The 115,343-nt window shown below is 72.4% G+C and carries 94 protein-coding genes and 1 tRNA gene (1 of these 95 running past the window's edge); 57 read left to right on the top strand and 38 right to left on the bottom strand.

The window, feature by feature from the left end:
- On the bottom strand, positions 1 to 142 hold the 5' portion of the coding sequence (locus ACIBG6_RS30300; RefSeq protein WP_399225875.1) for an ADP-ribosylglycohydrolase family protein. The gene continues 941 nt to the left of window position 1, outside the view; 142 of the gene's 1,083 nt are visible here — the first part of the coding sequence; its start codon is at positions 140 to 142; its stop codon lies off the left edge, out of view.
- A 6-nt stretch (positions 143 to 148) separates the two neighbouring features.
- Positions 149 to 1,828 (bottom strand): BCCT family transporter, encoded by a 1,680-nt coding sequence (locus tag ACIBG6_RS30295; RefSeq protein ID WP_399225874.1) that lies wholly within the window; start codon positions 1,826 to 1,828, stop codon positions 149 to 151.
- 112 nt (positions 1,829 to 1,940) lie between these two features.
- Between ACIBG6_RS30295 and ACIBG6_RS30290 the strand changes: the two genes are divergently transcribed.
- Positions 1,941 to 3,092 carry a glycerate kinase gene (locus tag ACIBG6_RS30290; protein WP_399225873.1) on the top strand — a complete coding sequence of 384 codons (1,152 nt, stop codon included), beginning with the start codon at positions 1,941 to 1,943 and terminating at the stop codon, positions 3,090 to 3,092.
- 70 nt (positions 3,093 to 3,162) lie between these two features.
- Here the strand turns inward: ACIBG6_RS30290 and ACIBG6_RS30285 are convergent, their stop codons facing one another.
- Positions 3,163 to 4,362, bottom strand: coding sequence for a PucR family transcriptional regulator (locus ACIBG6_RS30285; RefSeq protein WP_399225872.1), 1,200 nt, complete (start codon positions 4,360 to 4,362; stop codon positions 3,163 to 3,165).
- 194 nt (positions 4,363 to 4,556) lie between these two features.
- On the opposite strand from ACIBG6_RS30285, the gene ACIBG6_RS30280 reads away from it, so the two are divergent.
- Genes ACIBG6_RS30280 through ACIBG6_RS30260 form a run of 5 tightly spaced genes read left to right on the top strand, consistent with a single transcriptional unit; the run spans position 4,557 to position 9,468 of the window.
- Complete coding sequence (locus tag ACIBG6_RS30280) at positions 4,557 to 5,375, top strand: ABC transporter ATP-binding protein (protein ID WP_399225871.1); 819 nt, start codon at positions 4,557 to 4,559, stop codon at positions 5,373 to 5,375.
- Positions 5,372 to 6,181, top strand: a complete 810-nt coding sequence (locus ACIBG6_RS30275) for an ABC transporter ATP-binding protein (protein ID WP_399225870.1) — start codon at positions 5,372 to 5,374, stop codon at positions 6,179 to 6,181. The genes ACIBG6_RS30280 and ACIBG6_RS30275 overlap by 4 nt, the downstream gene beginning before the upstream one ends.
- Positions 6,178 to 7,068 (top strand): branched-chain amino acid ABC transporter permease, encoded by an 891-nt coding sequence (locus ACIBG6_RS30270; RefSeq protein ID WP_055640585.1) that lies wholly within the window; start codon positions 6,178 to 6,180, stop codon positions 7,066 to 7,068. Before ACIBG6_RS30275 ends, ACIBG6_RS30270 begins: the two co-directional genes overlap by 4 nt.
- Positions 7,061 to 8,206, top strand: a complete 1,146-nt coding sequence (locus ACIBG6_RS30265; protein ID WP_399225869.1) for a branched-chain amino acid ABC transporter permease — start codon at positions 7,061 to 7,063, stop codon at positions 8,204 to 8,206. Before ACIBG6_RS30270 ends, ACIBG6_RS30265 begins: the two co-directional genes overlap by 8 nt.
- Positions 8,203 to 9,468 carry an ABC transporter substrate-binding protein gene (locus tag ACIBG6_RS30260; RefSeq protein WP_399225868.1) on the top strand — a complete coding sequence of 422 codons (1,266 nt, stop codon included), beginning with the start codon at positions 8,203 to 8,205 and terminating at the stop codon, positions 9,466 to 9,468. Before ACIBG6_RS30265 ends, ACIBG6_RS30260 begins: the two co-directional genes overlap by 4 nt.
- Here the strand turns inward: ACIBG6_RS30260 and ACIBG6_RS30255 are convergent.
- The gene (locus tag ACIBG6_RS30255) at positions 9,456 to 10,307 is read right to left on the bottom strand and encodes an NAD-dependent epimerase/dehydratase family protein (RefSeq protein ID WP_399225867.1); all 852 of its coding nucleotides are present in this window, start codon (positions 10,305 to 10,307) and stop codon (positions 9,456 to 9,458) included. The genes ACIBG6_RS30260 and ACIBG6_RS30255 overlap by 13 nt on opposite strands.
- A 59-nt stretch (positions 10,308 to 10,366) precedes the next feature.
- On the opposite strand from ACIBG6_RS30255, the gene ACIBG6_RS30250 reads away from it, so the two are divergent.
- On the top strand, positions 10,367 to 11,377 hold the full coding sequence (locus ACIBG6_RS30250) for a GNAT family N-acetyltransferase (protein WP_399225866.1): 1,011 nt from the start codon (positions 10,367 to 10,369) through the stop codon (positions 11,375 to 11,377).
- A 101-nt stretch (positions 11,378 to 11,478) separates the two neighbouring features.
- Here ACIBG6_RS30250 and pssA read toward each other — a convergent pair whose 3' ends face one another.
- The 9 genes from pssA to ACIBG6_RS30205 form a co-directional block, all read right to left on the bottom strand.
- Positions 11,479 to 12,345 (bottom strand): CDP-diacylglycerol--serine O-phosphatidyltransferase, encoded by an 867-nt coding sequence (gene pssA / locus ACIBG6_RS30245; RefSeq protein WP_399226088.1) that lies wholly within the window; start codon positions 12,343 to 12,345, stop codon positions 11,479 to 11,481.
- The gene (locus tag ACIBG6_RS30240; RefSeq protein ID WP_317600640.1) at positions 12,338 to 12,994 is read right to left on the bottom strand and encodes a phosphatidylserine decarboxylase; all 657 of its coding nucleotides are present in this window, start codon (positions 12,992 to 12,994) and stop codon (positions 12,338 to 12,340) included. The genes pssA and ACIBG6_RS30240 overlap by 8 nt, the downstream gene beginning before the upstream one ends.
- A 169-nt stretch (positions 12,995 to 13,163) precedes the next feature.
- Positions 13,164 to 14,369 carry an acyl-CoA dehydrogenase family protein gene (locus tag ACIBG6_RS30235; RefSeq protein ID WP_356676067.1) on the bottom strand — a complete coding sequence of 402 codons (1,206 nt, stop codon included), beginning with the start codon at positions 14,367 to 14,369 and terminating at the stop codon, positions 13,164 to 13,166.
- A gap of 2 nt (positions 14,370 to 14,371) precedes the next feature.
- Positions 14,372 to 14,896, bottom strand: coding sequence for a MaoC family dehydratase (locus ACIBG6_RS30230; protein WP_229315537.1), 525 nt, complete (start codon positions 14,894 to 14,896; stop codon positions 14,372 to 14,374).
- 5 nt (positions 14,897 to 14,901) lie between these two features.
- Entirely contained in the window at positions 14,902 to 15,867 is a 966-nt protein-coding gene (locus ACIBG6_RS30225) for a CoA ester lyase (RefSeq protein WP_024759161.1), read from the bottom strand.
- Positions 15,864 to 17,900, bottom strand: coding sequence for a protein meaA (locus ACIBG6_RS30220; protein WP_399225865.1), 2,037 nt, complete (start codon positions 17,898 to 17,900; stop codon positions 15,864 to 15,866). Before ACIBG6_RS30220 ends, ACIBG6_RS30225 begins: the two co-directional genes overlap by 4 nt.
- Before the next feature lie 14 nt (positions 17,901 to 17,914).
- Complete coding sequence (gene ccrA / locus ACIBG6_RS30215; protein ID WP_399225864.1) at positions 17,915 to 19,252, bottom strand: crotonyl-CoA carboxylase/reductase; 1,338 nt, start codon at positions 19,250 to 19,252, stop codon at positions 17,915 to 17,917.
- Between the two features lie 432 nt (positions 19,253 to 19,684).
- On the bottom strand, positions 19,685 to 20,503 hold the full coding sequence (locus ACIBG6_RS30210; protein WP_399225863.1) for a TetR family transcriptional regulator: 819 nt from the start codon (positions 20,501 to 20,503) through the stop codon (positions 19,685 to 19,687).
- Between the two features lie 115 nt (positions 20,504 to 20,618).
- Positions 20,619 to 22,400: a 3-hydroxyacyl-CoA dehydrogenase family protein gene (locus ACIBG6_RS30205; protein ID WP_399225862.1), complete on the bottom strand. Its 1,782-nt coding sequence runs from the start codon at positions 22,398 to 22,400 to the stop codon at positions 20,619 to 20,621.
- Between the two features lie 309 nt (positions 22,401 to 22,709).
- Here ACIBG6_RS30205 and ACIBG6_RS30200 point away from each other — a divergent pair, with 309 nt between their 5' ends.
- Complete coding sequence (locus ACIBG6_RS30200) at positions 22,710 to 23,312, top strand: HEAT repeat domain-containing protein (protein ID WP_399225861.1); 603 nt, start codon at positions 22,710 to 22,712, stop codon at positions 23,310 to 23,312.
- Between the two features lie 9 nt (positions 23,313 to 23,321).
- Here the strand turns inward: ACIBG6_RS30200 and ACIBG6_RS30195 are convergent, their stop codons facing one another.
- From ACIBG6_RS30195 to ACIBG6_RS30185, 3 genes are all read right to left on the bottom strand, one after another.
- Complete coding sequence (locus ACIBG6_RS30195) at positions 23,322 to 23,765, bottom strand: RidA family protein (protein WP_399225860.1); 444 nt, start codon at positions 23,763 to 23,765, stop codon at positions 23,322 to 23,324.
- A 105-nt stretch (positions 23,766 to 23,870) separates the two neighbouring features.
- Complete coding sequence (locus ACIBG6_RS30190; RefSeq protein ID WP_399225858.1) at positions 23,871 to 25,502, bottom strand: alpha/beta hydrolase; 1,632 nt, start codon at positions 25,500 to 25,502, stop codon at positions 23,871 to 23,873.
- Between the two features lie 127 nt (positions 25,503 to 25,629).
- Positions 25,630 to 26,661 (bottom strand): Rv2578c family radical SAM protein, encoded by a 1,032-nt coding sequence (locus ACIBG6_RS30185; RefSeq protein WP_399225857.1) that lies wholly within the window; start codon positions 26,659 to 26,661, stop codon positions 25,630 to 25,632.
- 158 nt (positions 26,662 to 26,819) lie between these two features.
- On the opposite strand from ACIBG6_RS30185, the gene ACIBG6_RS30180 reads away from it, so the two are divergent.
- Positions 26,820 to 27,263 carry an SRPBCC family protein gene (locus ACIBG6_RS30180; protein WP_329620367.1) on the top strand — a complete coding sequence of 148 codons (444 nt, stop codon included), beginning with the start codon at positions 26,820 to 26,822 and terminating at the stop codon, positions 27,261 to 27,263.
- Positions 27,264 to 27,526: 263 nt separating this feature from the next.
- Positions 27,527 to 30,010 (top strand): MFS transporter, encoded by a 2,484-nt coding sequence (locus tag ACIBG6_RS30175; protein ID WP_399226087.1) that lies wholly within the window; start codon positions 27,527 to 27,529, stop codon positions 30,008 to 30,010.
- Positions 30,011 to 30,096: 86 nt separating this feature from the next.
- Here the strand turns inward: ACIBG6_RS30175 and ACIBG6_RS30170 are convergent, their stop codons facing one another.
- Complete coding sequence (locus tag ACIBG6_RS30170; RefSeq protein ID WP_399225856.1) at positions 30,097 to 33,276, bottom strand: hypothetical protein; 3,180 nt, start codon at positions 33,274 to 33,276, stop codon at positions 30,097 to 30,099.
- Between the two features lie 599 nt (positions 33,277 to 33,875).
- On the opposite strand from ACIBG6_RS30170, the gene ACIBG6_RS30165 reads away from it, so the two are divergent.
- Positions 33,876 to 41,873 (top strand): ricin-type beta-trefoil lectin domain protein, encoded by a 7,998-nt coding sequence (locus tag ACIBG6_RS30165; protein WP_399225855.1) that lies wholly within the window; start codon positions 33,876 to 33,878, stop codon positions 41,871 to 41,873.
- Between the two features lie 120 nt (positions 41,874 to 41,993).
- On the top strand, positions 41,994 to 42,773 hold the full coding sequence (locus ACIBG6_RS30160) for a hypothetical protein (protein ID WP_399225853.1): 780 nt from the start codon (positions 41,994 to 41,996) through the stop codon (positions 42,771 to 42,773).
- Between the two features lie 286 nt (positions 42,774 to 43,059).
- On the opposite strand, the gene ACIBG6_RS30155 is transcribed toward ACIBG6_RS30160, so the two are convergent.
- On the bottom strand, positions 43,060 to 44,238 hold the full coding sequence (locus ACIBG6_RS30155; protein ID WP_399225852.1) for a hypothetical protein: 1,179 nt from the start codon (positions 44,236 to 44,238) through the stop codon (positions 43,060 to 43,062).
- A 178-nt stretch (positions 44,239 to 44,416) separates the two neighbouring features.
- Here ACIBG6_RS30155 and ACIBG6_RS30150 point away from each other — a divergent pair, with 178 nt between their 5' ends.
- From ACIBG6_RS30150 to ACIBG6_RS30125, 6 genes are all read left to right on the top strand, one after another.
- Positions 44,417 to 46,177 carry a hypothetical protein gene (locus ACIBG6_RS30150; protein WP_399225851.1) on the top strand — a complete coding sequence of 587 codons (1,761 nt, stop codon included), beginning with the start codon at positions 44,417 to 44,419 and terminating at the stop codon, positions 46,175 to 46,177.
- 96 nt (positions 46,178 to 46,273) lie between these two features.
- Positions 46,274 to 47,107, top strand: coding sequence for a M55 family metallopeptidase (locus ACIBG6_RS30145; protein WP_329620362.1), 834 nt, complete (start codon positions 46,274 to 46,276; stop codon positions 47,105 to 47,107).
- A complete protein-coding gene (locus ACIBG6_RS30140) occupies positions 47,100 to 48,434 on the top strand; it encodes a M20/M25/M40 family metallo-hydrolase (protein WP_399225850.1) in 1,335 nt (444 codons plus the stop codon). Before ACIBG6_RS30145 ends, ACIBG6_RS30140 begins: the two co-directional genes overlap by 8 nt.
- Positions 48,435 to 48,461: 27 nt before the next feature.
- On the top strand, positions 48,462 to 50,477 hold the full coding sequence (locus ACIBG6_RS30135; protein WP_399225849.1) for a prolyl oligopeptidase family serine peptidase: 2,016 nt from the start codon (positions 48,462 to 48,464) through the stop codon (positions 50,475 to 50,477).
- Positions 50,474 to 51,427: an LD-carboxypeptidase gene (locus ACIBG6_RS30130; RefSeq protein ID WP_399225848.1), complete on the top strand. Its 954-nt coding sequence runs from the start codon at positions 50,474 to 50,476 to the stop codon at positions 51,425 to 51,427. Before ACIBG6_RS30135 ends, ACIBG6_RS30130 begins: the two co-directional genes overlap by 4 nt.
- Positions 51,428 to 51,642: 215 nt before the next feature.
- Positions 51,643 to 53,391, top strand: a complete 1,749-nt coding sequence (locus ACIBG6_RS30125) for a CocE/NonD family hydrolase (RefSeq protein WP_399226086.1) — start codon at positions 51,643 to 51,645, stop codon at positions 53,389 to 53,391.
- A gap of 19 nt (positions 53,392 to 53,410) precedes the next feature.
- Here the strand turns inward: ACIBG6_RS30125 and ACIBG6_RS30120 are convergent, their stop codons facing one another.
- Both ACIBG6_RS30120 and ACIBG6_RS30115 read right to left on the bottom strand, forming a co-directional pair.
- Positions 53,411 to 54,499 (bottom strand): adenosine deaminase, encoded by a 1,089-nt coding sequence (locus ACIBG6_RS30120; RefSeq protein ID WP_399225847.1) that lies wholly within the window; start codon positions 54,497 to 54,499, stop codon positions 53,411 to 53,413.
- A gap of 69 nt (positions 54,500 to 54,568) precedes the next feature.
- Positions 54,569 to 55,345: a GntR family transcriptional regulator gene (locus ACIBG6_RS30115; protein WP_399225846.1), complete on the bottom strand. Its 777-nt coding sequence runs from the start codon at positions 55,343 to 55,345 to the stop codon at positions 54,569 to 54,571.
- Between the two features lie 214 nt (positions 55,346 to 55,559).
- Between ACIBG6_RS30115 and ACIBG6_RS30110 the strand changes: the two genes are divergently transcribed.
- The 3 genes from ACIBG6_RS30110 to ACIBG6_RS30100 all read left to right on the top strand — a co-directional run bounded on the left by ACIBG6_RS30110 (position 55,560) and on the right by ACIBG6_RS30100 (position 56,908).
- Positions 55,560 to 55,814, top strand: a complete 255-nt coding sequence (locus ACIBG6_RS30110; protein WP_399225845.1) for a DUF1049 domain-containing protein — start codon at positions 55,560 to 55,562, stop codon at positions 55,812 to 55,814.
- Complete coding sequence (locus ACIBG6_RS30105) at positions 55,811 to 56,161, top strand: hypothetical protein (RefSeq protein WP_399225844.1); 351 nt, start codon at positions 55,811 to 55,813, stop codon at positions 56,159 to 56,161. The genes ACIBG6_RS30110 and ACIBG6_RS30105 overlap by 4 nt, the downstream gene beginning before the upstream one ends.
- 120 nt (positions 56,162 to 56,281) lie before the next feature.
- Entirely contained in the window at positions 56,282 to 56,908 is a 627-nt protein-coding gene (locus ACIBG6_RS30100) for a GNAT family N-acetyltransferase (RefSeq protein ID WP_399225843.1), read from the top strand.
- A 5-nt stretch (positions 56,909 to 56,913) separates the two neighbouring features.
- On the opposite strand, the gene ACIBG6_RS30095 is transcribed toward ACIBG6_RS30100, so the two are convergent.
- Positions 56,914 to 57,246, bottom strand: coding sequence for a DUF6204 family protein (locus tag ACIBG6_RS30095; RefSeq protein ID WP_399225842.1), 333 nt, complete (start codon positions 57,244 to 57,246; stop codon positions 56,914 to 56,916).
- Between the two features lie 176 nt (positions 57,247 to 57,422).
- Here ACIBG6_RS30095 and ACIBG6_RS30090 point away from each other — a divergent pair, with 176 nt between their 5' ends.
- Positions 57,423 to 59,375, top strand: a complete 1,953-nt coding sequence (locus ACIBG6_RS30090) for a DUF5107 domain-containing protein (protein ID WP_399225841.1) — start codon at positions 57,423 to 57,425, stop codon at positions 59,373 to 59,375.
- A gap of 24 nt (positions 59,376 to 59,399) precedes the next feature.
- On the opposite strand, the gene ACIBG6_RS30085 is transcribed toward ACIBG6_RS30090, so the two are convergent.
- Positions 59,400 to 60,236, bottom strand: coding sequence for a methyltransferase domain-containing protein (locus tag ACIBG6_RS30085; RefSeq protein ID WP_399225840.1), 837 nt, complete (start codon positions 60,234 to 60,236; stop codon positions 59,400 to 59,402).
- Positions 60,237 to 60,327: 91 nt separating this feature from the next.
- Positions 60,328 to 60,888 (bottom strand): GNAT family N-acetyltransferase, encoded by a 561-nt coding sequence (locus ACIBG6_RS30080; RefSeq protein WP_399225839.1) that lies wholly within the window; start codon positions 60,886 to 60,888, stop codon positions 60,328 to 60,330.
- A 263-nt stretch (positions 60,889 to 61,151) separates the two neighbouring features.
- Between ACIBG6_RS30080 and ACIBG6_RS30075 the strand changes: the two genes are divergently transcribed.
- From ACIBG6_RS30075 to ACIBG6_RS30065, 3 genes are all read left to right on the top strand, one after another.
- The gene (locus tag ACIBG6_RS30075; RefSeq protein WP_399225838.1) at positions 61,152 to 62,369 is read left to right on the top strand and encodes a sulfite oxidase; all 1,218 of its coding nucleotides are present in this window, start codon (positions 61,152 to 61,154) and stop codon (positions 62,367 to 62,369) included.
- A gap of 107 nt (positions 62,370 to 62,476) precedes the next feature.
- On the top strand, positions 62,477 to 63,712 hold the full coding sequence (locus ACIBG6_RS30070) for an aminotransferase class I/II-fold pyridoxal phosphate-dependent enzyme (RefSeq protein ID WP_399225837.1): 1,236 nt from the start codon (positions 62,477 to 62,479) through the stop codon (positions 63,710 to 63,712).
- Positions 63,713 to 63,767: 55 nt separating this feature from the next.
- Entirely contained in the window at positions 63,768 to 64,838 is a 1,071-nt protein-coding gene (locus tag ACIBG6_RS30065; RefSeq protein ID WP_399225836.1) for an MBL fold metallo-hydrolase, read from the top strand.
- Here ACIBG6_RS30065 and ACIBG6_RS30060 read toward each other — a convergent pair.
- Both ACIBG6_RS30060 and ACIBG6_RS30055 read right to left on the bottom strand, forming a co-directional pair.
- Positions 64,818 to 65,483, bottom strand: coding sequence for a DedA family protein (locus tag ACIBG6_RS30060; protein ID WP_399225835.1), 666 nt, complete (start codon positions 65,481 to 65,483; stop codon positions 64,818 to 64,820). The two genes, ACIBG6_RS30065 and ACIBG6_RS30060, sit on opposite strands and share 21 nt — an antisense overlap.
- Positions 65,480 to 66,259: an MBL fold metallo-hydrolase gene (locus tag ACIBG6_RS30055; protein WP_399225834.1), complete on the bottom strand. Its 780-nt coding sequence runs from the start codon at positions 66,257 to 66,259 to the stop codon at positions 65,480 to 65,482. The genes ACIBG6_RS30060 and ACIBG6_RS30055 overlap by 4 nt, the downstream gene beginning before the upstream one ends.
- Before the next feature lie 151 nt (positions 66,260 to 66,410).
- Here ACIBG6_RS30055 and ACIBG6_RS30050 point away from each other — a divergent pair, with 151 nt between their 5' ends.
- The 5 genes from ACIBG6_RS30050 to ACIBG6_RS30030 all read left to right on the top strand — a co-directional run bounded on the left by ACIBG6_RS30050 (position 66,411) and on the right by ACIBG6_RS30030 (position 72,012).
- The gene (locus ACIBG6_RS30050) at positions 66,411 to 66,815 is read left to right on the top strand and encodes a hypothetical protein (protein WP_399225833.1); all 405 of its coding nucleotides are present in this window, start codon (positions 66,411 to 66,413) and stop codon (positions 66,813 to 66,815) included.
- A 269-nt stretch (positions 66,816 to 67,084) separates the two neighbouring features.
- Positions 67,085 to 69,271 carry a phage holin family protein gene (locus tag ACIBG6_RS30045; protein WP_399226085.1) on the top strand — a complete coding sequence of 729 codons (2,187 nt, stop codon included), beginning with the start codon at positions 67,085 to 67,087 and terminating at the stop codon, positions 69,269 to 69,271.
- Positions 69,272 to 69,386: 115 nt separating this feature from the next.
- Positions 69,387 to 69,773, top strand: a complete 387-nt coding sequence (locus ACIBG6_RS30040; RefSeq protein ID WP_399225832.1) for a hypothetical protein — start codon at positions 69,387 to 69,389, stop codon at positions 69,771 to 69,773.
- A 61-nt stretch (positions 69,774 to 69,834) separates the two neighbouring features.
- Complete coding sequence (locus ACIBG6_RS30035) at positions 69,835 to 69,987, top strand: hypothetical protein (protein WP_399225831.1); 153 nt, start codon at positions 69,835 to 69,837, stop codon at positions 69,985 to 69,987.
- Positions 69,988 to 70,077: 90 nt separating this feature from the next.
- Positions 70,078 to 72,012, top strand: coding sequence for an alpha/beta hydrolase (locus ACIBG6_RS30030; RefSeq protein ID WP_399225830.1), 1,935 nt, complete (start codon positions 70,078 to 70,080; stop codon positions 72,010 to 72,012).
- Between the two features lie 11 nt (positions 72,013 to 72,023).
- On the opposite strand, the gene ACIBG6_RS30025 is transcribed toward ACIBG6_RS30030, so the two are convergent.
- Both ACIBG6_RS30025 and ACIBG6_RS30020 read right to left on the bottom strand, forming a co-directional pair.
- Positions 72,024 to 72,341 (bottom strand): IclR family transcriptional regulator C-terminal domain-containing protein, encoded by a 318-nt coding sequence (locus ACIBG6_RS30025; RefSeq protein ID WP_399226084.1) that lies wholly within the window; start codon positions 72,339 to 72,341, stop codon positions 72,024 to 72,026.
- On the bottom strand, positions 72,341 to 73,576 hold the full coding sequence (locus ACIBG6_RS30020) for a low temperature requirement protein A (protein ID WP_399225829.1): 1,236 nt from the start codon (positions 73,574 to 73,576) through the stop codon (positions 72,341 to 72,343). Before ACIBG6_RS30020 ends, ACIBG6_RS30025 begins: the two co-directional genes overlap by 1 nt.
- Positions 73,577 to 73,837: 261 nt before the next feature.
- Between ACIBG6_RS30020 and ACIBG6_RS30015 the strand changes: the two genes are divergently transcribed.
- Positions 73,838 to 74,260: a hypothetical protein gene (locus ACIBG6_RS30015; protein ID WP_399225828.1), complete on the top strand. Its 423-nt coding sequence runs from the start codon at positions 73,838 to 73,840 to the stop codon at positions 74,258 to 74,260.
- Here ACIBG6_RS30015 and ACIBG6_RS30010 read toward each other — a convergent pair.
- Positions 74,250 to 75,068, bottom strand: coding sequence for a helix-turn-helix domain-containing protein (locus ACIBG6_RS30010; protein ID WP_399225827.1), 819 nt, complete (start codon positions 75,066 to 75,068; stop codon positions 74,250 to 74,252). The genes ACIBG6_RS30015 and ACIBG6_RS30010 overlap by 11 nt on opposite strands.
- A 90-nt stretch (positions 75,069 to 75,158) precedes the next feature.
- On the opposite strand from ACIBG6_RS30010, the gene ACIBG6_RS30005 reads away from it, so the two are divergent.
- On the top strand, positions 75,159 to 75,464 hold the full coding sequence (locus ACIBG6_RS30005) for a 4a-hydroxytetrahydrobiopterin dehydratase (protein WP_317600719.1): 306 nt from the start codon (positions 75,159 to 75,161) through the stop codon (positions 75,462 to 75,464).
- Positions 75,465 to 75,515: 51 nt separating this feature from the next.
- Positions 75,516 to 76,250: a class I SAM-dependent methyltransferase gene (locus ACIBG6_RS30000; RefSeq protein WP_399226083.1), complete on the top strand. Its 735-nt coding sequence runs from the start codon at positions 75,516 to 75,518 to the stop codon at positions 76,248 to 76,250.
- Positions 76,251 to 76,288: 38 nt separating this feature from the next.
- On the opposite strand, the gene ACIBG6_RS29995 is transcribed toward ACIBG6_RS30000, so the two are convergent.
- Together ACIBG6_RS29995 and ACIBG6_RS29990 are read right to left on the bottom strand one after the other, a co-directional pair.
- Complete coding sequence (locus tag ACIBG6_RS29995; RefSeq protein WP_399225826.1) at positions 76,289 to 77,158, bottom strand: NmrA family transcriptional regulator; 870 nt, start codon at positions 77,156 to 77,158, stop codon at positions 76,289 to 76,291.
- A 157-nt stretch (positions 77,159 to 77,315) separates the two neighbouring features.
- Positions 77,316 to 77,525, bottom strand: coding sequence for a DUF6243 family protein (locus ACIBG6_RS29990; protein WP_399225825.1), 210 nt, complete (start codon positions 77,523 to 77,525; stop codon positions 77,316 to 77,318).
- Between the two features lie 250 nt (positions 77,526 to 77,775).
- On the opposite strand from ACIBG6_RS29990, the gene ACIBG6_RS29985 reads away from it, so the two are divergent.
- Both ACIBG6_RS29985 and ACIBG6_RS29980 read left to right on the top strand, forming a co-directional pair.
- On the top strand, positions 77,776 to 78,708 hold the full coding sequence (locus tag ACIBG6_RS29985; RefSeq protein WP_399225824.1) for a cupin domain-containing protein: 933 nt from the start codon (positions 77,776 to 77,778) through the stop codon (positions 78,706 to 78,708).
- 93 nt (positions 78,709 to 78,801) lie between these two features.
- Positions 78,802 to 79,779: a class I SAM-dependent methyltransferase gene (locus ACIBG6_RS29980; RefSeq protein ID WP_399225823.1), complete on the top strand. Its 978-nt coding sequence runs from the start codon at positions 78,802 to 78,804 to the stop codon at positions 79,777 to 79,779.
- Positions 79,780 to 79,800: 21 nt separating this feature from the next.
- Here ACIBG6_RS29980 and ACIBG6_RS29975 read toward each other — a convergent pair whose 3' ends face one another.
- From ACIBG6_RS29975 to ACIBG6_RS29945, 7 genes are all read right to left on the bottom strand, one after another.
- Positions 79,801 to 80,265 (bottom strand): RICIN domain-containing protein, encoded by a 465-nt coding sequence (locus tag ACIBG6_RS29975; RefSeq protein ID WP_399225822.1) that lies wholly within the window; start codon positions 80,263 to 80,265, stop codon positions 79,801 to 79,803.
- A 34-nt stretch (positions 80,266 to 80,299) separates the two neighbouring features.
- Positions 80,300 to 81,094, bottom strand: a complete 795-nt coding sequence (locus ACIBG6_RS29970; protein WP_399226082.1) for an aldo/keto reductase — start codon at positions 81,092 to 81,094, stop codon at positions 80,300 to 80,302.
- Between the two features lie 99 nt (positions 81,095 to 81,193).
- Entirely contained in the window at positions 81,194 to 81,964 is a 771-nt protein-coding gene (locus tag ACIBG6_RS29965) for an ABC transporter ATP-binding protein (protein ID WP_399225821.1), read from the bottom strand.
- Positions 81,961 to 84,720 (bottom strand): ATP-binding cassette domain-containing protein, encoded by a 2,760-nt coding sequence (locus ACIBG6_RS29960; RefSeq protein ID WP_399225820.1) that lies wholly within the window; start codon positions 84,718 to 84,720, stop codon positions 81,961 to 81,963. The genes ACIBG6_RS29965 and ACIBG6_RS29960 overlap by 4 nt, the downstream gene beginning before the upstream one ends.
- A 12-nt stretch (positions 84,721 to 84,732) precedes the next feature.
- Entirely contained in the window at positions 84,733 to 86,028 is a 1,296-nt protein-coding gene (locus ACIBG6_RS29955; protein ID WP_399225819.1) for an ABC transporter substrate-binding protein, read from the bottom strand.
- A gap of 203 nt (positions 86,029 to 86,231) precedes the next feature.
- Entirely contained in the window at positions 86,232 to 88,061 is a 1,830-nt protein-coding gene (locus tag ACIBG6_RS29950; RefSeq protein WP_399225818.1) for an AMP-dependent synthetase/ligase, read from the bottom strand.
- A 448-nt stretch (positions 88,062 to 88,509) separates the two neighbouring features.
- Positions 88,510 to 89,385, bottom strand: a complete 876-nt coding sequence (locus ACIBG6_RS29945; protein ID WP_399225817.1) for a LysR substrate-binding domain-containing protein — start codon at positions 89,383 to 89,385, stop codon at positions 88,510 to 88,512.
- 137 nt (positions 89,386 to 89,522) lie between these two features.
- Here ACIBG6_RS29945 and ACIBG6_RS29940 point away from each other — a divergent pair, with 137 nt between their 5' ends.
- From ACIBG6_RS29940 to ACIBG6_RS29930, 3 genes are read left to right on the top strand one after another with little or no spacing between them, the layout of a single operon-like run.
- The gene (locus tag ACIBG6_RS29940; RefSeq protein WP_399225816.1) at positions 89,523 to 90,644 is read left to right on the top strand and encodes a bile acid:sodium symporter family protein; all 1,122 of its coding nucleotides are present in this window, start codon (positions 89,523 to 89,525) and stop codon (positions 90,642 to 90,644) included.
- A 25-nt stretch (positions 90,645 to 90,669) separates the two neighbouring features.
- Positions 90,670 to 91,191 (top strand): isochorismatase family protein, encoded by a 522-nt coding sequence (locus tag ACIBG6_RS29935; RefSeq protein ID WP_399225815.1) that lies wholly within the window; start codon positions 90,670 to 90,672, stop codon positions 91,189 to 91,191.
- The gene (locus ACIBG6_RS29930) at positions 91,188 to 91,571 is read left to right on the top strand and encodes a hypothetical protein (RefSeq protein WP_056647137.1); all 384 of its coding nucleotides are present in this window, start codon (positions 91,188 to 91,190) and stop codon (positions 91,569 to 91,571) included. Before ACIBG6_RS29935 ends, ACIBG6_RS29930 begins: the two co-directional genes overlap by 4 nt.
- Positions 91,572 to 91,580: 9 nt before the next feature.
- On the opposite strand, the gene fdhD is transcribed toward ACIBG6_RS29930, so the two are convergent.
- A complete protein-coding gene (gene fdhD, locus ACIBG6_RS29925; protein ID WP_399225813.1) occupies positions 91,581 to 92,408 on the bottom strand; it encodes a formate dehydrogenase accessory sulfurtransferase FdhD in 828 nt (275 codons plus the stop codon).
- Between the two features lie 235 nt (positions 92,409 to 92,643).
- On the opposite strand from fdhD, the gene ACIBG6_RS29920 reads away from it, so the two are divergent.
- The 19 genes from ACIBG6_RS29920 (at position 92,644) to ACIBG6_RS29830 (ending at position 115,342) form a co-directional block, all read left to right on the top strand.
- Positions 92,644 to 93,600 carry a beta-ketoacyl-ACP synthase III gene (locus ACIBG6_RS29920; RefSeq protein WP_399225812.1) on the top strand — a complete coding sequence of 319 codons (957 nt, stop codon included), beginning with the start codon at positions 92,644 to 92,646 and terminating at the stop codon, positions 93,598 to 93,600.
- Positions 93,601 to 93,807: 207 nt separating this feature from the next.
- Positions 93,808 to 94,401 carry a hypothetical protein gene (locus ACIBG6_RS29915; protein WP_399225810.1) on the top strand — a complete coding sequence of 198 codons (594 nt, stop codon included), beginning with the start codon at positions 93,808 to 93,810 and terminating at the stop codon, positions 94,399 to 94,401.
- A 212-nt stretch (positions 94,402 to 94,613) separates the two neighbouring features.
- Positions 94,614 to 95,231 carry a class F sortase gene (locus tag ACIBG6_RS29910; RefSeq protein ID WP_399226080.1) on the top strand — a complete coding sequence of 206 codons (618 nt, stop codon included), beginning with the start codon at positions 94,614 to 94,616 and terminating at the stop codon, positions 95,229 to 95,231.
- Between the two features lie 189 nt (positions 95,232 to 95,420).
- Positions 95,421 to 96,602, top strand: a complete 1,182-nt coding sequence (locus tag ACIBG6_RS29905) for an ROK family protein (RefSeq protein ID WP_399225809.1) — start codon at positions 95,421 to 95,423, stop codon at positions 96,600 to 96,602.
- A 171-nt stretch (positions 96,603 to 96,773) separates the two neighbouring features.
- Entirely contained in the window at positions 96,774 to 98,291 is a 1,518-nt protein-coding gene (locus ACIBG6_RS29900; RefSeq protein ID WP_399225808.1) for a sugar ABC transporter ATP-binding protein, read from the top strand.
- Positions 98,288 to 99,289, top strand: a complete 1,002-nt coding sequence (locus tag ACIBG6_RS29895; RefSeq protein WP_329620314.1) for an ABC transporter permease — start codon at positions 98,288 to 98,290, stop codon at positions 99,287 to 99,289. Before ACIBG6_RS29900 ends, ACIBG6_RS29895 begins: the two co-directional genes overlap by 4 nt.
- A gap of 78 nt (positions 99,290 to 99,367) precedes the next feature.
- A complete protein-coding gene (locus ACIBG6_RS29890; RefSeq protein ID WP_399225807.1) occupies positions 99,368 to 100,411 on the top strand; it encodes a substrate-binding domain-containing protein in 1,044 nt (347 codons plus the stop codon).
- 67 nt (positions 100,412 to 100,478) lie between these two features.
- The gene (locus ACIBG6_RS29885) at positions 100,479 to 101,753 is read left to right on the top strand and encodes a Gfo/Idh/MocA family protein (RefSeq protein WP_399225806.1); all 1,275 of its coding nucleotides are present in this window, start codon (positions 100,479 to 100,481) and stop codon (positions 101,751 to 101,753) included.
- Between the two features lie 13 nt (positions 101,754 to 101,766).
- Entirely contained in the window at positions 101,767 to 102,771 is a 1,005-nt protein-coding gene (locus ACIBG6_RS29880) for a sugar phosphate isomerase/epimerase family protein (RefSeq protein ID WP_399225805.1), read from the top strand.
- A 314-nt stretch (positions 102,772 to 103,085) separates the two neighbouring features.
- Entirely contained in the window at positions 103,086 to 106,832 is a 3,747-nt protein-coding gene (locus ACIBG6_RS29875; protein WP_399225804.1) for a ThuA domain-containing protein, read from the top strand.
- A 131-nt stretch (positions 106,833 to 106,963) separates the two neighbouring features.
- Positions 106,964 to 108,079 carry an inositol-3-phosphate synthase gene (locus ACIBG6_RS29870; RefSeq protein ID WP_399225802.1) on the top strand — a complete coding sequence of 372 codons (1,116 nt, stop codon included), beginning with the start codon at positions 106,964 to 106,966 and terminating at the stop codon, positions 108,077 to 108,079.
- A complete protein-coding gene (locus tag ACIBG6_RS29865) occupies positions 108,076 to 109,035 on the top strand; it encodes an SCO3242 family prenyltransferase (protein WP_399225801.1) in 960 nt (319 codons plus the stop codon). Before ACIBG6_RS29870 ends, ACIBG6_RS29865 begins: the two co-directional genes overlap by 4 nt.
- Positions 109,032 to 109,928, top strand: coding sequence for a sugar phosphate isomerase/epimerase family protein (locus tag ACIBG6_RS29860; protein WP_399225800.1), 897 nt, complete (start codon positions 109,032 to 109,034; stop codon positions 109,926 to 109,928). The genes ACIBG6_RS29865 and ACIBG6_RS29860 overlap by 4 nt, the downstream gene beginning before the upstream one ends.
- Entirely contained in the window at positions 109,922 to 110,482 is a 561-nt protein-coding gene (locus ACIBG6_RS29855; protein ID WP_399225799.1) for an EboA domain-containing protein, read from the top strand. The genes ACIBG6_RS29860 and ACIBG6_RS29855 overlap by 7 nt, the downstream gene beginning before the upstream one ends.
- Entirely contained in the window at positions 110,482 to 111,330 is an 849-nt protein-coding gene (locus ACIBG6_RS29850; RefSeq protein WP_399225798.1) for a TatD family hydrolase, read from the top strand. Before ACIBG6_RS29855 ends, ACIBG6_RS29850 begins: the two co-directional genes overlap by 1 nt.
- A 10-nt stretch (positions 111,331 to 111,340) precedes the next feature.
- Positions 111,341 to 112,534: a metabolite traffic protein EboE gene (eboE, locus tag ACIBG6_RS29845; RefSeq protein ID WP_399225797.1), complete on the top strand. Its 1,194-nt coding sequence runs from the start codon at positions 111,341 to 111,343 to the stop codon at positions 112,532 to 112,534.
- On the top strand, positions 112,531 to 113,919 hold the full coding sequence (locus tag ACIBG6_RS29840) for a nucleotide pyrophosphatase/phosphodiesterase family protein (protein ID WP_399225796.1): 1,389 nt from the start codon (positions 112,531 to 112,533) through the stop codon (positions 113,917 to 113,919). Before eboE ends, ACIBG6_RS29840 begins: the two co-directional genes overlap by 4 nt.
- Before the next feature lie 58 nt (positions 113,920 to 113,977).
- The gene (locus tag ACIBG6_RS29835) at positions 113,978 to 115,033 is read left to right on the top strand and encodes a sugar phosphate isomerase/epimerase family protein (RefSeq protein ID WP_399225795.1); all 1,056 of its coding nucleotides are present in this window, start codon (positions 113,978 to 113,980) and stop codon (positions 115,031 to 115,033) included.
- Between the two features lie 224 nt (positions 115,034 to 115,257).
- Positions 115,258 to 115,342 (top strand) — tRNA-Leu (locus ACIBG6_RS29830).
- Position 115,343: the final 1 nt, after the last annotated feature.

Raw genomic sequence — 115,343 nt, 5'->3', positions numbered from 1 at the left:
ACGCGTCGATGTGCGCGCGCGTCCAGTGGTCGCCGCGCTCCACGGGCTTGCCGAGCATGTTCCCGGCGATGCGGCCGGTCCAGCCGCCCAGGATCCGGTCGGCGAGTTCCGCGCGGGTGAGTTCCCTGTGCGCCTGCTCCATGGCGGGTCAGCCCTCCTCTTCCTCCGTGTCGGTACGGGCCTTCGCCGCCCGGCGCAGCCGGTGGTGGTGGCCGCCGCCGCCCTGCTCGGTCATCGCCTCGCCGACCAGCGTCCGCACCGCGTCCCGCATCCCGTGCAGGGGGTGGTGCCGGACCGGGCCCGCCCCTGGGTCCTCCCGCAGCTCCTTCAGGAGCGCGAAGCACAGCACGAGCATGACCACCACGAACGGCAGCGCCACGAGGATCGTCGCCGTCTGGAGCGAGTTCAGCCCGCCGACGACGAGCAGCACCGCCGCCACGGCCGCCATCAGGACGCCCCAGGTCACCACGAGCCAGGTCGGCGGGTGCAGCGAGCGGCGGCTCGTCAGCGACCCCATGACCAGCGAGGCCGAGTCCGCGCTCGTGACGAAGTACGTCATCACCAGGATCATCGCGATGACCGAGGTCACCGTGCCGATCGGCAGCGCGTCCAGCATCGCGAACAGCGAGGCCTCCGGCCCGTCCGCGACCGCCGTCGCCAGGTCCGCCTCGCCCGTCGACTGCAGCCGGATGGCCGTACCGCCCATGACGCAGAACCACACCACGGTCGCGCCGGAGGGGACGAGCAGCACGCCCATCAGGAACTCGCGGATCGTCCGGCCGCGCGAGATCCGGGCGATGAAGGTGCCGACGAACGGCGCCCAGGACAGCCACCACGCCCAGTAGAAGATCGTCCACACGCCCAGCCAGTCGGGGTCCGTGAAGGCGCCCGTGCGGCTCGCCATCGGCAGCAGCTGGTGCAGATAGCCGCCGACCGAGGCCGGGATGGTGTCCAGGATGTAGACGGTCGGGCCGAGGAGGAAGACGAAGAACATCAGGCAGGCGGCCAGGACGATGTTCAGGGTGGAGAGCCACTTCACGCCCTTGTGGAGCCCCGAGAACGCCGACAGGACGAAGGCCGCCGACAGCGAGACGATGATGATCAGCTGGGTGGAGGTGGAGTTCTCCACGCCCATCGTCAGGTTCAGCCCCTCGGCCACCTGGAGGGCGCCGAGCCCCAGACTCGTCGCCGTACCGAAGACGGTCGCGAACACCGCGAGCAGATCGATCGCCTTGCCGGGCCAGGAAGCCGCCCGGCGCGCCCCGATCAGCGGCACGAAGGCCGAGCTCAGCTGGTTGCCGCGGCCCTTGCGGAAGCCCGCGTACGCGAGGGCGAGACCGGCGATGCCGTAGATCGCCCACGGGGTGAGCGTCCAGTGGAAGAACGAGTACTCCATGGCGGTACGGGCCGCCGCGCCCGACCCCGCAGGGACGCCGCTCGCCGGGGGAGGGCTCAGGAAGTGCTGGAGCGGCTCCCCGACCCCGTAGAACATCAGACCGATGCCCATGCCGGCGCTGAACATCATCGCGATCCACGCGAGGTTCGTGAACTCCGGTTCCGAGTCGTCCGCGCCCAGCCTGATCCGGCCGAAGCGGCTCAGCGCGATCACCACGCACAGGACCAGGAAGGTGTCCGCGGCGACCACGAAGAGCCAGGCGAAGTTGGACAGCACCCACTGGAGGGCGGTGGACGAGGCGCTGTCGAAGGAGTCCTCGCCCAGGGCCGCCCAGGCGACGACCGCCACGACGGCCGCGATCCCGATGCCGATGACCTTGACATCGGGCGCGAACCGCTCACGCGGGGTCCGTTCGATCGGTTCCGTACTCATGTGACCCCACTATGGTGCGGAATATCGTCTTATCAGGGGGTGGCACGCCGTCTGGGGGTACGGATAGGGTCGGCCCTGGCGCGACTGCACGTTCGAAAGCAAGGGATGCAAGGTGACGGACGGGGCAGCAACTCAGGTCGCTCACGTACTCGTGGCGGCTGACAAGTTCAAGGGTTCGCTCACGGCCGTACAGGTCGCGGAGCGGGTCACAGCAGGACTGCGACGGGTCGTCCCCGAGCTCACGGTGGAGACGCTGCCGGTGGCCGACGGAGGCGACGGCACCGTCGCGGCCGCGGTCGCGGCCGGCTTCGAGCGCCGCGAGGTGCAGGTCACGGGACCGCTCGGCGAGCAGGTCACCGCGGCCTACGCGCTGCGCGGCACCACCGCGGTCGTCGAGATGGCGGAGGCCTCCGGCCTCCAGCTCCTCCCCGCCGGGGTCTTCGCCCCGCTGACCGCGACCACCTACGGCTCCGGGGAGCTGCTCCGCGCGGCCCTGGACGCGGGGGCGACCACCGTCGTCTTCGGCGTGGGCGGCAGCGCCACCACCGACGGCGGCGCCGGCATGCTCGCCGCGCTCGGCGCCCGCTTCCTCGACGAGGCCGGCGAGCCCGTCGGCCCCGGCGGCGCGGCCCTCGCCGAGCTGGCCACGGCCGACCTGACCGGCCTCGACACGCGCTTCACCTCGGTCGACCTGATCCTGGCCAGCGACGTCGACAACCCGCTCACCGGCCCCAAGGGCGCCCCGGCCGTCTACGGACCGCAGAAGGGCGCCACCCCGGACGACGTCCGCACCCTGGACGCGGCCCTCGCCCACTTCGCCACCGTCCTGGAGAAGGCCATCGGCCCCAAGGCGGCCGAAGCGGCCGTGGCTCCCGGCGCCGGCGGCGCGGGCGGCATCGGCTACGGCGCCCTCATCCTCGGCGCGAGTTTCCGCCCCGGCATCGAGCTGATGCTGGAGGTCCTCGGCTTCGCCCCCGCCCTGGAGCGGGCCACTCTCGTCATCACCGGCGAGGGCTCGCTCGACGAGCAGACCCTCCACGGCAAGGCCCCGGCGGGCGTCGCCGCGGCGGCCCGCGCGGCCGGCAAGGAGGTCGTCGCGGTCTGCGGCCGCCTGGCCCTCCCGCCCGAGGCCCTCGGCACGGCCGGCATCCGCCGCGCCTACCCGCTCACCGCCATCGAGCCGGACACGGCGAAGTGCATCGCGAACGCGGGCCCGCTCCTGGAGGACGTCGCGGCGAACATCGCCCGCGACTTCCTGGCGTAGACGCACGTACGGACGGACGCGTGTACGGGTCCGGGGCGCCGCCCCCGGCCCGTATGGGCGTGCGCGCCCCTCACCCCGAGGCCGTCAGCCGGAACGCGTCCAGCGCCAGCGTCATCTCCGTCAGGTCCCGCGGCCGGGACAGTGAGCGTGACGTCAGCTGTTCCAGCCGCCGCAGGCGGTTGAAGACCGTGTTCCGATGGCAGTACAGGCGGCCCGCCGCCCGGCCCGCCGAGCCCTCGCAGTCCAGCCACACGTCCAGCGTCTCCAGGAGCACCGCCCGGTCCGCCGGGTCCAGCTCCAACAGCCCGCCCAGGACGTCCGAGACGAGCAGGCTCGCCATCTCCGGCTGGCCCACCACCAGCGCCCCCGCCATCCGGCGGTCGAGCCGCACGATCTGCCGACTGCCCGGCGGACACGTGCGCAGGGCCAGTTCCGCGAGGCGGCGCGCCCGGCCCAGCTCGGTCAGGCCGACCACGACCGGGCTGATCCCGCCAGGCCCCGGGCACCGCCCGTCGAGGAGCTCCGACAGCGCGTCCAGACCGGTCTCCCCGGCCAGCGCCACCACCCCGATCTCGCAGTCCGCGCCCATCCGCCACAGGAACCGCACGCCCTCGCCCTGCACCTGCCGGTGGAACGACTCCCGCTCCTCCCGTCGGTCGTAGCGCAGCACCACCACCGCGTACCGCCCCTGCTCCGGCAGGTCCAGGCCCGCCGCCGCACGCGACACCAGCTCGGGCGACCGCTGCCCCTGGAGCAGCGCGTCAAGGAGCGCCTGGAGCTGCTCGTCCGTCCGGCGGCGCAGCTCCGCCTCCGTCGACCGGTACGCCTCCGACGCCGTGTCCGCCTGAGCGTCCACCGCCGACCACACCGTCGTCGCCGACTGCATCAGCGCCGCCAGCTGCGCCGTGTCCTCCCCGGCACCCTCGATCAGCGCGTCCCACACGAGGTGCCCGGCGTGCCGGTACGCGTGCACGACCAGCTCCAGCGGCATGCCCTGCGCGGCCCGGCGCCGGCCCATCGACTCCGCCTGCTCCAGGTCCCGCCGGGGCGAGCTCCGGGGCGCCGAGATCATCTCGATCCCGATCCGCATCGCCTCGTGGGCCTCCTGCCAGTGCTGGTCGTACGGGAGGATCCGCCCGTAGGCGGGCTCGTACGCGTGCAGCTCCTTCAGATGCTCGTCCACCAGCTCCGGCACCCGCTCCAGAAGTGCGGTGCACGCCTGAGCGAGCACCTTCCAGTCGTCACCGGTCCGCCGTCTGCGCCGTCCCATGCCCGGAGGATCCACCGCCCGGGCCCCTTGGCACAGCCCTGACGCGCAGCGTTGTGCGCATGCACAGCCCATCGCCGTCTCCGCTGGTCACCGGCAGCGATTCGACCGCGGGACGTGGACGGGCGGTCCGGCGCGGTGTTGGGGTGAGCGCCACTGAACGGCCGGGTAACAAAGACGGCCGGGGAAGGGGATCCATGGGAGGAACCGCACCCGCCCTCGAGGTCAAGGACCTCACGGCGGGATACGGACCGGTGCGCGCGCTGCGCCAGGTGTCGCTGACCGTACCGGCGGGCGCCGTCGTCACCGTCCTGGGCGGCAACGGCGCCGGCAAGTCGACCCTGCTGCGGGCCGTCTCGCGCACCCTGCGGTTCCACGGCGGGTCCGTGGTCTCCGGCACGGTGAGCCGCGACGGCCGGCCGCTCGACGGGCTCCCGCCCGACCGGGTCGTCGCCGCCGGCGTCTCCCAGGTGCCGGAGGGCCGCCAGGTCTTCGCCCGGATGACCGTCGAGGACAACCTGCGCGCGGGCGCACTCGGCCGCCGCGGCGACCGCGCCGCGAAGGCCGCCGCGCTGCGCCGCGTCCACGAGCTCTTCCCGGTCCTCGCCGACCGGGCCCGCCAGCAGGCCGGGCTCCTCTCCGGCGGCGAACAGCAGATGCTCGCCGTCGGCCGCGCCCTGATGGCCGCGCCGGGCCTGCTCCTCCTCGACGAGCCCTCCCTCGGGCTCGCCCCGCTGATGGCCGCCCGGATCGCGGACGCCGTCCGCGAGATCAACGCCCAGGGCACGGCGGTGCTGCTCGTCGAGCAGAACGCGGCGCTCGCCCTGCGCCTGGCCTCCCGTGCGTACGTCCTGGAGGTCGGCGAGGTCACCCTCTCCGGCCCGGCCGCCGAGCTCGCCGCCTCCGACGAGGTGCGCCGCCGCTATCTGGGCGTGGTCGACGAGGACGCCGCCGCCGACGCGGACCGCGCCCGGTCCGCGCACCCGGTCCTGGCCCGCTGGGAGGAGACCCGATGACCGACACTCCCGTACAGGACGCGCCCCCGGCCGACGTCCCCGCCCTCGTCGTCGAGGACCTGACCGTACGGTTCGCCGGACTCACGGCCCTCGACAGCATCGGCTTCACCGTCCGTCCCGGTACCGTCCACGCCCTCATCGGCCCCAACGGCGCCGGCAAGTCCACCTGCTTCAACGTGCTCTCCGGTGTCTACCGGGCCACGGCCGGCTCCGTCCGCCTCGGCCCGCACGAGCTGACCGCCCTGCCCCCGCACAAGATCGCGGACCTCGGCGTCGGCCGGATCTTCCAGAACCTGGCCCTGCCGCCCCGCGCCACCGTCGAGGACAGCCTGATGCTCGGCCGCCACCGGCTCACCCGCACCGGCTTCCTCGCCGCCGGGCTCCGCCTCCCCTCCGCCGCCCGCGAGGAGGCCCGCCACCGGGCCAGGGTCCGGGAGATCGCCGCCTTCGTCGGCCTGGAGAAGCAGCTCGCGCAGCCCGCGGGCTCCCTCCCGTACGGGCAGCAGAAGCTCGCCGAACTCGCCCGCGCCCTCTGCATGGAGCCGAAGCTCCTGCTCCTCGACGAACCCGTCGCCGGCATGACCGCCGACGAGCGGCGCCGTACCGCCTCCGTCATCGCGGGCGTCCGCGACGGCCTCGGCATCTCGGTCCTCCTCGTCGAGCACGACATGGGCCTGGTGATGCGGCTCGCCGACTCCGTCACCGTCCTCGACTTCGGCCGCCGCATCGCCGACGGAGCCCCCGGCGACGTCCAGAACGACCCGGCGGTCGTCCGCGCCTACCTCGGAGAGGAGACCGCCGCGTGAGCACCTTCGCCGAATTCCTGATCAACGGCGTCTCACTGGGCTCGATCTACGCCCTCATCGCCCTCGGCTTCGTGGTCATCTTCCGCGCCACCGAGGTCGTCAACTTCGCCCACGCCTCCCTCCTCCTGGCCGGCGGCTACGTCACCGCCGTGCTCCACGACGAGATCGGCTTCTGGCCCGCGCTGCTCGCCGGGATCGCGGGCGCCGCCGTGGTCGGCGCCGCCGTCGAGTTCTTCGTGATGCGCCGCCACCGGGGCGCCGACCACAGCGTCCTCGCGATCGTCACCATCGGCGTCGACATCCTGCTCGCGACCGAGCTGACCCGCCGGATCGGCACCGACATCCTCGCCCTCGGCGACCCGTGGGGCGACGCGGTCCTCACCGTCGGCCCGGTCACCATCGCCCAGACCCGGATCGCCGCCCTCCTCGTCGCGGCGCTCCTCATCACCGCCTTCCTGCTCGCCTTCCGGTACACCTCCTGGGGCGTCGCCATGCGGGCAGCCGCCGAGAACCAGGAGACCGCCGCCCTCATGGGCATCCGGCTCGGCCGGGTCTCGCTGGGGGCCTGGGCGGTCGCCGGCGCCCTCGCCGCCGTCGCCGCGCTCTTCCTCACCGTCTTCCCGACGCCCGGCCTGGAACGGGCCACCTCGCTCGCCGCCCTCAAGGCCTTCCCCGCCGCGATCCTCGGCGGCCTCGACTCCACCACGGGCGCCCTCGTCGGAGGACTCCTCGTCGGCATCACGGAGTCCCTCGCCACCGGATACCAGAGCGACCTGGCCTTCCTCGGCCGCGGCATCGGCGACCTCGCCCCCTACCTCGTCATGGTCGCGGTGCTGCTGATCCGCCCGGCCGGACTCTTCGGCACGAAGGAGCTCGCCCGTGTCTGAGACCCTCGCCCGGAGCGGCCTGCGGGCCCGTACCACCGGGCTGTACGGGTGGGCCGCCGCCGGACTCCTCCTCGTCGCCCTCCCGTTCTATCTGGACCGATTCTGGCTCCAGGCGGGCCTGTTCGCCATGGTCGCCGCCCTCGGCGCCATCGGCATCAACCTGTTGACCGGCGCCACCGGCCAACTCTCCATGGGGCACGCCTTCTTCCTCGCCGTCGGCGCCTACGGCTACTGCCTCTTCGCCGGCGACGGCACGGACGGACTCGCCGGACTCGGCCTGCCCGGCTGGCTCGCCGCCGTCCTCGCGGTGGCCCTCGCGGGCCTGGCCGGCGGGGTGTTCAGCCCCATCGCGGCCCGGCTGCGCGGCGCGTACCTCGGCATCGCCACCCTCGCGCTGATCTTCATCGGGCAGCACGTGCTGTTCAACGCCCATGACGTCACCGGCGGTTACAACGGCCGCGCCGTCCCCGCGCTCTCCCTCTTCGGCCTCACCTTCGACGACACCGAACTCCTCGTCGCCCAGGTGCCGTTCGGCGCCGTCGAGAAGCTCTGGTACCTCGGCCTGATCCTGCTCCTCGGCGGCGTCCTGTTCGCCAGGGGAGTCCTCGGGGGCCGCCCCGGACGCGCCATGAACGCCATCCGGGACCACCGGATCGCCGCCGGGGTCATGGGCATCCCCGTGGCCCGCTACCGCGCCGCCGTCTTCGTCCTCTCCTCCATGTACGCGGGCCTGGCGGGCGTCCTGCTCGCCCTGGTCTTCCAGCGCACCGTGCCGGAGTACTTCGGCATGGCGCTCTCCCTCGAATACCTGGCCATGATCGTCATCGGCGGTCTCGGCTCCGTCGCCGGAGCGGTCGTCGGAGGCGTCTTCGTCTCCCTCCTGCCGCAGCTCCTCACCCGGTACAGCGACGCGCTGCCCCTGGTCTCCGCCCCGGGGACGGGCGGGATCGCCCCGGGAGAGGCCTCGCGCTACCTCTACGGCGCGGCCGTCGTCGCGGTGGTGCTGTTCGTGCCCGGCGGTCTGGTCCGCCTCGCCGCCCGGAAACCCAAGAGCCCCCCACCCGACAGCCCCACACCCAAGATCCCCACACCCCAAAGCCCCACACCCACCACCGAACCCTCTGGGGAGACACGATGAACCACAGCAGACAGGCCGTGCGGGGCCTGGCCGCCGCGCTTGCCGCACTGGTCGCCCTCACCGCCGCCGGATGCAGCTCCAAGGCCAAGACCGGCGACGGCAAGCAGACCGGGGCGGGCGGGGTGAAGACCGGCCAGGGCGTCACCGACAAGACGATCGCGCTGGGCGCCCTCACCGACATGACCGGCGTGTACGCGACCCTCGGCAAGAGCGTCACCCAGGCCCAGCAGCTGTACGTGAAGCAGGTCAACGCCGCCGGCGGGATCTGCGGCCGGCAGCTGGAGCTCACGGTCCGCGACCACGGCTACGACCCGCAGAAGGCGCTCGCCGCCTACACCGAGCTGGAGCCGAAGGTCGTCGGCTACACCCAGTTCATCGGCTCCCCGTTCGTCGCCGCGGTCAAGCCCAAGGTCGACGGCAAGGACAAGGGGCTCGTCCTGCCCCAGGCCTGGTCGGCGTCGCTGCTCGGCTCCCCGTACATCCGCGTCCTCGGCGCCACGTACGACGTCGAGACGATCAACGCCGTCGACTTCCTCCTCAAGGACAAGGGCCTGAAGTCCGGCGACAAGCTCGGCCACGTCTACTTCGAGGGCGACTACGGCGAGAACGCGCTGAAGGGCTCGAAGTTCGCCGCCGGGAAGGCCGGCCTGACCGTCGTCGAGCAGAAGATCAAGCCCACCGACAACGACATGTCGGCGCAGGTGTCGGCGCTCAAGCAGGCCGGGGTCAAGGCCATCGTCATCAGTGCGGGCCCCCGCCAGGCCGCCTCCCTCGTCGGCGTCGCCGCCGCCACCGGCCTCAAGGTCCCGGTCGTCGGCAACAACTCCGCCTTCGCGCCCCAGCTCCTCGGCACCCAGGCGGGACCCGCCCTGGAGAAGATGTACTGGTTCGCCTCGCCGAGCCTGCCCATCGGCGCGGACACCCCCACGGCGAAGAAGCTCGTCGCCGACTACCAGGCCGCCTACCCGGGCGACAGCCTCGACAACGGCATCGTGGCCGGCTGGACCGCGGCCGGCGTCTTCGGCGAGGCCCTGAAGAAGGCCTGCGCGGACAAGGACCTCACCCGCGAGGGCATCGACAAGGCGCTCCTGAGCCTGAAGGCCCACGACGCGGGCTTCGGCATGACCCACGACCTGGGCGACCCGAAGGCACCGTCCTCCCGCGAGTCCGTCATCATCCAGCCGGACAAGTCCGTCCCCGGCGGCATGCGCACGGTCCGGCAGCCGTTCGTCGCGGAGGCGGCGAAGTCCTACACGCCGTAAGCCGACTGGCCCTGGTCCGCGAACCCCGTCCGCCAGGACGGGCGGGCCGGGGCCCAGCCCAGCGCGCGGGCCCGGGCGTTCGCCGCGCCCCGGGCCCAGGGCGCCCGGCCCCCGCTCCGCTCCGGGGCCGGGACGCCCAGCGCCCCCGCCAGGACCGGCAGCCAGTCGTGACCGGGCGCGGGCTCGTCGTCCACCACGTTGTACGCCCCCGGGGCCCACGCCAGCGCCTGTACGGCCGCCTCGGCGGCATCGGCGACGTGCACGAAGGAGCTCACCGAGCCGTCGGCCGCCGTGCTCCCGAGGAACCGGGCCTCCGGGGCCCCCGCGAGCGCGGCGGCCACCGCGCCCCCTGGCGCGTACCAGGTGCCGGGGCCGTAGAGGATCCCGTACCGCAGGACGACGGCCTCGGGGAGCTCCGCCACCGTCGACTCCAGGGCGCGGACCCCGGCGACGATCCGGGCCCGGGGCAGCTCCTCCGTCGCGTCGAGCGGTACGGACTCGTCGGCGGGCGCGTCCCCGGGGCCGTACGCCCAGGCGATCGACTGCGCGACGATCCGGCTCACGCCCGCCGCCCGCGCCGCGTCCACGAGGTTCCGGGTGCCCTCGATCCGCACCCGGTTGTTCGCCGCCCCGTCCGCCCCGCCAAGGTCCGTGAGCTGGTGCACCACGGCGTCCGGCGCGGCCTCGGCGACGGCCCGCCGCACCGCCCCCGCGTCCAGGACGTCCACGGGGCGCGGACCGCGCCGGGAGATGCCCACGACTTCGTGGCCCGCCGCTTCGAGACGGGGGACGAGCTGACGACCCACGGCGCCCGTGGCGCCCGCGACCAGTACACGCATGGAACCGACCCTAGTAGATCTTCACATCCCCGAAACATCGCGGTGTGAAGCTCTGGCCCATGACCGCACGTATCGAGGAGAACCGTTCCCACCCGCGCCTCCGCGACCTGCTGGCCGCGTACCACCTGGTCAACGAGGCCGGGAAGGGGACGGCCGTGGAGACGGTCGCCGAGCTCCCGGCCGTATACCGCGGCGAGGCCGAGGACCCGGCCGCCGCCTTCGCCGCCGACACCGTCCTGCTGGCCACCGCGCCCGGCGACGACACCCCGTCGGGCTGCGTCGTCCTCAAGGCGCCCCGCGAGGGCGCCGCTCCCGAGATCAAGCGGCTCTGGGTGGCGCCCGAGGCCCGGCGGAAGGGCCTCGCGAAGGCCCTCATGGCCGAGGCCCTGCGCCGGGCCGCCGCCGCGGGCACCCCCGCCGTACGCCTCACGGTCTGGGCCTGGCGGGCGGAGCCGCTCGCCCTCTACCGGAGCCTCGGCTTCGCGACCGTCGACTCCTGGGACGAGCGGCCGGACCTGGTCTGCCTGGAGAAGCCGCTCCCCGCCCCGGACGCCATCGAGCGGCTCACCCCCGACGCCGTACGGACCCACGCCCCCGCCGGCCTCGCGGCGCTCCTCGTGGACGCCGTCGACGGCGGGGCCTCCGTCGGCTTCCTGGCGCCCCTGGAGACGGCCCGGGCGGCCGCCTGGTGGTCGGAGGTCGCCGAGGAGGCCGCGGCGGGCGTACGGGACGTCTGGGCCGCCCGCGCCCCGGACGGGAGCCTGACCGGCGTCGTGACCCTCGTCCGTACCGGCACCGCCAACGGCCGCCACCGCGGAGAGATCGCCCGGCTCCTCGTGCACGGCTCGGCCCGGGGCCGCGGCCTCGGCCGCCGGCTGCTCGCCGCCGCCGAGGCCCACGCCGCCGCCACGGGCCTGCGCCTGCTCGTCCTGGACACCCAGACCGACAGCCCCGCCGAGCGCCTCTACCGGGGAGCCGGCTGGACGGCCGCGGGAACGATCCCGGACTTCGCCGCCGACCCGGCCGGCATCCTCCGCCCCACCACGCTGTACTACAAGCGCCTGGGCTAGCCGAGGACGTGCCCGGGCATGTCCCGGGCATGTCCCGGGCACACGAAAGGGCCCCGGGAGGCTTGTCGCCTCCCGGGGCCCTTCACGAAGCACTCGATCCGCTACCGCGGCTGCGCCGCGCGAGCCTCTCGGCTCTCACGGCGGTTGCCGCGGAACGTGTTCACCCGGCGGGCCGTCGCGAAGAGGGGGATCACGGCGCCCAACACCACCTGGAGCGCGCAGCCGGTCTGGAGCAGGAACGCCCCGCCCGGTGCGTCGAACGCCCAGGCCGCCAGCATGCCCATGGCACCGACGATCCAGGCGAGCATCGCCACCGCGAGGACACCCCGCGGCTTGGGGTACTCGACCCGGCTCACCATCAGCCAGGCCACCCCGATGATCGCGAGGAGCGTCGGGATGAACGGCAGCTCCAGCAGCACGATCGAGACGACCGTCAGCGCGCCGAAGGGGCTCGGCATGCCCTGGAACATGCCGTCCTTCATCGTCACGCACGAGAATCTCGCGAGCCTCAGCACCACGGCGAGCAGCACCACGATCGCGGCCACCGCCGAGACCTTCTGCTGCGCGCCGGGCGTGACCATGCCGTACACGAGGACGAAGTAGGCCGGGGCCAGACCGAAGCTGATGAGGTCCGACAGGTTGTCGAGCTCGGCACCCATCGGCGAGCTGCGGAGCTTGCGCGCCACGATGCCGTCGAAGAGGTCGAAGATCGCCGCGGCCAGCATCAGGATCACGGCGGTGGCGGCGCTGTTGCGCGCCATGCCGGTCTCCGTGCTGCCGGTGAGGTGCGGGATCAGGATGCCGGTCGTCGTGAAGTAGACCGCCATGAAGCCGCACGTGGCGTTACCGAGCGTGAGGGCGTCCGCTATGGACAGCCTCAACGACAGCGGCATCTCCTCGGCCTCTTCGGCCGCCTCCGCCTCGGCGTCGGCAGCCCATTCGGCAGCCCGTGTGTCGGGATCAATCACGGTCAATGCGAGTCACCCCCGCGGTCGTGGCCTGGCCGACCTCGACGGCGACCTCGACACCCTCCGGGAGGTAGATGTCGACACGCGAGCCGAAGCGGATCAGACCGATCCGGTCACCCTGCTCGACCTTCGTCCCCTGCGGGATGTACGGCACGATGCGACGTGCGACGGCACCCGCGATCTGCACCATCTCGATGTCGCCGAGCTCGGTGTCGAAGTGCCAGACAACGCGCTCGTTGTTCTCGCTCTCCTTGTTGAACGCCGGGACGAACCCGCCGGGGATGTGCTCCACGGACGTCACCGTGCCGGCCAGCGGCGCGCGGTTGACGTGGACGTTCAGCGGGCTCATGAAGATGGCGACCCGGGTGCGTCCGTCCTTCCACGGCATGATGCTCTGCACCACGCCGTCGGCGGGGGAGATGACCCGGCCCTGCGCGATCTCGCGCTCGGGGTCGCGGAAGAACCACAGCATGCCGGCCGCGAGAGCGGTGGTCGGCACGGCGATGGCCGCGGCTCGTCGCGACTTGCGCGCGCGCAAGAGGGAGAGCGCCGCGGTGGCGACGGTCGGCAGAAGCCACGGCGATGCTCCGCGCGCGAGGCGTACGCCCGAGAGGCTGTCGCGGTGTGCAGAGGTTTGGCTGTGGGGCATGGATGACCTTCGTAGCGGATGATGCCGCACTGGCAACGGGGGACGGCGGCTTTCCGGCGATGCTATCGGTTGCGGGGCGCAACTGGGCAAGCCAGGAACCGAGTCGACGGCCGGAAGACGAACACAGGGTGTGATCTTCTTCGCGGCCGAAACGACTCAAACGCGACAATCAACCCTGGAAGCGGTACTCCTCGAGCAGCCGACGACCAATGATCATTTTCTGGATCTCGGCGGTACCTTCACCGATGAGCAGCATCGGCGCCTCACGGTAGAGACGCTCGATCTCGTACTCCTTCGAGAACCCGTAGCCGCCGTGAATGCGGAAGGCATCCTCCACGACTTCCTTGCAGTACTCGGAGGCGAGGTACTTCGCCATCCCTGCTTCGAGGTCGTTTCGTTCCCCGGAGTCCTTTTTGCGTGCTGCGTTCACCATCATGGCATGAGCAGCCTCGACCTTGGTAGCCATCTCGGCAAGCTTGAACTGAATCGCCTGGTGTTCGGCGATCGCCTTGCCGAAAGTGTGACGTTGCTGGGCATACGAGACACCCAGCTCGAAAGCACGCTGCGCGACGCCGCAACCACGGGCCGCCACGTTCACGCGGCCGACTTCCACGCCGTCCATCATTTGGTAAAACCCTCGGCCCGTCGTGCCGCCGAGGACCCGATTGGCCGGAATGCGCAGTCCGTCCATGATGAGTTCGGTCGTGTCGACGCCCTTGTAACCCATCTTGTCGATCTTCCCGGGAATGGTGAGGCCGGGGCGGACCTCTCCGAAGCCGGGCTCCTTCTCGACGAGGAAGGTCGTCATCGACTTGTGGGGGGCGGTGCCCTCCGGGTGTCCTTCGTCACTTCGGACGAGAACGGCGACCAGCGTGGACGTTCCGCCGTTGGTCAGCCACATCTTCTGACCGTTGAGGACGTACTCGTCGCCGTCCTTGACCGCCTTGGACGTGATGGCGGACACGTCCGAGCCGAGGCCCGGCTCCGACATCGAGAACGCGCCGCGCGTCTCGCCGGCCGCCATCCGCGGAAGGAAGTACTCCTTCTGCTCCTGCGTGCCGTGCTGCTTGAGCATGTACGCGACGATGAAGTGCGTGTTGATGATGCCGGAGACCGACATCCAGCCGCGGGCGATCTCCTCCACGCACAGCGCGTAGGTGAGCAGCGACTCGCCCAGGCCCCCGTACTCCTCGGGGATCATCAGACCGAAGAGGCCGAGCTCCTTGAGCCCGTCGACGATCTGCTGGGGGTACTCGTCGCGGTGCTCCAGCTCGGTGGCGACCGGGATGATCTCCTTGTCGACGAACTCCCGGACGGTCTTGAGGATCTCCTGCTGGACGTCCGTGAGCCCGGCGGTCTGGGCGAGTCGGGCCATGGCTACTTCTCCGTCTTCTTGGCGGGCTCGATCAGCTCGGGGCGGCCGGGCTGCTCGCCGCCGCGCTCCTTGATGTACGTCTCGGTGGGCACCATGACCTTGCGGCGGAAGACGCACACGAGGGTGCCGTCCTGCTTGTAGCCCTTGGTCTCGACGTAGACGATGCCGCGGTCGTTCTTCGACTTCGACGGCGTCTTGTCGAGGACCGTCGTCTCGCCGTAGATCGTGTCGCCGTGGAAGGTCGGCGCCACGTGCCGCAGCGACTCGATCTCCAGATTGGCGATGGCCTTGCCGGAGACGTCCGGCACGGACATGCCGAGCAGAAGCGAGTAGATGTAGTTGCCGACGACGACGTTCTTTCCGAAGTCCGTCGTGTTCTCGGCGTAATTCACATCCATGTGCAGCGGATGGTGGTTCATCGTCAGCAGACAGAAGAGATGGTCGTCGTACTCGGTGACCGTCTTTCCGGGCCAGTGCTTGTAGACGGCACCGATCTCGAACTCTTCGTAGGTACGGCCGAACTGCATCGGGATCAGGCCTCCGGGATCTCGAACTTGCTGGTGCGCTGCATGCCGGCGGCGCGGCCCTTGCCGGAGATGACCAGGGCCATCTTGCGGGAGGCCTCGTCGATCATCTCGTCGCCGAGCATCGCGGAGCCCTTCTTCCCGCCGGCCTCGGACGTGTAGTAGTCGTACGCGTCGAGGATCAGCTCGGCGTGGTCGAAGTCCTCCTGCGCGGGCGAGAAGATCTCGTTCGCGGCGGCGACCTGGTCCGGGTGCAGCACCCACTTGCCGTCGAAGCCCAGGGCGGCGGCGCGCTGCGCGACGGCCTTGTAGCCCTCCGGGTTGCGGATCTGGAGGTAGGGGCCGTCGATCGCCTGGAGGTTGTTGGCGCGGGCGGCCATCAGGATGCTCATCAGGATGTGGTGGTAGGCGTCGGCCGGGTAGCCCGGCGGCTGCTCGCCCACGACCAGCGACTTCATGTTGATGGAGGCCATGAAGTCGGCCGGGCCGAAGATGATCGTCTCGACGCGCTGGGAGGCCTGTGCGATCGCGTTGACGTTGACGAGGCCCTGGGCGTTCTCGATCTGCGCCTCGATGCCGATCTTGCCGACCTCGAAGCCCATCGTCTTCTCGATCTGCGTGAGCAGCAGGTCGAGCGCGACGATCTGCTGGGCGTCCTGGACCTTCGGCAGCATGATGCAGTCGAGGTTCTGGCCGGCGCCCTCGACGACCGTGACGACGTCCCGGTACGTCCAGTGGGTCGTCCAGTCGTTGACCCGCACGACCCGGGTCTTGCCGGTCCAGTCGCCCTCGTTGAGGAACTTGACGATGGTGTGCCGTGCCTCGGGCTTGGCCAGCGGCGCGCAGGCGTCCTCCAGGTCGAGGAAGACCTGGTCCGCGGCGAGACCCTGGGCCTTCTCCAGGAAGCGCGGGTTGGAGCCGGGGACCGCGAGGCAGGAGCGGCGCGGACGCAGACGGTTCACGGGGCTGGTCATGCGAGGACCTCCGTACTTTCAAGGGGGCTGAGCTGGTGAGCTTTCCGGATCTCGTCGACGATACGGCCGATGATCTCCGTGATACCGAAGTCCTTCGGTGTGAAGACGGCGGCGACACCCGCGCGCTTCAGATCTGCGGCGTCGGCGTTCGGGATGATCCCGCCGACGATGACCGGCACGTCGGTCGCGCCCGCCTCGCGGAGGCGGTCGAGGACGTCCGGGACCAGCTCGGCGTGCGAGCCGGAGAGGATCGACAGACCCACGCAGTGCACGTCCTCGGCGAGGGCCGCGTTGACGATCTGCTCGGGGGTCAGCCGGATGCCCTGGTAGACCACCTCGAAGCCGGCGTCACGGGCGCGTACGGCGATCTGCTCGGCTCCGTTGGAGTGGCCGTCCAGGCCCGGCTTGCCGACGAGCAGCCGCAGCCGCCCGGCGCCGAGCTCCTCGGCGGTCCGCGCCACCTTCTCCCGTACGAGAGCCAGCGGCGTGCCCTCCTCGGCCGTCACCGCGACGGGGGCCGAGGAGACGCCGGTGGGGGCCCGGAACTCGCCGAAGACCTCGCGCAGGGCCTCGGTCCACTCGCCGGTCGTGACCCCGGCGCGGGCGCACTCCAGGGTGGCCTCCATGAGGTTGCCGGTGCCCTTGGCCGCCTCCTTGAGGCGTTCGAGGGCCTTGCAGGGGCGAGGGTGGTTGAACGGCGGCTGGTAGCGGTTGTCCCGCCAGGTCTTCAGCGAGCCGACCACCCGCGCCTCGACCGCCGGGTCGACCGTCATGATCGCGGTGTCGAGGTCGGCCGTGAGGGGGTTCTCCTCGGTCGACTGGAAGATGTTGACGCCGATGATCTTCTCGTCGCCGGACTCGATCCGGGCGCGCCGCTCGGCGTGCGAGGAGACGAGCTGCGACTTGAGGTAGCCGGACTCGACGGCCGCCATGGCGCCGCCCATCTCCTGGATCCGGTCGATCTCGGCCAGGCACTCCGCGACGAGCGACTCGACCTTGGCCTCGATGACGTGCGAGCCGGCGAAGATGTCCTCGTACTCCAGCAGGTCGGACTCGTGGGCGAGCACCTGCTGGATGCGGAGCGACCACTGCTGGTCCCAGGGCCGCGGCAGACCGAGCGCCTCGTTCCAGGCGGGCAGCTGCACGGCCCGCGCGCGGGCGTCCTTGGAGAGGGTGACGGCCAGCATCTCCAGGACGATCCGCTGGACGTTGTTCTCCGGCTGGGCCTCGGTCAGGCCGAGCGAGTTGACCTGCACGCCGTAGCGGAACCGGCGCTGCTTCTCGTTCTCGATCCCGTACCGCTCGTGGGTGATCTTGTCCCAGATGCGGCCGAAGGCGCGCATCTTGCACATCTCCTCGATGAAGCGGACGCCCGCGTTCACGAAGAAGGAGATGCGGGCGACGACCTCGCCGAAGCGGTCCTCCGGGACCTGCCCGGAGTCGCGCACCGAGTCGAGCACCGCGATCGCGGTGGACATCGCGTACGAGATCTCCTGGACCGGAGTGGCCCCCGCCTCCTGCAGGTGGTAGCTGCAGATGTTGATCGGGTTCCACTTCGGGATGTTGTTGACCGTGTACGCGATCATGTCCGTCGTGAGGCGGAGGGAGGGGCCGGGCGGGAAGACGTGCGTCCCGCGCGACAGGTACTCCTTCACGATGTCGTTCTGGGTGGTGCCCTGGAGCTGGGTGATGTCCGCACCCTGCTCCTCGGCGGCCACCTGGTAGAGCGCCAGCAGCCACATCGCCGTGGCGTTGATGGTCATCGAGGTGTTCATCTGCTCCAGGGGGATGTCCTGGAACAGCCGGCGCATGTCACCGAGGTGCGAGACGGGGACGCCGACCCGGCCGACCTCGCCGCGGGCGAGGATGTGGTCGGGGTCGTAGCCCGTCTGCGTCGGCAGGTCGAACGCGACCGAGAGGCCGGTCTGACCCTTGGCGAGGTTGCGCCGGTACAGCTCGTTGGACGCCTCGGCGGTCGAGTGACCGGCGTAGGTCCGCATGAGCCACGGCCGGTCCTTCTGGCGCTCAGTCATCTATGGTCCCGGGCTCAGATGTTACGGAAACGGTTGATGGCGTCGAGGTGCTTCTCGCGCAGCTCGGGGTTGCTGATGCCCAGACCCTCCTGCGGCGCGAGCGCGAGGACGCCGACCTTGCCCTGGTGCAGGTTGCGGTGGACGTCGTAGGCGGCCTGGCCGGTCTCCTCCAGGGAGTAGACCTTCGACAGGGTCGGGTGGATCTTGCCTTTGGCGATCAGGCGGTTCGCCTCCCACGCCTCGCGGTAGTTGGCGAAGTGCGAGCCGATGATCCGCTTCAGCGACATCCACAGGTAGCGGTTGTCGTACTCGTGCATGTAGCCCGAGGTGGAGGCGCAGGTGGTGATGGTGCCGCCCTTGCGCGTGACGTACACGGAGGCGCCGAAGGTCTCGCGGCCGGGGTGCTCGAAGACGATGTCGATGTCCTCCCCGCCGGTGAGCTCGCGGATGCGCTTGCCGAAGCGCTTCCACTCCTTCGGGTCCTGGGTGTGCTCGTCCTTCCAGAACTTGTAGCCCTCGGCGTTGCGGTCGATGACCGCCTCGGCGCCCATGGCGCGGCAGATGTCGGCCTTCTCGGGGGAGGAGACGACACAGATCGGGTTGGCGCCGCCGGCGAGGGCGAACTGCGTGGCGTACGAGCCGAGTCCGCCGCTCGCGCCCCAGATGAGGACGTTGTCGCCCTGCTTCATGCCGGCGCCGTTGCGGGAGACCAGCTGGCGGTAGGCGGTGGAGTTCACGAGACCCGGGGAGGCCGCCTCCTCCCAGCTGAGGTGGCCGGCCTTCGGCATCAGCTGGTTCGACTTGACGAGGGCGATCTCCGCCAGGCCGCCGAAGTTGGTCTCGAAGCCCCAGATGCGCTGCTCGGGGTCGAGCATCGTGTCGTTGTGGCCGTCGGAGGACTCCAGCTCGACCGAGAGGCAGTGGGCGACGACCTCGTCGCCGGGCTTCCACGAGTTCACGCCGGGGCCGGTGCGCAGCACGACGCCCGCGAGGTCGGAGCCGATGACGTGGTACGGCAGGTCGTGGCGCTTGCTGAGGTCGCTGAGGCGGCCGTAGCGCTCCAGGAAGCCGAAGGTCGACACCGGCTCGAAGATCGAGGTCCAGACCGAGTTGTAGTTGACCGAGGAGGCCATGACGGCGACCAGCGCCTCGCCAGGGCCGAGCTCGGGCAGCGGCACGTCGTCGAGGTGCAGCGACTTGCGCGGGTCCTTGTCGCGGCTGGCGAGTCCGGCGAACATCTCGGCCTCGTCCTTGTGGACGGTGATGCCCCGGTACGACTCGGGGAGCGGGATGTTCGCGAAGTCGGCGGACGTGGCGTCCTGCGACTGGATCGCGGCCAGGATTTCCTTCACGGGTTGCCTCCGGCGGTGAGCGTCCTGAGGGAGGGACGCCTGGGGGTTACGGCGGGGAGTGCTGTTGCTGTGGAGGTGTGCCGTCGGTTCGGCTCGGGTGGTGCGGTGGCGCGGCGCTGGTGGCGCGAGGGTGCCTGTGACGCAGGCGTCCGGGCGCACGAGCCGTCGGCTTGTGGGGACAGCCGGCGAACGAGGTGTTCTCTGCTCGCCGGCCGCCCGGACAACATCAACGTATGACACGCCGTGCCACCGCACAAGGCACTGCGTGCCAACAATTTCACTCAGATGCAATCTGCCCGTCACGGATGAGCGATGATCGATCGAAATCCCCCCTGAACTGGGACGATACGAAGAAGGCCGCCCCCGGAAACCGGGGACGGCCTTCTTGGTGGAGCGGTCTCAAGGGGCCCTCAAGGGCTCCTCGACGGCTCCTCAGGGGTTCTTGAGTGCCTGCTGGATCGTGCGCATGACCTCGTCGAGCGGGGCGTCCGTGCGGGCCACGGCTATCACCACGTCACCGGTGGTGGAGGCCCGGACGGCCGGCGCCTGCTCGGCCTGCGGGGACGGGGCCGGCCGGCCCGCGCCTATGCCGGTGCCGAAGGTGTCCCGGACGATCGCGAAGGCGTGGTCGAGCTGGGCCTCCACGTCGCCCTGACCGCCCGCCCGCAGCCAGCGGCGCAGCACGTGGTTGTGCGCGGTGACGACCGCCGAGGCGGCCACCTCCGCGAGCAGCGGGTCGTCGTTGCCGTCGTGGTGGTCACGCTCGTCGAAGTGGCCGAGGAGATAGCGGGTGAACAGCCGCTCGTAGCGGGCCACCGAGGCGATCTCGCGCTCCCGCAGGGTCGGGACCTCGCGGGTCAGCCGGTAGCGCTCCACGGAGACCGCGGGGGAGCCCGCGTACATCTTCATGACTTCCTTGATGCCCCGGCACACGGTGTCGAGCGGGTGCTCGTGCGGCGGGGCGGCGTTCAGCACCGCCTCCGCCCGCACCAGCGTGTCGTCGTGGTCCGGGAAGATCGCCTCTTCCTTGGAGCGGAAGTGGCGGAAGAAGGTCCGCCGGGCGACCCCGGCCGTGGCCGCGATCTCGTCGACGGTCGTCGCCTCGTACCCCTTGGTGGCGAAGAGCTCCATCGCCGCCGTCGCCAGCTCCCGGCGCATCTTGAGCCGCTGGGCGGCGGCACGCGTGCCGGCCGCGCTCTCCGGAGCGTCGGACGTGGACGTGGCACGGGGTGTCTTCGCGGCCTTGGGCATGGTCCGAACGTACTGCATCGGAGTGGGAGTGTGCCCAGGTGGGGGCGGGGAGCCCCCCGGGGCACCGGAGGTGCCCGGGGAGCTCAGCAGGCCGCCCCAGCCTGCGGTGGGCGGCTCAGCGGCGGGCATATTCGCGGAAGCCGCGTCCCGTCTTGCGGCCGAGGCAGCCGGCCGCCACCAGGTGCTCCAGGAGCGGGGCCGGGGCGAGGCCCGGGTCGCGGAACTCGCGGTGCAGCACCTGCTCGATCGCGAGCGAGACGTCCAGACCGACCACGTCGAGGAGCTCGAACGGGCCCATCGGGTAGCCGCCGCCCAGCTTCATCGCGGCGTCGATGTCGTCGAGGGTCGCGTAGTGCTCCTCGACCATCTTGATCGCGTTGTTCAGGTACGGGAAGAGCAGCGCGTTCACGATGAAGCCGGCGCGGTCGCCGCAGTCCACCGGGTGCTTGCGGATCTTCGTGGTGACCTCGCGGACGGTGGCGTGGACGTCGTCGGCCGTCAGGACCGTACGGACGATCTCGACCAGCTTCATCGCGGGCGCCGGGTTGAAGAAGTGCATCCCGATGACGTCCTGCGGGCGCGAGGTGGCGCGGGCGCAGGCCACGACCGGCAGCGAGGAGGTCGTGGTGGCGAGCACCGCGCCCGGCTTGCAGATCTTGTCGAGCCGCGCGAACAGCTCCTGCTTGATCCCCAGGTCCTCGGCGACCGCCTCGACGGCCAGGTCGACCTCGGCGAAGGCGTCGAGCGTGCCGGCCGCGGTGATCAGGGCCAGCGTCGTGTCGCGGGCCTCGCCGGTCATCCGGCCCTTGTCGACGGAGCGGGCCAGGGACTTGGCGATCCGGGCCTTGGCCGTGTCCGCCTTCTCCTGGGAGCGGGCGGCGAGGACGACCTCGTACCCGGCCTTGGCGAAGACCTCGGCGATGCCGGAGGCCATGGTGCCGGAGCCGGCGACGCCGACCGAGCGGACCTCGCGGCCGCCGCCGGCGTCGGCGGAGGTCAGCGGGGTGAGCGCGTCCCGCACGACCTCGCCGGAGCCCGGCGCCTCGTACGTGTAGAAGCCGCGGCCCGCCTTGCGGCCGGTCAGGCCAGCCTCGCTGAGCTGCTTGAGGATCGGGGCGGGGGCGTGCAGCCGGTCGTGCGAGGACGTGTACATGGCCTCCAGGACCGTACGGGCCGTGTCGACGCCGATCAGGTCGAGCAGCGCCAGCGGGCCCATCGGCAGGCCGCAGCCCAGCTTCATGGCCGCGTCGATGTCCTCGCGGGAGGCGTACTTCGCCTCGTACATGGCGGCGGCCTGGTTCAGGTAGCCGAAGAGCAGCCCGTCCGCGATGAAACCGGCCCGGTCGCCGACCGCCACGGGCTCCTTGCCGAGGTCCTGCGCGAGCCGCGTGACGGCGTCGACGGCGCGTGGGTCGGTCAGCACGGAGGAGACCACCTCGACCAGCTTCATCGCCTGCACGGGGGCGAAGAAGTGCAGGCCGAGCACCCGCTCGGGGTGGGCCGAGTCGGCGGCGAGCCGGGTGACGGAGAGAGCGTTGGTGCCGGTCGCCAGGATCGCGTCGGGCCGGACGATCCCGTCGAGCGCCCGGAAGACCTCCTGCTTCGCCTCGTACGACTCGGGCACGACCTCGATCACGAGGTCGGCCTCGGCGGCCGCCTGGAGGTCGGAGAAGGTACGGAAGCGGGCCAGGACGTCCTGCCGCTCCTCCTCGGTGATCCGCTCGCGGGTCACGGCGCGGGCGGTGGAGGCCTCCAGGGCGGCGACGGCCCGGGATGCGGCGGTGTCGTCGATGTCGATGCCGATGACCTCGCGGCCGGCCCGGGCGAGGACGTCGGCGATGCCGGTGCCCATGGTGCCGAGACCGACGACGGCGATGGTGGAGAGAGGGGTGTCCATCAGGGGACTCCAGGGAGGAAGAGTGACGACTGAGGGCAGTGCGCGCGCGAGAGAGAAAGGGCGCGGGAAAGATCGAGGGCGAGGCCCTGGAAGGAAGGGCGATGCCCTGAAGAAAGGGGCGACGGACTCTGTCCCGGAGTCACATCGAAACTGCCGAACCGACGAAACGCTCACGATGGCTGCGTCACCAGGCCAAAGTGAGAAGTGCGGGTGGTGACCCGCTCACCTGAGACTAACCGGCCGGTAACGAGCGCGCCAGTCCCGGCAAGTTGAGAAAGTGTGATCTGGATCGCGGATAGGCTCGGATTCATGGAAAGCGCCGAGGATCCGGAATTCTGCTCGATGATCGATCGATTGCGGGACGAGATCGAGAATGACTCCGGAGAAGTCCCGGCGGCATTCGGAGAACTCGCCGGAACCGACGACCCGGAGGAACTCCACCGGGTCCTCACCGCACCCGGGCAGCCCCTCTGGGCCCGCGAGATCGCCGCCTACAAGCTCGGAGTCGCGGGCGACCCGCGCGCCTTCGAGGCGCTCGTCCTCCTCCTCAACCACCGCGACCCCGAGCGCTGCGTCACCGCCGCCCACGCCCTGGTCCGGCTCGGCGACCCGCGGACCGCCCGCGCGGCCGCCACCCTCGCCACCAACGAACTCCGGGTCGCCTACGCCCTCCTGCCGGTCCGGCTGCTCGCCGATCTCCGCGCCCCCGAGTCCCTACCGGCCCTGATCACCGTCCTCCGGCGGCGGCTCCCGGCCGACGACCCGCACTGGCGGGTCGGCCTCGCCTGCGTCGAGGCCCTCGGAGCGCTCGGCGACCCCCGGGCCCGCCCGGCCCTTGAGGCCGCGCTCCCGCACCCCCGGCTCGGCCGCGCGGCCGAGGACTCACTGAACCGGCTCGGTCCGCTCGGCTGAACACGAGCGTCAGCGCACCAACCGGAGCTCCGCCTCGGCATCGCCGGTCTCCCGCTCGGGGACGAGGGCGAAGGCCTCGATCTCCACGAGGAGTTCCGGGCGGACCAGCGCCGACACCTGCACCGCCGAGCTCGCCGGCAGCGGCGCCCCCGCGAAGTGCGCGTCCCGGGCGTCCCGCACCGCGGGGAGGTGCGCCACGTCCGTGACGAAGTACGTCAGCTTCACCACGTCCCCGAACCCCGCGCCGGCGGCGGCGAGGCAGCGCTCCAGATTGGCGAAGACCTGGTGGGCCTGGGCCACCGCGTCGCCCTTCCCGACCACCGCGCCGGAGGCGTCCAGCGCGCACTGCCCGGATATCGCGACGAACCGGCCCGTCCCCCAGACGACGTGGCTGTACTGCGGACTGGGCGCGAGGCCGTCGGGTGCGGGAACGTGGGTCAGGTGGCTCGTCATGTCCCACATCCTCGCGCACGCCACTGACAGTGCCCGCGTCCCTGGGGGCGCGGGCACTGTCAGCGGGTCGTGCTCAGTGGGTCGTGCCGGCCGGTGCGGTCGTCGTCAGCGGACGTGGCCGAGGAGTCCGTGCAGGGTGATGCCGGTCGCCTCCGCCCGCAGGGCGCCGACCCGCTTGCCCGACTTCTCCGTCGCCTTCTTCTTCCCGGCCGCGGCCAGCGGCTCGGGCTCCGGCTCGGGGAGCGCCTCGCAGACCGCGTCGACCTCGGCCCCGTCCTTGGCGCGCGGTACCGTGCCGGTGGCGAGGTAGGCGGCCAGGTGGTCGTCCAGGCAGTCGTTGCCGCCGAGGGTCACCCCGTGGTTCCCGCCGCCCTCCTCGACGACCAGGCTGGAGCCGCGCAGCAGCCGGTGCAGCGCCATCCCGCCCTCGTACGGGGTCGCCGCGTCCTCCGTCGCCTGAAGGATCAGGGTCGGCGGCAGCTGGTCGTTGGTGACGTCCGGCGGGGTCAGGGCCGGCACGGGCCAGAAGGCGCAGGGAGCGTTGTACCAGGCGTTGTTCCAGGTCGAGAACGGCGCCTTCGCGTGGACGTCCCAGCTGTCCTTGCGCCACACGTTCCAGTCGCGGGGCCAGGCCGCGTCCCGGCACTGCACGCTCGTGTAGACCGAGTAGCCGTTGTCGGCGGAGGCGTCGGCCTCCCCGTACTTCTCGTACGCCTCCGTCAGGGGCGCCGCGTCGCCGTCGTTGACGTACGACGAGAACGCGCTGGCGAGGCGGGGCCAGTAGCCGTTGTAGTACCCGCCGGGCAGGAAGGTGTCCTCCAGTTCGCCCGGTCCGACCTTCCCGCCGGCCGGGGCGTCGCGCAGCGCGTCGCGCATCCGGTACCAGGCGGCCTCGACCGCCGCCGGGTCGGTCCCCAGCTTGTACACCGTGTTCTGCCGGGCCACCCAGGCCATGAAGTCCTTGTGGCGGGTGTCGAAGGCGTAGTCCTGCGCGATGTTGTCCTCGTACCAGACGCCGTGCGGGTTGACGACGGAGTCGAGCGCCATGCGCCGCACCCGGTCCGGGTACAGCCGTGCGTAGACCGCGCCCAGGTAGGTGCCGTACGAGTAGCCGAGGTAGGTGACCTTCGGCGCGCCGAGCGCGTCGCGGATCGCGTCGAGGTCCCGGGCGGTGCTCACGGTGTCGATGTACGGGAGCACGTCCGCGTACTTGTCGCCGCAGGCCTCGGCGAAGGCCCGGGCCCGCTCGACCGCGACCTTCTCGGCCTCGGCGCCGCGCGGCACCGAGTCGGGGCGGACCGGCGCGAAATGGCCCGGCCGGCAGTCGAGCGCGGGCTCGCTCCTGCCGACCCCGCGCGGGTCGAAGCCGATCACGTCGTACTCGGCGGCCACCTTCGGGGGCAGCGAGGCCGCCACGTACCCGGCCATCGTGCGCCCGCTGCCCCCGGGCCCGCCCGGGTTCACGAGCAGCGGCCCCTGGAAGGTCTTCGCGGTGTGCGGGACCCGGGTGAGGGCGAGCGTGATGCTCCGCCCGGCCGGGTCGTCGTGATCGAGCGGCACCTTCAGGGTGGCGCACTGGAGCTTCGGGTACGCCTGGGTGGCGCAGCCGGTCCAGGCGAGCTTGGGGAACGGCCGGGGGGTCGGTTCACCGGCGCCTGCGGGGGTGGCGGGCAGGACGGTGACCGTCCCGGCGACCAGCGCTCCTGCGGCGATCAGCATTCCTGCGCGTGGGGTCATAGGGCGTCCGTGCCCCGAACAGGCAGGGGAGGGACCTGTTTCGCCGAGAGTTGACCCGAACAGAGGACGATCCGACGGCGTGTCAGGTGAACCGGTCCGATGATCGGCCCGGTGATCGGACCGATGGTCAGAGCAGCGTGAGCTGCTCGGGAGCGGCCGCGAGGGCGGGCTCCTCCGGCACCGGGATCCGGCGCGGCGTGCCCCGGTCGGCGGGGCCTATGCCGAACTCGGCGGCCAGTTCGTGGACCTGACGGGTGATCCGGCGCTGGTACCAGGTCGGCGCGTAGGCCCCGTCCGCGTACATCCGCTCGTACCGCCCCACCAGCTCCGGGTGGTGGTGCCGCAGCCACCGCATGAACCACTCGCGGGCGCCCGGCCGCAGGTGCAGTACGAGCGGGGTGACCGAACTCGCCCCGGCCTCGGCGATCGCGCGGACCGTCGCGCGCAACTGCTCGGGCCGGTCGCCGAGGAAGGGAACGACGGGAGCCATCAGGACGCCGCAGTCGATGCCGTGCTCGCCGAGGGTGCGGACCACGTCGAGGCGGCGCTCGGGGGACGGGGTGCCCGGCTCGATCGTCCGCCACAGCTCCTGGTCGGTGAAGCCGACGGAGACGGAGATGCCGACCTCGGTGACCCGGGCGGCCTGGGTGAGCAGCTCCAGGTCGCGCAGGATCAGGGTGCCCTTGGTGAGGATCGAGAAGGGGTTGGCCCGGTCGCGCAGGGCGGTGAGGATGCCCGGCATCAGGCGGTAGCGGCCCTCCGCGCGCTGGTAGCAGTCGACGTTGGTGCCCATGGCGACGTGGGCGCCCTGCCAGCGGGCGGAGGCGAGCTGGCGGGCCAGCACCTCCGGAGCGTTGATCTTGACGACGATCTGGGAGTCGAAGCCGAGCCCGGTGTCGAGGTCCAGATAGCTGTGGGTCTTGCGGGCGAAACAGTAGACGCACGCGTGTGTACAACCCCGGTACGGGTTGACCGTCCATTCGAACGGCATCCGCGAGGCGCCGGGGACCCGGTTGAGGATCGAGCGGGCCCGTACCTCGTGGAAGGTGATGCCCCGGAACTCCGGGGTGTCGAACGTCCGCGTGGTCACCGCGTCCGTACCGAACAGGCCGATGTCGGCGGGCGCGGTCGGTCTGTCGCCCAGATTGTCCCAGCGCACGGACGCCTCCTCGGTTGCTCTGCCTCGCCTCTGGCCCCACCCTGTGCCCAGAATAGAACACCTGTTCCCTTGATCACCGCAACCCGGATTTCGCGCCCCGGAGCCCGCGTGGTTCGCTTGGCCCACACCCCCGAGGAACCACAAGCTGGAGGAAGTCAATGGCGCAGGTCGAGGCCACGACGGAACGGATCATCGCCGCGGACGCGGAGACGGTGTTCGACGCGCTGGCGGACTACAGCGGCACGCGCGCGAAGGTGCTCCCCGAGCACTTCAGCGAGTACGAGGTGCGGGAGGGCGGCGACGGCGAGGGCACCCTCGTCCACTGGAAGCTCCAGGCCACCAGCAAGCGCGTCCGCGACTGCCTCCTGGAGGTCACCGAGCCCACCGACGGGCAGCTCGTCGAGAAGGACCGCAACTCGTCCATGGTCACCACCTGGACCGTGACCCCCGCCGGCGAGGGCAAGTCGCGCGCCGTCGTCACCTCCGTCTGGGACGGCGCCGGCGGCGTCGGCGGCTTCTTCGAGAGGACCTTCGCGCCCAAGGGTCTGGGCCGGATCTACGACGCCCTGCTCGTCAAGCTGGCCGACGAGGTCGAGAAGTAACGCTCCGGGCGTTCACCGATTCGAGTGGTTCGCCCGCACCCCCGTACCGAGCGCCCGCGCACGGAGGGGGCGCGGGCGTTCGCGTAAACGCGCTGATGAGCGACCCAAGTGCGCCGTCCCGCAGGGTTGTTCACCCCGCAGGGCGTCCCTGACCGCCACCGACCTCCCGTACCGCCCGACTTGCTCCCGCTTCGCGCCCAATGCGAAGAATGGCGCGGCGCAGACGCCGTGTCGAGGGGAGCAGGTACGTGGGTGCGGTCACGATGGTGAAGTCCACCGGGGGCACGGAGGGCACCGCGCGAGCCGCGGACGGCGCCGGTGCCGAGCAGTTCGACGCGGGCGGCCCGCCCCAGGGCCTCGCGCCACCGCCCGACCCCGGAGCGGCCCCCCTCGACCCCCGTCGCGTACGGCTCGTCTTCTGCGGCCTCATGCTCGCGCTGCTCCTCGCCGCGCTCGAGCAGATGATCGTGGCCACCGCCCTGCCGAAGATCGTCGGTGAACTCCAGGGCCTGGACCGGATGTCCTGGGCCATCACCGCCTACCTGCTGACCTCCACCATCGGCCTCCCGATCTACGGCAAGCTCGGCGACCTCCTCGGCCGCAAGAGCGTCTTCCTCTTCGCCATCGTCGTCTTCGTCATCGGCTCCGGCCTGGCCGGCTGGTCCCGGTCCATGGACGAGCTGATCGCCTTCCGCGCGCTCCAGGGCGCCGGCGCCGGAGGCCTGATGATCGGCGTCCAGGCGATCATCGCCGACATCGTCCCCGCCCGGGAACGCGGCCGGTACATGGGCATGATCGGCGCCGCCTTCGGCCTGGCCTCCGTCGCCGGACCCCTGCTCGGCGGCTTCTTCACCGACCACGTCTCCTGGCGCTGGTGCTTCTACTTCAACGTGCCCTTCGGGCTCGTCACCCTCGCCGTCGTCGCCGTCGTCCTCAAACTCCCCAAGCCCACGGCGCGCGGGCGCTTCGACGTCCTCGGCGCGCTGCTCCTCGCCGCCGCCTCCACCTGCCTGGTCCTGCTGACCAGTTGGGGCGGGACCGAGTACGCCTGGGACTCCCGGGTCGTCCTCGCCCTCGCCTGCGGCGCCGCCGGAACGACCCTGCTCTTCCTGGTCGTCGAGCACGTCGCGCCCGAACCCCTCATCCCGCTCCGGCTCTTCCGCGACTCCGTCTTCACCGTCACCGCCCTCGTCGGGGCCGTCGTCGGCATCGCGCTCTTCGGCGCCGCCAGCTACCTCCCCAGCTTCCTGCAGATGGTCGAGGGCGCCACCGCCACCGAGTCCGGCCTCCTGATGCTCCCGCTCATGGGCGGGATCGTCATCGCGTCCGTCGTCTCCGGCCAACTCATCAGCCGCACGGGCCACTACAAGGTCTACCCGGTGCTCGGCGGGGCCGTCTCCGTCCTCGGCATGTGGCTGCTCTCCCGCATGGACACCGAGACCCCGCGCCTCCAGCACAGCCTCTGGCAGGCCGTCCTCGGCACCGGCATCGGACTCGTCATGCCGGTCCTCGTGCTCGCCGTGCAGAACTCCGTACGCCCGGCCGACCTCGGCACCGCCACCAGCGCCCACAACTACTTCCGCCAGATCGGCGGCAGCGTCGGCGCGGCGATCTTCGGCACCCTCTTCGCCTCCCGGCTCGACGACGCCCTCGGCGACCGGCTCGCCGGGGTGACCGCCCAGGGCGGCTCCGCCGCGTCCCTGCCGCCGGCCGAGTCGATCACCCCGCAGTCGGTGCACACCCTGCCGCCCGCCCTGCGCGACGCCTACATCCAGGCGTACGCGGACGCGATGCCGCGCATCTTCCTCTACCTCGTGCCGGTCCTCGTGCTCGGCCTCGTCCTCGCCTTCTTCCTCAAGGAGAAACCGCTGGTGTCCCACCACACCCCGCTCACCGAGGCCACCGAGGCCACCGACTTCCGCGGCACCCAGGCGGTCCCGCACGCCCGCCACGCCGCCCCCGCCCCTTCGCACGGGGGGCCCGCCCACTCCGGCGTCCCGGTCTGCGGCACCGTCCAGCACCACGACGGCAGCCGCGTGCCCCGGGCCGCCCTCACCCTCATCGACGTGCAGGGCCGTCAGGTCGGGCGGGGCGCGAGCGGCGAGGACGGGCGGTACGCGCTGAGCGTGCCCGACCGGGGCGCCTACGTCCTCATCGCTGCGGCCGGCGGACACCAGCCCCAGGCGGTCTCCGTCACCGTCGGCGACCGGCCCGTGGAGCTCGACGTCGTCCTCGGCGGCGCCGGCCGGCTCGCGGGCAGCGTCGTCACCGCCGACGGGACGCCCGTACGGGACGCGGCCGTCACCCTCACCGACGTGCGCGGCGAGGTCGTCGCCTCCACCCGCAGCGGACGCGAGGGCGGGTACGTGATCACCGAACTGGTCGCGGGCGAGTACACGCTCGCCGCCAGCGCCCCCGCCTTCCGGCCCGCCGCGCTCCCGGTGAGCGTCCAGTCCTCCCGCGAGACCCGCCAGGACATCGAGCTGGCCGGCGGGGCGGTGCTGCGCGGCACCGTGCGGGCCGGCGGCGGGCGCCCCGTCGAGGACGCCCGCGTCACCCTCCTCGACGCCGCGGGCAACGTCATGGACACCCTCACCACCGGGGCCGACGGCACCTTCCGCTTCGTGGACCTGTCCTCCGGCGAGTACACGGTGATCGCGGCCGGGTACCCGCCCGTCGCCACCGTCCTCCAGATGGCGGGCGGGGGCCGCACCGAGCGCGACCTCCAGCTCGGCCACCAGGACTGACGGCTTGTTCCCGGCGAACGGCCGAGCCCCGGTCGCCTGCTGCGAGGCAGGCGGCCGGGGCTCGGGATCAGCAGGCGGGGGCGGGGTCAGCCCAAGGCGCGGATGGCCCGCCAGTCGACGCCCAGGACGGTCCTGACCGGGGCGTTGGTGTTGGTGGTGGAGGGGTAGTACAGCTTCATGTTGCCGGTGTCGCCGAAGCGGGCCCAGATGTCGGGCACGCCGTCCTTGTTGACATCGGGGATGCCGATCGCTGTCGTGACGTTGACCTCGGTCCAGGTCGTGCCGAACGCGACGTCACCATTGAGCGAGTTGACCGCCTGCTTGATCGACACCAGGTCGACGCCGCCGCCCGTACCGGGCTTGCCGTGGCGGACGTACATGTTGCCGTTGTCCAGGTTGCGCCACAGCAGGTCGGGCGTGCTGTCCTTGTTCATGTCCGCGATGTTGACGATGTCCCGGCGGGCCCATGCGGTGCCCTCCATCAGCGTCGCGGTCTGGAAGGTGGCGCCGGTGTAGCCGGACAGCACCCAGAACGCCGGCCCGGCCCGCAGGGTCAGATCGGGCAGCTTGTCGCCGGTGATGTCGCCGATCGCCTTCAGCTGCGTCCAGGTGGACGGCGCGGGGGCGTTGGCCGGCAGGCGGACCTCGATCCGCTCGTCGACGTTGAACGTGCCGTAGCCGTCACCCGGGTAGATCCAGAACTTCTTGTCCGGGGTGACCGCGAACATGTCGGTCGAACCGTCGCCCGGGTACGTGTCGTTGTAGTGCGCGATCAGAGACGCCGTGCCCGCCGCGTCGATCCAGTGGTTCGGCGGGTCGACCTGCTTGTCCTTGGTCACGTACGACGCGGCGAGGCAGCTGTACAGCTCACCGCCGGTGCCGGGGACCGCCGGGTCGGCGGGGGCACCCACGCAGTTCTTCAGCTTGCCGTCCGGGTAGAGCACCAACAGGTCGGCGATGTCGTCGCCACCGGTGTCCATCGGACCGTCGGCGCGGTCGCGCGGCGGAAGGTAGAAGGAGTAGTCACCCTTGATGCTCTGATTGCCGCTGACGTCGTAGGCGTAGACGTTCAGGCTGGTCGGACCCGCGTGCCGGGGCTGGACGTTGGTGAGGGTGATCTTGCCGCCCACGGGCGGCGGCGTCTCGACGAGAGCCTCGCCCTCGAAGGCGTACTTGAACTTGGTCGCGCCGGAAGCGCTGAAGGTGAAGTCGCCGGGGGTGCCGTACTTGACCTTGGCCCAGGTCTTGCCGTCGGGCGTGGCCTCGGTGAACACGGTGCTGGTGATGTCCGGCTGCGGCGGCGCGGTCGGGTCCACGGTGAGCCGGCACGGCTCGTCGCCGTTCGGGAAGAACGAGGAGACCGCACCGGCCGCGTCCTCGGAGCGCACGTCCCACGAGAAGAGGGTGTTGGCCGTGAGGTCCTTCAGGAGCGCGTTGTCCGCCTGGATGACCATCTGGCCGTAGCCGGTGGAGTCCGCGGTGGCGACGTACTCGGTCTTGGTGGCCGCGCCGGACTTCCAGAAACGGAACCGCAGCTTGGGAATGGTGAGGTCCGCGTCGTAGCCCTTGGCCTTCAGGGTGATGGTGGTCCGGCCGATGGTGACGCTGTTGGTCGGTCCGGGCACACACGCGCCGCCCGGGGAGGACGTGCCGTTGGTCGGCTGGGACGGGGCACGGTTGTAGTCACCCTCCACCACGGCCGAGGTCGCGAGGAACTTGCGCCAGGTCTGGGTGTCGCCCTCGCTCGTGGCACGCATGCCGAAGGTGAGGGTCTCGGCGCCGGCGTCCGCGCTCTTCTGGACTCCGGCCAGCACGTTGAACGCCTCGTACGCGTCCGGGCAGCCGGTCGAGGACCAGCCGTGGGCGAAGGACTGCCAGTCCAGCTTCGTCGACCAGCTCGGCTGCGCGTTCCACGTCGTACCGGACGAGATCGAACCGGTCTGCCAGAACTGGAACTCCCGCGCGGTGCAGGACCAGGAGTGGTTGTTCTTGACCTTGAAGGTGGCCCGGGTGAACTTCGCGCCCTCGTAGGTCTTGGAGAACTTCATCCGCCAGAAGGAGCGGCCGAGACCGCCGGTGTCGCTCTCGTAGCCGACGCGGGCGTCGGAGGTGCCGGACGAGAAGTTCGTGCCGTTCCAGAAGCTGGAGGTCGGGTACTTCTTGTACGCGGTCGTCCAGGCCGCCCAGCCGCTGTTGAGCGGCGGGTCGATGAACACCGGGTACTTCGTGTCCGGGTGGGCGAGGAGGCCGGTCCGGCCCAGGCCCAGGTTCAGGGTGGCCGTACCGGTGTCGTCGCCGTCGAGCGCGACCGGGAGCTGCGCGGAGCGCGCGCCCGGCTCGATGCCCGTCAGACCCGACAGCTTCAGTACGTCGGCGGGGCCGGCGACCGAGGTGCGCTGGGGGGTGCCCGGCTTGAGCTCGGGGTCCCGGCCGCTGGAGTCCCACGCGAACGGGGTCGGGATGGTGCCGACCTCCGCGCCGCTCTTGTCCAGGACCTGGATCCGGTTGGCCTTCGCGTCCTGCCGGAAGACCGCGGTCTTCGACCGCAGGCCGTACGAGACGGTCGCGAGGTCCTTGTTCTGCGCGGCCTCGCGGTTCTTGACGATCAGGAGCTGGCCGAAGCCGCCCTCCTCACGCACCACGAGGAGCAGGTCGACGCCGGGAAGCACCTCGGGGTAGAGGGCGCGCGGGCCGTCGAGCACCGGCTCCGGCAGGGCGCCGGGCCAGGTGTAGGCGATGGTGTGGCCGTTGAGGTCGACCTCGGCGAGGACGGACGCGTCGCCCGCGCCCTCGGCGAGCGGCACCCGGGCGTACGAGCGGTCGGCGCGGTCTCCGCCGGAGGTGCCCCCGGAGAAGCGGACCGGCACGGCCGGGTTGGCCGGGCGGACGGTCAGAGCGCCGGCGTTCTCCGTCCGGTGCAGGGTGTTGTCGATGGGCGCCCACTTGCCCCGGGCGTTCTTCGCTCGCTGGGGCAGCGCGTGGATCTGGGTGCGCATCTGCCCGTTCGGCAGCGCCCAGATCAGCTCGGTGGCGGTGGTCGCCGTGTCGACGAGCACCTTCTTGCCGGTGCGCTTGGCCTCGGCCGACGCGGCGACCTCGTCCTTCGGCCCGGTGGACGCCTGCTTGGCATCCGTGCGGGGGGAGTCGGGGGCGCTGGGGGAGCTGGTGGTCGTAGGCGTGCCCGGCTGCCACCAGGGCAGGAGCACGGCGGTGAGTGCGGCCAGTACGAGGCCGAGAGTGAGCGTGAGCCGTGTGCGCGTGCGCACGAACGGGCTGAGAAGACGAGGCGGCGCGGGCACGGCGGTCTACTCCCGTGGGACCAGAGGGATTTTCGGACAGCACAGACGGCCCCGACGGACCGTCCGCGGGGCACAAGGCGCGCACACGATCACACGTGCGGCACGCGGCGTCCACATCTGAAGGCTTTATGAAGATGTTATGAGTTTCGTGGAACGGGCTTGACGGCAGGTCATTTAGCTCTAGTTCGAGATGATTTGATGATGATTTAGGTCGTAATTGCGCTCGGTGTCTGATCTATCGCGAACATCGGCAGTGTGAGCTTCTGTTTGCGACTGCACCGTGGCGAATCTCACTGTCGACGCGCTTCGACCGCTTGGCCGATCTTGTATTTGGAGCGCACATGACACAGAGTGCGCACGCACGCGCCTGATCCAGGCGCGTGCTCTTTGGTGTTTCCGCACCTCCTCCGTTGTCTTGTTCGTTGGGTGGGAGTCGACGCGTGATGCGTGCTTCAGAACCACTGTCATGGGTGGGGCGGAATCGCCTAGCCATGACAGAGTCACAACGACGGCGCCGTCGGCGAAGCCGCACGGCGACCGTCCTTCTTTTGTCATCGGTATTGACGGTGACGAGTCTGGGCTCGCAGGCCCTGGCCGTTCCCGGCGACGGGATGAGCCGTGAGCAGACGACCTCTCAGGTCGATCTGCCGGACATCCCCGAGAGCACCGCGCTCGCCGACGACGCCAGTGCCGACAAGGCACTGAGCCTCGGGGACGAGCAGCAGGTCGTCCCCTACGCGCCGGAGAACGTCGCCCCATGGGCGGAGGACGCCGGCAAGGCGCCGCTGACGGCGCAGACCCAGCCGGGCACCATGGTCCCGGTCGTGAACGAGACGACGTCGGCCGGCCTGCCGGTCGCGGTCGGCGTGCCGGTCGGTCAGGACCCGACGAAGATCGACGGTGACTGGCGGGTCGCGGTCAAGTCGACCACCACGTCGGAGGAGACCGGCGTCCCCGGCATGATCCTTGAGGTCGTCCCGCCGACGGACGCCGACCCGGCCGCGCAGGTCACGATCGAGGTCGACACCACCGGCTTCGCCGACCGCTACGGCCCCCAGGCCGCCGAGCGCTTCGGCCTGGTCCTGCTGCCGAACTGCGTCATCGATTCCCCGGACTCCGGTGACTGCGCCCCGGACACCGGCACGGAGACCATGTCCGGCACGACCGAGGTCGCCGACGACATCGAGCGGCTGCGGTCCACGGTCCGGGAGGTGCCGGCCGCCAAGGCCCCCACCAAGGTCAAGCTCAAGAAGAGCGCGCCCACCCGCAAGATCCTGTCCGGTTCGGTGCCGGTCGCGAACCTGCTCGAGGACGGCGTCGCCCGCTCGAGCGTCTCCGGTGCCTCGGCCCGGCAGGTCGCCCTCCCGGCCGTCGACACCTCCGGCCGTCAGGTCGTCGGTGCGATGGACACCGGCGCCTCGGCGACCGGCGACTTCACGGCCTCGCCGCTGCTGTCCGCCGGCTCCTGGGCCGCGGGCTCGTCCAACGGTGCCTTCACCTACGGCTACCAGGTGCAGGTCCCGGAGGCCGCCGGCGGTCTGACGCCGAAGGTCAGCCTGGGCTATTCGTCGCAGACGGTCGACGGTCGTACCTCGGCGTCGAACAACCAGGCCTCCTGGATCGGTGACGGCTGGGACTACAACCCGGGCTCCATCAGCCGGACGTACGTCAACTGCCGCCAGGACTCGAAGAAGGCCGGGGCGAACAACGCGACCCACAAGACGGCCGACCTGTGCTGGGGCTCGGAGAACGCCACCCTCTCGCTGGGCGGCATGACCACCGAGCTGGTGTGGGACGAGTCCAAGCAGAAGTGGTTCAGCGCCAACGGTGACGGCTCGAAGATCGAGCGGCTCAAGGACACGTCCAAGGACCCGCGTTCGGGCATGAAGGACGCCGACGGCGAGTACTGGGTCGTCACCACCAAGGACGGCACGAAGTACCACTTCGGCCTGAACAAGCTCCCGGGCTGGTCGGACAACGGCACCGCCGCCGACGACGCGTACACCGACTCCGTGCTCGCGGTGCCGGTCTACGGCAACCACGCGGGCGAGCCCTGCTACAAGGGTGCGACGACCACCGACTGGAAGTCCTCCGCCTGCAACCAGGCCTGGCAGTGGAACCTCGACTACGTCGAGGACGTCCACGGCAACGCCATGTCGCTGTGGTGGGAGCGCGAGAAGAACTACTACGCGAAGAACTTCTACTTCAAGGGCCCGGTCGAGTACCACCGCGGCGGCTACCTGAAGCACATCGACTACGGCCAGCGCAAGGACACCGTCTTCAGCGCCACGGCCCCGGGCCGCGTGCGCTTCACCGTCGCCGAGCGCTGCTTCACCGAGGGCACGCTGACCTGCAGCGACGAGAACTTCACGTCGAGCGACCCGGGCAAGTACCGCATCTGGTACGACACCCCCGCCGACCTGCGGTGCCAGGCGGTCACCTCGACGGACAAGAAGAAGTGCTGGAACGCCGGCCCGACCTTCTGGTCCACCAAGCGCCTGGACAAGATCACCACCTCGGCCCAGCGCCGCACCGACACCACCGTGCGCCAGGACGTCGACCAGTACCAGCTCAAGCAGAACTTCCCCGTCCTCAAGACCGGCCCGAACACGGCCCTGTGGCTGGAGTCCATCCAGCGCACCGGCTACGCCCGCAAGGGATCGACGGACGCCGCGGTCACGCTCAACCCGATCCGGTTCGAGTCCAACGAGGAGGAGATGCCGAACCGCGTCCTCCTGCGGAAGACGACCGGGGAGGACAAGGGAGCGCCGATCGACGCGCGCCCCGGCTTCGCCAGGCTGCGCATCGGTCGCGTCATCAACGAGTACGGCGGCGAGACCGTCGTCACCTACAAGGTGCCGACCTGGGGTGACGCGGCGGACGGCTGCGCCAGCAGGACGGGCCTGCCCGGCAAGACGGACACGGCCGCTCTGAAGGCCAACACGCGTCTGTGCTACCCGATGTTCTGGCACCCGGACGCCGAGGTCGAGGACATCGACTGGTTCCACAAGTACGTGGTCGACTCCATCGAGGAGCTGCCGAACGTCGACGGCTCGTACTCCACGCGGACGTCGTACGACTACAAGAACGCCGGCTGGAAGCTCGCCGAGGCGGAGTTCAGCAAGAAGTCCACGCGCACGTACTCGCAGTTCGCGGGCTTCGAGCAGACGGCCGTCGTCACGGGCGAGCGGAAGGTCGCCGCCGACAACGGCGAGGGTTCCACTCCGGGCGAGGACACACCGGGCACAGAGGGACCGAAGACCAAGGCGGTCACCCGCTTCTACCGGGGCATGGGCGACACCGTCCCGATGAAGAACATCGCGGGCGCCACGCTCACCCACGACGGTGCGACGGTCTACGACCGTGAGGCCTTCGCCGGCCGAATAGCCGAGGAGTTCAGCTACTCCAACGCGGCCGACGCCGACGGCAACTGGCTCACCCGCAGCCTCACCGTCCCCGAGGCCACCGAGCTCGCCAGCCGCACCCGCGGCGACGGCCTCGACCCGCTGAAGGCGTGGCGCGTCACCGAGCCCGAGGAGATCGCGTACACGAAGTCGTCGGGCACGGGTGACGACGCCCGTACGCTGCGGAGCGTCCGCACCAAGACGACGTTCGACAGCGTCCACGGTCTGCCCACGCAGGTGGAGTCGTTCGGCGACGACGACCCCACCAAGACCGGTGACGAGTCCTGCACCAAGCTCGAGTACCTGCACAACACGACCAGGAACATCATCGGTCTGACCAAGCAGGTCCTCGTCTCGCCCACGGCGTGTGCCGACGCCAACTGGGCCGATCTCACGACTCTGAGCAGCGGAGGGCGAACCTCCTACGACAACACGGCGTACGGCACGGCGCTCGCCGACACCACCCGTGGTCTGGCCACCGAGACGTGGTCCCTGAACGGGGACGGCACCGGCTGGCGGACCGGCGGCTCCGTCGCCTTCGACGCCCTCGGCCGGGTCACCAAGCAGATCGACGTGGACAAGAAGGAGTACACGACCTCCTTCGACCCGCCGACGGGTCAGGTCTTCAAGGTCACCCAGACGAATCCGCTGGGCCACACCCAGGTGCAGGAGGTGGAGCCGGGCCGCGGCGTCGCGCTGAAGACGACCGACGCCAACGGCCACGTCAGCGAGGCATCGTTCGACCCGCTGGGCCGCCTCGCCGAGGCGTGGTCCCCTGGCCGGACCCCGTCGCCGAACGCGGTCCCGGACTTCAGGGCCGAGTACGTGACCCCGGCCGACCAGCCCGACCCGAACGATCCGGACGGCGGAAAGCTCCGCAAGCCCCCGTACATCACGACCTACAGCCGTGGCTACGAGGACCGGGTCGAGAAATCCGTCACGATCTACGACGGCCTCGGCCGCGAGCGCCAGTCGCAGGAGGAGGCGGACGGCGGTGGCCGTCTGATCACCGACACGCTGTACAACAGCGCCGGTGAGGTCTACCAGACCAACAACGCCTACCTCAACGAGGACACCCCGAACGGCGAGCTGTTCACTCCGCGCGCCGACACCACGGTCCCGAACATCACCCGGTACAAGTACGACGGTCTCGGCCGCGTGCTCGAGGAGATGCCGGTCCTCAAGGTGAAGGCCTCCGAGACCACCGAGGCCATCTCGCAGGAGGTGCCCGAGAAGGCGACCCGCTACGAGTACGGCCCCGACTGGTCGAAGGTGATCCACCCGCAGGGCGCCTCGACCTACAAGGTCTACACCGACGCCCTCGGCCGCACCGTCCGCACGGACACCACCAACCCGGCGGCGCCCGGCGGCTACACGTCGACGCGCTACACGTACGACAGCCGCGGTCAGCTGACGAAGGCGACGCCCTCGGCCGACGAGACCCACCCGTGGTCGTGGACGTTCGACAAGCGTGGCCGGCTGGAGACCGCGACCGACCCGGACACGGGCACCACGCGGATGACGTACGACCACCGCGACCGGCCGCTGACGACGACCAACGCGCGGGGCATCACGACCTGGAACGCGTACGACGAGCTGTCCCGGCCCAAGGAGCAGCGCCTGGGCGGCTCCACGGGCACGCTGCTCGCCGGGTTCTCGTACGACACCGTCGCCGGCGGCAAGGGCATGCCCGCCTCCGCCACCCGGTACACCGACGGTCTGGCGTACACGCAGAAGGTCGACGGCTACACGTCGGACTACCAGCCGACCTCGACGACGCTGTCCCTTCCCCCGTCGCTGGCCGGCACGTGGGGCATCCCCGCGGAGTACCGGTACGACTACAAGTACTCCGACACCGGCATGCTGGAGGAGGCGAACCTTCCCAAGGCCGGCAAGTTCGACGCGGAGAAGCTGGTCGTCCGCTACAACAAGGAGGGCAACCCGCTCTCGATCTCCGGCAAGGACTGGTACGGCTCGGAGACGGTCTACTCGCCCTACGGCCAGGTCATGCGCTCGACCCTGGGCGCGGTGCCGTACCGGGTCTGGGCGCAGAACTCGTACGACGAGTCCACCGGTGAGCTGCAGAACCAGATGGTCTACCGGGAGCAGGCCGGGGCCGGTCCGGTCGCGGGCAACCTGGTCTCGAAGCGCGAGTACGCCTACGACCCGGCCGGCAATGTCACGGGCATCCGTGAGCACGCCACCGGGATCGAGGAGCGGCAGTGCTTCACGTACGACCCGCTGGGCCAGCTGAAGAACGCCTGGACCTCGAAGGACCAGGAGAACTGCACCGCTCCGAAGAACACGGACGGCACGCTCAACGTCGCCGCGGGCAAGGACAGCTCCGGCTACTGGCAGGAGTACGAGTACGACCTGCTCGGCAACCGCACCAAGCTGGTCGAGAAGGACCTGACCGGCGCCACGGCCAAGGACGCGACCACCACGTACCAGTACGGTGTGGGCGCGGCCAAGAGCCAGCCGCACACGCTCACCAAGGTTTCGAAGACCTTCACCACCCCCGCGGGTGCGCAGGTCAAGGCCGAGGCCGAGCGGCTGTACGAGCTCACGGGTGAGACGAAGTCCGTCACCTCGCTGGACAACGGTGACAAGCAGACGCTGACCTGGACGCCGGAGGGGATGGTCGACCGGATCACCGGTGCGGGCACCGGCGGCAAGACCCCCTACGCGGGCCTGGCCGACAAGTGCCTCGACCTCAAGAGCGGTCTCGCGGTCGCGGCGCAGCCGGTCCAGCTCTACAGCTGCAACACCACCGTGGCGCAGAGCTGGAAGTTCACGCCCACCCCGAGCACCCCGGCGACTCCGCAGACCGACCCCAACCGGGGCACGCTGTCGGTGTACGACGACTGGTGCCTCCAGCCGGCCGCCAACACGGCCGGGTCCGCGCTGCAGATCCAGAAGTGCGCCGGCACCGCCGCGGCGGCGACGGCGCAGGAGCTGAAGCGCAACGCTGCCGGTCAGCTGACGCACATCGCGTCCAACCTGTGCCTGGCGGTGCAGGGTGGCAACTCGGCTAACAGCACGGCGATCGTCCTGGCCACGTGCGACGGAGCCTCCGCCGCGCAGCTCTGGGCGCCGCAGAACGACACCCGTCACATCTACGGTCCCACGGGCGACCGGCTGCTCACCATCAAGGGCAAGACGGCCACCCTGAACCTGGGTGACACGGAGGTCACCGTCCAGCAGGGCGGCGTCCTGGTCAACTCGCAGCGCACCTACAGCACCCCTGCCGGCGCGGTCATGCGCTACGCCAACGGCACGGCTGCGGACCAACTGGTCGCCCTGACCATGGACCACCAGGGTTCCACCTACACCGAGGTGTTGCTCGGTGGCGCGATGGACGTCCGGATCCGCAAGCAGGACGCGTTCGGCAATCAGCGCGGAACGGGCACGTCCGGCGTCAACCTGCAGACGCACACCGGGTTCCTCGGCAAGACCAGGGACGACTCCTCCGGCTACACGCTGCTCGGCGCCCGTCTGTACGACCCTGTGGTCGGACGTTTCCTCTCCGCCGACCCGCTGATGGATCTGAACGATCCTCAGCAGGCCAACGGATACGTCTACGCGCACAACAACCCGGTCACCCACGCGGACCCGACGGGTCTGGCGATCACCCTGACCGCCTCGGAGAAGACGGCGGCCCTCGTGGGCGCGGGCCTGTCCGCGGCGCAGGTCGCGCAGGCGCAGGCCACCATGGGCAAGTCCCTCACCTCGGTGATCCTCGCCGCCGCATGGAGCGTCCTGAGCGACTTCATCGGTCTCACCGACGCCATGGCCTGCTTCGGCGGTGACATGTGGTCCTGCGGCAGCATGATCATCGGGGCGATCCCGTGGACCAAGCTGGGCAAGATCCCGTCCGTCCTGAGGGCGGTCGACCGCACCATCGGCGCCATCCAGGCGTTCAAGAAGGCCAAGGCTGCGGCGGAAGCCGTCCTCAAGGCCGCCAAGGCGGCCGAGGCGGCGGCTCTGAGAGCCAAGAAGGCCGCCATCGAGAAGGCCAAGAAGGAGGCCGCGCAACGGGCCAAGAAGAAGGCGGCCGAGGCGGCGAAACGGAAGGCCGACGCCGCGGCGGCCGCCAAGAAGAAGACCGGTAACCCGGTCCAGAAGCGGGCTCAGGCCAAGGCGGCACCGAAGTCCTCGTCCGTGTCCGGTGGCGGCAAGGGCGGCGGCAAGGGCGGCGGTGGCGGAAAGGTCAGCACGTCGAAGCCGGGCGGCAGCTCCGGTGGTTCCTCCCGTAGCAACGGCGGGTCCAGCGGCGGTTCCTGCAAGACGGCGGACAACAGCTTCGTGCCCGGCGCGAAGGTGTTGATGGCCGACGGCTCCACCAAGTCCATCGAGGACGTCAGGACGGGTGACAAGATCGTCGCCACCGACCCGAAGACCGGGGAGACCCGGATCGAGACGGTCACGGCGGAGATCAAGGGCAAGGGCCTCAAGCGCCTGGTCAAGGTCACCATCGACACGGACGGCCCGAAGGGCACGAAGACGGCCGAGGTCACCGCGACCGACGGCCACCCCTTCTGGGTCCCCGAGCTGGGCAAGTGGATCGACGCCACGGACCTGAAGGCACGTCAGTGGCTCCAGACGAGCGCGGGCACGTACGTCCAGATCACGTCGGTCAGGCGCTGGACGGCCCAGAACGCGACGGTTCACAACCTGACGGTCTCGGACATCCACACGTACTACGTGGTGGCCGATGCGTCTCCAGTCCTGGTCCACAACTGTAGTGAGCCGCAGGCCGCTCGGGCGAGTGAAATCAACGAGTCCGAACCGGGCCAGGCGAACTTCGACATCCATACGACCGCGGTCTTGGACGTTGACATCCCGGGAGCCGGCGTGACGAGGCTCGTGGCAGGAAATGGCGAAGGCGGGCTGACCCCGGCGCAGATCACTGCTCTCGCAAGTGACGAGTTCCACATCACTCCCGACCTTGTCCCTGGAAATCTGCATGCTGAGCAGCGAGTCATCTTCGGTGCCATGCTCCTCGGTGGTAGGCCCATCCAAGGTGGAGCTTCGCGAAACATCTGCCGCGCGCTATGCGGAGTGTTGATCTTCGCGAGCCAGGGGGCACCTTTCGGGGAAGTTCGCCCCGGTAACGGAGTGACGACTCATCGCGTCCGCAGTATGCGTTGGCCGCAGTAGTCCGTGATCAGATAAGCGGCCCGCCAGGAGATCTGGCGGGCCGCTTCTGTCGTTGACTGGTCAGGTGGCATCTAGTATTGAGGGTGCGTAAGAATTTCATCGACCGGAAGGACTGACCCCATGGGTGAAGCCCTCGATCGTGGCAGCGCTGATGCGCTTGCTCATGTCCGTACAGGGGACATCGTGTCTCTCAGGTGCCCTTCCCGCGAGGTTGTGGTCTCGGATGTGTCTCCTCGGTATGTGTCGGTTCGATGGCCGTGGAATGAAGTTGACCCGGATTCACTGATGGAATGGAACGGGTTGCGTGCCATCCCGCGCACCCCGGATGCTCCCGACTGGCAGAACGAGCCTTTCCGAGTGACTTCACCGAGCGATTCGCTAGAGCGTCAGAATGTTTGCGAAGTCGGTGTTCCTGAGATGGTCGCGTACGTTGTTCACGTCGCTGAATTTTCGGACCCTCTGGATGTCGGCTGGCTTCCCCGGCCGCGCGTCTACGTTTCTCTCGTCGCCCACGGTGTACGGATTTCACCTTCCTCTGAGGAGATCGGCTTCACTGTGGATCCGGACGGCGGCGAGCCAATTCAATCGAAACTGGTCCACCGTCCCTATGCGTTCCTTCAGGACGGTGACGAAGTAGCCGACTCTGAGGGCCGAATGTGGAGGTACGCGGCGCCATGGAACTGGGTAGCGTTCGACAGCGGTCCAGGCGGATTCCCCGTGTGGCCGCTGCAATTGATCTGCCGTGACGGGGGACAGGACCTTCAAGCGGCTGAGGTCGTCGCTCGCGCGACGAGGCTCGGAGCCCACGGTGATGAGGTTGCGTGTTGGCTGGAGCGCGCTGGGCTTGCTGATGCGCCGCAACTACCGCCGCCAGTATTCGGCGACGATCTACCGCACTGAGCCTTCCGGTGATCCGACCAGCGGTGAGCGCCGGCCAGGATCGGGGGAGCCGACCGGCAGACCGAGTCACTCGCCTTGCGGGTGCTCCGCGGCCGAGGATCTGGCGGCCGGATTTCCGGGCCATCCGGACGAGCCCCCACTGAGCCCGGCGGCAGGCCGCCGGCTCGACGCTCACCAGGAGTGTGGCCGGGCCGGTCATCCCGGCCCGGCCACACTCGAGGCAGTTCGAGAGCCCCGACTGAGACATCGGTCGGGGCTCCCTCTTTCTCCGTTTTGGAGGCGGTCCTCAGGAGGCGGTCGTCGCCTTGCGCAGTGCGCTGATGCAGCTGCCGATCGCGTCCTGGAGGGCTTCGAGGCGCTGGAGCATGTCCGCCTCGTAGATGTCCTCCTCCATCACCTCGTCCAGCGTCAGCTCCTCGAAGACCTTCGTCGCCTTCTGCAGGCTGTTGTAGAACTTGGTGCGCCGCTCCTGGACCCGCAGCGTCGGGTCCTCCTCGACGGCCCGGGCGACCAGGCCCTTCACCGCGTCGTACGCCTCACCGGCCCACTCGCCCGCCTCCTCGGAGTCGTCGAGCTCGTCGATGAGCGACAGGTGACGCTCCGCCTCGGCGCGCAGCTCGGCCGGCGCCTCCACCGTCTGCCCGGCCGGGGTCTTGATCTGGCCGTTCTCGACGATCTGCCGCACGTACCCGATGCGGTCGGCCGCCTTCGCCTCGCTCGCCACCGCCTTCTTCAGGTCGTCGGTGCGCGCGAAGGCCCGGGCCATCTCCGTCTGGAGGGCCGGGTCCTCCTTCATCCGGTCGAGGAGCGCGCCGCTCGCCGCCTCGGCCGTCCCCGGGTCGGCGAGGATCGCGGCCCGCAGCGCCGTCGGGTTCTCGGCGACCTCCAGGGCCTTCGTCGGCCGGATGCCCTCCGCCTCGGCCGCGGCGCTGATCGCCTGGCCGCGCACGGACGACGCGCTGTTGCGGGAGGTGTAGTACGAGAGCCAGACGTCCGCGTCGGGCAGCTCGACGTCCTCGCCGGGCACCAGGACCTCGAACTGCGGGACCAGGCCGTCGTCGGCCGCCATGTCCCAGGCCTTGTAGTAGCGCATGACCCGGTCGGGCGAGCACCCCGCGAGTGCGGCGAAGGCCTTCGCCGAGACCTTCGTGGCGGCCGTGCCCTCGGCGGGCTGGCCGCCGGGGCGCACGCTCCGCGCGACCTTCAGCGCGAAGGCCCAGCCGCCGGTCCGCGCGTAGATCCCGAAGTCCTGCGCGTCGCGGACGACGACGGGGTCGTGCGCGTCGGGCGACACCGGCTCCGGCTCCTCGTCCTCGACCTCGGGGGCCTCCGAGTGCGGGTCCTCCGACTGCGGGGCGTCCGGCTCCGGTGCCGACGGCACCCAGAACTCGGGCTCCGAGATCGCCGCGGGGGCGACCTCGCGCTCTTCGGCGGACGTGTCGGACGGGGTGATGGCGATGGTCACCGAGAGCTCTCCGGAAGGTCGGGTGCGACAACTGCGGCCGACAGCCTATACGCACACGTTGACGATATTTCGCCCTATTCGAGCCATCGTTGAGACGCCTGTTAATTCGATGGCGGGTCGGGCGGCCCGGAAGGCAGCATGCTCCCATGACCTACGGAATCGAGCTCCACCCCGCGCGATGAGCGCCCCGCACGAGCGCCCGACGCTCGCCCCCTCCCTGTACGCGTACGCCAAGGGCCTGTGCGACAGCGACCCCGACGGGCCGCCGCCCCAGGGCGGACACCCCCTCCCCGACACCGCACGGCGGGGCCGCAGGCGTCCCGGCCTTGGTTACCGCGAGGCCTTGGCCGCCGTCACCGACATCCTGCTCCCGCTCCTCGACGCCCCCGACCCCGCACGGGCCGCCGACGAGGCGGAACGCGCGCTCGCCACGACGGGCGTCGTCCGTGAACAGACCGTCTTCGCCGCCGCGGCGGCGATCGAACCGCCTGACGAACCCGCCGCCCGCGCCCTGGCCCGATCGTTCGCCCGGCACCTCGTCCGGACCGGAACGACCGTCCCGGGCGTATCCGCCGGGCTCGGCCTCCTGAGCCGACTCGCGGAGCCCGAGGACATCCCGTACCTGCGCGTCCTCGGCCTGCTCGACGGTCTCGTCCACCCCGTCGACGCGACCCTCGCCCCCCTGGACCCGCCGGCAGCCGCCCTGGTGTGGCTGATCCACCGCACCCAGGGCGAGGAACTGCGCGGCCTCGTCGAGGCCCTGGCCGGCGGGGACCGGGCGGCCGTGTCCGACCGGCTACTGAAGCTCCCCACGGAGGTGAGGGGCCCCGAGGTCGCCCGGCGGGTGACCGAGGCCGTCGACCTCGTCGGTCTGCTCCGGGCGGAACCGGACCACCCCGGCCTCCTCGCGCGGGCCGTGCGCCTCCTCGCGCGGATGACCAGCAGCCTGGACTACCACGCCGAGATCCTCCGGTACGGAGCAGCCGTCCACCTGTACGAGACGGTGGCCGCCCACGTCCACCGGCTGCCCCGGGACGTGGACCACCGGGCCCGGCTGCTCACGCTCGCCCTCGACCTGCACAGCGGCGCCTCGTACCTCCTCCCCTGGCCGCCCGGTCGACGCGAGGCGATCCACCGCACCCTCCTGGACACGGCGGCGTGGCACGGGGAAGCCCCGGCCGACGCGGACGGACGGCGCCGCGCCGACTGGATCCGCCGTACGGCACGGCAGCTGCGCGCCGCTCCGGCGGACGCGCCCCGGTTCCGGATCGAGGTGGCCGTCGCCGACCCCGGCGACCCGGACGTCGTCGAGACCCGCTTCCTGATCGACGGGCGCCCCCTGGTGCCGGAGGCCTTCGGCCCGGGGCCGGGGCTGTCCCCCGAGGGGCTCCTCGACAGCGGCGCCCTGCGGGCGACGCCCGAACCCCGGGAGGTGCGGCTCGCCGAGGCGTACTGCACCGAGGGCTGCTGCGGCGCCCTGTACGTGACCGTGCGCCGCGAGGGCGAGCACGTCGTGTGGAGCGACTGGCGGCGGCCGGGCGGACCGGCCGGGCGGCCGGACCTCCCCGCCTACCGCTTCGACGCCGCCGCGTACGACGCCGAGATCGCGCGCGTCGAGCACGATCACGGCTGGACCTGGCCGGCCCGGCTCACCGCCCGGCTGATCGCCGCCGGGCTGCGCGACCGACCGGACCTCCTCACCCGCTGGGGCCTCCGGAAGGGGTGGATCAGCACGGACTTCCGCGAGCCGGACACGACCCTCGTCACCTTCACCGGGCCGCCGCTCGGGGACGGGGGCCGGAGCGCGGCGGAGGGAGAGCCCCGCCAGTTCCTGTGGCGGCTGCCCGACGACGGCGCCCCTCCCGAGGAGCGGGCCGCCACAGCCCTGAGCCGCCTGGCAGAGGACGACCCGAGGGGGTATCCGGAACTGCGCGGATGATCCGTACCGCCGTCCCGGTGACCGTCATTGGTCCACTCCAACGGCGGTTATCCACAGGGGTGGTAGGGCCGCCGGGCGGCGCGTACGGTGCCAGACATGAAGATCCTCATCAGCGCCGACATGGAGGGCGCGACCGGGGTGACCTGGCCCGCCGACGTGCTGCCCGGTACCCCGCAGTGGGAGCGCTGCCGCGCGATGTTCACGTCCGATGTGAACGCGGCCGTGCTCGGCTTCTTCGACGGCGGCGCCGACGAGGTCCTGATCAACGAAGCGCACTGGAGCATGCGGAACCTGCTCCTGGAGCGGCTCGACGAGCGCGCCGAGATGCTCACCGGCCGGCACAAGTCGCTGTCGATGGTCGAGGGCGTGCAGCACGGGGACGTCGACGGGATCGCCTTCGTCGGCTACCACACGGGCGCCGGCACCGAAGGGGTCCTCGCGCACACCTACCTCGCCAACTCGATCACGGGTGTCTGGCTGAACGGCGAGCGGGCGAGCGAGGGCCTGCTCAACGCCCATGTGGTGGCGGAGTACGGCGTCCCCGTCGTGCTCGTCACCGGCGACGACCTGACCTGCGAGGACGCCCTCGGATACGCGCCGGAGGCCCGCAAGGTGGCCGTCAAGGACCACGTCTCGCGGTACGCGGCGGTGTGCCGCACCCCGGCCAGGACCGCCGCCGACATCAGAGCGGCGGCGAAGGACGCGACCGCCCTCGCCGTCCGGCACGAGCCGGTCCGCGGCGGACCGTTCACGGTGGAGCTGGAGTTCGACGCCGACCACCTCGGAGCGGCCGCCACGGTGGTTCCCGGCGTGGCGCGGAGCGGCGAGCGGCGCGTCTCCTACACGGGGGAGACGATGTACGAGGCAATTCGCACGTTCAAGGCGGTCACGACCATCGTCTCGGCCGCAGTGGAGGAGCAGTATGGCTGAGGAGGTCCGGGGCCCGGACACGACGGCGCTCGACGAGGTGGTCACCTTCACCTCCGAGCTCATCCGCATCGACACCACCAACCGGGGCGGCGGCGACTGCCGTGAGCGCCCCGCCGCCGAGTACGTCGCCGAGCGGCTCGCGGCCGCCGGGATCGCACCCACCCTCCTGGAGCGGACCCCCGGCCGCACCAACGTCGTGGCGCGCATCCCCGGCACCGACCCCTCGGCCGACGCGCTCCTCGTCCACGGCCATCTCGACGTCGTCCCCGCCGACCCCGCCGAATGGACCGTGCACCCCTTCTCCGGGGAGGTCCGCGACGGGCTCGTGTGGGGGCGCGGCGCCGTCGACATGAAGAACATGGACGCGATGGTCCTGGCCGTCGTGCGCTCCTGGGCCCGTCAGGGCGTCCGCCCGCGCCGCGACATCGTCCTGGCGTACACCGCCGACGAGGAGGCCAGCGCCGACGACGGCTCCGGCTTCCTGGCCGACCGTCACGCCGACCTCTTCGAGGGCTGCACGGAAGGCATCAGCGAGTCCGGCGCGTTCAGCTTCCACCCGCGGCCCGGTACGACCCTCTACCCGATCGCGGCGGGGGAGCGGGGCACCGCCTGGCTCAAGCTGACCGCCCACGGCAAGGCGGGCCACGGCTCCAAGGTGAACACCGCCAACGCCGTCACCCGCCTCGCCTCCGCCGTCGCCCGGATCGGCGCGCACACCTGGCCGGTGCGCCTCACCACCACCGTCCGCGCCGCCCTCACCGAACTCGCCGCGCTGTACGGCATCGACGTCGACACCGGCGCCCCCGACCTCGACGTCGACCTCCTCCTCGACAAGCTCGGCCCCGCCGCCGCACTCGTCGCACCGACCGTCCGCAACAGCGCCAACCCGACGATGCTGAAGGCCGGTTACAAGGTCAACGTCATCCCGGGCCAAGCCGTCGCCTACATCGACGGACGGACCCTCCCCGGCGGCGAGGAGGAGTTCGCCACGACCATGGACGCGCTCACCGGGCCCGACGTGGAGTGGGAGTTCCACCACCGCGAGGTGTCCCTGGAAGCCCCGGTCGACTCGCCGACCTTCGCGAAGCTCCGGGCCGCCGTCGAGCGCTTCGACCCGACCGGGCACGTCGTGCCGTTCACCATGTCCGGCGGCACCGACGCCAAACAGTTCTCCCGGCTGGGCATCACCGGCTACGGCTTCTCTCCGCTGCGACTCCCACCGGAGCTCGACTACGGGGCGCTCTTCCACGGCGTCGACGAACGGGTCCCGGTCGACGCCCTGCACTTCGGCGTCCGCGTGCTCGACCACTATATGAAGTCCGCCTAGGAGAACGCAGTGACAGGGGGAGCCGAGATGACCACGTCCACGACCGCGACCACGGCCGCGCACGGCAGTTGGCCGTCACCCGTCGACGCCGCACTCGCCGCCGCCCACGACGGGCGACCCGAGTACGTGGGCACCGTCGGCGACGAGCTGTGGTGGACCGCGCCCCGCCCCGCCGAGGGTGGCAGGCGCGCCCTCGTCCGGCGGCGCGCCGACGGCACCGAGGAGCCGGTGCTCCCCGCCCCGTGGAACGTCCGCAGCCGGGTCATCGAGTACGGCGGACAGCCCTGGGCCGCGACCGAGCGGCCGCACGGCGGACCGCTCGTGGTCTTCAGCCACTTCCCCGACCAGCGCCTGTACGCCTACGAGCCGGAGGCCGGACCCGGCGCCGGGCCCCGGCCCCTCACGCCCGTCTCCGAGGTCGGCGGCGGACGGCGCTGGGTCGACCCGGTGATCCTCCCGGACCGCGGCGAGGTGTGGTGCGTCCTGGAGGAGTTCACCGGGCCCGCGCCGACCGACGTCCGACGGGTCCTCGCCGCCGTGCCGCTGGACGGATCGGCCGCCGAGGACCGCGGCGCCGTGCGTGAACTCTCCGACGGGCGGCACCGGTTCGTCACGGGGCCCCGCCTCTCCCCGGACGGGCGCCGGGCGGCCTGGATCGCCTGGGACCACCCCCGCATGCCCTGGGACGGCACCGAGGTCCAGCTCACCGACATCGCCCCCGACGGCACCTTCCACGGCACCCGGACCGTCGCCGGCGGCCCCGCCGAGTCGATCGCGCAGGTCGCCTGGGACGCGGCCGGGCGACTGCTCTTCGCGAGCGACCGCACCGGCTGGTGGAACCTCTACCGGGCGGAGATCGACGCGGCCGGCGAGGTCGGCGAACCCCGCGCGCTCTGCCCCCGCGACGAGGAGTTCGCAGGACCGCTCTGGAAGATCGGGCTGAACTGGTTCACGCCCCTCGGGAACGGCCTGATCGCCGTCGTCCACGGCAAGGGGACCACCGCCCTCGGGATACTCGACCCCGACAGCGGCACCCTCGTCGACGCCGCAGGACCCTGGACCGACTGGGCCCCCACCCTCGCCGCGCACGGCACCCGCGTCGTCGGAGTCGCCGCGGGACCGCGCAGCGCCTACGAGCTCGTCGAGCTCGACACCCGCACCGGCCGCACCCGCGTCGTCGGCGCCGCGCACACGGACGCCGTCGACCCCGCGTACTACCCCGAGCCGCGGATCCGCGTCTTCACCGGCCCCGGCGGACGCGAGATCCACGCGCAGGTGTACCCGCCGCACCACCCCGGGTTCACCGGCCCCGCCGGCGAACTGCCGCCCTACGTGATCTGGGCCCACGGCGGGCCCACCGGGCACGCCCCGCTCGTCCTCGACCTGGAGATCGCCTACTTCACCTCGCGCGGGATCGGCGTCGCCGAGGTCAACTACGGCGGCTCGACCGGCTACGGCCGGGAGTACCGGGAACGGCTGCGCGAGCAGTGGGGCGTCGTCGACGTCGAGGACTGCGCGGCCGTCGCCTCGGCCCTCGCCGCCGAGGGCACCGCCGACCCCGCCCGGCTCGCGGTGCGCGGAGGCAGCGCGGGCGGCTGGACTTCCGCGGCCTCCCTCGTCACCACCGACGTGTACGCCTGCGGCACGATCATCTACCCCATCCTCGACCTGCTGGGCTGGGCCACCGACGAGACCCACGACTTCGAGTCCCAGTACCTCCACGGCCTCATCGGCCCCCTCGACGACGTCCCCGCCCGCTACGAGGAACGCTCACCGATCGAGCACGTCGACCGGATCACCACCCCCTTCCTGCTGCTCCAAGGACTCGACGACGTCATCTGCCCGCCCGCCCAGGCCGAGCGCTTCCTCGCCCGGATGGCCGGCCGCGGCGTCCCCCACGCCTACCTCGCCTTCGAGGGAGAGGGGCACGGCTTCCGCAGAGCAGACACGATGATCAGGGCCCTGGAGGCCGAACTCGCCCTGTACGTCCGGACCTTCGGCCTCTCCCGTACAGACGTCCCCGATGTGGAGTTCCACTCGTGACCCCGAAGGTCCCGCACGCCACCGCCGAACCGCTGACCCGGGCCGCACGCCTCCGCCCCGGGGCGCGGGTCGCCGTCGTCGCCCCCAGCGGGCCCGTACCCGAGGAGCGCCTCCGGGCCGGGCTCGACATCCTGCGCGGCTGGGACCTGGACCCGGTGGTCGCCCCGCACGTCCTCGACGCCCACCCGACCCTCGGCTACCTCGCGGGCGCGGACCGGGCGAGGGCCCGCGACCTGACGGACGCCTGGTGCGACCCGTCCGTCTCCGCCGTGATCTGCGCGCGCGGCGGCTACGGGGTGCAGCGCATGGTGGACCTCGTCGACTGGCCGGCGATCAAGGCGGCCGGGCCCAAGGTGTTCGTCGGCTACAGCGATGTCACCGCCCTGCACGAGGCGTTCGCCGTCCGGGCGGGGCTCGCCACGCTCCACGGACCGATGGTCGCCGCCGGCACCTTCCTGTCGGACCCGTGCACCCAGGAGTCCCTGCGGGCCACGCTGTTCGAGCCGGAGAAGGTGCTGACGCTCGGTCTGGAGACGGCGCGGCCGCTGGTGCCCGGCCGCGCCCGCGGGGTCACGCTCGGCGGCTGCGTCAGCCTGCTCGCCGCCGACGTCGGCACCCCGTACGGCAGGGCCTCGGCGCGCGGGGGGCTGCTGCTCCTGGAGGACGTGGGGGAGGAGCCGTACCGGCTCGACCGGATCCTCACCCAGCTGCTGCGTTCCGGCTGGCTGGACGGTGTCGCGGGCGTCGGCCTGGGCTCGTGGGAGGAGTGCGGCCCGTACGAGGACGTGCGGGCGGTCCTCGTCGACCGGCTGGGCGGCCTCGGCATACCCGTGGTGGAGGAGCTGGGCTTCGGCCACAGCGGCACGGCCCTGACGGTTCCGCTGGGAGTGCCCGCGGTCCTCGACGCGGAGACGTGCGCGCTGACGCTGGACGTGCCCGCCCTGGTCTGACGGCTCCACCGGGCCCGGCACAGGTGAACGGCCGGGGGCCCGAGCTTCACTGAATCTCCGTCAGTAACCCTGTCGCCTCTGTTGACGAGGCACTGACACGTGTCACAACATGGGCGCGACCCACTTACTTACCAGTAGGTAAGCAGTCGGTGGGTCACTCATGCGTCCTCGTCGTGGAGGTCTCCGTGTCCCGTGCACTGCCCAGATCCCGCAAGATGCTCGCCCTGATGGCCGGTACGGCGCTGGTGGCACCGCTCGCCCTCGCCGGTCCGGTGAGCGCGGCCGAACCCGGCGCGTACACCGTCACCCCGCTCACGTTCACGGTCGACGCGGGCGGCCGCACCTGCACCGTCGAGGCCGATCTCTACCGGCCGGCCGGGGTCGACGCCGCGAGTCCGGCGCCCGCCGTCATGGCCACCAACGGCTTCGGCGGCAGCAAGGCGGACGGCCAGACCGACGCCCTCGGCAAGGCCTTCGCCGCCCGCGGCTACGTCGGACTCGTCTACTCCGGGCTCGGCTTCGGCAAGTCCGGCTGCCTGATCTCGCTCGACGAACCGCGCATCGACGGACAGGCCGCCGCCCGGCTCGTCGACTTCCTCGCCGGCACCCGCGCCGCCGACGACGGCACCCGCGTCGACTTCGTGACCAAGGACGGCGCGGGCGACCCCCGGGTCGGCATGATCGGCGGCTCCTACGGCGGCGCCGTCCAGCTCGCCGCCGCCTCCGTCGATCCCCGGCTCGACGCCCTCGTCCCCCTCATCACCTGGAACGACCTCGCCTACGCCCTGGCCCCCAACGGAGCCGACCGCGCCACCCCGGGCGTCTTCAAGTGGCAGTGGGCCAACGGCTTCTACCTGATGGGGGAGGGCCAGATGCTGCTCTCGCCCTCGCTCGACCCGAGCCGCGTCAACTCGATCAGCTGCCTGCACTTCGTCACGGACGCCTGTGACACCGTCCGGCTGCTGAACTCCGGGGACTTCCCGGCGGCCGGCACGAAGAAGATGCTCGACTACGCCCGGAGCGTGTCCCCGGTCTCGTACCTGGACCGGGTCAAGGCGCCGACCCTGATCGTCCAGGGCCAGACCGACAGCCTCTTCAACCTCAACGAGGCCCAGGACACGTACGAGAAACTCGAAGCGCACGGCGTCGAGACCAAGATGATCTGGCAGTCCTGGGGTCACAGCGGCGGCCTCATGAACCCCGTCGACGGTGAACTCGACCTCGCGGAGGGCAACCTGGAGACGAGCTACGTCGGGCGGCGCATCCTCGCATGGTTCGACCGCCACCTGCGGGGCGACCGGAACGTGGACACCGGCGCCGAGTTCGCGTACTACCGCGACTGGCAGGACGGCTACGGCACCGCCGCCACCGTTCCCGCGCTCAGCCAGAAGCTGTACCTCTCCGGCGACGGCAAACTCGTCGACAACCGTTCCAAGGTCGCCCTCGGCCTGCGGGGGTACAGCAACTGGCTGATCCCGACGAGCCACTCCGAGGTCTCGCTGGCCGGCATGATCGGTCTCCCCGACGCCCCGCTCTCCGACACCGAGGGCACCTACCTCGGCTGGAAGAGCGCGCCGCTGTCCGCGCCGGTCGACGTCGTCGGCTCCCCGAAGGCCACGCTCAAGGTCACGTCCCCGAGTGCGGAGCTCGTCCAGAACTCCGGGGACGCCGCCGACAAGCTGGTGCTCTTCGCCAAGGTCTACGACATCGCACCGGACGGCAAGAAGACCTTGGTGAACAAGCTCGTCGCGCCGGTCCGGGTGCCGGACGTCACGCGCCCGTTCACGGTCGAGCTGCCGGGCATCGTGCACCGATACGAGACCGGTCACCGCATGGAGTTCGTGATCGCGGCCAGCGACTCGGCCTACTTCGGCAACCGGGGGATCAAGCCCGTGGTCGTCACCAGCGCCCCCGACGACACGGGGACGCTGGAGCTGCCGATCGTCGCCGGCCGGGTCGGCTAGGGCTCGCCGCCGGACAGACCTAGAGCGAGGCGTACCCGGGGCGGACGACCTCGTCGATCAGCCGCTGCCGCTCCGGCAGCGGCAGGAAGGCGGCGTCCAGGGCGGCGACCGTGAACTCCTCGAACACCTCGGGGCCGTAGCCGAAGGCGTCCACCATGTGCTGGAACTCCTCGCTCATGGTGGTGCCGGAGACCAGGCGGTTGTCGGTGTTGAGCGTGATCCGGAAGCCGAGGCGCCGCAGCTCGTCGATCGGGTGCGAGGCGTAGTCCTTCGCGGCGCCCGTCTGGAGGTTCGAGGTCGGGCAGACCTCCAGGGCGATGCGGTTGTCCCGGACGTACGCGGCGAGCCCGCCCAGCGTGCCGTCCTCGGCGATGTCGTCCGTGATCCGCACGCCGTGGCCGATCCGCTCCGTGCCGCAGACCTGCACCGCCTCGTGGATCGACTCCGCGCCGACGGCCTCGCCCGCGTGGATCGTGAAGTGGCAGTTCTCCCGCTTCAGGTGCTGGAACGCGGGAAGGTGGCGGGCCGGCGGGTTGCCGATCTCGCCGCCGGCTATGTCGAAGCCCGCCACGCCGTTCTCCCGGTGGGCGACCGTGAGCCGCGCGATCTCCAGGGAGCGGTCCGTGTGCCGCATGCCCGTGAGCAGCGTACGGACGGTGATCCGGCCGCCGGCGCGGCGCTCGCCCTCGCGGAATCCGTCGTTGACCGCCTCGACGACCTCGTCGAGGGTCAGCCCGCCCTCCAGGTGCTGCTCGGGGGCGTAGCGGATCTCGGCGTAGACGACACCGTCCGCCGCCAGGTCCTCGGCGCACTCGGCCGCGATGCGGGTCAGCGCCTCGCGGGTCTGCATCACCGCGCAGGTGTGGGCGAAGGTCTCCAGGTACCGCTCCAGCGAGCCGGAGTCGGCGGCGTCCCGGAACCACACCGCGAGCTCGGCCGGGTCCTCGGTCGGCAGCGCGGTGTAGCCGTACTCCCGCGCCAGCTCGACGATCGTCGCGGGGCGCAGCCCGCCGTCGAGGTGGTCGTGGAGAACGGCCTTGGGGGCCCGGCGGATCCACTCGGAGACGGTGGCGGCGGCAGGCGTGGCAGGGTTGTCAGACAAGTGCATGGCGGGGAAGTGTACGCCACGCCCGAGGGGTGTGCGGCGCCGGCCGTGTGCGGGCCGGTCCCGGGCCGTTCAGTGCGACTGGAGCACCGGCAGCGCGGGGGTGCCCGTCGGCAGCATGTGCTTGGCGGCCAGGACCGGGGTCTCCCCGACCCGCACGACCTGCGTGACCAGGACGGCCGGGGTGTCCGCCGGGCGGCCCAGCTGGTCCCCGCGCCGCCGCCCGAGCAGGGTCGCCGTGATGCCGCTGTGCGCGCTCAGGGCCGTCTCGCGCGAGGCCCCGACGAGGACGGCGAGCATCGAGGCGGCCGGGCCGGGCCCGCCACCTCGCGCGGGGGCGTCCGGCTCCGTCGCCCGCAGGGCGCGGGCGAACTCGGGATGCACCCGGTCGAGCACCTCGTCGGCCGCCGCCCACTCGTGGCTCAGCGCCGCCGCCGTACCCTCCCCGGTCAGCACGGACTCCCAGAACCGCAGCTCGGCGCGGGCCGGGGCGAGCAGGTGCTGCGTCGTGAAGTCGGTGGGCTCCTCCACCGTCCGCAGCAGCGCCCGTACGCGCAGCGGACCGCCCGCGCCGATCAGCTCCTCCAGCGGCTGGATGTGCTCGAAACCCCTGCGCGGCGGACGGTCGTTGACGGTCCGGCCGACCCCGCGGCGCACGGTGAGGAGACCGTCCTCCTGGAGCAGCAGCAGCGCCTCGCGCAGGGCGGGCCGGCTCACGCCCAGTTCGGCGGCGAGCTTCGGCTCGGAGGGAAGCGTCGAGCCGGGCGGGTAGGTGCCGTCGTGGACGGCGTCCGCGATCCGCTCGTACAGCGCCACGACCGGCCGCCGCCGCTGTCCGCTGACCGCCACGGCCGCCTCCTCGTCTGGTTCCCGTCTGGATTCCCGCCGGTGTCCAGGACCACCGTAGTCGGCCCACGTTGTCTGACAAGTCACCCGTACGGCTCCTCCCACCCGCACGGTGAGGCTCCACGCGCCCCATTCTGGTCCCACGGCTGGTCCCGCGGCGCGGGCCGGGTGCGACCGACGGGCACCACCGACGGCACGACGGAGGAGAGGGCCGGGCATGAGTCCCAAGGACACGGCAGGGGGGTCCCGCACGGGCGGCACGTCCCGGTTCAGCGGAGCCTTCACCCCGGGCCGGATCGCGATGACGGCGGTCGCGGTCCTCACGCTGGTCTTCATCTTCGAGAACACCCGGGAGGTCAGGATCCGCATCCTGATCCCCGAGGTGTCCATGCCGCTCTATCTGGCGCTCCTCGCGACCGCCGTCCTCGGTGCCGCCTGCGGCTCCTACGTCGCGGGCCGGAGGCAGAGGTGAAGCGGGCCGCCGTCGTGGGCGCGACCGCCGTCCTCGCGCTCGCGGCCGTCGCCGTCTCCTCGGCCGAGGAACCCGCCGTACCGGGCGAGGGCGCCGGGACACGGGCCATGCCGGACCTCCTGGGCGTGCGGTTGTGGCGGGTCTTCACCCGGCTCGACCGGCGCACCCGCCTCGACGTCCACGACGCGAGCGGAAGGGACCGGCGGGTGCTGTGGCCGCCGAACTGGCTGGTGTGCACGCAGTACCCGGCGGCCGCCACGGTCCTCGACCGGCGGACCGCGGTCACGATCGGGGTCGTACGCAAGGGTGAGACCTGCCCGCCCCGCGTCCGCACCGCCCGCCGCTGACCGGCGGGGGTGGGCTCAGGCGTGGGGACGTCCGGGCGGGTGCGCCGGGCGGGTGGCCCGTCCGGGCGAGCGGTCCGGACGGGCGAGCGGTCCGGTCGGGGTGAGCCCTACGCTTGGTCCATGCCCGACGATCTCGGCCGTTTCCTCGCCGCCGGGCCCCGTGTGGGCCTGCGCCCCTTCTCTCCGGACGACGCGGAGGAATTCACCGCCCGCGCCCGCGAGAGCCGGGAGCTCCACCGGCCCTGGCTGTTCCCGCCGTGCACCCCCGAGGCGTACGCCGGCTACGCGGGCGTGCTCATCGAGGACCCGGCGCGCGCCGGGTTCCTGGTGTGCGAGCACACCGAGCACGCCGACGGCACCGAGCACGCCGGCGGTGGCCGGATCGCCGGCTTCGTCAACATCAACAACATCGTCCGCGGCGCCTTCCGCAGCGGCGCCCTCGGCTACGGAGCCTTCACGCACGCCGCCGGACGCGGACTGTTCACCGAGGCCCTCGGGCTGCTCCTGGCGTACGCCTTCGGGCCCCTGGAGCTGCACCGCCTTGAGGCGAACATCCAGCCCGGCAACACCGCCTCCCGCGCGCTCGTCCGCCGCGCGGGCTTCCGCCTGGAGGGCTTCTCGCCCGCGATGCTGTTCATCGACGGAGCCTGGCGGGACCACGAGCGCTGGGCGATCACCGCGCCGGAGCACCCGGAGCACCCGGAGCACCCGGAGTACCCGGAGCACCCGCGCCCGGTAGTCGCGTAGCCCGGTCAGCGCTTGTAGTTGATCTTCATCGTGTCGAGGTCCGTCACGGCCGAGCGCAGCGCCTTGTATCCGTGACCGAGCTCCTTGAGCGCGGTCTCCACCCGGTCCTCCGCCAGCGCGCCCGCCATCTCGTCGCCGTCCGCCGCGTCGGAGACGACGACCAGGCGGTACGAGAACTGCCTCAGCGTCCGGTCGTAGGCGAGCGAACCCTCCTCCGTGAACTGCATCGCGGTCAGCCCGTGCGCGTCCACCTCGGCGAGCAGCCGGGTCCGGCTCTCCTCCGACAGACCGTCGAACGTGCCGCGCACGATGACCCGGTAGGTGTGCTGGGTGCCCATTCCTCGTACTCCTGTCGCGCTGTCCGCCCGGTCGCCGTGCCGGCGCCGACCCTCCACAGTACGGCGACCGGCACCCGCGCCGCCCGGAATATCCGGGCGCCCCCGTGTGCCCGCTCCGTCGAAGCATGGCGCGAGAGCCCCTGGTCAGGACGGGCCCCGGCGTGTTCCATGGGTGGATGACGACCGTGCGACGTGCCGTACTGACGCTGCCCGCGGCCCCGTTGGGCCCGGACAACCCCCTGCCCGCCCTGCGGACCCACCACGGGACGCACGCGGTCGACGAGCAGACCCTCGCGGAACTCCCGCGTGACATGGCCCGGGGCATCGGACGCGCACCCCTGCGCAGCCTGCTGCCCGCCCCCGTACGGGACGGCTACGGGCGCGACCGCACCCCCGCCGAGCTCGACGCGATCGTGATCGAGAACGACCGGCTCCGGGCCACCGTGCTCCCCGGCCTCGGCGGCCGCGTCCACTCCCTGCACCACAAGCCCACCGGCCGCGAACTCCTCTACCGCAACCCGGTGTTCCAGCCGGCGGCCTTCGCCCTCAACGGCGCCTGGTTCTCCGGCGGCATCGAATGGAACATCGGAGCCACCGGCCACACCACCCTCTCCTGCTCGCCCCTGCACGCGGCGGTCGTCCGCGCGCCCGACGGCGGGCCGATGCTCCGCCTGTGGGAGTGGGAGCGCCTGCGGGACCTGCCCTTCCAGGTCGACCTGTGGCTCCCGGAGGACTCCGACTTCCTCCATGTCGGCGTCCGCGTCCGCAATCCCCACGAGCGGCCCGCCCCCGTCTACTGGTGGTCCAACACCGCCGTACCGGAGGACCGCCGCGTCATCGCCCCCGCCGACTCGGCCTGGCACCACGGCTACGAGCGCGGGCTGCGCCACCTGTCCGTCCCCGTCACCGCGGACGGCACCGACCGCTCGTACCCGCTGAACGGCGACCACGCGGCCGACTGGTTCTACGACCTGCCCGACGGGCAGCGCCGCTGGATCGCCGCCCTCGACGCCGACGGCACCGGCCTCGTCCAGACCTCCACCGATCCGCTGCGCGGCCGCAAGCTCTTCCTGTGGGGCCGTGAGCGCGGCGGCCGGCGCTGGCAGGAGTGGCTCACCGAGCCCGGCACCCCCGGGTACGCCGAGATCCAGGCCGGTCTCGCCCGCACCCAGCTGGAGCACCTGGAGCTGCCGGGCGGCGGGGAGTTCAGCTGGCTGGAGGCGTACGGACCGCTCGCCGCCGATCCCGCCGCGGTGCTCGGCGACGACTGGCGCGCGGCCCGGGAGGCCGTCGAGAGCGGCCTCGCCGGGGTGCTTCCGCGCGCCGGGTTCGACGCGGCGTACACGGCGTGGCGGGAGCGGGCCGCCGATGCCGAGCCGGAGACCGTCCTCGCCGTCGGCTCCGGCTGGGGTGCCCTCGAAGTGATGCGCGGCCACTACGAGTTGCCCGGGACCCCCTTCCCCGAGTCGACGCTCGGACCGGAGCAGGAACCCTGGCGGGAGCTGCTGCACACCGGAGTCCTGCCGGTCCCCGAGAAGGGTGCCGCGCCCGGCGCGCCGCTGGTCTCGGCGCCCTGGCGGGACATGCTGGAGACCGCCCCGGCGGACCCCTCCACCGAGTACCACCTCGGCATCGCCCAGTGGCACGCCGGAGACCGCGCCCAGGCGGTACGGAGCTGGGAACGCGGACTGAGCGCGGCCGCCGTGCGCTGGCCGCTGCTCTACTGCCTCGCCGTCGCCGACCGGGAGGACGGACACCCGGCACGCGCCGCCGAACGGTTCGCCGAGGCCTTCACCGACCACGCCGACCGGGCGGCCGAGGACGTCGTGGTGGCCGCCGCACTCGGCCGCGAGACGATCGTCGCGCTGCTCGCCGCCGGACGGACCGGCCGGGCGCGCGAGACATGGGCGCGACTGCCGGACGAGGTCCGGGGGAGGGGTGCCTTCCGGCTCCTGGAGGTCCGACTGCTCCTCGCCGAGGGCAGGTCGGGCGAGGCCCGCGCCGTCCTCGACGCGGGCTTCGAGGTCGCGGACCTGCGCGAGGGCGCCGAGATCCTCGGCGAGCTCTGGTCGGAGGTCACCGACGAACCGCTGCCGTACGCCTACGAGTTCAGGATGCGCCCGAGCTGAGCGAGGGGGCGGGGCGCCCGGCGGTCAGGACACCCGGCACACGATCTCGCCGTGCGGGACCATGAACCAGGCGTCCTCCCGCTCGCCCCACTCCCGCCAGGCCTCGCCGATCGCCGTCAGCTCGTCGGCGGTCGCGTGGCCGCCCTTCACGGCCAGCTCGGCGTAGACCGAGGCGGTCGTCCGGTCCGCCCACAGGCCGCTCCACCAGGCGCGCTCCTCCGGGGTGGCGAAGCACCAGGTGCCGGCGGTCGTCGTGACGTCGGTGAAGCCGGCCTGCCGGGCCCACGAGAACAGGCGCCGCCCGGCGTCCGGTTCGCCGCCGTTTGCCCGGGCGACCCGGTGGTACAGGTCCAACCACCCGTCCAGCGCCGGGCGTTCGGGGAACCAGGCGAAGGCTCCGTAGTCGCTGTCACGGGCCGCGACGACCCCGCCGGGCCGGCACACCCGCCGCATCTCGCGCAGCGCCTGGACCGGATCGCCGACGTGCTGGAGCACCTGGTGGGCGTGGACGACGTCGAAGGAGTCGTCGGGGAAGTCCAGGGCGTGGACGTCCGCCACGGCGAACTCGACGTTCTCCAGGCCGCGTTCGGCGGCGACCGCGCGGGCCTTGTCCAGGACGTCCTCGGCGGCGTCGACCGCGGTCACGCGGCCGGGCGCCACCAGCGCGGCCAGATCGGCCGTGATCGTGCCGGGGCCGCAGCCCACGTCCAGCACGTCCAGCCCCGCGCGCAGCTCGGGCAGCAGGTAGGCGGCGGAGTTGGCGGCGGTCCGCCAGCTGTGCGAGCGCAGGACGGACTCGTGGTGGCCGTGCGTGTAGACGGCGGTCTCGTGGGCCGCGGACGGGGCGGAGGCATGCGTCATCGAAACGACTCCCTCGGTGTGGGTGCGTTCCTTCACCGTACGCACCCGCGCCGAATAGTGAGACCTGCGTCTTGGGATGTGGACAATGGGCTTAGGTGAACAGCGCCCGCCGGTAGCGGAGTTCCTCCAGCTCCCGCCCGCCCGTGACGTCGCGGACGGTCGTGCCGTCGGGCCGCCAGCCCGCCGCCTCGTAGAACCGCCGGCCCCGCGCGTTCCCGGCGAGCACCCACAGGGCGGCGGTACGGAACCCGGCTGCCGCGAGGGACTCCGTGGACGCGGCGAGCAGAGTCCGTCCGACGCCCGTGCCCCACACCTCCGGGAGGGAGTACAGCGCCGCCAGCTCGGCGGTGGTGGCGGGGTCGAGCGCGCCGGGCTCGTCGGCGGTCCCGTCGGCCTGCTCGGCCCCGTCGGGCCAGGCACGGAAGCAGGAGAAGGCCACCACCCGCCCGTCGGCCTCCGTCGCCAGGAGCACCGTGGGCCGGTCCTGCGCCGTCAGGCGGGCGTGCCACACGGCGGCCCGTTCCTCCGGGTCCAGGGCGTCCAGGTACGGCCCGGGCAGCAGGTCGCGGTAGGCGGCCCGCCAGGACAGGACGTGTACGGCGGCGAGTGCCGCCGCGTCCTCGGGAATCGCTTCTCGTATCGCTGTCGTCATGCCGCATTCTCGGCCCGCAAGGCCGTGGTCCGCCCCGCATTTACGGGCGCCACTCCCGCGTACGGGCGTCCCTGCATGTACGGGCGTCACTCCCGCCTTCACCGGCGCCGCCCCGTATTTCCGGGCGCAGCCCCCGGCCTGACACGCCCGTGTGTTGCAGCCCCGTGAACGGACCGTCCAGGCACGCTCCCCGCCCCTTCCCCGCCCCTAGGATCGGCCCGCCGCCGCCCGGTGGCGCCCCTTCCCCCGTGTCGAGGAGTCCCGTGCCGTACTCGCCCGCGCCCGACCGCCGCTCCCTGCTGAAGCTGCTCGCGGCGGCCCCCGCGGTCTCCGCTCTCGGCGGGCTCGCCACCGCCGCACCCGCACGCGCACTCGCGGCACCCGCGACCGGGGCCGCCGTGCCCGGCATCGTCAAGGCGCTCCCGCCCGAGTGGTTCACCGCCCGGGGCACCAACGCCGAGGCGCGGTTCGACGCCTTCGCGGACACCGGCCTCCTCACCCCCAGTGACCGCTTCTTCGTCCGCAACCACACCTCCACCCCCGTCCTCGACGCCGCCGACTGGCGCCTCACGCTCTGGGGCGACGGACTCCACGGCCGCAGCCCCGTCCACTTCACCTACGGTCAGCTCCGCGACCTGCCCTCCGTCACCCGAACGGCCCTGATCGAGTGCGCCGGAAACGGCCGCAGCCTCTACACCAGCCAGCAGGGCGAGCCCGTCACCGGCACATCCTGGAGCCTCGGCGCCGTCGGCGCGGCCCGCTGGCGCGGGGTCCGCCTCTCCGACGTGCTGCGACGCGCCGGGATCGCCCGCGACGCCGTCGCCCTCCAGCCGCGCGGCCTCGACGACCCGTACGTCTCCGGCGGCGTCGACTTCGGCCGGGTCCGCCGCCCGCTGCCGGTCGCCAAGGCCTTCGACGACGTGATCCTCGCGTACGAGATGAACGGCGAACCGCTCCCGTACGACCACGGCCACCCGGTCCGGCTCGTCGTGCCCTCCTGGGTCGGCATCGCCTCCATCAAGTGGCTCGGCGACATCGAGGTCTCCACCCGCCCGCTGTCCTCACCCTGGTCCACGGACTGGTACCGCCTCCTCGGGCCCGCCCACCCGTCCGGCGGCAGCGCCCCGATCAGCGTCCAGACGATCAAGTCCGCGTACGAACTCCCCTTCGGCGCCACCCTGGAGGCCGACCGCGTCCACCGGCTCACCGGGCGCGCCTGGTCCGCCCACGCGCCCGTCCGCTCGGTGGAGGTCTCCACCGACGGCGGGACCCACTGGCGGCGGGCCCGGCTCCTCGACACCCCGAGGCGTGACGGCTGGGTCCGCTGGACCGCGCCGTGGCGCCCTCACCGCACCGGGCCGGTCACCCTGCTGTCCCGTACGACCGACGCCGCCGGCAACACCCAGCCCGAGCGGGCCGTCCACAACACCCAGGGATACCTCTTCGACGCGGTGGTACGCCACCCGGTCACCGTCGCCTGAAACGTCGTACCAAGCGCCTGCTGGAGCGGCGGAACCGCCCGGATCTTCGTATAAAGGGCTCGGGGGTGCCGTTCCCGGTGCCCCCGTGCGCTCAGGAGGTACGGGACATGCACCACACGGCTCCGGAAGGTCGAGGCCCGGTGCGCTACGGCCCTCCCGCGCCCGACGCGGGCCTGCCCGTCCTCCCCGGACTCGCCGCCCTCCTCGCGGCCGCGGCCGGCCGGACCACCCCCGAGCCGCCCGGCGGCGGCCCCGTCCTGCGGGAGGCGGCGGCCGGCTACTGGTGGCGCCGCGGCCTGCGGACGCACGCCGAGGACGTGGTCGCGGCCCCCGGCGCCCCCGCCCTCCTCCTCGCCCTGATCGCCGCGCACGGCGGCGACGTCCTGCTGCCCCGCCCCTGCCCCGCCTGGTGGACCCCGCAGGCCCGCCTCCTCGGCCGCCCCGCCTACCACGTACCCACCCCCGCCGAATGCGGCGGCGTCCCCGACCCGTACGCCCTCCTGGAGACCGTCCGGCGGGTCCGCGCCGAGGGCGGCGACCCCCGGGTCCTGCTGCTCTCCGTCGCCGACGACCCCACCGCCACCGTCGCCCCGCCCGAGATCGTCCGCGAGGCCTGCGAGGCCGCCGTCGCCGAGGGCCTCCACGTCATCAGCGACGAGACCTGGCGCGACACCCTCCACCACCCGCACGACACCGTGCTGCTCAGCCCCGCCGAGATGTGCCCGGACGACGTCACCGTCCTCAGTGACCTCGGCGGCGCGCCCCTCACCCCGGCCGCCTGGCCCTGCGCCGTCGCCCGCTTCCCGCCCACCGACCCGTCCCGCGCCGACCGCTGGACCGACCGCAGGGCCCGCGTCCTGGACGTCCTCACCGCGATCGGCGCCGTCGTCCCGGGCCCCGTCGCCCCGGCCGCCGCGCACGCCCTCGACGAACCCGAGGACGTGACCGTACGGGCCCGGCGCGCCGCGACCGTCCACGGCCGGCTCGCCGCCGCCGCGCACCGCACCGCCCGCGACGCCGGAGCCCTCTCCAGGCCCCCGCAGGCGGGACGCCATCTCTACGTGGACCTCGGCAGGCTGAGGTCGGGACTCGCCGCCCGCGGCGTCACCGACTCCCTGGAGCTGGAGAGCCACCTCACCGCGCGACTCGGCGCCCCCGTCCCCGGCGGCCACCGCTTCGGGGACGAACTCGGCGCCCTGCGCGCCCGGTTCGGCACCGACATGTTCCTGGGCGCCACCGACGACGAGCGCGCCGAGACCCTCGGATCCCGGAACCCCGAGGAACTCCCGCATGTCGCACGCGCGTTGACGGACTTCGGAGGAGCCCTGGAGGAACTCCGGTGAACCATCCCGGCCACCCCGCCCACCCCGTACGAGCCGCGCAGGACGGAGCCCGCAGATGACCGAACGGACGGCACACCCCGCCCGGGCCACCGAGGCCCCGTCCCCCTCCGACGCCCCCGCGGCCCATGCCCCCGCTCAACTCCCGGCCCCCGCCCCCACGTCCGTACTCCAGCCGATCGGCCGGCTGCGCGCGGACTGGCCCCGGACCTTCGTCGACCGGCTCACCGCCCCCCTCCCCGGCGTCCGCGCCATGGCGCGGCTGGCCCGCGAGGGCGCCGTGCGACCCCGCCGCGAAGGCCTCCGGGACATCCCCCTGCTCCCCTTCGAGCCGGGGCCGCTGCCGTCCGCCGGACCCGACACGCTCGCCGTCACCTGGGCGGGGCACGCCAGTTGGATCCTGCGCCTCGGCGGACTCACCGTCCTCACCGACCCCGTCTGGTCCCGCCGGATCTTCGGCACCCCCGCCCGGCTCACCCCGGTCGGCGTCCGCTGGGAGGACCTGCCGCCCGTCGACGCCGTCGTCATCAGCCACAACCACTTCGACCACCTCGACGCCCCCACCCTCAGGCGACTGCCCCGGCGCACCCCCGTGTTCGTCCCGGCAGGGCTCGGACGCTGGTTCGCCCGCCGCGGGTTCGGCCGCGTGACCGAACTCGACTGGTGGGAGGCGGCCGAACTCGACGGCGTGCGCTTCGACTTCGTCCCCGCCCACCACTGGTCCAAGCGCACCCTCCTGGACACCTGCCGCTCCCTGTGGGGCGGCTGGGTGCTCACCGACCCGTCGGGGCGCCGCGTCCACTTCGCGGGGGACACCGGCTACGGCCACTGGTTCGCCGAGATCGGCCGCCGCTTCCCCGGCATCGACCTGTCCCTGCTCCCGATCGGCGCCTACGACCCCCGCTGGTGGCTCAGCGACGTCCACACGGACCCGGAAGAGGCCGTCCGCGCCCACCAGGACCTGGGGGCACGGCGGATGGCCCCCATGCACTGGGCCACCTTCGTCCTGTCCTCCGAACCCGTCCTGGAACCCCTCACCCGGGTCAGGGCCGCCTGGGAGAAGGCGGGGCTGCCCCGCGAGGACCTGTGGGACCTCCCGGTCGGCGCCTCACGGGTGCTGGCTCCCTGAGGAGCCCGCCACCCTTCGAGATCCCCGCACCCGCCGCCACAGCGACGGCAGCGCGCTGAACAGCACCGTCAGACCCACCGCCGCCACGACGCCCTGCCACGGCTCCGGGAAGAGCGAACCGCCCAGGATCCCGATCAGCTGGTACGTCGCCGCCCACGCGAGGCACGCCACCACGTCCCCCCGCGCGAACCGCCGCAGCGGCATCTTCGCGAGCAGGCACGCCAGCATCACCGGGATCCGCCCCGCCGGCACAAGCCGGGACAGCACGAGCACCGACACCTGATGGGTGTCGAGCCGCTCCTGCGCCTGCGCGGTCCGCTCCGGCGTCGCCCGGCTCCGCAGCGCGGCCAGCCACCGCGAGCCGTTGCGGGACCGGACCCCGCGCTGCCCGAGCCAGTACAGCGCGATGTCCCCCAGGAACGCGGCGAACGCCGCCACCAGGAAGACGAAGAGCAGCGACAGCGGCGAGGACTGGTGGAAGGCGACCACCGCCGCCGAACTGACGATGGCGCCCGTCGGCACGACCGGCACCAGCGCGCCCAGCGCCACGAGCAGGAACAGCGAGGGGTAGCCGACCGCCTGCTGTGTCGACTCGGGCGGCAGCTCGCGCACCGCCCCGGCGATTCCGGCGAGGCTGTCTATCACCGCGCGACCTCCGGCCGCACCCGCTCGCCGTGGGCCAGCAGGTGCACCGCCACCTTCGGCGCGAGCCGTGCCGCCTGGCGGACGAACTCGTCCCCCGGCGCGTGGAACTCGTGCGGCCGGACCCCGTCGAGCCCGATCGGCCAGTACGTGCCGTAGTGCACGGGCACCGCGGCCGCGGGCGACAGCGCGGCGAGCGCCTGCGCCGCGCGGCCCGCGTCGAGGTGGCCGTGCCCGAGGTACGGGCCCCAGCCGCCCACCGGCAGCAGCGCCACGTCCACCGGACCCACCGCCTCCGCCATCCCGTCGAAGAGACCGGTGTCCCCGGCGAAGTACGTCCGCGCCTCGCCCTCGACGACGTACCCGAGCGCGGGGGAGCGGTGCGGTCCGACCGGCAGCCGCCGCCCGTCGTGGAGCGCCGGCACGGCCCGTACCGTCACGCCCTCGACCGTCACCGTGTCGCCCGGCTCCACCTCGGTCAGCCGCAGCCCGTTCCCGTCGAGCCTCCGCAGCCCCGGTACGGCGGCGGGCGCGCCGCGCGGCACGAGGATCCGCGTCCCGGGCGCGAGCCGGGCCAGCGACGGCAGGTGCAGATGGTCGGCGTGCAGGTGCGAGACGAGGACGACCTCGGCGCGGGCGGCCTCGGGCGGCGGCAGGGCGCCGCGCCGGCGCCGCAGGTGCGCGAGCCGGCGGGTGAACAGCGGGTCGGTGAGGAAGCGGACCCCGGAGTCCTCGACCGTGCAGGTCGCGTGACCCCACCAGGTGACCTCCACCGGCATGCCGCCTTCCGTCGTCCGTCTGCCGTCGTCGGGGGCTCCGGCTGCCGCGCCCCGATGTCCGCGACCGTTCCGTACCTCCGTAACGAGGGTAAATGTCCGGAGCGTGCTCCGGAGGATGTTCGGCCGTGCCGTTCCCCAGTAGGGTCGCTCCATGGACGACGTTCGGGTGGCGGCGATCGCCAGCCTCACCCCGCTCGAAGAGCTGGACAGCGACCCCTTCCTGGTGGACACGCGAGGCCAGCACGAGCTGTGCGCCCGCTGGGCCGTCGACAAGGGGTACGCGCTCGTCCGCCAACTCCTCTTCTACGGCATCCGTCCCGACCACGCGGCCCTGTGGCAGGACGTGGAGGCGGGCGAGGTGGACCTCTTCGTCGCCGCCAACGAGCGGGTCCTCGCCCGGGCCTTGACCTCGGTGCCCGGCTTCCGCGCCGAGTGCGAGCGCCGCGGGGTGCGGGTCGAGACCGTCGGCCTCGACGAACCGGCGTACGACACGGCGGCCAAGGCCGGCGTGCACCGGCGGCTCTCGATGCCCACCGCCGGGTACGACGGCTCCTGACCCACGGCCGGGGACGAGGGCTCCTGACTCATCGCCGGGTACGAGGGCTCCTGATCCATCGCCGCTTCGACGGCTCCTGACCCGCGCGCATCACCTGACACGGGAGCGCGCGACCTGACACACCCGGGCCGTTCCCCGTCACCCGTTTCGCGCCTTGACCGTGGGCGTTGTGCCACGCTTGAGGCAGGAAACGGGTGAAAGGTGAATCGGGCGTGGGAGACGGGCGATGGGGTGGCGCCGGCCGCTGGCGGACCACGGGCCGCGCGGTGATGCGGATGATCGTGGTGTGGGCGGTGTCCACCCTCACCATGCTCGCCCTCGCCGGACTGCTCCCCGACTTCGAGCTCCAGTCCACGGACGGCGACAGCCTGACGAGGACGGCCGTCACCGCCGCCTGCGCCGCGGGCGTCTTCGGTCTGCTCGGCGCACTCGTGTGGCCGGTGATCGTCCGCGCCCTCCTCCTCGTCCCGGCGCTCGTCCTCGGCCTGCTGGTGTTCTTCCTCAACGGCTCGCTGCTGCTCGTCGCGCTCTGGCTGATCCCCGACGGGCGCGGCGCCGCCGACCCCGAGACCGCCGTCGTGGTCGCCGCCGTGATGTCGGCCGTCGCCTCCGCCACCGCCACGGCCCTCGCCGTCCGCGACGACGACGCCTACCGCCGCCGCCTCTACCGGCTCACCGGCCGCACCCGCCCCCGCGACCCCGAGGACTCGCCGGAGGCCGCCCCCGGCACCGTCTTCCTCCAGCTCGACGGCGTCGGCCACCACGTGCTGCGCGCCGCCGTCGCCGACGGGCTCATGCCGACCGTCGCCGGCTGGCTCGACGACGGCCACCGGCTCACCCCCTGGCGGACCGACTGGTCCAGCCAGACCGGCGCCAGCCAGCTCGGCATCCTGCACGGCTCCAACGAGGACGTGCCCGCCTTCCGCTGGTACGAGAAGGACACCGGCCGGCTCATGGTGTCGAACCGCCCCGCGAGCGCCGTGGAACTCCAGCGGCGGGCCGTGCGCCGCACCGGCGACGGCGGGCTGCTCACCTTCGACGGCGCCTCCCGCGGCAACCTCTTCAGCGGCGGCGCCGACCAGCTCGCCCTGGTCCTGTCGATGGCCGCCCGGCGCGGCAGGCGCAACCGCTCACGGGCCGGATACTTCGCGTACTTCTCCGACCCGGCCAACGCCGTCCGCACCGCCGGCTCGCTCGTCACCGAGTGCGTCCGCGAGATCTGCCAGTCGACCCGTGCGCTGCTGCGCCGCGACACCCCGAGGGTCTCGCGCGGCGGCACGTACCCCTTCGTCCGCGCCTTCGCGACGGTCGTCGAGCGGGACGTGGTGGTCTCCGCCGTGATGGGGGACATGCTGGCCGGGCGGACCGGGGTCTACGCCGACCTCGTCGCGTACGACGAGGTGGCCCACCACTCCGGCCCGCACGGCCGGGACACCGACCAGGTCCTGCGCCGCCTCGACCGCGCGATCGCCCTCATCGCGACCGTCGCCGAGCACGCCCCGAGGCCGTACCGGATCGTGCTCCTCTCCGACCACGGGCAGAGCCCGGGCGAGACCTTCGAGTCGGCGTACGGCCTCTCGCTCAAGGAGCTCGTACGGGCCGGGTGCGGGCTGCCGGTGCCGCGCCGCGTGCGGCGCACCCCCAGCGGTTCGGAGGCGCGCGACGCGGCCAGGGACGCGCTGCGCAGCGCCCTGCACCGGCCGCTCGACGAGACCGGCGAGACGGCGAAGGAGCTGCCCGCCAAGCCCTCCGAGCCGGTGGTCCTCGCCTCGGGCAACCTCGGCCTGATCTCCTTCCCCGACGTGCCGCACCGGATGACCCGCGAGGAGATCGAGCGGCGCCACCCGGCGCTGCTGCGGACCCTCGCGCACCATCCGGGCGTCGGCTTCGTGCTCGTGGCGAGTGTCGAGCACGGCTCGCTCGTCCTCGCCCGCGACGGCGTGGAGGTGCCGGTCGCCGAGCTCGCCGACGACGGGCCGCTGGCCGTCTTCGGGCGGGGCGCGGCGGACGCCGTGCGCCGTACGGACGGCTTCCCGCACGTCGCGGACATCATGGTCAACTCGATGTACGACCCGGCGACCGGAACCGTGCACGCCTTCGAGGAGCAGATCGGCTCGCACGGCGGGCTCGGCGGCGAGCAGTCGCACCCCTTCCTGCTGTCGCCGCCGGAGCTGACGGCGCCGGTCGGCGCGGGGGAGGAGCTGGTCGGTGCGGAGCGGGTCCACCGGGTGCTGCGCCGCTGGCTGCGCGAGTCCGCGGGCCCGCAGGTGCCGCTGGGGCCGGTGCTGCCGCGGGAGATCGCGCAGCCGATGGGCGCGTCGGAATCACGGCGTCCGGTCGATGGCCCAGTCGATGGCCCGGTCGATGGCCCGGCCGCTGGCGCGGTCGACGGCCTGGTCGATGGCGCGGTCGATGTTCCGGTCGATGGTCCGGTCGTGCGGGACAAGCACCACTGAGGGGGATGCCGTGACCGCCGGTGCGGTGAATCCGGGGCCCAGGACGTAGGCCGCCCGGGCGGAACTCGGCCCAGGAGCGCCGCGTGCGGACCCGCGCGGGGCAGGACGCATCTCCGTGAGCCCCGTGTCCGAGCCGACCGCGACGCCCGCCACCCCGGCGGGCCGCCGGCCGCGCCTCGCGCCGGGCGGACCCCGATGGGTCGCGCTCCTCCTGATCCTCACCGCCCTGTTCGCCACGGGCGCGGCCAACGCCCTCCCCGGTGGCGCCGAACTCCGCGCCGCTGCCGCCGCCCCGGCCTCCGACCCGGGCGCGGAGACGTTCGACCCGGCGGCCGCGGAGGCAGGGCTTCCCGGCCGGGCCAGGCGGCACCGCACGCGCGTCCGGCCCGTACCGCCGCGCCGCCGCCCCCGTGCCGCCCGCCGCCGCTCCCGTACCACCGCCCCCGCTCCCGTACCCGCCCCGCGAGGCGACGCGCTCCGGTGCGTGGTGATGCGCTGCTGACAGGCCCGGACCTCCCGGCAGTCAGCCCAGACATCACCCCCCCCACGCGAGGAGTTCCGCCATGCCCGTCGACCCGTACGCCGTCCTCCAGGCCCTGCTGCGCGCCGAGGCCTCCCGAGCCCAGCGCGCCGACCGCCACGCCGAGCCCGCCGAACCGGCGCAACCCGCCCCGGTGACCGAGCCGCCCGCCCCCCGGGAGGACTCCCCCCGCTGAGAAGCCGGATCCGGACGCGGACGCGGGCCGACCCGGCCCCTGTGGAAATACGATTTGCGGACGGGTGTACGGACGTACGAGGCTGATCCGATGACCTCGACCGACCGGAACACCAGCCCCGATCGGTCCGCCGGACCCGCGTCCGGCCCGGGCCCCGCCACCGAAACGACCACCGGCACCGGCACCGGCACCGGGACCGGGACCACCGGCACCGGGACCACCGGCACCGGCACCGGCACCGGGACCGGGACCACCGGCACCGGGACCACCGGCACCGGCACCGGGACCAGCGCCGCCGCTCGCGCCGCCGCCCAGCTCCTCGCCTTCGCGCGGCGCCCCTACTGGGACCGCCCCGACCCCTCGTACCGCATCCGCCGCTGGCCCGACCTCACCGCGCTCTGCTTAGCCACCGTCTTCTTCTGGTCCAGCCTCACGCCCTCCCTCGTGCCCCGGCCCTGGTACCTCCAGGGGATCGTCGGCGGCATCACCGCCGTCATCGGCTACGCCCTCGGAGCCGGCCTCGCCTGGCTCTTCCGCGCCCTCGTCCGCCGGCGGCCGGGCGAGCGCGTCCGCACCCGCTGCTGGCAGGCGTACTGGCTGCTCAGCCCGGTCCTCGCCGTCTGGCTCATCTCCGAGAGCGCCCGGATGCAGCGTCAGCTGCGGGTCCTCCAGGGCCTTCCGCCCACCCTCACCTGGCACACACCGATGATCGCGCTGATCGCCCTCGGCCTCCTCCTCGCCGCGCTCCTCGTCGCCCGCTCCGTAAGACTCGGGGCCGCCACCCTGATCCGGCTCCTCGGCAGGCTCCTGCCGCGCCCCGTCGCCTACGCCGTCGGCGCGGCCCTCTCCGCGCTCGTCGTCCTCGTCGGCGTCCGCGACGTCGTCTTCGACCGGGGCGTCGTCGACCTCGCCGACCGCATCGCCGAGGCCACCAACGGCGGCACGAAGGACGGCATCCGGCGCCCCGCGTCCCGCCACGTCTCCGGCGGCCCCGGCTCCCTCATCCCCTGGCAGGACCTCGGCTACCAGGGACGCAACTTCACCGGCTCCACCCCCACCCGCACCGCCCTCACCGCCTGGACCGGACGGCCCGCCCGCGAACCCGTCCGCGTCTACATACCCTCCGCGCTGCCCGCCGCCTTCACGGACGACCGCCCCTTCGCCGCCCAGGCCCGCCTCGCCGTCCGCGAACTCGAACGGACCGGCGCCTTCGACCGGGCCGTCCTCGCCGTCGCCGGGACGACCGGCACCGGCTGGATCGACCCGAACGTCGCCGAGGCCCTGGAGTACATGTACGGCGGCGACACCGCGACCGTCGCCGTCCAGTACTCGTACCTCCCGAGCTGGGTCTCCTTCCTCGTCGACAAGGAGAAGGCGGGGCAGGCCACCCGGGCCCTCCTCGACGCCGTCCGCGCCCGCCTCGCCGACCTCCCCGCCGACCGGCGGCCGAAGCTCGTCGTCACCGGCGAGAGCCTCGGCGCCTACGCCGTCGAAGCCTCCTTCGGCACCGCCGACGCGCTCCTCGCCGGAACCGACGGCGCCCTCCTCATGGGCGCCCCCCACTTCTCCCCGATCTCCCGCGAGATCCGCCGCGACCGCGACCCGGGCAGCCCCGTCTGGCGCCCCGAATACCGCGGCGGCGCCCACATCCGCTTCGCGCAGTTCCCCCGTACCGACCTCGAACGCCCCGCCGCCCGCTGGGAACGGCCGCGCGCGGTCTACCTGCAGAACGCCTCCGACCCCGTCGTCTGGTGGTCGCCCGAACTGCTCCTCGACCGCCCCGAATGGCTCGACGAACCGCTCGGCCCCGACGTCACCCCCGAGATCGGCTGGTTCCCCTTCGTCGCCTTCTGGCAGACCTCCGTCGACATGACCGTCTCCTACGGCGTCGACGCCCCGCACGGCCACCGGTACGGGGCCGGCGCCGTCGACGGCTGGGCGGCGGTCCTGCCGCCACCCGACTGGACCGCCGCCGACACGACCCGCCTGCGCGCCTTCATCCGCCACCGCAAGGCGGCCTACTGAGCGGCGGCCCGTCAGGCCGGCACCGTGAACGCCTGCGTCGTCAGGACCCGTTCGAGCCGCTCCCACAGGCGCTCCGCCGTCGTCTCCAGACGCGCCCGCTCACTCACCGGCAGGGAGAAGCCGACCGCCGAGTGGACCCCGCCCACCGTGATCGGCACGGCCGCGCACACCGAGCCGAGGACGCACTCCTCCCGTTCGAGCGCCGGCGCTCCCCGCCGTATCCCGGCCAGCCGGGTCAGGAGGGCCTCCTCGTCCCGGACCGTGCGCGGGGTCAGCCGGGCCACGGGGCGGCGGACCGGATAGGCGGCGGCGGGCGGTGTCCTGCCGATCAGGCCGGATCAGGATCGGCGAGCGGCTTCGCCTCCGCCGCCGCGCGCACCTCCGAGGCGCCCCGCCGGCCGTGCAGCGAGACGAGCACCGCCGTCGTGACGGCGAGGACCACGAGCGCCGGCAGCGCCGGGACGAGCCCCACGAGCGGACCCGCCGCGAGGCAGCACACCCCGCCGACGGCCAAGGCGGTCGGCCGCCGGCCCGTCGTGCGCAGCACGATCGCGGCGGCGCCCAGCAGGAAGACGCCGACGCCCCCGGGCAGGGACCAGGCGACGACCCCGTGCAGCGGCTCCGCGAGGCCGTAGTGGCCGGTGTCGGCGACCTGCTGGAGGACCTTCTTCATGCCGAGCGCGCAGAGCACGACGCCCGCGACCAGCGGCAGGTGGAGGAAGGTGTACACGTCCCGGGCGAAGCGGGTCCGGTCGTCGCCGTCGAGCCCGCCGAGCCGGTGCTCGGCGGGCTCGCCGAGCTGCCGGAAGTACAGCCGCCACAGCCCGGCCGCGAGCAGCAGCCCGGCGGCCGAGGCGCCGAGGACGGCGAAGGTGAGCGGGAAGCCGGAGACGCCGACGCCCATCGCCACGATGGACTCGCCGAGTGCGATGATCACGATCAGGCCGTGGCGCTCGGCGAAGTGCCCGGGGGAGTTGACCCGCCAGCCGGAGGCGCCGGTGACGTAGATGCCGCCGTAGTCGACGGCCACCGCGCCGATCCACAGCAGGAGTTGGACCCGGCCGCTGTACGCGCTGCCGATCAGCAGCAGCACCAGCGGCGGCAGTACGGACATCAGCGCCGTACGGCGCAGGGTGGCGCGCAGCATCGCGTCCCCGGGGCTGGAGACCCAGTACGAGGTCAGGTGCAGGACGCGCACCACGCCGTAGCAGACGACGAACACCAGCGGGGCCGAGAGTCCGCCGGGCGCGTCCGCGAAGACGTCCGGCACGGCCAGCGACACGATCAGGACGACGGCCATGACGGTGACGAGGACGGCGAACACCCCGCCGGAGTCGGCCCGTACGACATTCCCCAGCCACGCGAAGCAGCACCAGCACCACCAGAGCAGCGCGAGCACGACCATCCCGCCGACCACCCCCACCGGTGACGGGTGCGCCGCCATCAGGGCCGTCACCTGCGTGATCGCGTACACGAACACCAGGTCGAAGAAGAGCTCCGCGGGCGTCACCCGGTGATCGTCACCGGTGGCCACGACGAGAGCCCGTTCCCTGTTCCACGCCATGTGCTGTCTCCCCCTCCGGGAGACCGGTCCCGGCCACCCGGCGCGAAGACTACTCACGCCACGGGCACGACGAAACGGCTGTCCGGAGTCCGGCATTACCTCTCACGTAATCGACCCCTCCCGGGCCGCGCGGCATGCTCATGAACACCGGAACCCGGGCGGCGCACTCCGCTCGGGCTCCGGACCCAGCACGGGCCCTGTCCGACCCTGATCCGCCGGACAGGCCCCAGCCCCAACGTCCCCCATGGAGGGTGATCCGCCATGTCCCAGGCCCTGTTCGCCGGCCTCGCCCGCACCACCCGCCCCCAGACCGCGCTGCGCCGGTTCCTCGCCCTCGACGCCCTCGTCACCGGCGCCAACGGGCTCGCCTACCTGACGGCCTCCGGCCCCCTCGGCGAGCTCCTCGGCATCGACGCGGCCCTCCTGCTCGAACTCGGCGTCCTCCTCACCGCGTACGCCGCCGGCGTCGCCTGGCTCGCGAGCCGCCCGCAGCCCCCGGCCCTCGGCGTCAAGCTCGTCGTCGACGTCAACGTCCTCTGGGCCGTCCTGAGCGTCGTCGCCCTCTTCGCCTGGCTGGAGCCGACCACCGCGGGCCTCCTGTGGACGCCGATGCAGGCCGCCACCGTCGCCGGGTTCGCCCTGCTCCAGTGGACCGCCCTGCGCGCCGTCCCGGCTACTCGCTGACCGCCGCCGCCAGGGACTGGAGGTACGCGACCGTCTCCGCGTCGGCCGGGAGCAGCGTCTCGATGGCCAGCTCGGCGACGGTCACGTCCATCGGCGTGTTGAACGTCGAGATCGACGACACGAACGACAGGATCCGCCCGTCGTGCTCGATCCGCATCGGCAGCGCGATGTACGGATACGGCTCCGCGTCGGGCACGCTCTCCTCCTCCGCGCCCGGCGGCAGCGGATACGCCGCCACCTCCTCGTACAGCTCGCGCAGCGCCTCCGACCGGGCCAGCGCGATCTGCCGCTCCATCTGCGCCAGCAGATGCCCCCGCCACTCCCGCAGGTTCCGGATCCGCGGCGCGAGACCCTCAGGGTGGAGGGTGAGCCGCATCGCGTTCAGCGGCGGGGCCAGCAGATGCTCCGGCAGCCCGCCGAGCAGCAGCCCGATCCCCCGATTGGCCGCCACCACCGTGTACGAGCCGTCCACCACGAACGCCGGATACGGCTCGTACCCCTGCAACAGCCGCTCGATGCCCTCCCGCAGCACCTCCAGGTGCGGGGCGCCGAGCGGCGACTCCGTGTACCGGGGGGCGTAACCGGCGGCCAACAGCAGCGCGTTCCGCTCCCGCACCGGCACGTCCAGGTGCTCGGCGAGCCTGAGGATCATCTCCTCGCTCGGCCGGGAACGGCCCGTCTCCACGAAGGAGATGTGCCGCGCCGACGAATCGGCACGCAGCGCCAGCTCCAGCTGACTCAGTCGCCGCTGCTCACGCCACCCGCGCAACAGCGGCCCTACCCCCGTGTCGCTCACGACAGTTGTCATGGCCAGACGGTATCCCAGAGGGGGACCCGGGTAGCTTCCCCGGGGGACCCCGTCCGCACCGCGCACCACCCCATCGGAGGGAGCACCATCGTGCCCACACAGCCGCTGTCGCAGAAGGAGATCGAGGACCGACTGCGGGAGCTCCCCGGGTGGTCCGTCGAGAGCGACCGTCTCCTCCGCACCTACCGGCTCGGCGACCACTTCGCCGCGACCGCCCTCGTCGTGCACGTGGCCCAGATCCAGCAGGAGCTCGACCACCACTCCGACCTGACCCTCGGCTACAACACCGTGGCCCTGTCCGTGAACACCCACTCCGCAGGCGGGACCGTCACCGAGAAGGACTTCCAGCTCGCCGAACGCGTGGAGGGAATCGCCCCCGGCCACGGCGCCGACTGACCCGCCGGTCCCTTCCCTTCCTTCCGTAGGATCACCGGCATGGCGGACACCATGCTCGACTACGAGGCCGAGGCGGCGCACTACGACCGGACCCGCGGCGGCGTGCCCCGCGCCGAGGCCGCGGCCGAGGCCGTGCTGCGCCTCGTGCCGCCCGGCGCCCGTACGCTCCTCGACCTCGCCTGCGGCACCGGCCTCGTCACCGAGCGCCTCACCAGGGCCGGGCTGCGCGTGTACGGGGCCGACGCCGCCCACGCGATGCTGCGGACGGCCACCGGGCGCCTGCCGGGACGCACCGTCCGCGCCGACGCCCGGCGGCTGCCGCTGCCCGACGCCTCCCTGGACGCGGTCTCCGCCGTCTGGCTGCTGCACCTCGTCCCCTTCGCACCGGAGATCGTCGCCGAGGCCGCCCGTGTGCTGCGCCCCGGCGGTGTCCTGATCGCCACCGTCGACAAGGACGCCGCCCACGACGTCGGCAGCGACATCGACGAGATCCTCCGCCCCCACCGCTCGGAGTCCGGCGCCACCGACCGCTCGGACCTGATCACCCGGCACGCCGCCGCCCACGGCCTCGACCCCGCCCCCGGCACCGACTTCGCCGGCCACGGACAGGGCAGGACCCCGCGCGACACCGTTCGGAAGCTGCGCAGCGGCTACTTCGCCTCCTGGTTCGACGGCGACACGGCGTCCGTCGCCGCACTCGCCGCCGCCCTCACGGCCCTCCCGGACCAGGATCGCCCCCGTGACGACCCTCGCTACCGGCTGGCCCGCTTCGTCAGGCGCGGCTGAACTCCCTCACCCGGCCGGCGATCCTCGTCGGGGTCCGCTCAGGACTTCGGACCGCCCCAGGTCTCCGCCGCGAACGCGGCGAACGAGCGGGGCTCGCGTCCCAGGACCCGCTTCACCCCGTCCGTCGCCGAGGCGTTGTGGCCGTCGAGGAGCGTCGCGAACAGGCCCGCGAGCCACTCGGCCTCCGGCGCCGGGAGGCCGAACCCCGTGAGGAGCCCGGCGTACTCCGCCTCAGGCATCGCCTCGTAGACCACCGGGCGACCCGAGACGCGCGCGATCTCCTCGGCCACCTCCGTGAAGGACACCGGCCGCGGCCCCGTCACCTCGTGCACCCGCCCCGCGTGACCGTCCGCAGTCAGGGTCTCGACGATCACGTCCGCCAGGTCGTCCGCGTCGATGAACGGTTCGAGCGTGTCACCCGCGGGGAAGACCAGCGTCCCCTCCGCGACGCCCTCCGCGAGCAGCCCCTCGGAGAAGTTCTGCGCGAAGAACGAGGCCCTTACGACGGCCAGTTCGACCCCGACGGCCGCCTCCCGCAGTGCCTCCTCCGCCACGACCGCCTCGGGCTCCCCGCGCCCGGACAGCACGGTCATCCGCCGTACGCCGTTCTCCCGCGCGAGGCGGCCGAACTCCCGCATGGCCTCGATCGCGCCGGGAGCGGCGAGGTCCGGGTAGTAGGCCACGTACGCGGAGTCCACGCCCCGCAGCGCCGGGGCCCAGGTCTCCGGGTCCTCCCAGTCGAAGGGAGTCGATCCGGTACGGGACCCGGCGCGGACCGCCACCCCGCGCGCCTTGAGCCGCTCGGCCACGCGCCGCCCGGTCTTGCCGGTGGCGCTCGTCACCAGGATCGTCCGCGGGGTGTCGGTGGTGGCGTTCGTGTCGGTCGTCGTGTTCGTGTGCGTCGTCATGGCTCAAGACTCCCGCCCACGGCCCCCGCCGCCCATGCTCCGCAGTCTCACACCCCTACGCCTGCGTCTCACGTGCTCGCCATCAGCAGCAGGGCCCGGACCGCGCGTCGCGGTCCGGGCCCTGTCCCGTACGGTGCCGCCCCGCGGCGGCGGTGCGTCAGCTCCGGGCGGTGTCGTCGCCCGCCTGCGCTGCGCCCCCGGCTGCCTTCTCGCGCATCTTGCGCACCAGCTCCGCCTTGCGGTCAGCGGCATTCTGGCGGTCGAGGTTGCGGTGCGGACCGTTGTTCTGCCGTTCGGCGCGGGACAGCTTCTTGCGCTGGCCGCCGCCCTGGCCCACGGGGTTGTTGATGTTCTTGCTGTCGGTCACGGGTTCTCCCGGTCGTGATGTGAAGTGATCTACGGATTCATCTGTGAGGGACAGGCGGCGACGTCGAAGAACGTCAGCAGAGGCCCATCACGCTCTCACTCGTGAATCGGCGCCTGGAAGAACATGACAAAGACGTTACCCGGTCCCGTCGGCCCCGCAGACCAACCGTGTCGCCGCCCGGCGTCCGGCCGGGCCTTCGCCGCTCCCTGATCCGGTCCGATCGACAGGACACCCCCTACGCTTGCCGACCATGGACGCACTCGCCGGACTGCTCGACGGGCCCCGCGCCAGGGGCGCCTTCCTCCTCCGCATGATCATGGATCCGCCGTGGTCCGTGCGCATCGAGGACGGCGCCGCGATATGCCTGATGTGCGTCACCGAGGGCGAGGCCTGGCTCGTCCCCGACACCGGCGAACCCGTCCTCCTGAAGCCCGGCGACATCGCCATGGCCCGCGGCCCCGAGCCGTACACCGTCGGCGACGCCCCCGACGCCCCGCCCCGCGCCGTGATCGGCCCGGACGGCGCCTGCACCACCCTCTCCGGGGAGCCGCTCGCGGAGACCATGCGGCTCGGCGTCCGCACCTGGGGCAACGCCCCCGCCGGCCGCAACACGGTCCTCGTCGGCACCTACCGGATGGACGGCGAGGTCGGCCGCCGGCTGCTGGACGCCCTGCCGGGGCTGCTGCACCTGCCCGCCGACGCGTGGAACTGCCCCCTCATGCCCTTCCTCGGGGAGGAGATCGCCCGCGACGAACCCGGCCAGAGCGCCGTCCTCGACCGGGTCCTCGACCTGATGCTCATCGCCGGCGTCCGCGCCTGGTTCTCCCGGCCCGGAGCCCAGGCGCCCGCCTGGTACCAGGCCATGGGCGATCCGGTCGTCGGCCGGGCGCTGCGGCTGCTCCAGAACGACCCCGCCCACCCCTGGACCGTCGCCTCGCTCGCGGCCAAGTCGGGCGTGTCCCGGGCCGCGCTCGCCCGCCGCTTCGCCGAGCTCGTGGGCGAGACCCCGATGGCGTACCTCACGGGCTGGCGGCTCGCGCTCGCCGCCGATCTGCTGCGCGAGACGGACACCACCGTCGAGGCGGTCGCCCGGCAGGTCGGCTACAGCGGCGCGTTCGCCCTGAGCGCCGCCTTCAAGCGGGTACGGGGCGTCAGCCCGCAGGAGCACCGCGCTCGGAGCTGAGCGGAGCGGGCGCCGACGAGATGCGGCCTGGTGCTCTTTGCCGGACCGGCAACATTTCTCGCGTATTTTGCCGCCCCGCCGCACCCTGGAACCATGAGTCAGCACCGCGCATCCCACCCCGGCCACGACCACGACCACGGCCCGAACCACGACCACGGGCAGAACCACGGTCACGGGCAGAACCACGGTCACGGGCCCGGCCACCAGCCCGGCCACGACCACGGCAGCGCCCCTCTGGACTGGAACCAGCTGGCTTCGCACCTGGAGCGGCAGGCCGAGATCGCGAGCTCCGCCTACGCCGAGGCCGCCGCCTGGCTCGGCACCCTCGCCCCCGTCTACGGCGTCCGGCGCGTCCTCGACATCGGCAGCGGCCCCGGCGTCGTCACCGGCCTGCTCGCGGAGGCCTTCCCGGCCGCCGAGACCGTCGCCGTCGACGGCACCCCCGAACTCCTCGTACGGGCCCGCGACCGCGCCGAGGCCCGAGGTCTCGGCGTCCGGGTCTCCACCCTCCACGCCGAACTCCCCGAGGCCATCGGCACCCTCGGCGAGGCCGACCTCGTCTGGGCGGGCAACTCCCTGCACCACATCGGCGACCAGCGGGCCGCGCTCGCGGAGTTCGCCGGCATCCTGCGTCCCGGCGGCCTGATCGCGCTCGTCGAGGGCGGCCTGCCCACCCGCCACCTGCCCTGGCACATCGGCATCGGCCGACCCGGACTCGAAGCCCGTCTCGACGCCGCCCACGCCGACTCGTTCGGCGAGATGCGCGCCGGACTGCCCGGCGCCGTCGACGAACCGGACGACTGGCGGGCACTCCTCGCCTCCGCCGGCCTCACCCCCGCCGGCACCCGCACCTTCCTCACCGACGTCCCCGCGCCCGTCTCCCCGGTCGTGCGGGAGCTGGCCGTCTCCCACTACCAGCGGCTGCGCGAGGGCTTCGGCGACCGGATCGCCCCGGACGACCGCAAGACGCTCGACCGGCTCCTCGACCCGGCCGACGAGAGGTCCCTGCACCACCGCACGGACCTCTTCCACCTCACGGCCCGGACCGTCCACACCGCCCGCAAGGGCTGACGGCCGACCCGGGCCGCGACGTCAGGACACCGGCTCCAACCGCCACCACTGGGAAGGGGAGTCGGTGTCCTCCCACTGGCGTACGGACGCGCCGGCCTCCCGCGAGTCGTCAGCGACCTCCAGGAACAGCCCGCTGACGAAGCTCACGAGGGCCACCGTGCCCGGCGACTGGAGGTCCTGCTCGATGATCCACTCCTGCGCGCCGAAGTTGTTCGGCTTCCACTGCTGGATCAGCGCGCCGTTCTCCGTGGACGCGTTCATGACGTCGAGCCGCTTGCCGCTGGCCGCGTTGACCAGGTGGTAGAGGCCGCCGCCGTTCGGCACGGGCGCGATGTGCCAGTGCTGCCCCGGGGTCCCGCTCTCGGCACCCTGCTGCGCCTTGGCACCACTGCGGCCCGACCCCTCGAAGATCTCCATCAGGAGCCCGCTCGCCACGTTCCGTACCCGGTAGAGGCCTTCCTCGACCGGCCCCGGGGCACCACTCACGGTGCGTTCCCCCTCTTCCACGCGCCGACCTCTCTCACGCGCCGACGTGGAACTCGGCCGGGTCCGGCCCGATGCGGCGGTTCTCGTCGAGGGCGGCGATCGCCGCCAGGTCCTCCGGGTCGAGCGTGAAGTCGAAGACGTCGATGTTCTCGCGGATGCGCGACGGCGTCACCGACTTCGGGATCACCACGTTCCCCAGCTGGAGGTGCCAGCGCAGCACCACCTGGGCCGGCGTCCGCTCGTGCTTCCGGGCGATCGCCACGATCGCCGGAACCTCCAGGAGCCCCTTGCCCTGGCCGAGCGGCGACCACGCCTCCGTCGCGATGCCGTGCCGGGCGTGCGCCTCGCGCGAGGCCGTCTGCTGGAGCTGCGGGTGGAGCTCGATCTGATTGACGGCGGGCACGACGGACGTCTCGCCGATCAGCCGCTCCAGGTGCTCGGGAAGGAAGTTCGAGACGCCGATGGCCCGCGCCCGCCCGTCCGCGTGGATCTTCTCGAGGGCCCGGTACGTGTCGACGTACGCGTCCTTCGACGGCAGCGGCCAGTGGATCAGGTACAGGTCGACGTGGTCGAGGCCCAGCTTGTCGAGCGAGGCGTCGAAGGCGCGCATCGTCGCGTCGTAACCCTGATCGCTGTTCCACACCTTGGTGGTGACGAACAGCTCGTCGCGCGGGATGCCCGAAGCGGCCACGGCCTGCCCGGTGCCCCGCTCGTTCTGGTAGATCGCGGCCGTGTCGATCGAGCGGTAGCCGGCCTCCAGGGCGGCGGCCACGGCCGTCGCGGCCTCGTCGTCCGGCACCTGCCACACGCCGAAGCCCAGCTGCGGCATCGCCACGCCGTTGTTCAGGGTGCGGGAAGGGACCTTGTTGTCCGTGCTCACGTGCGCTCGGTCCTCACATCGTCGGGGGTAATCCCCCGTACAACGATCTCAGTCCTCCTCGCATTCCGCGGCACCCGGAGACATGTTCGGGGACGCGCCGAGATACGCCTCCCGTACGGCCGGGTCGGCCCGTACCTCGGCGGCCGTTCCCTCGGCCAGGACGCGGCCGAGGTCGAGGACCACGACGCGCGAGCACAGCTCCATCACGAACGGCACGTTGTGCTCGACGAGCAGTACCGCGCAGTTCTCCTCCTCGGCCATGTGGCGGACGACGGCGGCGAGTCGGCGGCGCTCGTCGGCGGTCGTCCCGGAGGCGGGTTCGTCGAGGAGGAGCACGCGAGGCGGGTCGGCGAGGGCCCGGGCGAGTTCGACCGTGCGGGCCTGCCCGACCGGCAGCGCGCCGGCGTACGCGTCCGCGAGCGCGTCGAGCCCGCACTCGCGGAGCACCGCGGCGGCCCGCTCGCGGTGGCGTCGCGCCCCCGGCCGCAGCCCGCCCCGCCAGTCCTGGGCCACCACCAGGTTGTCGGTCACCGTCAGCTGCCCGAAGAGCTGCTGGCGCTGGAAGGTCCGGCGGATCCCGTGCCGGGCGCGCCACACGGGGGAGCGGCGCGTGATGTCCTCGTCCGCGAACGTGATGTTCCCGCCGTCGGGCCGCCGGATCCCGGACAGGACGTCGAACAGCGTGGTCTTTCCCGCACCGTTCGGCCCGATGAGGCCGCAGATCTCTCCGGGGCGTACGGAGATGGTCACGTCACGCAGGGCGTGGACGCCGCCGAAGCGGACGTCGACCCCCGCGGCGTGGAGCATCGCACGTGTCATGGGCGGACTCCCGTCCCCAGATAGGCCTCGGCGAGCCGGTCCGTGTCCACGTCGGACCGCGGCCCGGACCAGGCGATCTCGCCCTGCGAGAGGTACGCGACGGTGTCGGCGATGCCGAGCACCTCGGCCGCCTTCTCCTCGACGAGGAGCAGCGCCGTGCCGCTCGCCCGCAGTTCGGTGAGGAGGCGGAAGACCTCGTCCACGACGCGCGGCGCGAGTCCGAGGGAGGGTTCGTCGGCGACGAGGACGGCGGGCGGGCGCTGGAGGAGCGGGGCGAGCGCGAGGAGCTGCTGTTCGCCGCCGGAGAGGGAGCCGGCGGCGACGGAGCGGCGGGCCGCGAGCGCGGGAAAACGCGCGTACACGGCGTCGCGGTCCTCGGGCGTGGGCAGTTGCAGGGCCAGGTTCTCCTCGATGGAGAGTCCGGCGAAGATCCCCCGCCCCTCGGGCGCGAGCCGTACCCCGCGCCGGGCCCGCAGGACGGTGTCGTCCCCGGTGGCGTCCCGGCCCCCCACGTGGATGTGCCCGGCGGACGGCCGGAGCAGGCCGGCGGCGACCCGGCACAGGGTCGACTTCCCGGCCCCGTTGGGCCCGAGCAGCACGAGCACCTCCCCGCCGCGGACCTCCAGTTCGACCCCGTGGACCACCGCCGCGCCCCCGTACCCGGCCCGCACGCCGCGCAACGCGAGCGCGGGCGCGGGCGCGGGCGCGTCGGAGTCGGGCTCCGGTCCCGCCTCGCTCCGCGGGCGGACGACCGTGGTTCCGGCGGGCACTGGCGTCGGGGCCCGACCCTGCACGGGCAGCGGCGCCGAGGCGCTTCCCCGTACCGCCGTCGTCCCCCGGGCGCCCGCCCGTGCGGCCCGTGCCGCTCGCCGCGAGGGGAGCGCCGCGCAGTACCCGTCGGGGTCGTTGGCGAGGGCGAGACCCGCCAGGCCGAACAGGATCACCGGCAGGTGCGCGGACTCCGTCACGTACGTCGCCATCAGATGCGGGACCACCGCGAAGGCCAGCCCCGCCACCACCGCGAACTGCGGGCGCCGTACCCCCGCGGCGACCACGACGGCCAGCCACACCAGACCCGTCATCGCCGTGAAGTCCGTCGCCGTGATCCGGGTGTTGTACGAGGCGTACAGCACGCCTCCGAAGCCCGCGAGGCCCGCCGACACCGTGAAGACCAGGAGCTTCGTGCGGACGACCGACACCCCCGAGGCGGAGGCGGCCTCCGGCGCCGACCGGACCGCGAGCACGGCCCGGCCCCATCGGGAGCCGCGTAGCCAGGTCAGCAGGCACACGACCGCCCCGGACAGCAGGACCAGCGCGACCCCGAGGGCACGGTCGTCGGCGAGGTCCACCGGGCCGAGGACGGGGCGCGGGATCTCCCACCCCGTGTCCCCGTTGCGCAACCACCCCACCTGGAACAGCACGTGGTCCGCCAGGAACGCGAGGGCCAGGGTGGCGAGCGCCAGCGACCGCCCGCCGAGCCGCAGCGCGGGCAGCGCGACCACCGCGCCGAGCAGCGCCGCCGCGGCCGTGCCGACCGCCGCCGCGGCCACGAACGGCCAGCCGTGGCTCATCAGCAGCCCCGCCACCAGCGCCGCTCCCGTCACGAACGTCGCCTGGGCGAGCGACACCATCGCACCGAGGCCGGTGACGACCGTGAACGACATGAAGACGAGCCCGATCGCGAGGCCCTGCGCGAGGATCCCGGACCAGAACGGTGTGGTGACGGTGTAGAAGGCGGTGCCGAGGAGGACGCCCGCGACGACCCACGGGCCCCATCGGCGGCCCCATGGCTTCCCGGCGAGATAGTCGACCGGCGGCGGATCCGCGGCGGCCGTGCCCGCCGCCCGCCCGCGCCGCGCCAGGACGACGAGGCCGCCGAAGAGGATCAGGAACGGCACCGCCGTACGGAACCCGGTGATGTCCTCGGCGAACGACGCGTATCCCGCCACCAGGTTCTGCAGCACCCCGAGTCCGAGCCCGCCCGCGAACGCGAGCGGTACGGAGAGGAAGCGGCCGAGCACCGCCGCGGTCGCGGAGACGAACAGGAACAGCGTGTAGTCGTGCGCGGAGAGGCCGAGGAGCGGGGTCGCCAGGACCCCGGCGAGGCCCGCGAGGCCCGACGACAGCATCCACGCGATCGAGGACAGCCGGTCCGCGCTGATGCCCCGCAGCTCCGTCAGCGAGCGGTTGTCGACGGCGGCCCGCAGCTGGAGCCCGAGCTGGGTGTGCCGCATCAGCAGCCACAGCCCGGCCGCCACGAGCGCCGTCGCGACCCAGGTGATCAACTGGTCGGAGTCGATGCCGACGCCGTCGAGGGGCTGCCAGGACACCGCGGGGCTCGGGCCGACACCCGGCAGCCCGAACTGGTTCTCGGCCGGCTGGACCGGGGCACCGGCCCGCTCCAGGAGCTCGACCGCCCACAGCCCGGCCGCGGGCAGCGCGACGAGCAGGCCGATCGTGGCCACGATCTGCGCCGTCTCGCCGACCCGGGCCAGCTTGCGGAACATCAGCCGGTCCAGGCCCCAGCCCAGCGCCGGCGCGACGACGCACACGAGCAGGAGCGCCGTCGGCACGGCGGGCCAGCCGAAGCCGGAGTGGAGCTCGTAGAAGGCGAGCGCGCACAGGTAGGCGGTGGCCCCGTGCGCGAAGTTGAAGAGCCCGGAGGCGGAGTACGAAAGGACCAGCCCGGTCGCGAGCAGCGCGTACAGCGCGCCCGAGACCAGACCGCTCAGCACGAAGCCCAGCAGGTCACCCACGGTGAGGCGTCCTCATCCGAAGGGGATCGGCGGGTAGCACTTGAACGGCACGGCCACTTCGTAGCGTCCGTTCTTCAGCCGGACGAGCGCTCCGCAGCCGAAGCTCTCCTTCTGGCCCTTGGGTTCGGCCCGGTCGCCGACGAGCGTGCCTGTGTCGGAGAAGCCGTCCGCCGCCTTCTGGAAGGACTCGACGGTCAGGTCCTTGCCCGCCTTCGCGGCGATGGACAGGAAGAGATCGGCCGACATGTAGCCGGTCATCATGTGCATGTTGAGCGGCACGTCCTTCCCGCCCGCCGCCTTCCTGATGTCCGCCTTGAACTGCGTCATGGCGGGGCTGTCCGCCTCGAACGGCTGGAACTGCAGCAGCACATGGACCCCGTCGAGCGCCTGACGCGTCGCGTCCTTCGCGAGCAGCCCGGGGTCGTAGTCGGTCGGGTCGGAGATGACACCCTTGTAGCCGGACCGCTTGAGGGCGGTGAACAGGCCGATGTTGTACGGGGTCTGCATCACGGAGACGACGGCGTCGGGCGCCCGGCCGCCCGGGCCCGAGCGGAGGATCTCCTTCGTGTACGCCGACCAGTCGCTGGGCATGGAGGTCGCGGGCACCGCGGCCTTGGCGTACGCGACCTGGAAGCCGGCGGCCTTGAAGCCTTGGGTGAAGGTGCGCATGCCGAACTTGCCCGCGTCGTTGTCGCCGGCGATCAGCGCGACCGACTTGCCGCGCGCGCCGCCGAGGACGGTGGCGAGCCCCTCCGGCCAGGTCTGGTTGAGGGTGCCGCCCGGGGTCGGGACGAGGCAGCCGTTGAAGCCGTAGAGGTACTTCGGGCCGCAGAACGAGGGGAGCGTGCCCCAGCCGACGGTGGGCACCTTCTGGCCGTCGAGGAAGTCGGCTCCGGCGAAGGTGACCGAGCTCATGGGGGAGACGGCGAAGACCTCGTCCTGCTGGACGAGCTTGCGGGCCGCCGCCAGGTTCCTGGCCGGGTCCTGGCCGTCGTCCTCGGCGCCCAGGTAGTCGATCCTGCGCCCGTTGACACCGCCTTCGGCGTTGGCCCGGTCGTAGCGCGCCTTGGCGCCGAGATCGGTGTCCTTCTTGGAGTAGCCGCTCGCGGTGGTCATGGAGACGATGCCGCCGACCTTGATCGCGTCGGCGGTGACTCCGCGCGCGGAGCCGCCGGGGGATCCGGGGGTGCCGGGCTTGTTCGAATCCCCTCCGGTCGAGGCCGAGTTGCAGGCTGTAGCGAGGAGCAGGGCCGCTGCTGCGGCGGCGAGGGTGCGGATCGGTCGCAGGGTGCGGTTCGGTCGCAACACGGTCGGTCGTCCCTCCGTCGGGTGACCGCATTCTGTGACCGAGCTGATGAACCGTCAATAACTGACGCAACGTCAATTGATGGCGCGTCAGAAACCAGTGACCTTCGCTCCGGTCAGCCGTACGGCTCGCGCCGACCGGCCGTACAGCGGCCCCCGATCAGCCCGTACACCCGGCCCCGATCAGCCCGTAGAGCTCGCCCCGATCAGCCGTACAGCGCCTCGACCTCCGCCGCGTACGCCCGCTCGATCGCCTTCCGCTTCAGCTTCAGCGACGGGGTCAGCAGCCCGTGCTCCTCGCTGAAGGGATGCGCCAGGATCCGGAACGTACGGATCGACTCCGCCTGCGAGACCAGCGTGTTGGCCGCCACCACGCCACGCCGGATCTCCGTCTCCAGGGACGGATCGCGCACCAGCTCGGCCGGCGAGAGCGGCGCCCGCCCCTGCATCGCGAGCCAGTGCTCCACCGCCTCCTGGTCGATCGTCACCAGCGCGGCGATATACGGCCGGTCGTTGCCGACGACGATGCACTGGGCGATCAGCGGATGCGCCCGCACCCGCTCCTCCAGACCCGTCGGCGCGACGCTCTTGCCGCCCGAGGTCACCAGGATCTCCTTCTTCCGCCCGGTGATCGTCAGATAGCCGTCCTCGTCGAGCGAGCCCAGGTCACCGGTGGCGAGCCAGCCGTCGTTGAGGACGGCGGATGTCGACCGCGGATCGTTCAGGTAGCCGGAGAACACCTGCCCGCCGTGCAGCCACACCTCTCCGTCCTCCGCGATGTGCACCGTCGTCCCCGGGACCGGCTGCCCGACCGTGCCGTACCGGGTCCGCTCCGGCGGGTTCGCGGTGGCCGCCGCGGACGACTCCGTCAGCCCGTACCCCTCGAAGACCGTGATCCCGGCGCCCGCGAAGAACAGGCCCTGCCGGCGGGCCATCGCCGAACCACCCGACATCGCGTGCCGCATCCGCCCGCCCAGCGCGGCCCGGATCTTCCCGTACACCGTCTTCTCGAAGAACTGGTGCTGCACGCGCAGCGCCGCCGACGGCCCCGGGCCCGTGCCGAACGCCTTCTGCTCCAGCGCCTCCGCGTACGCGACCGCCACCTCCACGGCCTTGTCGAAGGGAGCAACCCGCCCGTCGCTCTCCGCCTTGCGCCGGGCCGCGTGGAAGACCTTCTCGAAGACGTACGGGACGGCGAGGACGAAACTCGGCCGGAACGCCGCCAGGTCCGGCAGCAGCTCCGCGGCCGCCATCACCGGCTGGTGCCCGAGCTTCACCCCGGCCCGGACCGCCGCCACCTCCACCATCCGCCCGAAGACGTGCGCCAGCGGCAGGAACAGCAGGGTCGACGCCTGCTCCCCGGGCCGGGACCGGAAGACCGGGTCCCAGCGGCCGGTCAGCATGTCCGACTCGAACATGAAGTTGGCGTGGGTGATCACACAGCCCTTCGGGCGGCCCGTCGTCCCCGACGTGTAGATGACCGTGGCCACCGACTCGGGCGTCACCGCCCGCCGGTGCCGCTGCACGACGTCCTCGTCGATCTCCGTGCCGGCCGCCGTCAGCTCCGCCACGGCCCCCGCCCCCGAGTCCAGCTGCCACAGCCGCTGGAGCCGGGGGAGCCGGTCGATCACCGACCCGATCGTCATCGCGTGGTCCTCGTGCTCCACCACGCACGCCGTGACCTCGGCGTCGTGCAGCATCCAGAAGACCTGCTCGGCGGAGGACGTCGGATACACCGGCACGGGCTGCGCGCCCAGCGTCCACAGCGCGAAGTCGAAGAGCGTCCACTCGTAGCGCGTACGGGACATGATCGCGACCCGGTCGCCGAACCGCACACCCTGCGCGATCAGCCCCTTGGCGAGCCCGAGGACCTCGTCCCGGAACCGCGCGGCCGTCACGTCCCGCCACTCCCCGTCCCGGCCCTTGCGGCCGAACGCCACCCGGTCCGGATCAGCCACGGCGTGATCGAACACGGCGTCCGCCAGACCGCCGACCTGAGGCGCCGCCGCGACGGGCGGCACGGTGAACTCGCGCACTGGCCTGCTCCTCCCTCGTCGGCTCGACGGCTCCGTCGGCTCGTCGGCTCGACGGCTCCGCGACTCGCTGGCTCGGTGGCTGAAAGGGACCGCTGTCGCGCTCCGTACGGCGCGGGTGACGGTACCCCACCGGCCTGCCCGGCGGGAGGGCCTTCACCAAGCCGGGACATTCCGCGTTCCCACAGGTCAGGGCGGGTGGGAGGAGCAAGTCGCGGGTACGGCGGCTGGGTTGCGGACCGCTCGGTACATCCGCCCGGCGCGAATCTCCACGGAATCTGTACCCCCTGCTCACGGAGGCTCTCCGAGACCCCGGCTCAGCGGAGCCGGGCCCGGCGACTCAGCGCGGCCGGGCCCCGCATCTCAGCGCGGCGGGCCCCGCATCTCAGGGGAGCCGGCCCCGCAGCTCAGCGCGGCCATGCCCGGCATCTCAGCGGAGCCGCCCCGCGGCTCAGCGCGGCCGGTGCAGTCGGTCGCCGCCCGCCAGGATCGCCTCCGCCAGCGCGTCCGCCGCCTCCTGCGCCGCCCCGCCCCGCCGCCCCCGGAGCAGGACGAACCCGACCTCGCCCAGCTCCGGAAGCCCCGCGCGGGCCGGCACCGGGACGAGTCCCTCCGGCACCAGGCCCCGCGTGTGCGCCATCACCCCGAGCCCCGCCCGGGCCGCCGCGACGTTCGCGCTCAGGCTGGAACTCGTACACGCGATCCGCCACGCCCGGCCCTGCGCCTGCAACGCCTCCAGCGCCCGCGCCCGCGTGATCCCCGGCGGCGGGAACAGGATGAGCGGCACCGGACGGTCCGGCTCGACCCGCAGCCCCGGCGCGCCGATCCAGATCAGCGAGTCCTGCCACACGAGCCGCCCCTCGCTCTCCTCACCCTCCTCGCCACGCCGCTTCGCCAGGATCAGATCCAGCCGGCCCGCCGCCAGCCGCGCCTGGAGCGTCCCCGAAAGCTCGACCGTCAGCTCCAGGTCGACCTCGGGATGCTCACGCCGGAAGGACTCCAGGATCTCCGGCAGCCGGGTCGTCACGAAGTCCTCCGACGCCCCGAAACGCAGCCGCCCCCGCAACCGCGTCCCCCCGAAGAAGGCCGCCGCCCGCTCGTGCGCCTGGAGGATCGCCCGCGCGAAACCGAGCATCGCCTCGCCGTCGTCCGTCAGCTCCACGCTGTGCGTGTCCCGAGAGAAGAGAGGACGCCCCGTCGCCTCCTCCAGACGCCGGACGTGCTGGCTGACCGTCGACTGCCGCACACCGAGCCGGCGCGCGGCCTGCGTGAAACTCAGCGTCTGGGCCACGGCGAGGAACGTGCGGAGCTGCGTCGGTTCGTACACGGGGACGACGGTACGCCTCTGTCATCATGAACCGCGATGACAGTCAGAGCGCTGTACGGGATTCCCGATCACCGCCCTCTGGACCAGGATGGAAGCACCCCCGCACTCCACAGAGCTGAAGCCCCATGAACCGCCGCATGACCCGTCCTGCCCCGCGCCTGCCGTCCTGGCTCCCCGTCGACGCGTACATCCTGGCGCTGCTCGGCACCGTCGCCCTCGCCGCGCTCCTCCCCGCGTCCGGTACCGCCGCCACCGTCGCGGAAGCCGCGTCGACCGGCGCCGTGGCACTGCTCTTCTTCCTCTACGGGGCCCGCCTCTCCACCCGCGAGGCGCTCGACGGCCTCCGGCACTGGCGGCTCCACCTCACCGTCCTCGGCAGCACCTTCCTGCTCTTCCCGCTCCTCGGGCTCGCCGCACGAGGCCTCGTACCCACCGTGCTCACCCCGCAGCTCTACAGCGGACTGCTCTTCCTCTGCCTCGTGCCCTCCACCATCCAGTCCTCCATCACCTTCACCTCGATCGCCCGCGGCAACGTCCCCGCCGCGATCTGCGCGGGCTCCTTCTCCTCCCTCGCCGGCATCGTCCTGACCCCGCTCCTCGCGGCCCTCCTCCTCGGCGGCAGCACGGTCCTCGGCGGCGGCACGGGCGGCCTCTCCGCCGACGCCCTCCTCAAGATCGTGCTCCAGCTCCTCGCGCCCTTCCTGGCCGGGCAGCTCCTGCGCCGCTGGTGGAATGTCAGGGGCCGCGCGCAGCGCGTCGAGCAGGGTGGTGGCGGGCGACGGGTGGGCAGCTTCCTCGTCCGCCACAAGAAGGCCCTCGGGCACGTCGACCGGAGCTCGATCCTCCTCGTCGTCTACACCGCCTTCAGCCAGGGCATGGTCGCCGGCGTCTGGCACCTGGTGACCCCCGCGCGCCTCGGGCTGCTCCTCGCCGTCGAGGCCGTCCTGCTCGCCGTGATGCTCGCACTGACCTGGTACGGAGCGAAGCGCCTCGGCTTCGACCGGGCCGACCGCGTCGCGATCCAGTTCGCCGGCTCGAAGAAGAGCCTCGCCGCCGGACTGCCGATGGCCAGCGTCCTCTTCGGCGCACACGCCTCACTCGCCGTACTCCCGCTGATGCTGTTCCACCAGATGCAGCTGATGGTCTGCGCGGTCATCGCCAAGCGCCGCTCCCACGACCCGCAGGACGCGGTTCCGGCCGCCCCCACCCCGCACCCCGCACGCATCGGCCGGATCACACCCCCACCCGCCCCACGATGATCATCCGGGCCGCTACGGTGCTCCCATGCCCTCACTCGATCCCGGCCGCACCGCGCTCGTCCTCGTCGACCTGATGGAGCGCATCGTCGCGCTGCCCCTCGCCCCCCGCCCCGGCACCGACGTCCTCGCCGCCGCGGCCCGGCTCGCCGACACCTTCCGGGCCGCCGGAGCACCCGTCGTCCACATCCGCGTCGAACGGCCGAACGTCGCCACCCAGCCGCCCGGCAGCGAGCTCGTCCCGGACCTCGTCGAGGACGACGACCACGTCGTCATCAAGCGCACCATCGGCGGATTCCACGACACCGGACTCCACGAACTGCTCACGGGATCCGGCGCCACCACCCTCGTCCTCGGCGGCATCGCCACGAACCTCGGCGTCGAGTCCACCGCCCGCGCCGCCTGCGACCTCGGCTACGACCTCGTCTTCGCCGAGGACGCCATGACCGCCCTCACCGCCGACGAGCACCGGGCCTCCGTCGAGCTCGACTTCCCCCGCCTCGGCACCGTCGCACCCGTCTCGGCGATCACCCTGGACGGCCCCGAGTGACACCCGTCCCGATACGGTACGGGGCCCGCCCCTGCTCCCTCGTCGTCTGCCGGGGCTGCTGCTGCGGCGACGCCCGCAAGAACCCCGGCACCGACCACGACGCCCAGCTCGCCCGGCTCCGCGAGGCCGCCGCGGCCTCCGGCGGCCGCCTTGCCGTCCGTACGAGCGACTGCCTCGGCCCCTGCGCCCAGGCCAATATCGTCGTCGTCCAGCCCTCCACCGAGGGCCGCCGGCGCGGCGGACGGGCCGCCTGGATCGGCTTCACCCTCGACGAGGACTGCCTCGACGACATCCTGGCCTGGACGGCGGCCGGCGGCCCCGGCATCGCGAAGCCCCCGGCCACCCTCACCCTCCAGATGATCGACCCGCCGAAGAACTGACCGCGGTCGCTACACGGCGATCCGGTGCTCGCCCGCGTACACGTTCATGTCCGGCCCGCGCAGGAAGCCGACGAGGGTCAGACCCGTCTCGGCGGCCAGGTCCACGGCGAGCGAGGACGGCGCGGAGACGGCGGCGAGCACCGGTATCCCCGCCATCACCGCCTTCTGCGCCAGCTCGAACGAAGCCCGCCCCGACACCAGCAGCACCGCCCGCTCCAGCGGCAGCATGCCCTCCCGCAGCGCCCGCCCCACCAGCTTGTCCACGGCGTTGTGGCGGCCCACGTCCTCCTTCACGTCGAGCAGCTCGCCGCCCTCCGCGAACAGCGCCGCCGCGTGCAGCCCGCCCGTCGAGTCGAAGACCCGCTGCGCGGACCGCAACCGCTCGGGCAGGAGCGACAGCAGCGCGGGAGCGAGCCGTACGGGGGGAGTGTCGGCGATCGGGAAGCGCGCCGTGGTGCGTACCGCGTCCAGGCTGGCCTTCCCGCACAGCCCGCACGACGACGTCGTGTAGACGTTCCGCTCCAGACTGATGTCGGGGACGACCACGTCCGGCGCCAGCTGCACGTCCACCACGTTGTACGTGTTCCGGCCGTCGTCCGTGGCCCCCGCGCAGTACACGATGTTCCGCACGTCCGACGCGGCGGCGAGAACACCCTCGCTGACGAGGAAGCCCGCCGCGAGCGCGAAGTCGTCCCCCGGGGTACGCATGGTGATCGCGATCGGCTTGCCGTTCAGCCGGATCTCCAGCGGCTCCTCGGCCACCAGGGTGTCGGGCCGCGTGTTCACCGCCCCACCGCGGATCCGCATGACACGCCGCCGCTCGGTGACCCGTCCCATCGTGATCGCACTCGATTCTCTCGTGTGGAAGGCCGTGGAGCCGCGAAAACGCGACGGAAACGGCCCTGACGGGGCCATTCTCCGTCACCGGGGGCCCGTACCCCACCGAGGTCCTTGTCATGGTCGGCCAAGCGGTACGGGTGAATGTTGGTGGTTTACGTCACCTGTTACCCATGAGTCGCTGGCAAGACTGGGGGGTCCTGCCGGACGAACGAACCACCGAGGGGGTCCCGGTATGACGGGCACTCGCATTGCCGCGCTCGGGCACTACCAGCCTGCCAAGGTGCTCACCAACCACGACCTCGCGAAACTGGTCGACACCGACGACGCGTGGATCACCAGCCGGGTCGGCATCCGCACCCGGCACGTCGCCGGGCCGGACGAGCCCGTCGACGAGCTCGCCGCCCACGCCGCGGGCAAGGCCCTGGCCGCCGCCGGGCTCGCCCCGGACGACATCGACCTCGTCCTCGTCGCCACCTCCACCGCGATCGACCGCTCGCCCAACACGGCCGCGCGCGTCGCCAACCGCCTCGGCATGACGTCGCCCGCGACCATGGACCTGAACGTGGTCTGCGCCGGCTTCACGCACGCCCTGGCCACCGCCGACCACGCCGTACGGGCCGGGGGCGCCCGCAGGGTCCTGGTGATCGGCGCCGACAAGATGACCGAGGTCTGCGACTGGACGGACCGCACCACGTGCGTCCTCGTCGGCGACGGCGCGGGCGCCGCGATCGTCGAGGCCGTGGACGACGCCGATCCGGCCGACGCTCCCGGCATCGGCCCGGTCCTGTGGGGATCGGTCCCGGAGATGGGCAACGCCGTGCGGATCGAGGGCACCCCGCCGCGCTTCGCCCAGGAGGGCCAGTCCGTCTACCGCTGGGCCACCCAGCAGCTGCCCGCGCTCGCCCGGAAGACCTGCGAGCGGTCCGGCATCGCCCCCGAGGAGCTCGCGGGCGTGGTGCTGCACCAGGCCAACCTGCGGATCATCGAACCGCTCGCGGCGAAGATCGGCGCCGTCAACGCGATCGTCGCCCGCGACGTCGTCGACTCCGGCAACACCTCCGCCGCCTCGATCCCGCTGGCGCTGGCCAAGCTCGTCGAGCGGGGCGAGCTGCCCTCCGGAGCCCCGGTCCTGCTCTTCGGCTTCGGCGGCAACCTCTCGTACGCGGGGCAGGTCGTCCGGATTCCGTAGCCGCGGACGAACAGGGGACGGGGGACGGGGCCGCAGGGCGGTGGCGTGCGGGCTTCGGCGCTCAGGGCGGCCGACCGTGCCCCGTTCGGCGGAGCCCGGTGGCGGCGCGCCGGGGGCGCACCTAGCTTCGATCGCGGTGAGGGTCGTCCAGTCGACGGGCGCGGAATCGCTCCGCCCCCGCACCCTCGCGTGATCGGGAGGACCGTCATGCGCGCGATACGTATCGCTTCCGCCGCCCTGTTCTCCGCCGCGGCCCTGGGGCTCGCGGCGGCGCCGACGGCCCTGGCGGCGCCGACGGAAGAGAACGAACCGAACATCACGTCGTTCGGGTTCTCCGTCACCCCCGCGACGGTCGCCCCCGGCGGCACCGTCACCCTCACCTCCGACGGCTGCGAAGTGCCGTCCGTGACCGTCACCTCCGGCGTCTTCGACACGGTGACCCTCGACGAGGGCCGGAGCGGCACCGCCACGATCGACTTCGAGGCCAAGGCCGGCGCCCGCTACGAGATCACCTTCGACTGCAAGGGCGAGCGCGGCACCACGAGCCTCACGATCGCCCCGCCCACCGGCCCGGGCCACGACACGGGCCACGACACGGGCCACGACACGGGGAACGTCACGGGACCCGACACGCCCCCCGGCGCCCACAAGGGCGTGAAGGCCGGCTTCGGCTCCGCGGCCGGGTCCGCGAACGAAGGACTCGGCGCCACCGAACTCGTCACCGGCGTCGTGCTGATCGCCGGAGCACTCGGCGCCGCCGTCGTCCTGACCTGCCGCCGCGGCGCCGACGGCAGCGCCTGACACCCGCCGGAACCAGGGGGGCCCGAGACTGCCCCTCCGCCCCGGTGTGACGAGGACCGGGGCGAAGGGGCGCCAGCACACCCACGCGGAGACGGAGGAGCGCGACCGTGCAGGGGTCGAACGGAACGGGGACGCGGGGAACGGGGACGCGGGGAACGGGGCCGTGGGGAACGGGGACGCGGGGAACGGGGACGCGCGGCGCCTGGGGTGTCATAGCGGTCGTCCTCCTGGTCGGCGTGCACCTCGTGCGCGGCGGCGCGGAGGAGCTCCGCGCCGAAGGCCCTCCGCAGCCCCTCGCCGTGGCCGCCCCCGACGGCACCCGGGCGGCCGATACGGATACGGCGCCGGTCACCGACTCCGTACCGGATCCGCTGCCCGCCTCGCCGCCCGTACGGGTCCGCGTCCCGGCGCTCCGGGTCGACGCGCCCCTCACGGAGGTCGGCCTCGACGCGGACGGCTGGATCGAGGCCCCGCCTCCCGAGGACGACCACCTCGCGGGCTGGTTCACCGGTGCGGTCACCCCCGGCGAGCGCGGCACCGCCGTCGTCGTCGGCCATGTCGACACCCCGTCCGGCCGTGCCGTCTTCTACGACCTCGGCGCCCTCGGCAAGGGCCACCGCGTGGAGATCGTCCGCCGTGACGGCCGGACCGCGGTCTTCGCCGTGTACGGGGTCGAGGTCGTCCCCAAGGAGGGCTTCCCCGCCGAACGGGTCTACGGCGACTCCGGCCTCGCCGAGCTGCGGCTCATCACCTGCGGCGGCACCTTCACACGGGAGACCGGCTACGAGGGCAACGTGGTGGTCTCGGCCCGCCTGGTAGAGGTCCACTGACGCCGCTCTCCCTCTCTCCCTCCCCTCTCTCCTCCTTTCTTCCCGCCACAACCCCTTCTTTGTCCTCATCGGGGAAAAAGTCTGCCCGGATTCCTGCGCGACTTCTTCCCACCCCGGAACCCCGCTGCTACGTTCCTGCCGAAAGCCCGAAGGAGAGCGTGCGACGAGAGGGAGGGGCGCGTGAGACGCATGACGGCACGACCCGCCAACCGGCATCAGGCGCGACTGCTCCGCCTGCTGCGCGACGGAGGCCCCAACTCCCGTGCGCAGCTGGGTGATCAGATAGATCTCTCCCGCTCCAAGCTCGCCGTCGAGGTCGACCGCCTCCTGGAGACGGGACTCGTCGTCGCCGACGGTCTCGCCGCCTCACGGGGCGGCCGCCGCTCCCACAACATCCGGCTCGCCCCCGAACTCCGCTTCCTCGGCATCGACATCGGCGCCACCTCCATCGATGTCGCCGTCACCAACGCCGAGTTGGAGGTGCTCGGACACCTCAACCACCCCATGGACGTCCGCGAAGGGCCCGTCGCCGTCTTCGAACAGGCCCTGTCGATGGCGGCGAAGCTCCGCGACACGGGCATCGCGGAAGGCTTCGACGGCGCCGGGATCGGCGTCCCCGGACCCGTCCGCTTCCCCGAGGGCGTCCCGGTCGCCCCGCCGATCATGCCCGGCTGGGACGGCTTCCCCGTCAGGGAGGCCCTCAGCCAGGAACTCGGCTGCCCCGTCATGGTCGACAACGACGTGAACCTCATGGCCATGGGGGAGCAGCACGCGGGAGTCGCCCGCTCCGTCGGCGACTTCCTCTGCGTCAAGATCGGCACCGGCATCGGCTGCGGCATCGTCGTCGGCGGCGAGGTCTACCGCGGTACGACGGGCAGCGCCGGCGACATCGGCCACATCCAGGTCGCCCCCGACGGCCGCGCTTGCGCCTGCGGCAACACGGGATGCCTGGAAGCCCACTTCAGCGGCGCCGCCCTGGCCCGCGACGCCGAGGACGCGGCGCGCGGCGGCAGGTCGGAGGAGCTGGCGGCCCGCCTCGCGGCGGCCGGCCGGCTCACCGCGGTCGACGTCGCGGCGGCCGCCGCCGCGGGCGACGCCACCTCCCTCGCCCTCATCCGCGAGGGCGGCAACCGGGTCGGGCAGGTCATCGCCGGACTCGTCAGCTTCTTCAACCCCGGTCTGGTGGTGATCGGCGGCGGTGTCACCGGCCTCGGCCACAACCTCCTCGCCAGTATCCGCACCCAGGTCTACCGGCAGTCCCTGCCCCTGGCCACCGGTAACCTCCCCATCGTCCTCGGAGAGCTCGGCCAGACCGCCGGAGTGACCGGCGCGGCCCGCCTCATCAGCGACCACCTCTTCTCACCGGCGTAACCAGCCTGCCGCGGGTTTGTGGGCATACGTTCCGCAAGGGCGGAACGGGTGGGCACAAACCCCCACCGGCCCGCACCGTCGGGCCCACCTCAGCCACCCACCGGCCCGCATGTTCAGGCCTCCTCCACCACCGCTCCGGCGTCACCCGCACTCGCCGAGGGGAACTCCGCCATGACCCCAGAACCACCCCCGCCCCTGCTCACCATGCACGGCATCACCAAGTCCTTCCCCGGCGTCCGCGCCCTCGACGGCGTCGACCTGGAAGTCACCCCCGGCGAGGTCCACTGCCTCCTCGGCCAGAACGGCGCCGGCAAGTCCACCCTCATCAAGGTCCTCGCCGGCGCCCACCAGCCCGACGCGGGCCGGATCACCTGGAACGGCGAACCCGTCCGGCTCCGCTCCCCGAGCGCCGCCGTCCGCCTCGGCATCGCCACCATCTACCAGGAACTCGACCTCGTCGAAGGACTCTCCGTCGCCGAGAACGTCCACCTCGGCCACGAGCCCACCACCGCCGGGTTCGTCCGGGGCCGTACCGCCCGCACCGCCACCGCCGCCCTCCTCACACGGCTCGGCCACCCCGAGATCGACCCGGACCGGCACCTCCGCGAACTCTCCGCCGCCCAGCGGCAGATCGTCTCCATGGCCCGAGCCCTCTCCCACGACGTCCGTCTCATCGTCATGGACGAACCCTCCGCCGCCCTCGACCCCGACGAGGTCGCCAACCTGTTCCGCATCGTCGCCGACCTCACCGCCGACGGGGTCGCCGTCGTCTACATCTCCCACCGCCTGGAGGAGATCCGCCGCATCGGCGACCGCGTCACCGTCCTCAAGGACGGCCGGGCCGTCGCCCGCGGACTGCCCGCCACGACCCCCACCCGGGACGTCGTCGCCCTCATGACCGGCCGGGACGTCCCGTACGTCTTCCCCGAACGGCCCGTCCGACCGCCCACCGCCGCACCCGTCCTCCAGGTCCAAGGCCTCGCCAGAAAAGGCGAGTTCGAACCCGTCGACCTCGAACTCCGCCCCGGGGAGATCGTCGGCCTCGCCGGACTCGTCGGCTCCGGCCGCTCCGAGATCCTGGAGACGGTCTACGGCGCACGGCGCCCCACCGCGGGACGCGTCCTCGTCGACGGCCGGCCCCTGCGCCCCGGCAGCGTCCCCGCCGCCGTCCGCGCCGGCCTCGGCCTCGCCCCCGAGGAACGCAAGGCACAGGGCCTGCTCCTCCTCGAATCCGTCACCCGCAACGTCTCCGTCTCCTCCCTCGCCCGCTTCTCCCGGGCCGGCTGGCTCGACCGCGCCGCCGAACGCGAGGCCGCCCGCGCCGCCACCCGCACGCTCTCGCTCCGCCCCGACCGGCCCGAGGCCCGCGTCCGCACCCTCTCCGGCGGCAACCAGCAGAAGGCCGTCCTCGCCCGCTGGCTGCTCCGCGGCTGCCGCGTCCTCCTCCTCGACGAACCCACCCGCGGTGTCGACGTCGGTGCCCGCGCCGAGCTCTACGCCGTCATCCGCCGCCTCGCCGACGACGGCCTCGCCGTCCTCCTCGTCTCCAGCGAGGTACCCGAGGTCCTCGGCCTCGCCGACCGCGTCCTGGTCCTCCGCGAAGGCCGCGTCGTCCACACGGCGCCCGCCCGCGACCTCGACGAACACCGCGTACTCGACCTCGTGATGGAAGGGAGCCCGACCGCATGACCCTCACCACCCCGGCCAAGGCCCCGGCCGAGGAAAGCCGTTGGCGGGCACTCGGCCTCAAGGCCGACGTCCGCAACCTGTCCCTGCTCGGCGTCCTCGCCGTCCTGATCACCGTCGGCGGCCTCACCCGGCCCGCCGAGTTCCTCGCCGGCTCCAACCTCCAACTCGTCCTGACGCAGGCCTCCGTCATCGGCGTCGTCACCGTCGGCATGACCTTCGTCATCACGAGCGGTGGCATCGACCTGTCCGTCGGCGCGATCGTCGCCCTCGCCTCCGTCTGGGCCACCACCCTCGCCACCCAGGAGTTCGGCTTCGCCGGCATCCTCTTCACGGCCGTCGTCGTCGGCGTGGGCTGCGGGCTCGTGAACGGCGTCCTCATCGCCTACGGCGGCATGGTCCCCTTCATCGCCACCCTGGCCATGCTCGCCTCGGCCCGCGGACTCGCCCTCCAGATCACCGACGGCCGCACCCAGATCGTCACCGTCGACTCCGTCCTCGACCTCGGCATCCCCGACGCCTACATCCTCGGCATCCCGCCGCTGGTCCTCGTCTTCGCCGCCGTCACCGGCGCCGGCTGGCTCCTGCTCAACCGCACCACCTTCGGCCGCCGCACGGTCGCCGTCGGCGGCAACCCGGAAGCCGCCCGCCTCGCCGGCATCGACGTCCGCCGCCAGCGCCTCCTCCTCTACGTCCTCTCCGGACTGTGCTGCGGCGTCGCCGCGTTCCTGCTGATCGTCCTCGCCGGCTCCGGACAGAACACCAACGGCAACCTGTACGAACTCGACGCCATCGCCGCCGCCATCATCGGCGGCACCCTCCTCAGCGGCGGCCGCGGAACCATCGTCGGCTCCGTCCTCGGCGTCCTCGTCTTCACCACGATCACCAACATCTTCGCCCTGAACAACCTGCAGAGCGACGTCCAGCAGATCGCCAAGGGCGCCATCATCGTCGCCGCCGTCCTCGTCCAGCGCCGCTCGGCCCGCGACGGCGACACCTGACGCCCTCCATTCCCCCTCCCTGACGACCCCCACGCCACCCCTCGCGCGCACCACCCTCTCCAGAAGGGATCCACCGCCATGCCCGAAACCAGCCGCAGACACCTCCTCCTCGGCGGCGCGGCCGTCTCCGCCGGCGCCGTCCTCACCGCCTGCACCAGCAATGAGCCCAAGAGCCAGGCGCCCGCCGCGAGTTCCGCCCCCGCCGCCGGCGCCGACGACAAGCCCGGCACCCCCGTCACCATCGGCTTCGCCGGCCCACAGGCCGACCACGGCTGGCTCAACGCCATCAACGAGAACGCTCAACAGCGGGCGAAGAAGTACGCCGACGTCACCCTGGAGATCACCGAGGGCTCCAACGAGACCGCCGCCCAGATCGGCCAGGTCCAGACCCTCATCAACAAGAAGGTGGACGTCCTCGTCATCCTCCCCGCCGACGGCAAGGCCCTCACCCAGGTCGGCCTCCAGGCCATGAAGGCCGGCATCCCCGTCGTCAACCTCGACCGGATCTTCGCCTCCCCACAGGCCTACCGCTGCTGGATCGGCGGCGACAACTACGGCATGGGCCTCAACGCCGGCCGGTTCATCGGCGAACAGCTCAAGGACAAGCCGAACGCCACCGTGATCGAACTCGCCGGCATGGACAGCCTGGAACTCACGAAGCAGCGCACCCAGGGTTTCGACGACGCCCTCAAGAACTACCCCAACATCCGCAAGGTCGCCCGCCAGGCCGCCGACTTCACCGTCGAGTCCGGCCAGGCCAAGATGGCCCAACTCCTCCAGGCCCAGCCGAAGTTCGACGCCCTCTGGAACCACGACGACGACCAGGGCGTCGGTGCGCTCCGCGCCATCGCCCAGGCCGGCCGCAAGGACTTCCTCATGGTCGGCGGCGCCGGAGCCAAGTCCGCCATGGACGCCATCAAGGCCGACGACGGCGTCCTCAAGGCCACCGTCCTCTACCCGCCCACCATGGCCGCCTCCGCGATCGACCTCGCCCGCGCCCTCGGCCAGAAGAAGGGCATCGGCGGCATGGCCGAGCTGGAGATCCCCGCCTCGATCACCCTCTACTCGGCCGTCGTCACCAAGGACAACGTCGACGAGTACCTGCCCACCGGCTTCAGCTGACCGGCCCGGGCGGACCGACCGCCCCCCGGGAGCAGGACCTCGCCGCACCACGAAACGGAGGAACCGAATGGACACGACGGAGAGCGGGGCCGCACCGCCGACGCTCGGCGTCGGCATGGTCGGCTACGCGTTCATGGGCGCCGCCCACTCGCAGGGCTGGCGCACCGCGGGCCGCGCCTTCGACCTGCCGCTGCGCCCCGTCCTCGCCGCCGTCGCCGGACGCGACCCCGACGCCGTCAGGGCCGCCGCCCGCCGCCACGGCTGGGCCGCCGCCGAGACCGACTGGCGCGCCCTGATCGCCCGCGACGACGTCCAGCTCGTCGACGTCTGCACCCCGGGCGACAGTCATGCGGAGATCGCCGTCGCCGCCCTGGAGGCCGGCAAGCACGTCCTGTGCGAGAAGCCGCTCGCCAACTCGGTGGCCGAGGCCGAGACGATGACGGCGGCCGCCGCGGCCGCCGCCGCCCGCGGCCAGATCGCCATGGTCGGATTCAACTACCGCCGGGTTCCCGCCCTTTCGTACGCGCGCCGGCTCGTCGCGGACGGCCGCCTCGGCGAGCTGCGGCACGTCCGCGTCACCTACCTCCAGGACTGGCTCGTCGACCGGGGCTTCCCGCTGACCTGGCGCCTGGAACGCGAACACGCCGGCTCGGGCGCTCTCGGGGACCTCGGCGCGCACGCCGTCGACCTCGCCCAGTACCTGGTGGGGGAGCCGCTCGTCGGAGTCTCGGCGCTCACCGAGACCTTCGTACGGAAACGGCCCCTGCTCGCGGGCGCCGCCGCCGGCGGCCTCGCCGGGGGAGCGGGCTCGGAGGCGTACGGGCAGGTCACGGTCGACGACGCGGCCCTGTTCACCGGGCGGCTCGCCTCCGGGGCGCTCGCCTCCTTCGAGGCGACCCGGATGGCGGCCGGCCGCAAGAACGCGCTGCGGCTGGAGCTCAACGGCGAGAAGGGCTCACTCGCCTTCGACCTCGAACGCCTCAACGAGCTGTCCTTCCACGACCACACCGAGCCCGCCGTCTCCGCCGGCTTCCGCCGCATCCTCGTGACCGAACCCGACCACCCGTACCTGGAGGGCTGGTGGCCCCCCGGTCACGGACTCGGCTACGAGCACACCTTCGCCCACCAGGCCCGGGACCTGGTCCTCGCCATCGCGAGCGGCACCGCGCCCGCACCCTCCTTCGCCGACGGCCTCCAGGTCCAACGGGTCCTGGCAGCGGTGGAGGACAGCGCCCGGAACAACGCGGTCTACACGCCCGTACCCACCGCCGTACCCACATCCCTGCCCGCACCCCGGCCCATACCCGGGCCCGCATCCCTGCCCACACCCGCATCGAGCTAGGAGGTGCCCGACCGTGCCCCGACCCTTCACCCTGTTCACCGGCCAATGGGCCGACCTGCCCCTGGAGGAGGTCTGCCGGCTCGCCCGCGACTTCGGCTACGACGGACTCGAACTCGCCTGCTGGGGCGACCACTTCGAAGTCGACAAGGCCCTCGCCGACCCCGCGTACGTCAAGGGCAGGCGTGAACTGCTCGACGCGTACGGGCTGAAGTGCTGGGCGATCTCCAACCACCTGGTGGGACAGGCCGTCTGCGATCACCCGATCGACGAACGCCACCAGGCGATCGTGCCCTCCCGGATCTGGGGCGACGGCGACGCCGAAGGCGTACGGCAGCGCGCGGCGCGCGAACTCGCCGACACCGCGCGGGCCGCGGCGGCCCTCGGCGTCGACACCGTCATCGGCTTCACCGGCTCCTCCATCTGGCACCTCGTGGCGATGTTCCCGCCGGTGCCCGAGCGCATGATCGAGCGCGGCTTCGAGGACTTCGCGGAGCGCTGGAACCCGATCCTCGACGTCTTCGACGCCGAAGGCGTGCGCTTCGCCCACGAGGTCCACCCCAGCGAGATCGCCTACGACTACTGGACCACCCGGCGAGCCCTGGAGGCCGTCGACCGCCGCCCGGCCTTCGGGCTCAACTTCGACCCGAGCCACTTCGTGTGGCAGGACCTCGACCCCGTCGGCTTCCTGTGGGACTTCCGCGACCGGATCTACCACGTCGACTGCAAGGAGGCCCGCAAGCGGCTCGACGGGCGCAACGGGCGGCTCGGCTCCCACCTGCCCTGGGGCGATCCGCGGCGCGGCTGGGACTTCGTCTCCGCCGGGCACGGCGACGTGCCCTGGGAGGACGTCTTCCGGATGCTCCGGTCGATCGGCTACGCGGGGCCCGTCTCGGTGGAGTGGGAGGACGCCGGAATGGACCGCCTGACCGGCGCCCCCGAGGCACTCGCCCACCTCAAGCGGTACGACTTCGACCCGCCCGCCGCCTCCTTCGACGCGGCCTTCGGGAACGCCGACTGAACTGAACAGGCGGGTCCCCGCCCGGCGGCGACACCGCCGCCGGGCCGGGCCGTGCTGCCCGCACACGCCTTTGTCCACTGGCGGGAGAAAGTTCACGCCTCCTCGTGCACAAGGGCTTTGCGGCCCGGACGAACACCGCTACGGTCCCAGACGTAGCTCAGCCTGATGTGTACATGGCGTATCGCGATGCGCATGTCGACCCGGACGGCGTGACGGCGCACGCCCACCCCCGGACACCGCGGCACCCACCCCTCCCCGCGCCCCCGACGGCACGGAGACCCCCGTACGACCGGCCCCCTTCCCGGAGGACACTCGTGCACAGACAACGACGGCCCCGCACCAGGACCCCGCTCGCCGGAAAGCCACTCGCCCTGCTCGCCGGCGGCCTGCTCACCCTCGCCGGCCTCACCCTCGGCGCCCCCACCGGCCACGCCGCCGACACGGAGACCACCACGTCCGCCTCGGCTGCCGATACCGCTGCCGCAGCCGCTGCCGAGGAATTCCAGCAGGTCACCCTCGCCAAAGGCGCCCCCGAAGTCGGCGAACCCATGTCCCTCGCCGTACTCCCCGACCGCAGCGTCCTGCACACCTCCCGCAACGGCGAACTCCGCCGCACCGACGCCGCCGGCATCACCACCGTCATCGGCACCGTCCCCGTCTACTCCCACGACGAAGAAGGCCTCCAAGGCATCGGCCTCGACCCGGACTTCGCCCGCAACCACGCCATCTACCTCTACTACGCCCCACCCCTCACCACCCCCGCCGGCGACGCACCCAACGACGGCACCCCCGCCGAGCTCGCCAAGTTCGACGGCGTCAACCGCCTCTCCCGCTTCACCCTGAAAGCCGACCTCACCCTCGACAACGCCAGCGAGAAGAAGGTCATCGACATCCCCGCCACCCGCGGCATCTGCTGCCACGTCGGCGGAGACATCGACTTCGACGCCCAGGGCAACCTCTACCTGTCGACCGGCGACGACTCCAACCCCTTCGCCTCCGACGGCTTCACCCCCATCGACGAACGCCCCGGCCGCAACCCCGCGTTCGACGCCCGCCGCACCTCCGGCAACACCAACGACCTCCGCGGCAAGATCCTCCGCATCAAGGTCGCCGACGACGGCACCTACACCGTCCCCACCGGCAACCTCTTCGCCCCGGGCACCGACAAGACCAGGCCCGAGATCTACGCCATGGGCTTCCGCAACCCCTTCCGCTTCAGCGTCGACAAGGCCACCGGCATCCTCTACGTCGGCGACTACGGCCCCGACGCCGGCGCCGCCGACCCCGCCCGCGGCCCCGCCGGACAGGTCGAGTTCGCCCGCGTCACCAAGCCCGGCAACTTCGGCTGGCCCTTCTGCACCGGCGACAACGAGCCCTACGTCGACTACGACTTCGCCACCGGCACCTCCGGCGCCACCTTCGACTGCGGAGCCCTCAAGAACGACTCGCCGCACAACACCGGCCTCGTCGACCTGCCCCCCGCCGAACCCGCCTGGATCCCCTACAACGGCGACTCCGTACCCGAGTTCGGCACCGGTTCCGAATCACCCATGGGCGGCCCCGTCTACCGGTACGACCCCGCCAACACCTCCCCGGTGAAGTTCCCCGAGGCCTACGACGGCGACTTCTTCGCCGGCGAGTTCGGCCGCCGCTGGATCAAGCGCGTCGACCAGAGCACCGACGGCACCGTCCAGTCCATCAACCCCGTGCCCTGGACCGGCACCCAGATCATGGACATGGCCTTCGGGCCCGACGGAGCCCTCTACGTCCTCGACTACGGAACCGCCTGGTTCGGCGGCGACGACAACTCCGGCCTCTACCGCATCGAAAACGCCACCGGAGGCCGCTCACCCGTCGCCGAAGCGACCGCATCCAAGACCTCCGGCACCGCACCCCTCAAGGTCGCCTTCTCCTCCGCCGGAACAACCGACGCCGACGGCGAACCCCTCACGTACACCTGGGACTTCGGCGACGGCACCACCGCCACCACCGCCAACCCCACCCACACCTACCGCACGAACGGCACCTACACCGCCACCGTCACCGCCCACGACCCCACAGGCCGGACCGGATCCGCCTCCGCCCACATCGTCGTCGGCAACACCGCACCCAAGGTCGACCTCCAACTCCCCGCAGAAGGAGCCCTCTTCGCCTTCGGCGACGAAATCCCCTTCAAGGTGACCGTCACCGACCCCGAAGACGCCACCACCGGCCCCATCGACTGCGCCAAGATCAAGGTCACCTACGTCCTCGGCCACGACAGCCACGGCCACCCCGTCACCTCCGCCAACGGTTGCACCGGCACCATCAAGACCTCCGCCGACGGCGGCCACGACGACGACGCCAACATCTTCGCCGTCTTCACCGCCGAGTACACCGACGGCGGAGGCGGCGGACAAGCCGCCCTCACCGGCCGCGACCAGGCCAAACTCCAGCCCCGCCACCGCCAGGCCGAGCACTTCGACAGCCAGAACGGCATCCGCACCTACGACAAGACCCAGGCCAACGGCGGCCGCACCGTCGGCGACATCAACGACGGAGACTGGATCGCCTTCACCCCGTACAACCTCACCGGCGCCACCAAGCTCACCGCCCGCCTCTCCTCCGGCGGTACGGGCGGCTACCTCGAAGTCCGCACCGGCTCACCCACCGGCACCCTCCTCGGCTCCACACCCGTCCCCGTCACCGGCAGCTGGGAGACCTTCCAGGACGTCGACGTCCCCCTCCGCGCCGTACCCCGCAAGACCACCCAGCTCTACCTGGTCTTCAAGGGCGGCACCGGCGCGCTCTACGACCTCGACGACTTCACCATCTCCAGCACCCCCGCCGACCGCACCGCCAAACGCGTCCTCGTCTTCTCCAAGACCGCCGGCTTCCGCCACGACTCCATCCCCACCGGCATCACCGCCCTCAAGGAACTCGGCGCCGCACACGGCATCACCGTCGACGCCACCGAGGAACCCCGCCAGTTCACCACCAACAACCTCGCCCGCTACGACGCCGTCGTCTTCCTCTCCACCACCGGCGACGTCCTCGACACCGACCAGCAGACCGCCTTCGAGAACTACGTCTCCACAGGCGGCGGCTACCTCGGCGTCCACGCCGCCGCCGACACCGAATACGACTGGAGCTTCTACGGCGGCCTCGTCGGCGCCCACTTCCAGTCCCACCCCCAGATCCAGCCCGCGACCGTACGCGTCGAGGACCACACCCACCCCGCCACCGCCCACCTCGACGGCCCCTGGCAGCGCACCGACGAGTGGTACAACTACCGCACCAACCCCCGCGGTCAGGCCCGCATCCTCGCCACCCTCGACGAAACCACGTACCAGGGCGGCACGATGAAGGGCGACCACCCCATCGCCTGGTGCCAGAGCTACGGCGGCGGCCGCTCCTTCTACACCGGCGGAGGCCACACCAAGGAGTCGTACGCCGAACCCGGCTTCCGACAGCACCTGTTGGGCGGACTCCAGTACGCCACCGGCCAGGTCCAAGCCGACTGCCGCCCCCAGACCGGAAGCCGCAGCCTCTTCAACGGCGCAACCACCGAAGGCTGGAAGCAGGCCGGACCCGGCGCCTTCGACGTCACCGACGGCGAACTCCGCTCCACCGGCGGCATGGGCCTCCTCTGGTACCAGGCCAAGGAATTCCGGTCGTACTCACTCACCCTCGACTGGAAACTCACCGGCGACGACAACTCCGGCATCTTCGTCGGCTTCCCCGCCTCCGACGACCCCTGGTCGGCCGTGAACAACGGCTACGAGATCCAGATCGACGCCACCGACACCGCCGACCGCACCACCGGAGCCGTCTACGGCTTCAAGTCGGCCAACCTCACCGCCCGCGACCGGGCCCTCCGCCCACCGGGCCAATGGAACACCTACGAGATCCGCGTCCAGGGCGAACGCCTCCAGGTCTTCCTCAACGGCGTCAAGATCAACGACTTCACCAACACCGACCCGGCCCGCTCCCTCACCACCGGCCACATCGGCATCCAGAACCACGGCGCCGCGGACCGGGCGGCCTTCCGCACCATCCAGATCAGGGAGCTCTCCTCCTGACCGCCCCCTGACCGCCCCCACCGAACGACGGTGGGCGGGGTCCGCCGTACCCCGCCCACCGTCCCCCCATACGCACCACCCCCCCACCCCCCCCACACCACCCCCGCAGGACGAGCAGGGAGGCCGTCGACATGCCCACCGGACACCGCACGGGAATCTGGCTCATCGGTGCGAGAGGATCCGTCGCCACCACCACCGTGGCCGGCTGCGCCGCCCTCGTCGCCGGACTCCACCCACCGACCGGCATGGCCACCGAGACACCCGACCTCGCCGACGCCGGCCTCCCACCGCTCGCCACGCTCGTCTTCGGCGGACACGACACCGTCGACTGCCCCCTCCCCAAACGGGCCGAACAGCTCACCACCGCCGGAGTCCTCCCGTACGGCCTGGCGAGCGCCGTCACCGCCGAACTCGAAGCCGCCGACCGGGAGATCCGCCCCGGCGGCCCCCTCCCCGGCGACGCCCGCACCGACGAACAGCTCGTCACGGCCTTCACCGCCGACCTGACGGACTTCCGGGAACGCATTGGCCTGGACCGCGTCGTGGTCGTCAATGTGGCCTCCACGGAGCCGGCGTCGGGGGGCGTCGGGCTCCCACCCAGCAGCCTCTACGCCGCCGCCGCGCTCCGCGCGGGCTGCCCGTACGTCAACTTCACCCCGTCCACCGGACTCCGCCACCCCGCCCTCGCCGCACCGCTCGCGGCGAGCGGACTGCCCCACGCGGGCCGCGACGGCAAGACCGGACAGACCCTCCTGCGGGCCGTCCTCGCCCCGATGTTCCTCCAGCGGGCCCTGACCGTACGCGCCTGGTCCGGCAGCAACCTCCTCGGCGGCGGCGACGGAGCCGCCCTCGCCGACCCGGCGGCCGCCGCCGCCAAGAACGCCGGGAAGGAACGCGTCCTCACCGACACCCTCGGCGGCGCCGTCGAAGGACAGGTCCACATCGACGACGTCCCCGCCCTGGGGGAGTGGAAGACCGCCTGGGACCACATCGCCTTCGACGGCTTCCTCGGCACCCGCATGATCCTCCAGACCCTCTGGCAGGGCTGCGACTCCGCCCTCGCCGCACCCCTCGTCCTGGACCTCGCCCGCCTCACCGCCCGCGCCCACGAGAGAGGCCTCACCGGCTCCCTCGACGACCTCGCCTTCTACTTCAAGGACCCCGAAGGCACCCCTCCGGCCTCCCTCGCAGCCCAGTACACCCGCCTCGTCACCTTCGGCGGGACCCTGAGCAAGGACCGACGATGACCCGGGCCACCGGCAGGCCGCGCGCCTGGGCGGAACTCCTCCGCGTCTCGGCGCTGGCCTCCGTACCCGGCGACGCCCTCGCAGGGGCGGCCGCCGCCGGCTCGCGCCCCGGGCGCGGCACGCTCTGGGCGATCGGCGCGTCCCTCTGCCTGTACGAGGCGGGCATGGCACTCAACGACTGGGCCGACCGTGACGAGGACGCCGCCGAACGCCCCCACCGCCCGCTGCCCTCCGGCCGCATCACCCCCGCCGCCGCCCTCGCCGCCTCGGCCGCCCTGACGGCGACCGGCCTCGGCCTCGCCTCCCGCGCCGGCCGCCCCGCCCTCGTGGTCGCCACCGCCCTCGCCACCACCGTCTGGGCCTACGACCTCGGCCTCAAACACACCCCGGCGGGCCCCGCCACGATGGCGGCCGCCCGAGCCCTCGACCTCCTCCTCGGCGCCACTGCCACCACCCACCCGCCACGCCGCCCCTTCAACTCGCTCCCCACCGCTCTCCCCGCGGCCGCTCTCCTCGGCGCCCACACCTACGCCGTCACCGCCGTCTCCCGTCACGAGACTCAGGGCGGCTCCACCCGCACCCCACTCGCGGCCCTCGCCGTGACCCTGGCGGTGGCCGGGACGCTATCGAGCCGCGCGAACCAAACCCCTCCCTCCGGGGCCCCCGCCCCCCGCCCCCGCCCCACCCTCCCCGCTCCCCGCCCCGCCCTCCCCGCTCCCCGCCTCGGCCCGCTCCTCGCCCTGGCCTACGCCCGCACCCCCGCCACCCACCTCCTGCACGCCGCGCTCAACCCCTCCGCCGTTCTCACCGAGCGGGCCGTCGGCGGCGGGATACGGGCGACCATCCCGCTCCAGGCGGCACTGGCCGCCCGCGCCGGAGCCCCGGGCACGGCGCTCGGGCTCCTCGGACTCGTCCCGCTCGGCCGCGCCCTAGCCCGGAAGGTGAGCCCCACATGAGCACCACCCCCCACCCCGGGCCCCGCCTCACACCCCGCCTCAGGCTCGGCTACGGCACCAACGGCCTCACCGACCTGCGGCTCGACGAGGCCCTCGGCCTCCTCGCCGACCTCGGCTACGACGGCGTCGGCCTGACCCTCGACCACATGCACCTCGACCCGCTCGCGCCCGACCTCGCCGCCCGTACCGCCCGGGTCGGCCGGCGACTGGCCGCCCTCGGACTCGGTGTCACCGTCGAGACCGGCGCCCGCTACGTCCTCGACCCGCGCCGCAAGCACGGACCGTCGCTGCTCGACGCGGCCCCCGAGGACCGGGCCGCCCGCACCCGGCTGCTGCTCCGGGCCGTCAGGGTCGCGGCCGACCTCGGCGCACACGCCGTGCACTGCTTCAGCGGCCCCGCCCCCGCGGACACCTCACCCGACGAGGCCTGGAAGCGGCTCACCACCTCCCTCACCCCCGTCCTGGAAGCCGCGGACGCCGCCCGCGTCCCCCTCGCCGTCGAACCCGAACCGGGTCACCTCCTCGCCACCCTCGACGACTTCCACCACCTGCGCGGACTCCTCGGAGCACCCCCACCCACCGTCCTGGGTCTCACCCTCGACATCGGCCACTGTCAGTGCCTCGAATCCCTCCCTCCCGCCGACTGCGTGCGCGCCGCCGCCCCCTGGGTGCACCACGTCCAGATCGAGGACATGCGCCGCGGTGTCCACGAACACCTGCCGTTCGGCGACGGAGAGATCGACTTCCCGCCCGTCCTCGCCGCTCTCGCCGACCTCACCGCCGCCGGCTACACCGGGCTCACCGTCGTCGAACTGCCCCGGCACTCCCACGCCGGCCCCGAACTCGCCCGCACCTCCCTCTCCTTCCTGCGGCAGGAGGCCCCGGCATGCTGACCGGCACCGCCCGCACCTGGCTGGACTCGGCGCTCATTGAAGCCGCCGCCCGTACGCCGGCCTGGGAGTCGTACTTCGTCGCCGCCGGACGCCATTGCGGTCACCCCCACGCGGACTCCGCCCGCACCCTCCTTCTCCGGACGGCCGCCGCAGACGCCGCCACACTCACCCGCCTCTACCACCACGGCGCCGCCGCCGAGCGCCGCGCCGTCCTCCTCGCCCTCCCCTCCCTCGTCTCCGGCCCCGAGGCCGTGCCCCTCGTCGAGGACGCCCTGCGCACCCACGACACCACCCTCATCGCCGCCGCCCTCGGCCCCTACGCCGCCACCCACCTCACCCCCCACACGTGGCGCCACGCCCTTCTGAAATGCCTCTTCACCGGCGTCCCCGTCACCGCCGTCGCCGGCCTCGCCGAGCGCGCCGCAGGAGACACCGAACTCGCCCGGATGCTCGCCGACCACGCCGCCGAGCTCACCGCCGCGGGCCGCCCCCTCCCCGTCGACCTGCCCCGCGTCCTCGCCCTCACCGCCACCGCACCCGTCGAGGAGTCCTGATGCGCGTCTTCGACCCCCACATCCACATGACCTCGCGCACCACGGACGACTACCAGGCGATGTACGACGCCGGCGTCCGCGCTCTCGTCGAACCCTCCTTCTGGCTCGGCCAGCCCCGCACCTCGCCCGCCTCCTTCCTCGACTACTTCGACTCGCTCCTCGGCTGGGAACCCTTCCGCGCCGCCCAGTACGGCATCGCCCACCACTGCGCGCTCGCCCTCAACCCCAAGGAGGCCAACGACCCCCGCTGCACCCCCGTCCTCGACGACCTGCCCCGCTACCTCGCCAAGGACGGTGTCGTCGCCGTCGGCGAGATCGGCTACGACTCCCTGACCCCGGCCGAGGACACCGCCCTCGCCGCCCAGCTCCAGCTGGCCGCCGACCACGGCCTGCCCGCCCTCGTCCACACACCGCACCGCGACAAGCTCACCGGCCTGCGCCGCACCATCGACGTCGTCCGCGAGTCCCCGCTCGCCCCCGACCGCGTACTCCTCGACCACCTCAACGAGACCACCGTCAAGGAGGCCGCCGACAGCGGCGCGTGGCTCGGCTTCTCCGTCTACCCCGACACCAAGATGGACGTGGACCGGATGGTCGCGATCCTCCGGAACCACGGGACCACGCGCGTCCTCGTGAACTCGGCAGCCGACTGGGGCAGGAGCGACCCCCTCAAGACCCGTGCGGTCGGCGACGCCATGCTCGCCGCCGGATTCACGGACGACGACGTCGACCGGGTCCTCTGGCGCAACCCCGGCGCCTTCTACGGACTCAGCGGGCGTCTCCGGCTCGATCCCTCCTCCCCACAGGACCTGCACGAGGGCAACTCCCTCCTCCGCGGCGGGGAATGAGGCACCCCGCATGCGCTTCCGGCACCCCGACGGCTCCACCGTCCACCTCGCGTACTGCACGAACGTCCACCCGGCCGAGACCCTCGACGGCGTCCTCGCCCAGCTCCGCGACCACTGCGAGCCCGTCCGCCGCCGCCTCGGCCGCGACCGCCTCGGCATCGGCCTCTGGCTCGCGCGCGCCGCCGCCCACGCCCTGACCACCGACCCCGCCTCGCTCCGCGCCCTGCGCGCCGAACTCGACCGCCGCGGCCTCGAAGTGGTCACCCTGAACGGCTTCCCCTACGAGGGGTTCGGCGCCGACGAGGTCAAGCACCGGGTCTACCAGCCCGACTGGACCCGACCCGAGCGCCTCGCCCACACCACCGACCTGGCCCGTCTCCTCGCCGCGCTCCTCCCCGACGACGTCAGCGAGGGATCCGTCTCCACCCTGCCCCTCGCCTGGCGCACCCCCTTCGACACCCGCGCGGCCGCCACCGCCCGCACCGCACTGACCACGCTCGCCACCCGCCTCGACGCACTCGAGGAGCTCACCGGGCGAAGCATCCGGATCGGCCTCGAACCGGAGCCCGGCTGCACCGTCGAAACGGTCGCCGACGCCGTCGCCGCGCTCAGCGGCGTACCGCGCGCCCGCATCGGCGTCTGCCTCGACACCTGCCACCTCGCGACCTCCTTCGAAGACCCGCGCACCGCCCTCGACGCGCTCACCACCGCCGGAATCACCGTCCCCAAGGCGCAGCTCTCCGCCGCGCTCCACGCCGAGCACCCGCACCTGCCCGAGGTCAGGGCCGCGCTCGGCGCCTTCGCCGAACCCCGCTTCCTCCACCAGACCCGTACGAGGACCGCCGCCGGCCTGCGGGGCACCGACGACCTTCCCGAAGCCCTCGCCACCCCCGACACGGGCCCCGGCCCCGGCGCCGGCCTTCCCGACGCGACGCCCTGGCGCGCCCACTTCCACGTCCCCCTGCACGCCCCACCCGCCCCTCCGCTCGGCTCCACGCTTCCCGTACTCCAGGAGACCCTCGGCCTCCTCGTCGGCGGACCCCACCCGCTCACCCGCCACCTGGAGGTCGAGACCTACACCTGGCAGGCCCTCCCTCCCGACCGTCGCCCCCGTACCCGCGCCCGGCTCGCGGACGGCATCGCCGCCGAACTGACCCTGGCCCGCGACCTGCTGACCGACCTCGGCCTCAAGGAACTTCCGTGAGCGACTCCACTGCCCCCACCCCCCTCCTGGTGCTCGACGTCGTCGGCCTCACCCCACGGCTCCTCCACCACATGCCCCACCTCACCGCCCTCGCCCGGGCCGGTTCCCAGGCCCCGCTCTCCACCGTCCTGCCCGCCGTCACCTGCACCGCCCAGACCACCTTCCTCACCGGCACCCTCCCCGCCGAACACGGCATCGTCGGCAACGGCTGGTACTTCCGCGAACTCGGCGACGTCCTGCTCTGGCGCCAGCACAACGGCCTCGTCTCCGGAGACCGCCTCTGGGACGCGGCGCGCCGCGCCCACCCCGGCTACACCGTGGCCAACATCTGCTGGTGGTACGCCATGGGCGCCGACACCGACATCACCGTCACCCCCCGCCCCGTCTACTACGCCGACGGCCGCAAGGAACCCGACTGCTACACCCGGCCGCCGGCCCTCCACGACGAACTCACCGAGGAACTGGGCACGTTCCCCCTCTTCCGCTTCTGGGGTCCGGGCGCCGACCTCGTCTCCAGCCGGTGGATCATCGACGCCACCCGCCACATCCTCCGCACCCGCCGCCCCGACCTCGCCCTCTGTTACCTCCCGCACCTCGACTACGACCTCCAGCGCTACGGCCCCGACGACCCGCGCTCCTTCCGGGCCGCCGCGGCCCTCGACACCGCCCTCGCCCCGCTCCTCGCCGACGCCCGCGCCGAAGGACGCACGGTCGTCGCCCTCTCCGAGTACGGCATCACCCGGGTGGACAAGCCCGTCGACATCAACCGGGCCCTGCGCCGCGCCGGGTTCCTGGAGGTCCACACCCAGGACGGCATGGAGTACCTGGACCCCATGACCTCCCGCGCGTTCGCCGTCGCCGACCACCAGATCGCGCACGTCTACGTCCGCCGCCCCGAAGACCTGCCGGCCGTCCGGGACGTCCTCAAGGAGCTCCCCGGCGTCGAATCGCTCCTCGACGACGAGGGAAAGAAGGAACACGGCCTCGACCACCCGCGCTCCGGCGAGCTCGTCGCCGTCGCCGAGCCCGACGCCTGGTTCACGTACTACTACTGGCTCGACGACGCCCGCGCGCCCGACTTCGCCCGGCTCGTCGAGATCCACCGCAAGCCCGGCTACGACCCCGCCGAACTCTTCATGGACCCGCTCGATCCGTACGTACGGCTCAAGGCGGCCAGGGAGATCGCCCGCAAGAAGCTCGGCATGCGCTACCGGCTCGCGGTCGTGCCCCTCGACCCCTCACCTCTTCGCGGCAGCCATGGCCGCCTCCCCACGAGCGATGACGAAGGTCCGCTCATTCTGTGCTCCACCCCCCGCGCCGTAAGCGGCCGCGTCGCGGCCACCGATGTGAAGTCCCTGCTGCTCCGGCTGGCCGGACTCGCCTGAGGAGCCGACCTGACTCCAGTGAAGCAGCCCCCACCGACACCCGAGGAGTTGTCCACAGATGAATCTCAGCCGCCGTACGCAAGCCACTGACCCTGAGCTGACCCACCGGCTCAGCAGGCGCAACATGCTCGGCGTCGCCGCCGGCGCGACCGCCGCCGCCCTGCTGGGCGCGGCGGCCACCCCCGCCGCAGCGGCCCCTGCCGCCGCATCCCATGGCCAGGGCCACGGCAGGCCGGTTCTGCCTCCCGGCCGCCTCGGCATCCAGCTCTACTCGCTGCGCGACAAGATCGCCGCCCTCGGATTCGCCGCGGTCTTCGCCGAGCTCCAGAGGTTCGGCTACGACGAGGTCGAGTACGCCGGCTACACCCAGGGCACCGGCGGCCCCCTCACGCCGGCGCAACTCAAGCGCCTCACCCGCGACCACGGCCTGCGGGGCATCGGCAGCCACGTCGGCTATTACGCGAGCGACCCCGGCGCCTACACCTTCGCCCAGAACCTCGACCGGGTCCTCGACGACGCGGCGGCCCTCGGCCTGCCCCACATCGGCACCGCGTCCGGCCCCTGGCGCTACGGCGCCACCGTCGACGGCTGGAAGCGGTGCGCCGAGGAGTTCAACCGGTACGGCGCCGCGGCACGGAAGCGCGGCATGAAGTTCTACCAGCACAACCACTCCGAGGAGTTCTCCTTCGCCACCGACCGCCCCGACGTGCGGCTCTACGACGTCCTCCTCGCCGAGACCGACCCGGACCTCGTCCACCTGGAGATGGACGTCTTCTGGGCGTACGTGGGCCAGTACCGCTACTCGACGCGTCCGGACGGCACCCCCGCCCCCTTCGACCCCCTCGACTACGTCCTCGCCCAGCCCCACCGCTACCCGCTGTTCCACGTCAAGGACGGCGACCGCGACGACTCCGCCGTCCCCTACGGCTACCGCATGACCGACGTCGGCGATGGGGACATCGACTACCGGCGCTTCATCTCGGCGGTCAACCGCACCCACCACGGCAGGCACGCCCACCACTGGCAGGCCGAGCGCGACAACCCGGTCGACTCGCTCGACTTCGCCCGCAGGTCCAGCGCCCACCTCCACTCCCTGCGCGAGAAGGGCCGCTGACCCACCCCCTCGGGCCCCTCACGCAGGGGCCCGAGGCCGCCCACCCACCCTCTGTGCGCTACCGAACACACACTGCGCACACCGCCGGACAATCCGGTCTTGATCATGGAGATTCCGACTGCTCCACGCCGCTGACCACGGAAAACCCTGGTGAAGGGCACCTCAAACCCCTGGTAGAGTTATCTCTGTCGCCGCGAGGGAAACCACGAAGCGACAGACACCTTGTCCGGGTGGCGGAATGGCAGACGCGCTAGCTTGAGGTGCTAGTGCCCTTTATCGGGCGTGGGGGTTCAAGTCCCCCCTCGGACAC

Source organism: Streptomyces sp. NPDC050842, from assembly GCF_044456565.1.
Taxonomy (GTDB): domain Bacteria; phylum Actinomycetota; class Actinomycetes; order Streptomycetales; family Streptomycetaceae; genus Streptomyces.
The sequence above is the reverse complement of the archived record's forward strand: the minus strand, read 5'-3'. Positions and strand labels throughout refer to the sequence as shown.

What these genes read in the sequence shown, in the direction of transcription:
- ACIBG6_RS30295 (WP_399225874.1), bottom strand. Translation starts at nt 1,828, where the DNA reads ATGAGTACGGAACCGATCGAACGGACCCCGCGTGAGCGGTTCGCGCCC.
- ACIBG6_RS30285 (WP_399225872.1), bottom strand. Translation starts at nt 4,362, where the DNA reads ATGGGACGGCGCAGACGGCGGACCGGTGACGACTGGAAGGTGCTCGCT.
- ACIBG6_RS30280 (WP_399225871.1), top strand. Translation starts at nt 4,557, where the DNA reads ATGGGAGGAACCGCACCCGCCCTCGAGGTCAAGGACCTCACGGCGGGA.
- ACIBG6_RS30275 (WP_399225870.1), top strand. Translation starts at nt 5,372, where the DNA reads ATGACCGACACTCCCGTACAGGACGCGCCCCCGGCCGACGTCCCCGCC.
- ACIBG6_RS30260 (WP_399225868.1), top strand. Translation starts at nt 8,203, where the DNA reads ATGAACCACAGCAGACAGGCCGTGCGGGGCCTGGCCGCCGCGCTTGCC.
- ACIBG6_RS30255 (WP_399225867.1), bottom strand. Translation starts at nt 10,307, where the DNA reads ATGCGTGTACTGGTCGCGGGCGCCACGGGCGCCGTGGGTCGTCAGCTC.
- ACIBG6_RS30250 (WP_399225866.1), top strand. Translation starts at nt 10,367, where the DNA reads ATGACCGCACGTATCGAGGAGAACCGTTCCCACCCGCGCCTCCGCGAC.
- ACIBG6_RS30240 (WP_317600640.1), bottom strand. Translation starts at nt 12,994, where the DNA reads ATGCCCCACAGCCAAACCTCTGCACACCGCGACAGCCTCTCGGGCGTA.
- ACIBG6_RS30235 (WP_356676067.1), bottom strand. Translation starts at nt 14,369, where the DNA reads ATGGCCCGACTCGCCCAGACCGCCGGGCTCACGGACGTCCAGCAGGAG.
- ACIBG6_RS30230 (WP_229315537.1), bottom strand. Translation starts at nt 14,896, where the DNA reads ATGCAGTTCGGCCGTACCTACGAAGAGTTCGAGATCGGTGCCGTCTAC.
- ACIBG6_RS30225 (WP_024759161.1), bottom strand. Translation starts at nt 15,867, where the DNA reads ATGACCAGCCCCGTGAACCGTCTGCGTCCGCGCCGCTCCTGCCTCGCG.
- ACIBG6_RS30220 (WP_399225865.1), bottom strand. Translation starts at nt 17,900, where the DNA reads ATGACTGAGCGCCAGAAGGACCGGCCGTGGCTCATGCGGACCTACGCC.
- ACIBG6_RS30210 (WP_399225863.1), bottom strand. Translation starts at nt 20,503, where the DNA reads ATGCCCAAGGCCGCGAAGACACCCCGTGCCACGTCCACGTCCGACGCT.
- ACIBG6_RS30205 (WP_399225862.1), bottom strand. Translation starts at nt 22,400, where the DNA reads ATGGACACCCCTCTCTCCACCATCGCCGTCGTCGGTCTCGGCACCATG.
- ACIBG6_RS30200 (WP_399225861.1), top strand. Translation starts at nt 22,710, where the DNA reads ATGGAAAGCGCCGAGGATCCGGAATTCTGCTCGATGATCGATCGATTG.
- ACIBG6_RS30195 (WP_399225860.1), bottom strand. Translation starts at nt 23,765, where the DNA reads ATGACGAGCCACCTGACCCACGTTCCCGCACCCGACGGCCTCGCGCCC.
- ACIBG6_RS30190 (WP_399225858.1), bottom strand. Translation starts at nt 25,502, where the DNA reads ATGACCCCACGCGCAGGAATGCTGATCGCCGCAGGAGCGCTGGTCGCC.
- ACIBG6_RS30180 (WP_329620367.1), top strand. Translation starts at nt 26,820, where the DNA reads ATGGCGCAGGTCGAGGCCACGACGGAACGGATCATCGCCGCGGACGCG.
- ACIBG6_RS30175 (WP_399226087.1), top strand. Translation starts at nt 27,527, where the DNA reads ATGGTGAAGTCCACCGGGGGCACGGAGGGCACCGCGCGAGCCGCGGAC.
- ACIBG6_RS30160 (WP_399225853.1), top strand. Translation starts at nt 41,994, where the DNA reads ATGGGTGAAGCCCTCGATCGTGGCAGCGCTGATGCGCTTGCTCATGTC.
- ACIBG6_RS30150 (WP_399225851.1), top strand. Translation starts at nt 44,417, where the DNA reads ATGAGCGCCCCGCACGAGCGCCCGACGCTCGCCCCCTCCCTGTACGCG.
- ACIBG6_RS30145 (WP_329620362.1), top strand. Translation starts at nt 46,274, where the DNA reads ATGAAGATCCTCATCAGCGCCGACATGGAGGGCGCGACCGGGGTGACC.
- ACIBG6_RS30140 (WP_399225850.1), top strand. Translation starts at nt 47,100, where the DNA reads ATGGCTGAGGAGGTCCGGGGCCCGGACACGACGGCGCTCGACGAGGTG.
- ACIBG6_RS30135 (WP_399225849.1), top strand. Translation starts at nt 48,462, where the DNA reads ATGACCACGTCCACGACCGCGACCACGGCCGCGCACGGCAGTTGGCCG.
- ACIBG6_RS30125 (WP_399226086.1), top strand. Translation starts at nt 51,643, where the DNA reads ATGCTCGCCCTGATGGCCGGTACGGCGCTGGTGGCACCGCTCGCCCTC.
- ACIBG6_RS30120 (WP_399225847.1), bottom strand. Translation starts at nt 54,499, where the DNA reads ATGCACTTGTCTGACAACCCTGCCACGCCTGCCGCCGCCACCGTCTCC.
- ACIBG6_RS30110 (WP_399225845.1), top strand. Translation starts at nt 55,560, where the DNA reads ATGAGTCCCAAGGACACGGCAGGGGGGTCCCGCACGGGCGGCACGTCC.
- ACIBG6_RS30100 (WP_399225843.1), top strand. Translation starts at nt 56,282, where the DNA reads ATGCCCGACGATCTCGGCCGTTTCCTCGCCGCCGGGCCCCGTGTGGGC.
- ACIBG6_RS30095 (WP_399225842.1), bottom strand. Translation starts at nt 57,246, where the DNA reads ATGGGCACCCAGCACACCTACCGGGTCATCGTGCGCGGCACGTTCGAC.
- ACIBG6_RS30090 (WP_399225841.1), top strand. Translation starts at nt 57,423, where the DNA reads ATGACGACCGTGCGACGTGCCGTACTGACGCTGCCCGCGGCCCCGTTG.
- ACIBG6_RS30085 (WP_399225840.1), bottom strand. Translation starts at nt 60,236, where the DNA reads ATGACGCATGCCTCCGCCCCGTCCGCGGCCCACGAGACCGCCGTCTAC.
- ACIBG6_RS30080 (WP_399225839.1), bottom strand. Translation starts at nt 60,888, where the DNA reads ATGACGACAGCGATACGAGAAGCGATTCCCGAGGACGCGGCGGCACTC.
- ACIBG6_RS30070 (WP_399225837.1), top strand. Translation starts at nt 62,477, where the DNA reads ATGCACCACACGGCTCCGGAAGGTCGAGGCCCGGTGCGCTACGGCCCT.
- ACIBG6_RS30065 (WP_399225836.1), top strand. Translation starts at nt 63,768, where the DNA reads ATGACCGAACGGACGGCACACCCCGCCCGGGCCACCGAGGCCCCGTCC.
- ACIBG6_RS30055 (WP_399225834.1), bottom strand. Translation starts at nt 66,259, where the DNA reads ATGCCGGTGGAGGTCACCTGGTGGGGTCACGCGACCTGCACGGTCGAG.
- ACIBG6_RS30050 (WP_399225833.1), top strand. Translation starts at nt 66,411, where the DNA reads ATGGACGACGTTCGGGTGGCGGCGATCGCCAGCCTCACCCCGCTCGAA.
- ACIBG6_RS30045 (WP_399226085.1), top strand. Translation starts at nt 67,085, where the DNA reads ATGCGGATGATCGTGGTGTGGGCGGTGTCCACCCTCACCATGCTCGCC.
- ACIBG6_RS30035 (WP_399225831.1), top strand. Translation starts at nt 69,835, where the DNA reads ATGCCCGTCGACCCGTACGCCGTCCTCCAGGCCCTGCTGCGCGCCGAG.
- ACIBG6_RS30030 (WP_399225830.1), top strand. Translation starts at nt 70,078, where the DNA reads ATGACCTCGACCGACCGGAACACCAGCCCCGATCGGTCCGCCGGACCC.
- ACIBG6_RS30020 (WP_399225829.1), bottom strand. Translation starts at nt 73,576, where the DNA reads ATGGCGTGGAACAGGGAACGGGCTCTCGTCGTGGCCACCGGTGACGAT.
- ACIBG6_RS30015 (WP_399225828.1), top strand. Translation starts at nt 73,838, where the DNA reads ATGTCCCAGGCCCTGTTCGCCGGCCTCGCCCGCACCACCCGCCCCCAG.
- ACIBG6_RS30010 (WP_399225827.1), bottom strand. Translation starts at nt 75,068, where the DNA reads ATGACAACTGTCGTGAGCGACACGGGGGTAGGGCCGCTGTTGCGCGGG.
- ACIBG6_RS30000 (WP_399226083.1), top strand. Translation starts at nt 75,516, where the DNA reads ATGCTCGACTACGAGGCCGAGGCGGCGCACTACGACCGGACCCGCGGC.
- ACIBG6_RS29995 (WP_399225826.1), bottom strand. Translation starts at nt 77,158, where the DNA reads ATGACGACGCACACGAACACGACGACCGACACGAACGCCACCACCGAC.
- ACIBG6_RS29985 (WP_399225824.1), top strand. Translation starts at nt 77,776, where the DNA reads ATGGACGCACTCGCCGGACTGCTCGACGGGCCCCGCGCCAGGGGCGCC.
- ACIBG6_RS29980 (WP_399225823.1), top strand. Translation starts at nt 78,802, where the DNA reads ATGAGTCAGCACCGCGCATCCCACCCCGGCCACGACCACGACCACGGC.
- ACIBG6_RS29970 (WP_399226082.1), bottom strand. Translation starts at nt 81,094, where the DNA reads ATGCCGCAGCTGGGCTTCGGCGTGTGGCAGGTGCCGGACGACGAGGCC.
- ACIBG6_RS29965 (WP_399225821.1), bottom strand. Translation starts at nt 81,964, where the DNA reads ATGACACGTGCGATGCTCCACGCCGCGGGGGTCGACGTCCGCTTCGGC.
- ACIBG6_RS29940 (WP_399225816.1), top strand. Translation starts at nt 89,523, where the DNA reads ATGACCCGTCCTGCCCCGCGCCTGCCGTCCTGGCTCCCCGTCGACGCG.
- ACIBG6_RS29935 (WP_399225815.1), top strand. Translation starts at nt 90,670, where the DNA reads ATGCCCTCACTCGATCCCGGCCGCACCGCGCTCGTCCTCGTCGACCTG.
- fdhD (WP_399225813.1), bottom strand. Translation starts at nt 92,408, where the DNA reads ATGGGACGGGTCACCGAGCGGCGGCGTGTCATGCGGATCCGCGGTGGG.
- ACIBG6_RS29920 (WP_399225812.1), top strand. Translation starts at nt 92,644, where the DNA reads ATGACGGGCACTCGCATTGCCGCGCTCGGGCACTACCAGCCTGCCAAG.
- ACIBG6_RS29915 (WP_399225810.1), top strand. Translation starts at nt 93,808, where the DNA reads ATGCGCGCGATACGTATCGCTTCCGCCGCCCTGTTCTCCGCCGCGGCC.
- ACIBG6_RS29905 (WP_399225809.1), top strand. Translation starts at nt 95,421, where the DNA reads ATGACGGCACGACCCGCCAACCGGCATCAGGCGCGACTGCTCCGCCTG.
- ACIBG6_RS29900 (WP_399225808.1), top strand. Translation starts at nt 96,774, where the DNA reads ATGACCCCAGAACCACCCCCGCCCCTGCTCACCATGCACGGCATCACC.
- ACIBG6_RS29895 (WP_329620314.1), top strand. Translation starts at nt 98,288, where the DNA reads ATGACCCTCACCACCCCGGCCAAGGCCCCGGCCGAGGAAAGCCGTTGG.
- ACIBG6_RS29890 (WP_399225807.1), top strand. Translation starts at nt 99,368, where the DNA reads ATGCCCGAAACCAGCCGCAGACACCTCCTCCTCGGCGGCGCGGCCGTC.
- ACIBG6_RS29885 (WP_399225806.1), top strand. Translation starts at nt 100,479, where the DNA reads ATGGACACGACGGAGAGCGGGGCCGCACCGCCGACGCTCGGCGTCGGC.
- ACIBG6_RS29870 (WP_399225802.1), top strand. Translation starts at nt 106,964, where the DNA reads ATGCCCACCGGACACCGCACGGGAATCTGGCTCATCGGTGCGAGAGGA.
- ACIBG6_RS29865 (WP_399225801.1), top strand. Translation starts at nt 108,076, where the DNA reads ATGACCCGGGCCACCGGCAGGCCGCGCGCCTGGGCGGAACTCCTCCGC.
- ACIBG6_RS29860 (WP_399225800.1), top strand. Translation starts at nt 109,032, where the DNA reads ATGAGCACCACCCCCCACCCCGGGCCCCGCCTCACACCCCGCCTCAGG.
- ACIBG6_RS29855 (WP_399225799.1), top strand. Translation starts at nt 109,922, where the DNA reads ATGCTGACCGGCACCGCCCGCACCTGGCTGGACTCGGCGCTCATTGAA.
- ACIBG6_RS29850 (WP_399225798.1), top strand. Translation starts at nt 110,482, where the DNA reads ATGCGCGTCTTCGACCCCCACATCCACATGACCTCGCGCACCACGGAC.
- eboE (WP_399225797.1), top strand. Translation starts at nt 111,341, where the DNA reads ATGCGCTTCCGGCACCCCGACGGCTCCACCGTCCACCTCGCGTACTGC.
- ACIBG6_RS29835 (WP_399225795.1), top strand. Translation starts at nt 113,978, where the DNA reads ATGAATCTCAGCCGCCGTACGCAAGCCACTGACCCTGAGCTGACCCAC.